The following is a 111,088-nucleotide window of genomic DNA, read 5'->3' as shown; positions in this document are numbered from 1 at the left end:
GACGGGCCATCCCGATCGCGTACGCGAGGGCGCGCTCACTGGACGTGGATCCGTCGAAGCCCACCACGACCCCGTGCCGGAAGGCCGGGTCGCAGGGATGGCGTGGTTGTTCCACCGCGCGCAGGTCGGCCGATTCGGGATCGGCGAGGCGTTTGCGCTTACGGTCCGCGGGTTCGGGGAATTCGTGACCGGCCATGGGTGTCTCGGCGAAGAGGTCCTCAGGGGAAGGGACAAGGGGACGGGGCGCCAATAGGCGGAAGCGACGATTCAAGCGGGACGATTCCAGAAAACGACAACTCAGTGTGACCGAGCTCTGTCCGGGAAGCATCTTCCCAAGCCCATACCCACCAGGGTACGGCGACACTCCTGTGCTGCACAGGTCATGCCGCCCTTGGAGAGCGTCCCAGGGAGCATGCCGCAGCCACGCCTCCTTGGCAATGTCCGCTGCCCCCTACAGCCAGTGACGGGGAGCACCCCATCGGGTGTGCGCCACCCGTGCGCGCAGTGACCGAGCCGCGCCGCACGCCGTTGGACAGGAGTCCGACCGTCCAGGAAGAGCCCGCAGGGAGCACGCCGTGCCCGGTCGTCCGGTTCACCCCGTCCAGCCCGCTCAGCCGACGCAGTCCGTCCACATGCCGCCCCCTCCCCTTCACTCGTCCGTGCAGGCCGCTCGGCGGCCCCACGAGGACCCCGCGGGTGACGTGGTGCGCTGGGCGGCCTTCAGCTGCCTGCTCGTCCCCGTGGTCCTCGTCGTCTACGGGACCTCCTTCGGCGGGGCCGCCGTAGCCACCCTGGGCCTCGCGGCCGTCACGGCGGCCTGCCGGGTGCTGCTGCGCCACTCCGAGCGGACGGAGCGGAATGCCGCCCGGATCCTCGCGGAGGACCGATTGACGCCCGCGCACCGGGGGCGTCACTCGCGTGCCGGGGTCGGAAGCCAGCGCAGATGCCAGGTTTCCCCCGGGATGTCCCCCCAGGACTGACTTATTCGCACATCCACACCCGCATGTTTTCAGCCAACTTCCCGGCAGGTCACCCCCCTTGCCGGAATGTCCCCCCGACCCCCTCACCATCAGCGACTACGGGACCACAGGGGGTCTTTGACCCTACGAGTACTGGCCATGGCCGGACAGTGCGCTTTCCTCCCGGGTAGCGGAGTGGAACGCTTCCTGATCGAATGCTTTTCGCCAAGTTGCCAAGTCGACATAGCGCTGCGTGCTGAACTTGTCACGCCGACACCACGGGACGCAGTAGATTCGATCATGTATTTACGGCGGGGGAGCCACGTGCAAGGCCGAGGGGATACGTGCAGGTGCGACCAGACCAAGGAGTCGCGACACCCAAGGGGGGCTTAGCGCCATGAGCCAGGATTCCACCGCCGTCGTCGTAGACGGCAGGAAGCTCGCGGGGCGTCGCCGCAGGGAGATCGTCGCGGTGCTGCTCTTCAGCGGCGGACCGATCTTCGAGAGCTCCATTCCACTTTCCGTGTTCGGCATTGACCGGCAGGACGCGGGAGTTCCACGCTACCGATTGCTCGTGTGTGCCGGTGAGGACGGTCCGCTGCGGACCACCGGCGGACTCGAGCTGACCGCGCCATACGGGTTGGAGGCGATCGCCCGGGCAGGCACGGTCGTCGTTCCCGCGTGGCGTTCCATCACCTCCCCGCCGCCACCGGAGGCGCTCGAAGCGCTGCGTCTGGCGCACGAGGAGGGGGCCCGGATCGTCGGACTGTGCACGGGGGCATTCGTGCTCGCCGCCGCCGGTCTGCTGGACGGCCGGCCCGCGACGACGCACTGGATGTACGCGCCGACGCTTGCCAAGCGCTACCCGTCCGTCCACGTCGATCCGCGCGAGCTGTTCGTCGACGACGGCGACGTGCTGACGTCCGCGGGCACCGCGGCCGGAATCGACCTGTGCCTGCACATCGTGCGCACGGACCACGGCAGCGAGGCGGCCGGGGCACTGGCCCGCAGGCTCGTCGTCCCGCCGCGCCGCACGGGTGGCCAGGAACGCTACCTCGACCGGTCGCTGCCGGAGGAGATCGGCGCCGACCCGCTGGCCGAGGTCGTCGCCTGGGCACTGGAACACCTCCACGAGCAGTTCGACGTGGAGACGCTGGCCGCGCGCGCCTACATGAGCAGGCGCACGTTCGACCGGCGGTTCCGCTCGCTCACCGGCAGCGCGCCGCTGCAGTGGCTGATCACCCAGCGGGTGCTTCAGGCGCAGCGGCTGCTGGAGACCTCCGACTACTCGGTCGACGAGGTCGCCGGACGCTGCGGGTTCCGTTCGCCGGTCGCGCTGCGCGGGCACTTCCGCCGCCAGCTGGGGTCCTCCCCTGCGGCCTACCGCTCCGCCTACCGGGCCCGCCGCCCGCAGGCGGACGTGGTCCAGGTGGCTCAGTTGTCGGATTCGCCGGTCCCGCACCAGCGCACTCCGCAGCCACAGCGGGCGGCCGCGGCCCTGGCCGCGTCCGGTCCCACGGTGACGGAGCTGTACGCCCCGGGCCGGGTGCTGCGCGAGCACGCGTAACGAGGTCCCGGAAGGTCCCCCGCATCAGTGGTCACCTCGGTGGTCACCGTTGCGGGGGACCTTCCGCATAAGGTGGGGCGCATGAACGATCGCATGGTGTGGATCGACTGCGAGATGACCGGGCTCTCGTTGACGGACGACGCACTTATCGAGGTGGCCGCACTGGTCACCGACTCGGAGCTCAACGTGCTCGGCGAAGGCGTGGACATTGTGATCCGCCCGCCGGACGCGGCCCTGGAAACCATGCCCGACGTGGTGCGCGAGATGCACACCTCGTCCGGCCTGCTCGACGAGCTGGCCGGCGGGACCACCCTCGCGGATGCGGAGGCACAGGTCCTGGCCTACGTACGGGAACACGTGAAGGAACCCCGCAAGGCCCCGCTCTGCGGAAACACGGTCGGCACCGACCGCGGCTTCCTGCTGCGCGACATGGCCGCGCTGGAGGGGTACCTGCACTACCGGATCGTGGACGTGTCCTCGATCAAGGAGCTGGCACGCCGCTGGTACCCGCGCGCCTACTTCAACAGCCCGCCGAAGAACGGCAACCACCGGGCGCTCGCGGACATCAAGGAGTCCATCGCCGAGCTGCGCTACTACCGGGAGGCCGTCTTCGTGCCGCAGCCCGGTCCGGACTCGGACACGGCGCGCACCATCGCCGCCAAGCACGTCGTCCCCGGCGCCTAGCACCCACCGGAGAGGGGTGCGGGGAAAGGGGGGAGCGAGCACCCTCCCGGACCCTGTACCCTTTTCTTCGGCCGGTCGGTTTTCCGACCGGACATGGTGGGTGTAGCTCAGTTGGTAGAGCACCTGGTTGTGGTCCAGGTGGCCGCGGGTTCAAGTCCCGTCACTCACCCTGTGGGAAGGCCCCGATCCGCGAGAGCGGATCGGGGCCTTCCGCGTTCTCAGAACAGCAGGTTGTACTGACCGAAGCCGGTACCGACCTTCACCCGCGAGCCGAACGGCTGCGTCGCGGTTCCCGTGCCCTTGTAGAGCCACAGGACGCCGGACTTGTCCCGCGCCACCAGGTCGGCCTTGCCGTCGGAGGTCAGGTCACCCGGCGCGACGATCGAGTTGTAGATCTGCCAGCCGGTGCCTATCTGCTGCCTGCTCGCCAGCGGGTTCGACGCAGACCCCGTGCCCCGGTACAGCCACAGCTTGCCGTCCTTGTCCCGGGCCACCAGGTCGGCCTTGCCGTCACCGGTCAGATCGACGCCGCCGACGAGCTGGTCGTAGATGTTCCAGCTGGTGCCGACCTTCACCCGGCTCGCGAACGGCGTCGCGTTCAGGCCCGTGCCCGGGTACAGCCACAGGCCGCCCGAGGCGTCCCGAGCCAGCAGGTCCGCCTTCTTGTCGCCGGTCACGTCGGAGACACCGACCAGCGTGTTGTAGATGCTCCAGCCTCCGCCGACCTTGATCCGGTCCTTGTAGATGCCGCCGTCACCCGCGGTCGGGTGGAGCCACAGCACCCCGGCCTTGTCCCGCCCCACCGCACCCCGCCCGGTGCCCTGCACGGTCACCGGCCCCAGCCGGGTCAGCGCGGTGTACTGGTTCCAGTCGAAGTTGCCGCCGGCCGGGTCGACCGGATTGAACGGCTCGGCGGCCTTGCCCGTGCCCCGGTAGTCCCACAGCCAGCCCTCGGCGTCACGGCCCACGAGCCGGAAACGCGGGGTCACCGGGGTCGAGCCGGCGACCGCGAAGTCCGACGTCTTCTCCGGGTTGCCCGTGCCGAAGGTGTACACCTGATAATCCGCGCTGACGCGCAGCTTCCACGCCGGCGCAGTCGCCTGCGCCTTCAGTGTGTAGGTGAGCGTGTAGTCGCCGGGCTTCGTGATGTCACACTCGAGGCCATCGAACTCGCCGACCGTCTGGTAGCAGTCGGCCCCGGCGGCGCCACCGGCGTCGAGACCGGCGACGGTGATCTTCCGCTCGCCCTCGTCCCAGTACCGGAAGCCCGGCGCCGGGGATGCATACAGATACAGCCGACCCTTGTCGACGGCGTGCAGCTTCACCGTGTGCTTCACCGAACCACCGGCCGGCAGCGTGGGCGTCGACAGCGCGATCGTGTTCTGCGCGACGTGCGCCTTGGACTTCACCGTGACCGTCGCGTGCGCCCTACGCGGAGCGATCTCCTTGGAGCCCGCGGTCTGCGCCTCCTTGATGCCCGCGGCGATGCTGGCCCCGCGCGGCACGTAGACGAGGCCGTAGTAGGCCGTCACGCCGTGCGCCGCCGTGCTGGTCGCCGAGATCCACGGGCCCGGGTTGCCCCACTCCTTGACGTCACACAGGTACACCCCGGCGACACCCGCCTTCGGCGCACACCCGCCGATCGAGTCGACCTTCAGCCCGGTCGGCAGCCCGCCGCCGGACCAGCCCGCGTCCGTGAGCGGCTTCTTGCTCAGGGCGTAGACGTACGTACCGTCCGGCTGCCCGTCGTTCGAGCCGCCCGTGGCCTGCGGCGCCAGCTCGGTGAACCCCTCGCCCGGCATGAGGACACCGTCCGTCAGCCCGTCGAAGTAGAACGTCGGATCCCCGGCCGCCACGGCCGTGCCCGCACCCGCTATCCCGCCGGTGACCAGCAGCGCAACCGCGACACCAGCACCCAAAAGCCTTCTCATGTTCCCCCCTGGGAAATCGATCAATCGGCGGACGCTAGCACGCACCCTCGCCGGTGAACGCGGTTGGGGGCCCTCTGATTCGCTAGGCCCTGAAGGCCTCCGCATGGTCCGCCGACCAGGTCTCGAAGGTGCGCGGCGGGTGGCCGGTGAGCCGTTCGAGGTCCTCGGTGAGGTCGACCGGGAGGCCGTCGGAGGCGGCCCAGAAGTCGAGCAGGGCCTCCGCGTACGGGCCCGGTATGTAGCCGTCGACCCCGGACTTCCACTGCTCGCGCGAGACGGCCTCGAAAGGTATGGGGTGGCCGACGGCGTCGCCCAGTAAGGCCAGTTGGGCGGCGAAGGTCAGCGTCTGCGGTCCGGTCAGGGTGTACGCGCGACCGGCGAGCGAGGGGTCGGTGAGGACCGCGAAGGCGGCTTCGGCGAGGTCGGTCTCGTGGACCGGGTCGCTGTACGCACCCGGGTACGGCAGGTGAACCGGGCGGCCCGATTTCATCGCCCAGGCCCAGCCGAAGGCGTTGCTCGCGAAGGATCCGGGGCGCAGCAGGGTCGTCCGCAGCGGGGACGCGAGAAGGGCCTGCGGCGTCTGCGGTGTGCTCGGCGTGTTCGACATGGCGGATTCCTGCTCTTCCCGTATTAGACTGACATACGTGACACAGATTCTGCGTGACGCAACCTCTGCGTCACACAGATAAATTTGGACCCCGGAGAAGCCGATGTCAACCGATTACGCTCGTTCGAGTGATGAGTGGACCCGCGCCGAGCTGCTCGCGCGCATCGTCACCGAGAGCCAGCGGCACTACGCCGACTACTCGCTCTTCAACCAGGCCATGGCCGACCACGTAGGCCTGCACCCCACCGACATGCAGTGCGTCGCCCTCCTCGACATGGAGCCCGACCCGGTCAGCACCGGTGACATCGCCCGCCTCACCGGCCTGACCTCCGGCTCCGCCACCCGCCTCGTGGACCGCATGGTCAAGGCCGGCGTCGTCGAGCGGCACGCCGACCCGGACGACCGCCGCCGCTCCCTCGTCGCCCTCTCCCCCACCGCCCGCGAACGGATCGGCGCCGCCTGGGAGACCCCCGGGCGCGCATTCGGCGCCGTTCTGGCGAGCTACTCCGACTCCGAACTCGCGGTCATCGCCGACTACCTGCACCGCGCCGCCGAGGTCGGCCGCGCCCAGGCCAAGCGGCTGAACTCGGGGGACTCCGCCCCTTAGAGACCTCCCGCAGAGACCTCCCCGGGCCCTTCCCAACCCGCCCGCTCCGGCGTTAGCGTCCAGCCCAACGGGCAACGGCGCGCGCCGGAGAAACGGGAGGGTCGGCGTGCGGCTGGAGGTTGTCCATGCCCACGCAGTCCCCCACGCAGTCCCCCACGCCCGCCCCCGCCGGCTTCCGCGCCGTGTTCGCCCTCGGCGGCCCCGCCCTGCCCGTGTACGGGTTCCTCGCCCGGCTCCCCGCCGCGCTGTGCCCCATCGGGACGCTGCTGCTCATCAACGAACGCGACGGCATCGGCGACGCCGGGACCATCGCCGCCGCCCTCTGGCTCGGCCAGGCCCTGGGCGGCCCGGTCATCGGCCGGCTCGCCGACCGGCGCGGCCACCGGCCCGTCCTGCTGGTCGCCTGCGCCGCGAACGCCGCCGTGCTCCTCGCCCTCGTCGCCGCCGTCCTCGGCGGGCTGCCGCTCGCCGCCCGCATCGCGCTCGCCGTCGCCGCCGGACTCACTGCGGCACAGATCGGGCCGCTGGCCCGGGCCCGGTGGGCGCGGCTGGCCGGAGAGGACAAGGCCCTGGTCGGGGCCGCGCTCTCCTTCGACACCACCCTCGACGAGGTCGGCTTCATGGTGGGGCCCGCGCTGGCCGGGATCCTCGCGGTGACCGTCCACCCCGCCTCGGCGCTGGTCTTCGCCGCCGCCCTGGGCCTGGTGTTCGGAACGCTCTTCGCCCTGCATCCCACGGCGCCCGGGCCGACGGGGCCGGGCGCCGCCGCGCGGGGCGACGTACGACTGTGGTCTCCGGGGCTCGCGCTGCTGTTTGTCGTGGCCGTCCTGCAGGGCGCCGCGTGGAGCGGGGCCAACACCGGGGTCAACGCGCTCGCCGTGGCGGTCGGCTCCCCCGGGGCCGCCGGGCTCGTGTGGGCCGCCATGGCCGTGACCAGCTCGGTCGCCGGCTTCGTGACCGTGGCCCGGCCCGGTGGGGCGGGCCTGATCTCCCGGCTGCGCTGGACCATCGCCGTCCAGGCGCTGCTGACGCTTCCGCTGCTCGCCGTCTCCGGCCTGTGGGGCGCGGCCTTCGCCGTCGCCGGCATCGGGCTGGCCGTCGCCCCGCACCTCATCGCGCTGTTCGGCCTCGTGGAACGGGCCGGCCCCGCGCGGCGGATGGGCGAGGCCATGACCCTGGCCGGCAGCGGTCTGATCATCGGCCAGGCGCTGGCGGCGGCGGCCTCCGGCCCGCTCGCCGCGGCCTACGGGTACCGGGCGGCCTTCGCCGTGTCGTGCGCGGCCGCGGCCGCCTCCGCGGTATTGGCGTGGGCAGCCGCCGACCGGGTCCTGGGTCCGGGGCTCAGCCCGAGCTCTTCATCGCCGCCAGCCCCTTCGCCAGATCCTCGGCGTTCATCACCGGAGCGACCTCCAGCTCGGCGTTGAACTGGAGGAACAGGTCCTCCATCAGGGGCGGCATCTGCGCGCTGTCCTGGAGGTCGAAGACCATCCAGCAGGACCGGACGCCCTCGTGGAGACCGAAGTAGGCGGCCTCCGGCTTCACCGTGTCCATGAGCTTCTTCATGGCCGCCGGAAGGGCGCCGCTCTTGATGCCCTCGTTCGTCGCCGCCGTGTCCATATGGGCCCTGAGCATGACTCTCATGCGCGGCTCCTTTCGTCACGGCCACCCTGAGCGCGGGCGCGGAGGGCGGCAACATCTCCGCCTCCGTCCGGGCAGGGGCTACTCCGTCCGGTTCGCGCCCTGGATGTGGAAGTTGAAGTCCGTGTGCCCGAGCGTCCCCATCAGCCGGAGCCAGATCGGCAGCAGCATCTCCGTACCGCGGGCCGTCTCGATGCCGCCCAGGTCGATCACGGTGTGCTCGCGCCAGTCGAAGGAGTACAGGAGCTCCCGTACGGCCTTCTTGGCCCCGGCGTCCTCACCCGAGAGGAAGACGGTGTGGTCGCCGGGGACCCTGGCCGGATCGACCATGACCTGGCAGTTCATCGTGTTCAGCGTCTTGACCACGCGCAGCCCCGGGAAGGTCCGCTGGATCAGCTCGCCCAGGCTGTCGCTGTCGACCGGGTCGAGCCCGGGCGGGAACCCGTGGGAGAAGTCCAGCGGGTTCGCGATGTCGATCAGGATCTTGCCGTCCAGGTGCGCGGCGTCCGCCTCCGTCAGCGCGGCCACGCTGACCTGCCCGCCCGTGGCGTTGACGAGCGTCTCGCCGAACCGCGCCGCTTCCGCGAAGGGGGCGAGACCCGCTGCCGGGTGGGCCTGCTGCCACGCGGCGTACTCGCTGCGTTCGAGCGTGGCCGCGGGGTCCCGGGTGCCGATGAAAACCTCGTGGCCGAGGGCGAGCAGCCGGGCGGCCACCGTACGGCCGACGATCCCGGTGCCGAGGACTGCGTAGCGCATGACGACTTCCCCTCACAAAGGAAAGAACGGAAGGAACGGCAAGAGCGGAAGGAACCGACGAGACGAGAAGGGCGGCCCCACTCAAGCAGGTCGTACGGATTCCCGCGCGGAAGGCGTCGACTCCGCGCCAACCTCAGCTAGTCCGCAACTAGTCCAGGATCCCCACGTCGTAGAAGAACTGATAGCGCGTCGGGTCGTCCGGCAGGAACCAGTGGAAGCCCTCCTCCAGGAAGACGGCCACGACGTTCACGGCGATCACCAGCCCCAGGAACCACAGCGCGACCAGACCCACCGTGCGGTACGGTCCCGGGCCCTCCGCCGGGACGGCCCGGTCCGCGGTGGCGTGGGCGAAGGCCAGGACGATGCCGACGGCGACGACCGAGGCCTGGAAGAGGATCAACGCCCAGACGTAGAGGTGCAGGCCGAACACCTCGCTCCCGTACCCCTTGTCGCCCGGGAGGATGTGCAGCGTGGTCTGCCGCCACGAGGCGAACGAGCCTGCGATCACGGCGACCAGGGACAGGCCCCAGCCCATCATGTAGTCGCGGCCGGTCACCGCCCCGCGCGACAGCGCCGTCCGGACGATGTGGGCCGCCCCCATCGCCGCCAACAGCATGAACATCCGCTGCACGATGCAGAGCGGGCACGGGTACTCCCCCATCCCGAACTGGTAGAAGAGCCCGCCGCACACCACCCCGGTCCAGCCGATGGCGAAGGCGCAGGCGAACCAGAACTGGACCCGGCCCAGCAGGCCGCCCTCGAGCTGTGCCTCCGGGAGGAGGCTGGACATCGCGGCCACGGTCAGTAGCTCAAGGTGAGGGCGAGGCTGCTGGTGATGTGGTGCGCCATCAGCAGGATCACGGCGAGGAGCATGAGCCACCAGGCACCGAGCACGACGAACCGCGGGGCGTCCCGGCACATCGCGATCAGCGTGGCGAGGAGGCCGCCGAAGATGAGGGTGTCCATGGCGCGGACCGTACCGACAGGGGGACATACCGGGCGCGCGGCGCGCCCCCGCCGGCCGCAGGGTTACGTCGGTTGCGTCGCCGAAAGAGACGGCCCGGAACTAGTTGCGTCGCCGCTTGCGTCGGCTGCGTCCGGCGCGCCCCGAGTCTCCCCGCGCCCGCCCGTCCAGCGCGATCCACACCCGCACCTCGGTGCCGCCGAGCACCGAACGCCCGAGCCTCACGTCCCCACCCGTCGACTCCGCGACCCGCCGGACGATGTCCAGGCCCAGGCCCGTGGACCCGTCGCGGCCGCCGTCGTTGCCGCGGCGCAGGGCCGCGTCCGGATCGGCGATGCCGCCCCCCGCGTCCGAGACGAGCACGATGACCGCGTCCCCGGCGTCGTGGACGTCCACCGCGAAGGGGGTGCCCTCGGGGGTGTGCCGGAACACGTTGCCCAGCATGGCGTCCAGCGCCGCGGCCAGCTCCGGCCGGGCCACGGGGATCCGTACCGTACGGTCGACCCCCGCGAGCCGCACCTCGCGGCCCTCGTCCTCGGCCAGCGCCGACCAGAACCCCATCCGGTCGCGGATCACCTCGGAGGCGTCGCAGCCGGCGCCCGGTCCCTGCGCAGCGGCGGCGGGCCGCTGCTCGCGGGCCGTACGGATGATCGTGTCGACCTCCCGCTCCAGCTGCTCCACGGCCGCCCGGGTCTGCTCCGCCGCCGGGCCGTCGCCGAGCGAGGCGGCGTTGAGCCGCAGCACCGTCAGCGGGGTCCGCAGCCGGTGGGAGAGGTCGGCGGCCAGCTCCCGCTCGTTGGCCAGGAGTTCCACCACCTGGTCCGCCATCGAGTTGAACGCCACGGCAGCCGAGCGCAGTTCCTTCGGCCCCTCCTCCGGGACCCGGGCCCCCAGCCGCCCCTCACCCAGCCGGTGCGCGGCGTCCGCGAGCCGTTCGGCCGGCCGCACCAGGCGGGCACCGAGGCGGTCCGCGACCGCCACCGAGCCCACGACCAGGGCGAGGCCGACGCCCGCGAGGACCACCCAGGCGGTGGCGACCCCGTTGCTGACCTCGCTCTCCGGGACCAGGATCTCCACGACGGCGATGTCCCCGGAACCGAGGGCCACGGGCTGGAGCAGCGCGAAGCCGCCGCCCGCCACCGGGACGGTCGCGGCCCGCCCGATCCGCCGGGTCTCGGAGACGGCCCGCTCGCCGGCCCAGCCGTCGCCGACGTCCACGCGCGGATCGTCCCCGACGGCGGGCACGTGCACGGCCATCCGCCGGTCGGCGCCCATCTGCGTGGACTCCACGGCCTTGCGCAGCTGCACGGGGTCGGTGGTGATGGACAGCGTCGGCCCGATGGTGGCGGCCTGCCGCTCGGCGTTGGAGAACGCCCGGTCACTGGCCATCTCCTGGACGACCAGCCCGAGCGGTACGGCGAAGGCCACGACCACCATCACGGTGACCGCGAGGCACACCTTGACCAGCGCCCACCTCACAGCGAGCCCCTCACGCCGGCGGCTCCAGCTTCACCCCGACGCCTCTCAAGGTGTGCAGGTACCGCGGGCTGGCGGCGGTCTCGCCGAGCTTGCGGCGCAGCCACGACAGGTGGACGTCGATGGTCTGGTCGTCGCCGTACGACTGCTGCCAGACCTCGGCGAGCAGCTCCCGGCGGGCCACGACCACGCCCGGCCGCCCGGCGAGGAAGGCCAGCAGGTCGAACTCCCGCCGCGTGAGGTCCAGTACCGCCCCGTCCAGCTCGGCCTGGCGGCGCAGCGGGTCGATGGCGAGGCCGCCGACGCGCAGCACGCGGGAGGGAGGTTCGGCCCCGGCCGCGGAGCGGGCGCGGCGCAGGACGGCGGCCATCCGCGCGGAGAGGTGTTCCACGGAGAAAGGTTTGGTCAGGTAGTCGTCGGCGCCGTCGTTGAGCAGCCGGACGATCTCCGCCTCGTCGTCGCGGGCGGTCGCGATGATGACGGGCACGTCGGTGATCCCGCGCAGCATCTTGAGCGCCTCGGCGCCGTCGAGGTCGGGCAGTCCGAGGTCGAGGATCACCACGTCGAAGCGGTTGTGGGCGACCTCGCGCAGCGCCTCCAGGGCGGTGCCGACGCTGCGCACGGTGTGCGAGGCCTCGGTCAGGTGCCGGATGAGGGCGGAACGTACGAACTGGTCGTCCTCGACCACGAGCACACTTGCCATGGCCCGCACCGTAGCCCATTCGGGGGATGCCGAGGGGTGCCGGGCCGGGTCTGGGACGGGTGGTGCAGTATGTCCCCCGATGCGACGAGGACTTGTCGGTAGAGCAGTCGGCCATGCGGGCGCGTGGACCCTGGCGACCGGGGCGGCGGTGACGCTGTCGTGGTGGGGCGTGCACTCGGTCATGTCCGGTACCGCCTACGATCCGCCGCTCGCGGTGCCGCTGGCCACGCAGCCCCTCTCCTCCTCCACCCACCGGGCACAGCCGCCGGAGCCCTCGCCCTCCCCCACGCCGTCGCCGTCGCCCTCCCCCTCCCCCTCTCCCTCCCCTTCCCCTTCCGCCAAGCCCTCCGCGACGCCCACCCCCCGTTCGCAGCGGCAGGAGACCCCGAGCGAGAACGTGAAGGCGTACAGCGTCTCGGGCGGCCGGGTCGTCTTCGATCTCGGCGCCACCTCCGGCGAGCTGGTCTCGGCGACCCCGCTGGCCGGCTGGCGGATGCAGGTCTGGAAGCAGCCGTCCTGGATCCGCGTCACCTTCACCCGTGACGGCCGCGAGGTGTCGGTGTTCTGCACCTGGCACGACCACCCGCCACTGGTGGAGATCATCGACCCGTAGCCGGCACGCCCCGTAGACGGCACGCCCCGTGGACGACCGCCCCGCAAGGCCCGTCCTCCGGCCGGTTCGGGCCCGCCGGATACCGTGGCGCCATGAGCACCGGCGCGCGGTACGTCACCGACCTGATCGACGCCTGCGAGCGGTACGGCGACCGCCCCGCCTTCGGGTCCGGGTCCTGGGTCCTGAGCCACTCCGAGGTGCTGGCCTGGACGTACCGGCTGGCGGGCGCCCTGGCCGACCTGGGGATCCGGCGCGGCTCCGGGCTGGCCGTCGTATCGGCGGGCAATCCGCCGCAGACCCTGCTCGTACGGCTGGCCGCGCACGTGCTGGGGGCCCGGCTGACCCACGTGTGCGTCGGCCCCGCGACCCACGGGCTCGACCACCTCCTACGGGACTGCGAGCCCGGCCTCATCGTCCACGACACCCCGGTGCCGCCGGGCCCCGCGCCCCGCATCGGCCTGGCCGCGCTGCTGGAGCTGGCCTCCGTCCGGGAGGCCCTGCCCGTCGCGGTGGCGGCGCGCGGCGAGGACGTGGCCCGGGTGACCTACACGGGCGGTACGACGGGCCGCCCGAAGGGCGTCGCCTCGACCTTCGCCGCGATGGCGGCCCGTACGGCCACCCGCACCGACTCCCCGGCCGCCGACGGCTCGGCGCCGCTCACGTTCATCTCGACCGACTCCCTCTCCCAGCGCTCGGGCGGCCGGTGCCTGGAGCAGCTGCGGGTCGGCGGCCGCTCCGAGATCCTGCACCCCTTCGGCACCCGGGAGTTCGCCGAGGCCTGCCGCCGGCTCGGGCCCGCGGCCACGTACCTGACGCCCTCGATGCTGTACCGCCTGCTCGACGACCCGGAGACCGCCGACGGCGTACCCGGCCTGGTCCGGGTCTCCTACGGCGACTCCCCCGTCCACCCCGAGCGGCTGCGGCGGGCGCTGACCCGGTGGGGTCCCCGGGTGCGCTGGACCCAGGGCTACGGGATGAACGAGGCCGGGGTGCTCAGCCGGCTCTCCCCGGCCGACCACGACGCGGCCGCCACCGACCGCCCCCACCTGCTCGGCTCCGTCGGCCGCCCGGCGCCGGGGGTGGAGGTCGAGGTACGGGGCTCCGCGCCCGGGGCCACCGGGGAGGTGTGGGTGCGCTCCCCGATGGTGATGGCCGGCTACCGCGGTCAGCCCGCCCTGACGGCCGAGGTCCTGCACGACGGCTGGCTGCGCACGGGGGACGTCGGGCATTTCGACGCCGACGGGTACCTGTACCTCGACGACCGGGTCAAGGACGTGGTCATGGTGCACGGGGCGAACATCTACTGCGGCCCGATCGAGACGGCCCTGACCCGGCACCCCGCCGTGGCCCGGGCGGCCGTCGTGGGGCGGACGGACCCGCTCACCGGGGAGGCGGTGTGCGCCTTCCTCGTCGCGGCGCCCGGCCACGCCCCGACGGACGCGGCGGCGGCCGGGGCGTGCGCGCTGGTCGCGGCGGAGCTGGCGCCGGGGCAGCGGCCGGCGGCGGTGTTCTGGCTGCCGGAGCTCCCGCTGACGGACCGCGGCAAGCCGGACAAGCGGCGCCTGCGGGAGCTGGCCGCGGCTTCGCAGGAGTAGCCGGGCCTCAGCGGAAGACCGACGGCGGGGGCTCCGGGGAGGCCACCGCCGAGGCGTCCGAGACCGGGACGGCGCCGCCCGCGAAGTCGATGAGGGCGCGGCCGTGTTCGACCCGGCCGGGGTGCGGGTCGCTCGCCACCCGCCGGGTGAACTCGGCGACCGGGAGCTCCCGGTCGGCGGCCACCAGCACCGCGTTGCCGAAGCGTTTCCCCCGCCACACCACGGGGTCGGCGGCCAGCGCCAGTTCCGCGAACCGGGACGCGGCCGTGGCGATCTGGCCCCGCAGGTGGGAGAGCGGCGGACCGTCCGCGAGGTTGGCCACGTACCAGCCGCCGGGCGCCAGGGCGCGGCGTACGTCGTCCAGGAACTCGGCGCTCGTCAGGTGCGCCGGAGTGCGGGCCCCGCTGAACACGTCGGCGATCACCAGGTCGGCCCAGCCGTCCGGGATCTTCGCCAGCCCGGCCCGGGCGTCGACCGCGCGGACCCGGACCCGGGCCTGCGGGTCCAGCGGCAGGTGTTCCCGTACGAAGGCCACGAGCCCGGCGTCGATCTCGACGACCTGCTGCGTCGAGCGGGGGCGGGCGGCGGCCGTGTAGCGCGCGAGGGTGAAGGCTCCGCCGCCGAGGTGGAGCACGTTCAGGGGCTGGCGGGCGGGGGCGAACAGGTCGATCAGGTGGCCGATCCGGCGCTGGTAGGCGAAGTCCAGGTGCCCGGGGTCGTCCAGGTCCACGTGGGACTGCGGGGCTCCGTCGATCAGCAGGGTCCAGGCGCGCGACCGCTCCCGGTCGGGCTCCAGCGCGGCGTGACCGCCGTCCACCGGCCCGGCCGGCGCCTCGGAGGTCTCGCGCCCGCGCCGCTTGTCATCGCCCTTGCCCTTACCCTTGCTCGCCACGCCCTCATTATGGCTGGTCAGGGCCCGACGGGCGCTCGGGCCGGTTGGGGGGAGCCTAGCGGCAGTTGTCGGCCGCCTCGATCAGCCGGGCCGCCTCACCGAGCGCCGCCCGCAGCACCTCCGGGTCGGTGACCGGCCCGACGGCCTCCGGCGGCAGCAGCCAGCCGGTGTCGCCCGCGGTGGGCGAGGTGTCGCCGAAGCGCATGCCGCGCCCGTTGGTGTGCGTACAGGCGCTGCCCGGGAGGTCCCAGGCGTCGGCGGTACCGGGCGGGACGAGGAAGCCGAGGGTGCTGCCGGAGCTGTCGTGCAGGACCGGGCCGACGCCGCCCGCGCGGCTGGCCTGGCCGGCGGCCCGCTGGATGATGTCGACGGCCTCCAGCCCCTGCCGGGTGGGCACGGTGACCAGGTCCGGGGCGCCCGGGACGAAGGACGCCCCGCCGGCCATGAGGGGCGCTCCGGTCTTCAGGGGCGCTCCGGGCTCGGGCGCGGTGTTCGTATCCGTGCTCTCCATGCCGCCCTCCACCAAGGGAACCCCTCCTCGATCCGCGTACGAGCATCGCGGGAGCGGTCCCGGAAGCCGACGGGCTTCCTCCCACTCCGCATGAGTTCAACGCACGGGAACGTCAACAGGTGCGGTGGCAAGACGCTGCAAAGGATGGCAGTTCATGGCGGATCGCGGGTGAGATATCCGTTTTGTAGCCAAACACCGAGTCAACCCTCCACCGCTGGCGGTACGTTCATGCCCGCCGGGCAGCGCGTCACAGGCACCACACAGTCACCGGCAGCGCAATCACTTGCCCAGAGAGGCCGCGTCCATGGCGACGTCCCCCCACTCACCCAACATCCCCTTCCGGCGACTGCGCGGTCAGCACTCCCCGGCCGAGTTCGCCGCGCTGGTGCGCAGGGCGGCGAAGGAAATCGGAGAAACGGTTTCCTGCGACGCCCGTTACATCGGCCGGGTCGAGTCCGGCGAGATCCGCTGCCCCAACTACGCCTACGAGCGGGTATTCCTCCACATGTTCCCCGGCCGCACCCTGGCTGACCTGGGGTTCTCCCCGCGCGAGACGGTACGGGGCCGGCTGGCGCAGCGCGAACAGGCGGCGCCCTTCTCCGCCTTCGCCAAGCACCCCCACCCCACTGTCATCCCCGCCCCTTCGCGTTCCAAGGAGAGCGACGTGCTGCGTCGCGCGTTCATGGCGGGGGGCTCCGCGACCGTGGCGGCCGCGACCCTCAGCCTCACCCTGCTCGGCGACACCCGCCGGCTCCCCTCCCGCGCCGGCGAGTCCGAGGCGGCCGCCGTCGAGGACGCCGTACGCCAGATCCGGCTGCTGGACGACCGGCACGGAGCCGACGCCCTGTACCGGCGGGCCGCCGAACCCCTGCGCATGGCCTACGCGTTGCTCGACGCGGGGGCGACCCGGCAGTCCACCGAGGACCGGCTGCACGCGGGCGCGGGCGAGCTGGCCATCTCGGTGGGCTGGCTCGCGCACGACTCGGGCCGGTTCGACGACGCCCGCTCGCACTACGCGGAGGCGCTGGCCACGGCCCGGGTCTCCGGGGACGCCGGCCTGGAGGCGCACGCCTTCAGCAACATGGCGTTCCTCGCCCGGGACTGCGGGCGGCCCCGCGAATCGGTACGGGCCGCCCAGGCGGGCCGCCGGGCCGCCCGTTCGCTCGGTTCCCCGCGGCTCCTGTCGCTGCTCGCCCTGCGGGAGGCCGGCGGCTGGGCGGGGCTGTCCGACCGCAAGGCCTGCGAGGAGGCGCTGACCCGGGCGCACACTGACTTCTCGCGCGGCGAGGCGGGGGCGGACCCCGAGTGGATGTCCTTCTTCGGCGAGGCCGAGCTGGAGTCCCTGGAGTCCCGTTGCTGGGCCGCGCTCGGCGAGCACGCGCGGGCGGCCCGGCACGCCCGCCGGGCGGCGGACCTTCAGGATCCGCACTTCGCCCGCAACGTCGCCCTCTACACCGCCGAGCTCGCCGACAACCTGGCCCACGCGGGCGCCCCCGACGAGGCCGCCTGGGCGGGCGGCCGGGTGCTGGAGCTGCTCGAGGAGGTCCAGTCGACCCGGATCCAGTCCATGCTGGCGGCCACGGCCCGCACGCTGGTCCCGCACCAGCGCTCGCCGCGCGTGGGCTCGTTCCTCGCCCGGCACACGTCGGCCTGACCCTCCGGGGGGCCGGGGAGGGCGGCACGCTGCGCACGAGCCCCTGGGCGCCGCCCCAGGACCCCCGCCGCCTCGAACGCACCGGCGGGGCGCTGGACACGGGCCGCCGCCGGCCCGTACGCAGGGCCCGGCGGGGCCGGGCGTGCTGCTGCGCGGAGTCCCCTACCCGCCCTTCGCCCGTTCCCCGAGGCTCCGCCCCGGACCCGTTGCCGCGTGCGGCGCCGTTTCCGGGGCCGGCCCCCGGACCCCCGCGCCTCAAACGCCGGCGAGGCGGGGTTTCGAGTGGCGCCTCCTACGAGTCCAGGTGTCCCGTGTCGTTCCAGCGCTCCAGCGCGGGTGCCCCGTAGGCCCATCCCAGGACCGACAGCGAGGTGGGCTCCAGGCGGATGCGGGCGCCGAACGAGGCGTCGAAGCCGAGCCAGCGCGCGGCCAGGGTGCGCAGGATGTGGCCGTGTGCGAAGACGAGGACGTCGCGTTCGGCCGAGCGGGCCCAGGTGACGACCTCGTCGGCGCGGGCCGAGACGTCCGCGACGGACTCGCCGCCCGGGACCCCGTCGCGCCAGATCAGCCAGCCGGGCCGGATCGCCTGGATCTCGGCCGGGGTCATGCCCTCGTAGTCGCCGTAGTCCCACTCCATCAGCGCGTCCCACGGCTCCGCCTGGATGCCGAAGCCGGCCAGGTCGCAGCTCTCGCTCGCCCGTACGAGGGGGCTGGTGCGCACTTCCAGCCCGCGCAGGCTCGCCCAGGGGTCGCGGGCGAGGCGCTCGCCGAGCAGCTTCGCGCCGCGCTTCCCCTCCTCCAGCAGGGGCACGTCCGTGCGTCCGGTGTGCTTGCCGAGCTGGGACCACGCCGTCTGGCCGTGGCGGGCCAAGAGGATGCGGGGGGCCATGTGAGTTCTCCTGGTCGAGGGGGCTAGTGGGGCGAGAGGGGCGAGAGGAGCGGGACGGGCAAGACCGACAGGACGGGCAGGACGGGCAGGACGGGCAGGACGGGCAGGACGGGCAGGACGGACAAAGCACCGACGGTCCGACCATTCGCACTGCTTTGCGGTGGTTCCGTCGCCGCTCCATCATCCATCAGGTGAACGCCGCGCAACCCTTGCGTCTTCACGCACGTCATACGCCGTATGACTAATAGGCGGCAGCCTCCGCGCTGGTGGGCCGAACTGCTGCTCCTGGGACTCGTCTACGCGGCGTACTCGGGTGGCAGACTCCTCGCCCGGGGCGACGTCGGACTGGCAGTGGAACACGGGCTCGCGATCCTGCGGTTGGAGGAGCTCCTGGCCCTCGACCTGGAGCGGCCGCTCAACCGGCTCTTCACCGGGCAGGCGGTCCTCGGCATACCCGCCGACTTCCTCTACGCCTCCCTGCACTACCTCGTCACCCCGGCGGTGCTGGTCTGGCTCTACCGGCGGCGCCCCCAGCAGTATCGATTCGCCCGCACCTGGCTGATGCTCTCCACCCTCCTCGGACTCGTCGGCTTCGCCCTGGTGCCCACCTGCCCGCCCCGGCTGCTCGCCGCCTCGTACGGGTTCACCGACACGATGGCCCACTACAGCGACTACGGCTGGTGGGGCGGGGAGGCCAGCGCGCCGCGCGGGCTCGGCTCCTTCACCAACCAGTTCGCGGCCATGCCCAGCCTGCACGTGGGCTGGGCCCTGTGGTGCGGGGTCGTGCTGTGGTGCTGTGCGCGCCGGCCGCTGGTGCGGGCGCTCGGGGCCGCGTACCCCGTCGTCACCACCGTGGTGGTCCTGGGCACGGCCAACCACTACTTCCTCGACGCCGTCGCCGGGGCCGCCGTGATGGGGGCCGGCTACCTCGCGGCCCGCGCCCTGCCCGACGGGATCGTCGGGGTCGCCGGGATCACCGGATTCCGTGCGTCCGCGGGATCGGCCGCGTCCGCCGAGCCCGCCCCGCACACCACCCGAACAGCCGGTTTCCACGGTAAGTCCACGATTGTCAGTGGCGGATGGGACACTTCCGCGGGTGAGCTCCTACCCGTCCAGCGGTCAGCCGCCGCAGACCCCGCCGCGGTCCCCCGGGCCGACGGCGCAGCCGGCGGCATGGCAGGCCACGCAGCAGACGACGCCCCCGAAGACTCTGCGGCAGCGGCTCGCTGATCTGCGCGGCCCCGACGTCGCACCCCGCCCCCTCGACGCCCGGGCGTTGGCGGCCCTCGCCGCCAACCCCGGCTGCGGCAGACGCGCCCTGCTCGACGGCGCCGGCGTGGACAAGACCGTGCTCGCGGCGGCCCTCGGCTCCCCCGCGGCCTTCGGCCAGTCGCAGTTCGCCATCGTGCGCGGCAACTCCTTCGAGGCCAAGGTCAAGGGCGACGGCGGAGCCGAACTCCTGCGGCTGGTGTACGAGCACCTCGGCGCAGGGTTCGATGACGCGGGGCCCGGCGGCGCGGCCGGCCCGCCCGGACCGGACGCCCTCACCCCCGACCTCACCGCCGCCGGCCCCCAGGGCCGGGCCGCCCGCACCGCGCTGGCGCTGCGCGAGGCGACCGCCGCCGGGGCCTGGACCCTGCTGGACCACCCCATGCTCGCGCTGGAGGTGGCCGGCTCCCCCGCCTACCTGGAGCCGGACGCCGTCGTCGTGCACCCCGACGGGCGCTGGACCGTGGTGGAGATCAAGTCGTTCCCGATGATCGACGGGTCCGCCGACGCCGCGAAGGTGGGCGCCGCCGCCCGCCAGGCCGCCGTGTACGTCCTGGCCCTGGAGGCGACCGCCGCGAAGGTGGCCGGCGCCGAGGTCGGGCACACCGTGCTGCTCGTCTGCCCCAAGGACTTCTCCAACCTGCCCACCGCCGCCCCCGTCGACATCCGCCGCGAGCGCTCCGTGACCCGGCGCCAGCTGGAGCGGCTCACCCGGGTCGAGGAACTCGCCGGGAAGCTACCCGCGGGCCTCACCTTCGATCCCGCGTGCTCCGCCGAGGAGCTGACCGCGGCCGTGTCGGCCGTGTCCGCCGCCTACGCCCCCGAGTGCCTGGCCGCCTGCGAGCTGGCCTTCCACTGCCGGGACCGGGCGCGCGGGGCCGACGAGGTGACCGCGCTCGGCCGCTCGGTACGGGGCGAGCTGGGCGGGCTGACCACGGTCGAGGCCGCCCTCGCGGCGGCCTCGGGTGGCACGTCTCCCGATGACACGGCCTCCGAGGACCCCACCGCGGCCGCGCTGCGGTACGCCGCCCGGCTGCGCGCCGAGGCGCTGGAGCAGGCCCCCGCCCGCATCCGCACGGAGGCCGTCGAATGTCCCTGCTGAACACCCTGGCCCGGCTGGAGGCCGTTCGCGCCGGGCGTGCCCAGCCGCTGGCGACCGTACGGCACCGGCATCTGAGCGAGCGCCCGCTGGTCTTCGTACCGCTGACCACGGCGGGCGAGGCCGGGGCTCCGCTCGGCGCGATGGTCGGCACCGATCCGGACCGGCCGCACGTCCTGGCCATACCGCAGCCGCGCGACCGGGACCTGCGGTGGGAGTTCCTGGCGGAGCTGGCCGGGCACGTGGTCCCGTACATCGAGGGCTACGCGGACGCCGTCGAGCCGGTGGAGCGCACCGAGACCGACCCGGAGACGGGCAAGCGGGTCAAGGTCGAGGCCGAGCTCTGCCTGGACGCGCCGCAGTTGATCGTGCCGAGCCGCGCGGGCATCGAGTACGTCCGGCTGCTGGGGCGGTCCATGCGGTTCCGGCGGACCGCCGAGGAGGATCCCGAGCACCCGTACCCGGCACCCGCGCAGGTGCCGCTGCTGGGGCGCTGGTTCACGCATCTCGCCGAGCGCTCGCGGGTGCCCGGTTCCTCGATGCTGCTGTCCGCGACGGACCTGCTGTCGCGCCACTGGGCGACCGGGCAGAGCAATCTGGAGGACCAGCACCTGGGCGCCCTGCTGGCATGGATCGACCCGCCGGAGGGGGAATCCGGTGCCGAGCGGGCGCTGCGCGCCGAGCTCGAGCGCGACCCGCAGGGCGTACTGCTCGTCCCGCCGGCCGGTCCTGCCACCGATCCGGCCTTCGACAACAAGCTGCTGGCCCCGGCGATCGCGAAGTTCGACGCGGCGCGGGTGGCCGCGGATGCGAGCGGGAACGGCGACGGACGGCGCGCGGCCGCCGAGCAGGCGGTCCGGCGGCTGGTCGTGGAGCAGATGGAGGGCACCTGGCGGGCGGTCTGGGATTCGATCGCCCTGCTGCGCGAGCTGCCCCCCGGTCAGCGCACGGAGGACCGCTGGACCGGTGACCGCTGGTCGTACACCGGCCACCGGGACCGGGTCCGGGCGGGCGAGGGCCCGCAGCCGCGCCGCGACGACGCGGTGACGGCCGCGCGCAAGCTCGCGGCGCGGGAGACCGAGCAGGTGCGGCTCGAAGCCCAGGAGGCGCTGGACGACCTGCTGGTGATGGCGGGGCGGCGGCTCGCGGGCGAGGCCTTCGCCGGGGAGGTCACCGAAGTGGTCATGGAGTGGACGGAGTCGAAGCGGCCGAGCCCGCGCCCGCTGGTGTGGGTGGCCACGGAGGACCGGCCGCAGCTCACGGAGGACGGCGGGGGCGGCGGCCCGAAGATGTACCGCTCCCTCGACGGACGTCCGCAGAGCGCGCAGTTCGTGCGCCGGGAGGAGGACGGCCGGCTCGTGCTGCGCGTCCTCGACAAGATGGGCCGCGGCAAGGACCCGGAGCCGGGCTCGGTGCCGGAGAAGGGCGACCGGGTGTGCTGGACGCTGTTCGAGCACGATGCGCGCGGCGGCCCGAAGCTGCCGGACGCCGAACAGACCCCGTGGACCCACGGCGGGCCGCCCCCGCACCTGACCGGTGGCGCCCCCGCGCTGCCGCTGCCCGACCCCGTGACCGGCGAGGACCTCCTGTGAGCACCGCGAGCACCGCTTTCGATCCGGGCGCGGCCGCCGGCCGGGCCACCGACGCCATCCTGCGCGACACCCTGCACGGCGGGGCCCGGGGCGTGGTCGTCGATTCCCCGCCCGGGGCCGGGAAGTCCACGCTGGTGGTGCGGGCGGCCCGGGACCTGGCGGCAGCCGGGCGCCGGCTGATGGTGGTCGCGCAGACCAACGCCCAGGTCGACGACCTGGTGCTGCGGCTGCACGCGAAGGATCCCGAGCTGAAGGTGGGCCGGCTGCACAGCAGCGAGGGCGACGCCTACGATCCGGCCCTGCGCGAGCTGGACTCGGTGGTCCTCTCGGCGAAGCCGGGGGACCTCGCGGGGCTGCCCATCACCATCTCGACGGCGGCCAAGTGGGCGTGGGTCAAGGACGTGGAGCCCTGGGAGCACGCCATCGTGGACGAGGCGTACCAGATGCGCTCGGACGCGCTGCTGGCCGTGGCCGGGCTGTTCGACCGGGCGCTGTTCGTGGGCGACCCGGGGCAGCTCGACCCCTTCAGCGTGGTCGGCGCCGAGCAGTGGGCGGGCCTGTCCTACGACCCCTCCGCCTCCGCGGTGTCCACCCTGCTCGCGCACAACCCGGACCTGCCGCAGCACCGGCTGCCGGTGTCCTGGCGGCTGCCGGCTTCGGCCGCGCCGCTGGTCTCCCGCGCGTTCTACCCGTACACGCAGTTCCGCAGCGGTACGGGCCCGGGCGAGCGGCGGATGTCCTACGGGGTCGCGGGCGACGGCTCAGGCCCCGACCGGGTCCTGGACGAGGCCGCCGAGTCGGGGTGGGGGCTGCTGGAACTGCCGGCCCGGCACACCCCGCGCACCGACCCGGAGGCGGTGCGCGCGGTGGCCCTGGTGGTGCGCCGGGCGCTGGACCGGGGTGCGGTGACGGCGGACGAGCAGGCGGGCGGCCCGTCCCCGCTGACGGCGGACCGGATCGCGGTGGGCACCGCGCACCGGGACCAGGCGGCGGCGGTCCGGGCGGCGCTGTCCGCGCTCGGGGTCACGGGGGTCACCGTGGACACGGCCAACCGGCTGCAGGGCCGCGAGTACGACCTCACGGTGGTCCTGCACCCCCTGTCGGGCCGCCCGGACGCGACCGCCTTCCACCTGGAGACGGGCCGGCTGTGCGTCCTGGCCTCACGGCACCGGCACGCCTGCGTGGTGGTGGCCCGGGCGGGGATAGCGGACCTGCTGGACGCCCACCCGTCCTCGGAGCCGGTGCAGTTGGGCGTGACCATGAAGTTCCCGGACGGCTGGGAGGCCAACCACTCGGTACTGGCCCACCTGGCGGAGCACCGGGTGGTCTGGAGGCCGTAGCCGGCCATCGGGTCTCCTGCCGGCCTTGGCCCTGCCATCGGGTCTCCTGCCGGCCGTAGCCCGGCCATCGGGTCTCCTGCCGGCCGTAGCCCGGCGGTTCAGCGGGTCTTGCGCTCCACGCCGAGGCGGGTGCGCAGCAGTTCGCCCACCTCGGCGAAGGTGCGCAGCTGCTCCGGGGTCAGGATGTCGATCAGGTGGCGGCGTACCGATTCCACGTGGAGCGGGGCGGCCGTCATGATCGTGGTGATCCCCTGCTCGGTGAGCACCACTTCGGCGCCGCGCCCGTCGTCGGCCACCTCTTCGCGGCGGACGATGCCCCGCTGCTCCATCCGGGTGAGCTGGTGGGAGAGCCGGCTGCGGGACCACTGCATGAGGACGGCGAGGGCGCTGATGCGCATGCGGTGGCCGTCGGTGGAGCCGAGCACGGACAGGACGTCGTAGTCGGCTTCGGAGAGCCCGCTGTCCTGGGTCAGATCGCGCGCGATATCGGCGTTGACCAGCGGGAACATCCGCCGCCAGGCGTACCAGGCCTGCTGTTCGGACTCGCTGAGCCAGCGAGGGCCGGCGTCGCCCTCGCTTCCACTCCCGTTGTCGGTCATGGTCGAAGTCTAGACCGGTACGTGACATGTCATCTACCTAGTTGACACGTCACCCACCCTCAGGCTCTCATAGGTGACACGTCAACAAAACCGCCCCGGCCGCGAGGAGCCCACCGTGAACGCCCGCCCGATCCGCCTGCACGTCGTCTCCGCCTCCGTCCGCCCCACCTCCGCCGCCCGCCCCCTGGCCCGCTGGGCCGCCGACCGGGCGCGCGGGCACGGACGCTTCGAGGTCACCCCCGTCGACCTCGCCGAGATCGCCCTGCCCTTCCTGGACGAGCCCGAATGCGCCTCCACCGGGATCTACGCCCACCCCCACACCCGCGCATGGAGCGCGCTGGTCGACTCCGCCGACGCCTTCCTCTTCGTCCTGCCGATGTACAACCGCGGCTTCTCCGCCCCGTTCAAGAACGCCATCGACTTCCTCCACCGCGAATGGCAGGGCAAGCCGGCCGGGCTGCTCTCCTACAGCGCCGGCGGCTCCGGCGGCGCCCCGGCCGGGCAGATGCTGCGGCCGGTGCTGGAAGCCGTCGGCATGGTGCCGACCGGGGCCTCGGTGGCCGTCCCGGGCATCACCGGGCTGGTCACGGCCGACGGGTTCCGGGCCCCGGAGGGCCTCGCGGGCGAGCTCGCGGCCGTACTGGACGAGCTCGCCGCCCTCACGAGGACGCCGGTCAGCGCGTGACGAGGGCCCCCGTCAGGTGGTCGTACGCGGCGTGCGCGTGCAGCCGTACGCCCGTGATCAGGGTGTCGTCGTCGGCGTAGAAGGCGGGGTGGTGGTTGCCCACCAGGCCCCGGCCCCCGGGCACGGCCACGGGTTCGCCGCTCGCCGGGTCCAGTGCGGTGTCCTGGACCCCGAGCATCACGTACAGCCCGCCGAAGCGGGTGATGAGTTCGGAGACGTCGTCGTAGCCGAGCGTGCCGCCGACCTCCACCACCCGCTCCGTGCCCGCGACCCGGCGCAGGGTGGGCAGCGCGGCCTCGACCCAGTCCGCTTCGTTGCGCACGGCGGGCACGTCCTGGAGCAGCTCGACGGCCGCCGAGGCCCCGTACGCCTCGGCCGTGTGCTCGGCCAGCACCGTCAGGCGGCGCTTGACCTCGGCCATGTCCCGCTCCTCGGCGCAGCGGATCGTGCCCCACAGGGTGACCGTTTCACCGATGACGTTGTACCGGCCGACGTCCTCGATGTGGCCGATGGAGACGGTGACCGGGGAGAACGCCGACACCTGCCGGTAGAGCTGGCCGATCCCGGTCAGCAGGGCCCCGACGGCGGGCATCGGGTCGACTCCGTACCAGGGCGAGGACGCGTGGGACTGCCGGCCGGTGACGGTGATCCGGACCAGGCAGGAGGCCCCGTACATCGGGCCGGACTTGTAGCCCACCCAGCCCTTGGGGTGCGGGGTGACGTGCATGCCGAAGGCCATCGTGGGGACGGGATCCGCGAAGGCGCCCTCGGCCACCATCAGGCGCGCCCCGCCCTCCTCGCCGACCGGCGGGCCCTCCTCGGCGGGCTGGAACACGAACAGCACGGTTCCGGGCAGTTGCTCCCTCACCCGTACGTCGGCCAGTGCGCGCGCGGCTCCGAGGAGCATCGCGGTGTGGCAGTCGTGGCCGCAGGCGTGCGAGGCCCCGCCGGTGGCGGCGAAGTCCGCGCCGCAGCGGTCGGGGACGGGCAGCGCGTCCATGTCGGCCCGCAGCGCCGCCACCCGGTCTCCGGGCCGGCCGCCGCGCAGCACCCCGACCACCCCGTGCCCGGCGATGCCTGTCCGCACCTCGTCCAGTCCGAACCCGGTGAGCTCCCCCGCCACGAGCCGCGCGGTGGCGGCCTCGCGGTTCGGCAGCTCCGGATTTCGGTGGAGGTGACGGCGCCAGCCGATCACCTGCTCGATGCCCTCGTCGCAGAGCTTGTCCAGCGTCTCGTGCACACCATCGGTCATACGCACGTTCTAGCCCATGCGCCGGGGCCCTCGGGCGCCCTTGCGCGAAGCTGGACAATGGACGGTGGCCCGGAAGCTTTTCGACCGGGAGCTTTCCCTTCACGCCCACGTCCACGTCCACGTCCAGCAGGAGGACACGCATGGCAGAGCCCGAGCGGACCGAGCGGAGGCTGCGGCCCGCGCAGTTGCTCTTCGAGCCGTCGGAGACCGTCACGGACCCGGAGCACTTCTTCGACCTCGAATCGATCGACGACCCGCGGGAACTGCTGGCCCGGGCGACGGAGCTGACCCTGGCCTTCCGTGCCGCCCAGGAGCGGGCGGTGGAGTTCCAGGCGGTGGCGGCGGCGCAGCTCGCGGATCCCCGGCGGTTCGACCGGCTGTCGGCGGCGACGATCGCGGAGCAGGCGGAGTGGACCGAGGACTACGCCCACAAGATGATCGAGTTCGGCGAGTCCCTGCTGCGCGGAACCGGTCCCGAGGGAGCCTGAGGGCGCGCCCGGTCACGACGCCCGGCCTCGACCCCTGGCATATGCGGGGCGCAACATACCCCAGTCCCACCCGGCCTGTCCCGGTTTCTCGTAACTCCCGGAGATCGGTTCGCTACCCCGGGTAGACCTGAACGCATGACGACCCTGACCGGCTGCCCCGCGCTCGACCTGCGGACGACGACCGCCTCCGCGACCCACGTCACCCCGGCCGGCGCAGCCTGGCTGGCCTCGGCCTCCGCCCAGCCCGGAGGCACGCTGGCCGCCTGGCAGGCCCGGCCCACCGCGCCTGCCGTGCTGCCCTGCGGGACCGCCTTCGACGTCGTCAACGTCCCCCTCGTCCTCGGGCGCCGGATGCTCGACCTGCTCTGGGCCGAGGGCCCCGGCTCCGGACCGGCCGCCGTGCACCGCGGGCGGACCCTGCTCTTCGCCGCCCCCGGCACCGCCCACCGGCTCCCGGCCCTGCTGGCCTGGGAGGAGTGGAGCACTCCCGTGCCCGCCCCGCTCTGCCACGGCCGCGGCGACGCCGTCACCGTGCCCCCGCTGGCCGGCGAGGCGGGGCCCTCGCGCTGGCTCGTGGCCCCCGACGCCCGGCTGCCGTGGCTGCCCGGGCCGGAGGCGCTGCTGTGGGCGTTCGTCCGTGCCACCCGAGCTGCGGATATCGATTTTTCCGATCGCCGCCCGGGGTGCTAATGTCTTCCTCGTCACCAAGCGCCGCTAGCTCAGTTGGTTAGAGCAGCTGACTCTTAATCAGCGGGTCCGGGGTTCGAGTCCCTGGCGGCGCACAGACGGAGAAAGACCCCCACGCGAGTGGGGGTCTTTTTCGTGTCGGGGGTCCCGCGCCCCGCCTACGGTTCCCGGCGCTACTCCCGCGTGATCTTCACCGTGTACGCGCCCGACTGTGTGCGGTCCGCCACCTCCACGGTGATCCCCTCGCCCGGGACGGTGAAGGTCTCCCCCAGCTCCAGCGGGGCGTCCGCCAGCGGTGGGTACACCGAGCGGTCCCAGCAGGCCTCGGTGCCGGGGTGCGCGTCCACGACCTCGATCGGCCCGCCCCCGGAGGCCGCCTCGTTGCGGACCCGGTAGATGAGCACCCCCTCGGTGCAGGTGTCCCCGTCGTTGCCGGCGGAGCCCCGCGCCTCGACGGCGATCGCGCTGCCGGCGCCCGTACGGACCACCGCGAGCCGGGTGCCGCCCGTACCGCCCGGGCGCGGGGCCTCGGACAGCGGCTGGAGGGTGTGCAGGGAGGAGCCGGCTCCCACGCAGTCCACCTGGGAGGCGTCCAGCCAGCCGAGCTTCCACTTCTGCCAGGCGAAGAGGTCCGGAGCCATGCCGAACTGGCTGCCCATGACGTCCCAGTCCCCGACGTAGGTGTCCCAGTCGCCCTTGCCGTCCGAGGGGCGGTGGTAGAGGTCCGGCAGGTCGAAGACGTGTCCGGTCTCGTGGGCCAGCACGTTGCGGTCCGGCGGGTGCTTCTCGAAGACCGTGACGATGCGGCGCAGGTCGGTGCCGTCCGCCCGGATCGGCTGCTCGAAGTTGACGACCTTGGTGGCATCGGAGTCGACGCCGGGCGCCTCCGGGTCGGCGACGAAGTAGACGACGTCGTACCGGCCGAAGTCCACCACCGGGTCGGCCCCGGCCACCGCGTCGCGCAGGTAGGCGGCCCGGTCCGCCGGGGCCCAGTCGCGCTGTATGCCGTAGGCGGCGGACGGCTTCGGCATCTGGATCCACTGCTTCTGCGGGTGCGGGACCAGGCGGAAGCGGCCGTAGGAGGCCCGCTCGAAGAACTCGCTGGTCGCCGGGAAGTAGTCGGCGGTGAGTTCCTCGGTGGTCAGGGCGGGCCGGTGGTCGGGGAAGGAGAGGAAGACCATGACCGCGTTGAGGGTGCGCTCGGGCTTCGGGTAGGCGCCGTTCCAGCTGTCGAGGCCCAGGGAGTGGTGGGCCGCGGTACGGGTCAGCGCGCAGGGTCCGGCTCCGGGGGCGGCGACCGCGGGTCCCGCGACGAGCGACATGGCGGCGAGCGCCGTCAGGGAAGTGAGCGCCGCCGCCGTGGTTCGCATGCGGGAGCGGTCCACTCCCCCGGGTGTCTGCTGTCGCGGCACATCGACCTCCGGTGGTGGATTAGTACCTCTTCATCCACCTTGGGGCGATTGTCTTACTAATGCCCTGTTCCGCTGCCCCACACGAGTGAGCACTAGGGCAAGCCGGTGACGCCGGGTTTCGCACATTCGCCTACGGAAAGTCACGACCGATCAGGTCGGGTCAGCGGTGGGCGCCGGATGCTCACAGCCGTGCGGAAACGATCATTCGCCGTCACGTCGACGAACCGTCATCACGCTGAACTCCCGCGCCCCGCACGGCGTCGCCGCTGGATAGGGCCGTCCGGGAGCCTCTATGATCGGCACACTTTCCTGCACGGACACTCACACGCACTGCGGGAGCCAACGGTGAGCGGAACCCCAGACGGAACCGGTTCGGCGGCCGACAGCATCCGACCGGCCATGACGCAGCGTCACCCGGCAACGCCGGCGACGACGGCAACCCCGGACCGCGCCGACCACCAAGCCGAATACGAGGCCGGCCACCAGGCCGACTACCGGGCCGACTACCGGGCCGCCTTCAACGCGGCCCACCTCCCCATGGCCGTCGTCGACCGCACCGGTCACATCTCCGCCGCCAACCAGGCCCTCGCCGCACTCCTCGGCGCCGAGCCCCACGTCCTCACCGGCCAGTCCGCCGCCGACCTGGTGGACCTGGCCTCCGAGGCCCGCACCTGGCACGCCTACCAGGAGGTGCTGCGCGGCCGGCAGGCCCGGCTCCGCTGCACCCGCCGGCTCAAGCACCCCGACGGCCACTCGCTGTGGACCGAGATCACCCTCGGCCCCGTACCGGGCACCGGTGACGTCCTGCTCTCCGTCGCCGACATCAGCGACCGGCGCGACCTCCAGGCCCGGCTGCGCCACCTCCAGATGCACGATCCGGTGACCCGGCTGCCCAACCGGGCGCTGTTCTTCGAGCGGCTCTCCGCCGCCCTGGAGGCCTCCTCGTACGGGCAGAGCGGTACGGGCCGCATCGGGCTCTGCTACTTGGACCTCGACGGATTCAAGGCCGTCAACGACACCCTCGGCCACCGCGTCGGCGACCGGCTGCTGACCGCCGTCGCCGGGCGGCTCACCCAGTGCGCCGACCAGTCCGGTTACGGGCGCACCGGCGGCCACCTGGTGGCCCGGCTCGGCGGCGACGAGTTCGCCCTGCTGGTGGAGGAGTCCACCGGCACCGAGCAGCTCGCGGACCTGGCGCGGAGCGTCCTGGCAGCCGTACAGGAGCCCTTCGACCTGGCCGGTCAGCGGCTGTCGGTCTCCGCGTCGATCGGCGTGGTGGAGCGGGCGTCCGCCGGGACCTCGGCGACCGGCCTGATGCAGGCCGCGGACACGACCCTCTACTGGGCCAAGGCGGACGGCAAGGCCCGCTGGACCCTCTTCGACCCGGAGCGCAACGCGCACCGGATGACCCGCCAGGCCCTGTCCTCGACGCTGCGGCCGGCCGTGGAACGCGGCGAGTTCAACGTGGAGTACCAGCCGCTCGTGGACCTGGAGAGCGGGGCGGTGCGCGGGGTGGAGGCCCTGGTGCGCTGGAACCACCCGCAGTTCGGCACGCTGACGCCGAATCGGTTCATCGGAATTGCCGAAGAGGACGGATCCATCGTCCAGTTGGGCCGCTGGGTCCTCCAGACCGCCTGCCGCCAAGCCCGGCGCTGGCAGATCGAGCAGCCCAGCGACTCCCCCGTCTTCGTCTCCGTCAACGTGGCCGTCCGCCAGGTCTGGGACTCCGACCTCGTCGGCGACGTCGCCGAGATCCTCGCGGAGACAGGCCTGGCCCCCCAGCTCCTCCAGCTCGAACTGACGGAGTCGGCCGTCATGGGCTCGGCGGGCCGCCCGCTCCAGGCCCTCCAGGCACTGAGCGACATGGGGGTGCGGATCGCCATCGACGATTTCGGCACCGGCTACTCGAACCTCGCCTACCTCAGCCGCCTGCCCGTCTCCGTCCTCAAGCTGGACGGCTCCTTCGTCCGCGGCTTCCGCTACGAGGAGGGCTCCCACCCGAACCCGGCCGACGAGACCATCGTCGAAGCCCTGGTGCAGCTCGCGCACCGGCTCGGCCTGACGGTGACCGCCGAATGCGTGGAGACCGCCGGCCAGGCGGCCCGCCTGAAGCGCGTCGGCTGCGACACCGGCCAGGGCTGGCTGTACTCCCGCGCGGTGGCGCCGGAGGCGATCGCAGCCATCATCAGCCGGCAAGCGGCTGCCGCCGTGGGAGCAGGTACGGACCCCGGGCAGCCGGAGGGGCCCGCCCCGCACCCCGAGGTCTGAGTCACAGACTCCGGACGAAGGCTCCGAACGCCTCGGAGGCAACCGTGAAAGCGGGGCCGTCGGGGCGCTTGGAGTCCCGGACTGCTACGCGGCAGGGCTGGGCGGCGACCTCGACGCACTCGCCGCCACTGGAGCCGCTGTACGAGGCCTTGCGCCAGGCTGCCGTGCCGAGGGGGGCGCACTCGACGCAGTCGCCGCCGGTCCCACCGCTGTAGGTGGACTTACGCCACTGCGCGCCCGTCAGGTCTTGCGTGGTCCCCATAACGTTCCTCCCGTACGCGAGCAATCAACGCCGCCGAATCCTCCACAGAGAGCGCCGCGGCCTGCAGATGATCGTAGCGATGAGCACAGTCGCCGACGGTTTCGGGATTGGCTGTCACGTGGGCCGACCCATAACTCTCGGCGTAGACGATATCCGGGTCTCCATCGAACCGAAGGACATTGAACGCACCTACGGTGGCCGGGTGTTGTCCTGCGCTGAACGGGAGAATCTGGATCCCCACCTCACGCCGAAACTGGAACTCCAGCAGTCGGTCCAGCTGCTCACGCATTATTTCGCGGCCGCCGAACGGACGGTGCAGCACGGCCTCATCCAGAACTACCCAGACAAGGGGCGGGCGCTCCCTTTGCAGGATGCGCTGACGCTCCATCCTCGCGGCCACCGCCTCATCGAGTTTCTCGCCCCACCCCGCCTGGAGGACAGCCCGCGCATACGCCTCGGTCTGCAAGAGCCCGTAGACCAACTGCGGCTGGAACGAGGAGATGTGCGTCGCCCGCACCTCCATCTCGGCGTAAGCCTGGAACCAGCTCGGCAACTGGCTCCGCAGGACAAGCCCCACGAGACGGGAGAAGTGCCCGTCCGTACCCAGCGCAGCGTCGAGCCGTTCCGAGAAGTCCCGGGTCGGCACCTTCTTGGTCGTCTCCACCTGTCCGATCAGGGAGGCGGTGCAGAAGATGATGTCGCCCAACTGCTGCTGCTTCAGGCCCGCGGCCTCCCGTAGGCGGCGGAGTTCGTAGCCGTAGTAGTCCAGCGGCGAGGCGCTGGGGTCGAGGTCGCGGATGTTGACCATGGGATGGTCACCCCCATGCGGATGCGTGCGGATCCAACTCGTCGCCGAGCGTAGCGACCTGCGCACGGTCCGGTACGGGGAATCCCGCAACCATGTCACACAGCAGCCCCCGCACCCTGGGAGGGGAGTGCGGGGGCTGCCGGTCGCTCGGCGCGGGGTGGGGGGATCAGCAGGCGCCGAGGTCCTTCCAGACACCCCATTCACCGGTGGTGCCGGGCACCTCGTTCTGCGTCCACCACTGGGCCTTGTACTTGCGGCCGTTGTGCGAGACCTCGTTGCCGCCGGTGTAGATCGTTCCCGCGACGTACGCCGGGGTCGAACCGCAGCCGGTGGGCGGAGTCGTCGTCGGAGGCGTCGTGGTCGGCGGGGTCGTGGTCGGCGGAACGGTGGTCGGAGGCGTGGTGACCGGAGGCTGCGTGGTGCCGCCCAGGGAGTCCGAGATCTGGTTCAGCAGGGTCGCGTTGGCGTCCAGGCCGAGCAGGGAGTACATCATCGCGCCGGCCAGGCCGCGCTGCTTGCCGTAGTCGACCCGGGCCTGGATGGACTTCTGGTTCAGGCCGGTGAAGAACTCGCCGTCCTTGTAGAAGTACGAGGCCTTGGCCTGGTCGTCCCAGAAGGTGGTCGCCGGGTTGTCGACGATGCCGCCGAGCTCCTTGTAGAGCGCGATGCCGGCCTGCTGGCTGGTCGGACGGGCGGCGGAGGCCAGGGTGGCGGGCTGGGCGAGACCGTTGGTGGTGCCGGGCTGCACGCCCTTCCAGCCGCGGTAGTAGAACTCGTAGCCCAGGACCAGCTTGTTGGCGGGGAAGCCGCCGGTGATGCCGTAGGCCGCGTTGCCGTCGATCCAGGAGTCGATGGCGTTCTTGATGCTGTACTTCTCGGTGCCCGGGGCGATCGGGTCGGTCGGGTCGGCCGACGAGGGCAGCAGCGGGGACTGGTGGTACGTCGGGCCGTCCGAGTCCCAGGCGCCGTGCATGTCGTACGTCATGATGTTCGCGTAGTCGAGGTACGCGCCGATCTTGTCCGTCTCGATGTACTTGATCTTGTCCTGGCCGGCCGGGAGGGCCGAGGTCAGCAGGTACTTCTTGCCGCCGTTGGCCGCGCCGTGGGCGTCGAGCTGCTCGCGGAACTCCTTGAGCAGGAGCGTGAAGTTCTGCTTGTCCTCGGGGGCGTAGTGGTTGCCGAGGTGGCCGCCCGACGAGCCCGGGTACTCCCAGTCGATGTCGATGCCGTCGAAGATGCCGGCCGCGCTGCCCACGCCGCCGTAGCCGCCCTCGACGGGCAGGTTGCCCTTGATGTACTGGTCGATGCAGGAGGAGACGAGCTTCTTGCGGGAAGCGTCGGTCTTGGCCGCGTCGCTGAAGTACTTCGAGTAGGTCCAGCCACCGAGCGAGATGTTGATCTTCAGGTTCGGGTACTTCGCCTTGAGCTGCTTGAACTGGTTGAACACGCCGACGATCGGCTGGTCCCACTTGTCCGCGACGCCGCTGACGCTGTCGGCCGCGCTGAAGGACTTCTGGTAGTCGGCGTACGAGTCGCCCGCACCGTCACCGGCGTTGGGGTTGTTGTCGTCGCCCGCCGCCTTGTTCGCCTCGAAACAGGTGAGGTTGGTGGGGTGGATGTTGCCGAACGAGTAGTTGATGACGTCCAGCTTGCTCGCTATGCCACGGGTGTCGAGGTGCTTGGGGTAAAAGGCGTTCCCGTACACGGACCACTGGTCGTAGTAGGCGATCTTGACGTTGCCGGCCGAAGCGGTGGTCCCGGCCTCGGCGGCCGAGGCGGAGGTGAGTCCCGCGAAGGCGGCCAGCGTCCCGCCGGCCAGCGCGGCCGTAGCGGCGGCCGCGATGAGGGATTTACGGATGTGCATGAACTGCCTCCGGGGAAGTGGGAGGGGAAGGCAAGACTTCAGGTGGGGATAGTGATAGCGATCACTCCGGTCCCGAGTCAATGGTTTGGACCAAAGAAGGACTAGACCAGTCACGGCCCAGAACCCCACGTCAGCGACGTGGGACCACACCAAAAATCCCCCGCCACCCGTCGTGACGAGCGACTTAAGGCTGCCTTCATTCACCCTCCGGACAGGTTTCAGCAACAAACCAGCCAAACTCCGGATGCCCGCCCGTGCGGGTCCCTCCGGGCTCGCTGTACACCCGTGAACCCTTCCGGACGGGTCCGCGTCGGCGGCAGAATCACCGGATGATCGGCAGCCGGATCACCTCTGTCGAGGAGCCGTGGCCGACCCCGGTCGTCTCGGGCCGAGCAACGACCACTCCTCCGGGGAGGGAGGCACCCGGGGCTGTCTCCCCCCGTTCACATGAACAGGGGGTCGACCGGCGGCCATGGGTAGCCCAGCTGCCCGGCGTCGCTCGAACCTCCCCAGACCTCGGCGACAGCACGGGGGTCACCCGCGGTCAGCCGCGCTGCAAGCCGCTCGGCTTGGTCCGACGGGTCCTCCGCGGAGATCGGGAGGGTGATTCCGAACTGAATCCAGGGCCGATCCGTCTCGGCCCGGTGAGGGGAATGGCCCAGGAGCACGTGGATTCGGTCCGGTTGCTCGCGGAAGGCCCAAACGTCTTCCAGCTCGCACTCCCACCGCAGGAGCCAGTCCTCGTGGCCCCTCAGCCCCTTCTCAAGCAGTCGCGCAACTGCTGCTGCCGGCCATACCCAACTCCGGTCCGCTTCGGCTCGCAGGAGTTCGGCCTCGTACTGACCTGCGGCGAACCGAAGCACCGGCAGGTCGAAGTCCCGATTGGCCAGGTCGCGCCAGCCCGCCCAGAAGACATGCTCCCCGTCACGCCTGACCGTCACGTACAGGGCACCGCAGCACTCCTCCACGCCACACCCCGACCACGCCACACGCGCCTCGTGGGGTGTCGTGGTGGCGCTCAACGGCCCGTCCCGGTCCAACAGGCGCCGGGGGCCTACTCCCAGGTACCGGGAGCCTCCCACGCCACCGGGCAACACATCGGCCAGTAGATCCCGGCCGTTGACGATCGGACGCACCTGCATTCCGCCCTCGCCAGGCGGTGGGCACACGATGCTCAGGCTGAGTAGGTCCGGTTGCGAGGTCATTCCGCCCATGGTCGTGCAGCCGGCAACAGTTGTCCTGCGCATTAGCGCGGCCGGGATCCCCGGTCCGTGAGCGGGGATCCCGGGGACCGGTCGGCTCAGCCGCCCAGGGTCGGCAGGCCGTACGCGTCCGCGACGAGGGCGTACGAGCGGAGGCGGGACTCCCCGGAGTGGGCGTTGGCGGTGAGCATCAGCTCGTCCGCGCCCGTCAGCTTCGCGAGGTCGTCCAGGCCCGTCGTGACCTCGTCCGGGGTGCCGTGGACCACGCTCGCGAGGCGGTCGTCCACGAACTCCCGTTCCAGCGGCGTGTACGGGTACGCCGCCGCCTGCTCGGGCGTCGGGACCAGCCCGGGGCGCCCGCTGCGCAGCTGGAGCATCGACAGGGCGCCGGTCAGCACCTGCGCGCGGGCCTCCGCGGCCGTGTCGGCGGCGAGGGCCGCGACTCCGATGACGGCGTACGGGGCGTCCAGGACGGCCGAGGGGCGGAACGACTGCCGGTAGAGGTCGAGGGCGGGCAGGGTCCCGGCCGGGGAGAAGTGGTGCGCGTAGGCGAAGGGCAGCCCGAGTCCGCCGGCGAGGCGGGCGCTGAAGCCAGAGGAGCCGAGCAGCCATATCGGCGGCCGCCCGGCGGGGCCCTGGACGGGGCCCGGCACGGCGTGCACGCGGGCGTACGGGTGCCCGTCGGGGAAGTCGTCGTCGAGGAAGCGGATCAGCTCCGCGAGCTGCCGGGGGAACTCGTCCACGGCTTCGTCGCGGCGCCCGGGCCCGCGCAGCGCGGCGGCCGTGTGCCCGTCGGTGCCGGGTGCGCGGCCGAGGCCGAGGTCGATCCGGCCCGGGGCCAGGGCCTCCAGGGTGCCGAACTGCTCGGCGATGGCGAGCGGGGCGTGGTTGGGCAGCATGACCCCGCCGGAGCCGAGCCGGATCCGGGAGGTGTGGGCCGCGAGGTGGGCCAGAATCACGGCCGGGGAGGAGCTGGCGACCCCGGGCATGGAGTGGTGTTCGGCGACCCAGTGGCGGTGGTAGCCGCGGGACTCGGCGAGCCGGGCGATGTCGACGCTGGTGCGCAGCGAGGCGTGGGCGGTGCTGCCGGCGCCGACGGTGACGAGGTCGAGCACCGAGAGCGGCACCGGGGCGCGGCCGAGGGCCGTCCCGCGGATCTGCCCCTCGCCCGATCCGCCGGCCGACCCGATGGCCGATCCGCTGCCCGCGCCGGCGCTCGAACCGGAGCCCGGACGGTCGTCTCCCCGTCGTCCAGCGTCCCCCGCGTCTCCGGTGTCACTCATCGTCTCTCCCGCTCCGCTCGCCCGTTCGTCTCGTCCGTACGAAGAACCCGAACCGCGCGGCCGGTCCGGGCATTCCCGGCGCACTGGACACCACTCATGACCTAGGCATATGCCAGCGGAGTAGATCCAGGCAGACCGGTGCGATTGAGCCATCAATCTCATCAACAGGCGCTCCACACGGCCCTCTTGATGGCTATCGTGTGAGAGCAAGCGGTAACAACCTGCTAGGGGGAAAACCGTGGCGCTGAAGCCCGAGCCGACCGCGCCGTTCCACTCGGTGCAGTACGCCCTGCGCGTACTCGAAACGGTCGCCCGCCATACCGGCGGCGTGACCGATGTACAGATCGCGCGTGAGACCGGCCTGCCCGCGGTCCATCTCGCCCCCATGCTCCTCATGCTGCGCCGGGAGGGGTACGTACTGCAGGTGTCCGACGGCGCCTACGCCATCGGGGACTCCCTCGTCCTCCTGGGCTCCGGCGTCGACCGCCAGCAGGCGCTGCAGGACAAGCTCCAGGACACCCTGGACCGGCTGCGGGACTCCGTCGGCGCCGCGGTCTACATCAGCCGGTACGTGGACGGCGAGGTCAGGATCACGCAGTTCGCGGACAGCCCGCGCACCCCCAAGGTCCACGAGTGGGTCGACTTCCGCTCGGCGGCGCACGCCATGGCGGTCGGCAAGTGCCTGCTGACCCAGCTCGACCTCGATGGCCGTCGTGACCACCTGTCCCGGCACAAGATCGCCCGGCTGACGTCGAAGACCATCGTGAACGAGCGGATCCTCTTCTCGAAGCTGGACAGCCAGCCGGCCACGGTGCCCACGCTCGACCTGCAGGAGTACGCCGTCGGCACGGTCTGCGCGGCCGTCCCGATCACGGCGGGATCCTCGGTGGGCTGCCTCGCCCTGTCCCTGCCCGTGGAGCACGCCCACCGGCTGCGGGCCGCGGCCGACGTGCTGAACCGCAAGGCCGCGCCACTGCTGCTCTCGCTCACCCTCTGAGGGGGTGGGCGACCCGCCCCGGCGGCCCGGCCCCGGGTCGACCCCGGCCAGGCCAGGCCCGGCCCGGAAAACACTTCGGGCGGTTCCCGGTGAACCGGAAACCGCCCGAAGGACAGGTGCGCCGCCAGGGACTCGAACCCCGGACCCGCTGATTAAGAGTCAGCTGCTCTAACCAACTGAGCTAGCGGCGCCTGCTGACAGAGAAAATACTACCTGCTCCTCCGGAGTGCTCAAAACCGCTTCCCGAGCCGCCCCCGGCGAGCCCGTCAGCGCACGGCCCGTGGCCCCGTCAGCGCCCCCGTCAGCGGCTCAGCAGATCGGCCCGCCCCTGGGCCTCGTAGGCGGCCAGGAGCCCCGTGAGGTCCTCCGCTTCCAGGCGCCGGTACGCGTCCTCGCCCGGCGGCCGCCACCAGACCGGGTCGGTGGTCCGGAAGGCCTCGGCGCGCAGGGAGACCCGGTGGACCTTGTTGGTCGCGGTGGTCGGCATGGCGCCGACGATGCGCACGTAGCGCGGGGCCATCTTCGTGCCGAGGTCGGGCTGGGCAGCGAGGAAGGCCGCGAACCCCTGCGGGGAGAAGACGGCTCCCTCGCGCAGGGCCACGGCTGCCATGACCTGGTCGCCCGCCACCTCGTCCGGTACGGCGTACACGGCCACGGCGGCCGCCCGGGTCCAGCGGGCGAGGATGTTCTCGATCACCGCGGCGGCCAGGTTCTCGCTGTCGACGCGCAGCCGGTCGTCGGTGCGGCCGGCGAAGTAGAGGAAGCCGTCGGGGTCGCGGAAGAAGAGGTCACCGGTCCAGTACCAGCCGTCGCGGGTGCGGGCGGCCTCCGCGTCGGGGTTGCGCCAGTAGCCCTCGAAGAGGCTGCGGCCCTTGTTGACCAGCTCGCCGATGGCCTCGGAGCCGTTGAGGAGCCTGCCCCGCGGGTCCAGTACGGCGGGCGGGCACTCGCGGCCCGTCTCCGGGTCGATGACGGCCAGGTCGTCGCCGGCGCCGGCGCAGCCCAGGGCGCCCGGCGGGGTGTCGGGGGTGCGCTGGACGGAGGCGCCACCCTCGGTGGCCCCGTACCCCTCGACGAGGCGGACCCCGAAGCGCTCGGCGAAGCGGGCCGCGTCGACCGCGCCCGCCTCGGTGCCGAAGCCGAGGCGCAGGGTGTGCGCGCGGTCGTCGGGGCGGGGCGGGGTGGCGAGGAGGTACTGCACGGCGCGGCCTACGTAGGTGAAGTACGTCGCCTCGTAGGCCCGTACGTCGTCCAGGAACGCGGAGGCCGAGAAGCGGCGGCGCAGCGCCACGGCGGCCCCGCCCGCGAGGGCGGGCAGCCAGTCGGCGATGACGGCGTTGCCGTGGAAGAGGGGCATGCAGATGTAGTGGACGTCGTCGGGGGTGACTGAAAAGTGACGTGCGAGCGAGGCGCCGGCGCCGGCCAGGCGGCCCTGGGTGCAGATCGCGGCCTTGGGGGCGCCGGTGGAGCCGGAGGTGAAGTAGAGGAGCAGCCGGGAGGACGGGGTCGGGCCGGGGCCGAGCGTCGCGTCGCCGGGCTTCGCGCCCGCGTACGGAGCGAGCAGGGCCTCGTATTCACCGCCCTCGTCGGTGTCCGTGACGAGAAGCCGGACGCCGGGCAGGTCGAGGCCGCGCAGGAGGGGTAGGTGGGCCCGCTCGGTCACCAGGATCCGGCAGTCGGTGTGCAGGATGTCGCGGGCCAGCTCGGGACCGCGCCGGGTGGGGTTGATCCCGGCGACGGCGGCCCCGGCGAGGGCCGCCGCGCCGAGCCAGAGCGGGAACTCGGGGGTGTTGTCGAGCAGCACCCCGATGTGCGGCTCCGCCCCCGGCGGCAGCAGGTCGACGAGGAGCGCGGCGCGCGCCGCGGCCTCCCGGGCGGTCCGGTGGTGACTGAGGACGCCGTCGGCGTACTTCAGACCGGGCCGGTGGTCGCCCCATTGGCTCGCGATGAGCTCCGCGACGGTTTCGGGTGTCGTCGTCCGCATGCCGCCGGAGGATAGCTGACGTTCCGTCAGAAATGAACGCCGGGAGGCCGGGAGCCGGTCAGAACCGGACGTCGGAGCAGGAGTAGAAGGCCATCGGGGTGTCGTTGACGGTCCACACGGCGAGGATCAGGTGCCGGCCGGTCTTGCCGCTCGGCATCGCGCCCTGATGGACGGTGGTCATGGCGGGGCGGGCGCCGTTGTAGGCGACCGTGAGGAAGGGCTGCGGGTCGAGGGCGGCCCGGGTGAGCGGCTTGGTGGAGTCCCAGCCGTTCTTGGTGACGTAGTACCGGAAGTCGGTGGTGGAGTGGTTCGCGGTGAACTGCCAGCGGAAGCTGTAGCTCTGACCGCTGGTCACCGGGGTGGCCGGCCAGGCGCCGCCGCGCGGGTCGTCGAGCTGGGCGAACTCCGTGTGGTTGCCCGCGCATATGCGGCCGTCGGCGGGACCGGCCGCGGGGAATCCCTTGAGGCCCTCGACGCTCTGGGGCTCCCACTGGATGGGGCCGCAGTCGGAAACGGTCTTGTTGGCACAGAGCTTCTGGCGGCTGATCGGGGTGTCGGTGTACCCGTGGCTGCTGGCCGTGGGGGCCGTGACGAGCGCGAGGGCTGCGACGACTCCGAGGCCGACGGTGGTGGCGGTGGCCGTGGCGGCGGCCCGCTTGGTTCTGGGCATGCGGAAGGAACGCATGAGGCTGTTGCTCCTTGAACGTGGGGGGATGTCCGGAGAGAGCGTGCGCACGCGTGGGGATGGGCCGTGCCGGTTTCGGCGGCACGGCCCGTTCACGAGCTCTGATTTTTAGGTCTAGACCAAGTCCCACAGTATTGACGGGAGTTGGCCATGTCCAGACCAACGGAAGAACGGGTGGTCCGGACCAACCGGATTCCACCCGTTCTCCTGCCGGCCGGCGACGGCCTGCTCCTGCCAGCTCCTGCCAGCTCCTGCCTGCTCCTGTTTGTGAGGGCTACTCGGCGCGGCCCGTGTAGAAGGCGACGGTCAGGTCCTTCACGAGGGCCTTGCGCTCGTAGTCGTCGAGCTCGACAAGCCCGCGCGAGGTGAGCCGGTGGACGGTGTCGTCCACCGCGTCGACCACCGAGGTCAGGACGGTGTCCCGGTGCTTGGCGTCGATCGCCGCGACCCGGCGCCGCCGCATCGCGTCCGCGACCTCGGGGGCGTACTCGATCCGGGTGGGCTGCGCCGAGAACACCTCCACGCCGACCGCCTCGGTTTCGGCCGCCAGCATCCGGGTCAGCGCGTCACCGACGGCCTCGGCGTCGCGCAGGGTCGGGGCGGCCTCGTGGAAGGCGTCGGCGGGGAGCTGGGACAGGACCCGGGCCATGGCCGATTCGACCTGCTCGGCGAGGTAGTCCACGTGGTCGGCGACGGCCAGGGTGGCGCGGGCGGTGTCCTTGACCTGCCAGACCACCTGGACGACGACCTGGAGGGCGAGCCCGCCGGAGTCCACGGCGGGCATCGGGTCGCTGCGCCAGTGCCGCAGCCGGACGTCGACCCGGCGGCGCAGCAGCAGGGGGCTGATCCAGGTCAGGCCGGAGCGGCGGACGGTGCCGCGGTAGCGGCCGAAGAGGGTGAGCACCCAGGCGTGGCCGGCCCGGCCGCGGCCCAGCCCGCCGAGGGCGAGGAGCGCCACGATCCCGAGGAAGGCGAGCGGCGGCCAGAAGCGCGCCTGCAGTCCCCGGTAGGGGCGGGGCTCCACGCCGAACGCCAGCGCGAGGGAGTCGGGGACGGCCCCGGCCCGCCAGAGCACGGCCGCGCAGCCGGCGAGCGCGATCCCGCCGACGGCCACCGCGATCCAGCCGGGCAGCACCGGGCCGCGGTGCTCGTGGAGCCGGTCGTCGCCACGGGGCACGCGGCGTCCGGGGGTGGCCTGGGCCTTCGGCTGGGCGGGCTTCGGATTCGCCTCCGACCTCGACTCCGGCTTCGACTCCGGGTGCCGGGGCTGCGGTTGGGCGGCGCCGCGGAACGGCAGGTGCACCGGTACCTCGGTCACCGCGACCCCGCGCACCCCGGTGACCAGGAGCAGGTCCTGCGTATCGTCCTCCGCGATCCGCGCCACGGCCCGCGCGACGACCTCGGCGACCTCGGCCGCCCCGGGCCCGGGAACGACCCCGCCGCCGGTCGCGGGCTCCGGGTCGGTGGCGGGGTCGCCGGTGGCGGCCTCGGTGTCCGGCACCTCCCGCCCTCCGGGTCCACCGTCACCGGCGGGCCCATTGCCTGCGGTCTCATTGCCTGCGGACCCATTGCCTGCGGTCCCATTGCCTGGGGGGTCACCGTCACCGGTGCCGCCCGGAGCGGGCACGGACCACGTCAGCTCCCGCCCGTCGGCCAGGTCGGCCGGGTCGGCCGGGTCTGCGTCCGCCTGCTCGGGCAGGTCCCGTACGGGGTTCGGATCCACGGACTCCGCCTCCGGGGCAGGGCCGGGGACCGCGTGCTGCGCGCCCCGCTCGGCGGACGCGCCGCTCTGTCCGGGCAGGTCCCAGGCAGCGGGCGGACCCGCGTGCCGCGGGGCGTGCGCGGAGGCCGGGGGCCAGGCCTCGTCCTGCGGGTGGGGTCGGGCGGATTCGGTGTCGGGGGTCCGCAGCCGGAGCGTGGCCGCACCGGCATGGGCCGCCTCGTCCTGGGGGTGCGGGATGTCCACCCCCGGCTCGACCTGGGCCCGCGCCGCCGGTACGTCGCTGCGCGCGCTCTCCCCCGCCCGTCCGGCGGGCCCGTGCGGGGCGACGGCCGTGGCCTGCGCCGCCGCACCCACGGCGACGAGCCCGTCCGCGTCCCGGTCGGCCCCGGCCGGAGCCGGCCGGGAGACTGCTTCGGCGCGTGCGGACCCGGACTGCTCGCCCGCCAGAGCCCAACCGGTGGGCGCCGCCCACTCGGTCACCGCCGCGGCGGGCACGGCCGCCGCGGGAACCGCGGCCGGCACGGCGTCGGAGGCCGTGCCCACGGAGGCCCCGGCCCGCCCCGAAGGGACCGGCACGGGCGCGGACCGTGCGGGCGCGGACTGTGCCGGCGCCGACTGCGTGGACGCGGCCGAGTCGGGCGCGCCCGACAGGTGTGCGCCCCGCCCGGCGTCGGCGTCGGCCGCGACCCACCCGGCCGCGGCCGGCACCGGCGCGGCCCGGTCGTGCGAGGCCGACAGGTGGGAGCTCCGCCCGGTACCGGCCCCTGCCGCCGCCCACCTTGCGGCAGCCGGCGCGGACTCGGCCCGGTCGTGCTCGGCCGGCATGTCCGAGCCCCGCTCGGAGTGGGCCTCGGCCGAGGCCCACTCGGCAGCGTCCGGCACGGCTGCGACCGGCACGGGCGCAGCCGGGTCGGGCAAGGCCGCCACGTGCGAGCCCCGCTCGGTACCGGATCCGGCAGCCTCCCACCTTCCGGCAGTCGGAACTGACGCGGCCCCGTCGGGCGCGGCCGCCACGTGCGAGCCCCGCTCGGTACCGGATCCGGCAGCCTCCCACCTTCCGGCAGTCGGCACTGACGCGGCCCCGTCGGGCGCGGCCGACGCGTGCGAGCCCCGCTCGGCACCGGATCCGGCAGCTGCCCACCCGGCCTCGGCCGGCGCGGCTTCGGCCCGAACGGCTTCTGCCGGAACGGCCCACCGGGGGGCGGCAGCCGCCGGCGCGGCGGCGACCGGCGCGGCTGCGGCCGCCGTGGCTCCGGTCGGTGCGGCCTCGGGCTGCATCGTCCCGGTCTGTTCCGCTTCGGTCGGAGCCGGGGGCGTCGGCCGGGGGGTCGGGTGCGGGGGGATCTGGAAGGTGCCTGTGGTCGATGTCGTGCGCGTGGGGTACATCGTTGCCTCCGTCATGCGAACAGCCGGCGCCAGGTTTCCGGGCCCGGGTAGCCGTTGGCCTCGGCGCCGCGCCAGCCCTGGGCTCGCTGGAACGCCTCGACGTTGCGGCGGTCGGCCTCGCCCCAGCGGGGGCCCGGTCCGGCCGTGTAGTTCTTGCCGAAGCCCTTCTTCACCAGCTGGCGGCCAAGGGCGGTGATGGACGGGTGGGACGTGCCCGGCCGGAAGACCGATGCCCCGGGGTAGGCGGGCTTGCCCGCCGGGCCCGGTGCGCCGCTCGTGACCGGCGGGATGTCCTTGCCCTGGTGCTTGGCGAGCAGCCGCCAGGTGGTGGCTCCCGGGATGCCGTCGGCGTCCGCGCCCGTCCAGCCCTGGGCTCGCTGGAAGGCCTCGGTCGCCTGCCGGTCGGCGTCGGACCACTTCGTACCCGCGCCCTTCGGGTAGAAGCGCAGCCCGCCGCGGTCGATCAGCATCCGGCCGAGCTGGGCGACGTACGCGTTGTCCGCGCCCGGCCCGAACTTCGACGCGCCGGGGAAGGCGGCGGGGACGGCCGGCGGGCCGCCCGGCGCGGGCGGCTCTCCCGTGACCGGAGGCTCGGGAACGGCTCCGCCCGCGATCCCGTTGAACCGGTACGGGACGTACTTCGCCGCGTTGGCCCAGTAGCCGTACGGGGTGGCCAGCTTCCGCGTCGTCGGTTTGGTCTGCTCGTAGGCGACGTAGTGCGTGCGCGTCTCGTCCACCCAGCCGCCGAAGAGCACGACGTGCGAGCCCTTGTTGGGGTCGGCCGGGTTGTGGAAGAGCAGCATGTCTCCGGGGAGCAGCTCCTCCTTCGTGATCCGCGTCGCGAACTTGTCGAGGCTGCCGGTCCATTCGTTGGTGCCGAGGTTCCAGGCCATCGAGACGTAGCCGGAGCAGTCCTGGCGGTACCCGTCCGACCAGTACTCGGCCATGCTGTACGGGACCTGCGCGTCCAGCCACAGCTTCGCCCGGTTGATGATCGTCGCCCGGTCGGTCCGCTTGACGGCGGAGGGCGCTCCGGGCAGCCCCGCCGGCTTCGCGGGCGTTCCCTTCGCCCCCTTCGGCCCGTGCAGCGGTGCCCGGCCGCCCTGCGGGGAGCCGGGGTCGTCCAGGGCCACCCGGCCGCCGGGGCCCGGAGCGGCCGTGGCCACTGCCGCTCCGCCGCCGCCGAGGACCACCCCCGCCGCGGTGGCGAGGACCAGCGCGCGGCGGGCTCCGCGCGCTGCGGGGTGTCCGCCGTCGCGCAGCGGTATGGCCCGGGCACGCGCGAGGGTGCGACGGCGCCGGGCGCAGCCTTGGCACGGACAGTCGCCGGCGGGCTCGTACTCCTCGAAGGAGGGCAGCGGCATCGGCGGCATCGGCGTCGGCGTCATTTCGTACACATGCGTCGGAGGCTGCATCGTCATGCGGTTCCGTCCACTCCCCTGCTCGTCACTGGTCGGCCGGGACCGCATCTGGCGGGGCATCAGATCCGGCTTGGCCCAGACATATCGTGCACGACAAAACCCCCAAACATGGGTTAATCGGACAGAACGCGCGCGGCTTGTCACGAGCACCCGCAGCGGTGGGGTAGAGTTTTGCCTGTCACCAAGCGCCGCTAGCTCAGTTGGTTAGAGCAGCTGACTCTTAATCAGCGGGTCCGGGGTTCGAGTCCCTGGCGGCGCACAGACGCAAAGAAGCCCCTCGCAGCGAGAGCTGCGAGGGGCTTCTTCGTATGCACCGGCCGGGTCAGACCGCCGTTCCGGAGCGGACTCCGACGCCCGTCAGGTACGCCGACACGACCACGTTCGCCGAGTACTGCTTGGCCGCCTTGTCGTAGCTGCCGCCGCAGGTCACCAGCCGCAGTTCGGCCCGGCCGCGGACCTTGGGGCCGTAGACCTTGGCGGGATCGAAGTCCGCGCGCTCGTGGACCCGTACGTCCTCGATCGTGAACTCCGCCACCGAGCCGTCGGCCCGCAGCACCCGCACCTTGTCGCCCGTCTTCGCCGAGCTCAGGCCGTAGAACACCGCGGGCTTCGACTTCGTGTCCACGTGCCCGACCAGCAGCGCGGTGCCGGCCGTGCCGGGCTGGGCGCCGCCGCGCCACCAGCCGACCGTGCCCGGGTTCTCGTACGGAGGTGCTTCGATCGCCCCCTGCGTGTCGAGGTCCCGGACCATCACCGGGGCCTGGACGCCCAGGGACGGTACGTCCACCCGCGCGGGCGCGGCCGGCCCCAGCGGGGTGTGCTCCGCGGGCATGCCCGGGGCGGCCGGTCCGCCGGCCTGCCCGGGCAGGGGTATCGCCACGCCGGTGATCTCGCGGCCCCACAGCCACAGGCCGAGGACCAGCACCGACCAGGCGGCGAAGGTCAGCAGCCGGGAACCGCCGGAGCTCCGCGGCTCGCCGCTCACCCGATCACCCGGTCACTCGCCGCTTCGGCGGCGGCGCAGGGTCAGCGCCCGGCCGGCGACAGCGAGAGTGGCCGCGGCGGCGAGTACGGCGCCGATCACCGTGTGCGGCAGGCCCGGGCCGTCGCCCTCGGTGTTCTTCTTCGCCGCCGCGGCGAGCTGCGCGGAATCGGCGGCCTCGGCGGCCCCGGCCGCGCCGGCCGCCTTCGACTTCGCGGCGATCTCCTCGGACATGCCGCCGCCGCCCGCGTGGACCGGCCAGACGGGTGTGTGATGGGGGTTGGGGCGGTGCTCCCGGCGGCGCTCGATCTCGATCGTGCCCCACTCGCGTTCGCCGCCGCGGCCGCCGCACTTGATCTTGATGTCGTGGCGGCCGGGCTCGACCCAGGAGCGGATCGTCGCGTCGCCCCACAGGGTGCGGCGGTCGTCGCGGCCGGTGGAGAGCCGGACCTCGGAGACGAAGACGACGGACGAGGCGACGGCCCAGTCCTCCTCACAACCGCGGACGCGCAGTTTGACCTGCGCCCCCGGTTCCGCCGGATTGGGGTCGGCCGAGACGCTGCCGCGGTCACGGTTCCAGTCATCCTCCCCCGCGAAGGCGAAGGGGGCGGTCACGGCGGACAGGGCCGTCAGGGCGACGGCCACCCCGGTGACACGGAGAGCGAGCACATCACTGCGCATGGTGAACCTCCTCTACAAGGAGATTCACGCGCGGCGCGCCGCTCCGCATCCGGAGCGGCGCCCTCTTGGCCCGTACGTGTCAGCCGTACGCGCTAAACCAGATCGACCAGATCGGCGATGGAGTCGAACGTGTGGGTCGGTCGGTACGGGAACTTCTCGGTGTCCTCGACCGACGTCAGACCGGTCAGCACGAGGAAGGTCTGCATGCCCGCCTCCAGCCCGGCGAGGATGTCGGTGTCCATCCGGTCGCCGATCATCGCGCTGCTGTGGGAGTGCGCGCCGATGGCGTTCAGCCCGGTCCGCATCATCAGCGGGTTGGGCTTGCCGGCGAAGTACGGCTTCTTGCCGGTCGCCTTGGTGATCAGCGCGGCGACCGCACCCGTGGCGGGCAGCGGGCCCTCGGCGGAGGGGCCGGTCTCGTCCGGGTTGGTGCAGATGAAGCGGGCGCCCGCGTTGATCAGGCGGACCGCCTTGGTCATGGCCTCGAAGCTGTACGTCCGGGTCTCGCCCAGGACCACGTAGTCCGGCTCGTGGTCGGTCAGGATGTAGCCGATGTCGTGCAGGGCCGTGGTGAGGCCGGCCTCACCGATGACGTACGCGGTGCCGCCCGGACGCTGGTCGTCGAGGAACTTCGCGGTGGCCAGGGCCGAGGTCCAGATGTTCTCCACCGGGACCGACAGGCCCATGCGGCTCAGGCGGGCCTGGAGGTCGCGCGGGGTGTAGATGGAGTTGTTGGTCAGCACGAGGAAGGGCTTGCCGGACTCGCGCAGCCGGTTGATGAAGGCGTCGGCACCGGGGATCGGGATGCCCTCGTGGACGAGGACCCCGTCCATGTCGGTGAGCCAGGATTCGATCGGCTTGCGCTCTGCCACTGGACTGTTCTCCGCTCTCGGTGGCGTCTGACCTCGGTGACCTCTGGTCTCTACCACCTTATCCGGGCCGGACCGCGGACGCGTGGGGCGTCCACGGCCCGGACCGTACGGCGGAACGGACCTCGGCGAAGGCCCTTCGAGGGCCCCGCCGAAGGCCCACGTCCAAGGTCCTAAGGTCCACGCCCAAGGTCCACGCCTACGGTTCACGCCGAAGCCGCGTACCGGCCGGAAGCGACCTCAGCCGAGCTTGACGTTGTCCACGGTCCAGTACCAGTTGTTGCTGCCGGTGTAGCGGAAGCGGACCTGGACGTCGGTGGCGCCGGCCGGGACCTGGAGCGCGACCGACTCGGACTTGGCGACCGCGTCGGCGGTGTAGCTCTTGACCACCGACGCCGTACCCCCGTTGTAGGAGACCAGGACCTGGGCGGTCTGGCCGGACTCCTGGCGGTAGTGCGTCTGGAAGGTCAGGTTGCGCGTGGTGCCGCCGGTGACCGCCCACTTGGGGGTGATGAGGGTGGAGTCGTAGGAGCCGGTGTGGCTCTTGTCGTCCCACTCGTCGGAGTCGGCGACGGCGAACACGTCACGGGAGCGGACGTTCAGCTCGCGCCACTGGTCGCGCTGCGACTGGCTCCAGAACTCGTCGGTCGCGAAGGCCCATCCGGCCCACTCGGTGACACCGCCCGTGCCCATCTTGGAGTTGTCGACGGACCAGCCGGTCGGCGGGGTGTGCGTGAAGCCCTTGGTGGCGACCGGGATGCCCGTCTCGTCCACGCGCGCCTGGAGGTTCGGGCGCAGGCTGTCGAAGGCGTCGCCGTCGTCCGGGGCGTCCACCGAAATGCCGTCGATCGCGGAGCCGGGGTTGACCCCGACCTGGGCGAGCGCGGTCGCCGCGACGTCGACGAGCTTCACGTCGTTCCGTACGGAACCGGCGGGGATGCCGGGGCCCTTGGCGATGACGAAGGTGCCGCGCTCCTGGATGGTGGAGCCGCCGTGACCGCCGGTGTTGGTGTGGCCGTGGTCGGTGGTGACCAGGATCTTCCAGTTCTCCTGGGCATAGGTCGGGCGGTTCTGGACGGCGCTCAGGAGCTGGCCGACGAGGACGTCGACGCGGGCGACGGTGTCCAGGTACTGCTGGCTGGCGGCGCCGTAGGAGTGGCCGGCCGCGTCGATCTCGCCGAGGTAGACGAAGGCGGCGTCCGGGTTCTGGGTGCGCAGCTCGGTGGCGGCCGCCGAGGCGATCTTCGGGTCTTCGTTGCGGTAGCCGTCGCGGTCCCCCTTGAGGGAGAGGCGCTTGTCGACCTTGGCCGAGAAGATCGGGCCGTTCTGGTCGGTAGAGGTGATGGGCTCCCAGTCGGCTGCCGCGTACGTGTTGAGCGCCGGGTTGGCGTTCTCGATGCGGGTCAGGAAGTCCGGGTAGGCCGTGTAGTTCTTGCCGGTGAAGGAGTTGTCCTTCACGCCGTGCTTGTCGGGCCAGACACCGGTGGCGATGGTGGACCAGCCGGGGCCCGAGGAGGTGGCGCCCATCGGGTTCGCGTACAGGGTGCTCTTGGCGGTCAGGCCCTGGGCCATCAGGCCGTTCAGGTGCGGGGCGTTGGCGACCTTGACGCGATCGAGGACCGCGCCGTCGAGGCCGATGACGAGCACCTTGTTCGTGGCGGCCGCTTGGTCGGCGGGCGCGGCCGTCGCGGCGTGGGCGCCGAGGCCGGTGGCGAGCAGGACCGTGGCGGTGGCGGCCACGGCGAGGGTCCGTCCGGACAGGACAGTGGACACGTACTCCTCCGGGAGTAATCGTGGGGAAGGCGCAGGGGACGTACGGGGCGTGCGGGCGTACGGTCGTGCGTCAGCGCGAGCGAGCGTACGGCGGGTCCGGACCGAAGGCGAGGCTCGGTCCAGACCCGTTATCCATGCGTCACTATTCCGGTCGTGGGTGACCGGGAGGCGACCAGTCAGCTTCCAGTGGCCGACTTCCACGCGTCGACGTAGCCGGTGAGGTTCTTGTCGATGTCGGCCCAGTCCGGCTCGAAGATCTCGACTCCGGTCATGAGCTTGGTGAGTTCGACGGCGTTGGCGTCGGTGGGCTTGACGTCCGTGCGGGCCGGGAAGCCGCCGCCGACACCGCTGACCAGCTTCTGGGCGTCCTCGCTGAGCAGGTAGTCGAGGAGCTTCTTGCCGTTCTCGGTGTGCGGGGCCTTGTCGACGAGGCCGGCCGCGTACGGGAGGGAGAAGGTGGTGGGCTTGCCGCCGTCCTTGGCGGGGAACCAGATGCCGATGTTCGGCATGGACTTGGACTGCGCGAAGTTCATCTGGACGTCGCCGTTGGCGACGAGCAGCTCGCCCTTGTCGGTCTTCGGCGCGAGCTTGCTGGTGGAGGAGGACGGGCCGACGTTGTTGGCCTGGAGCTTCTTCAGGTACTCGTTCGCAGGCTCCTTGCCGCCGAAGTCGTGCATCGCCTTGATGAGCACGGCGGTGCCGTCGCCGGCGACGCCGGGGGTGGAGTACTGGAGCTTGCCCTTGAACTTGGGGTCCAGCAGCTCTTCCCAGGTCTTGGGGGCCGCCGCCAGTTCCTTCTTGTTGTAGATGAAGCCGAAGTAGTTGTTGACGACCGAGGTCCACTTGCCGTCGGAGGACTTGTTCGCCCCGTTGACCTTGTCGGCGCCCTGCGGGTTGTAGGCCTGGAGGAGGCCCTTGCCGTCGGCCTGCTGGATGAACGGGGGCAGCGTGATCAGTACGTCGGCCTGCGTGTTGGTCTTCTCGCGGACGGCGCGCTGCACCATCTCGCCCGAGCCACCCTCCACGTACTTGACCTCGATGCCGGTCTTCTTCGTGAAGTCGGCGAAGACCTTGTCGTACCAGCCGTCGCCCTTGTCGCTCTTGAGGCCGTCGGCGCTGTAGACGGTGACGACCTTCTCGCCGCCGCCCTTGCCTGCGGCGGAGTCGGCGGAGTCGGCGGAGGAGCCACCGCAGGCGGTGAGGCCGGCGGCGAGGGCGAGGCTGCCGGTGACGGCGGCGGTGATGCGGAGGTATCTGTTGCTGGGCATGGAACTTCCTTACGGGGAAAGGGAGTCAGCAGGGGAATCAGCAGGGTGGAGCAGCGCCGTGAAGCGGCAGGGTGAAGCGGCAGGGTGGAGCAGCAGGTCTAGCGGTACGTGGCCTTGGTGCGGACACGGGAGACGGCCAGCAGGACCAGCAGGGTGGTGGCCATCAGGACCACGGCGACGGCGGAGCCGCTGAAGAGCGAGCCGCGGTCGGTGGCGGTGAAGATGCGGACGGGCAGGGGCATCCAGTCCGGCGGGTAGAGCATCATCGTGGCGCTCAGCTCGCCCATGGACAGGGCGAAGCAGAGCCCGGCCGCCGCGGTGAGCGACGGCAGCAGGAGGGGGAGCTTGACCCGCCACAGCACGTACGCGGGGCGGGCGCCCAGCGAGGCCGCGGCCTGCTCGTACGCGGGGTCGAGACGCACGATGGCAGCCGAAACCGACTGGTAGGCGAACGCCGTGACAAGAATCGTGTGCGCCAGGATCACGATCGAGCTGGTGCCGTTGAGGAGCAGCGGCGGCTTGCTGAAGGCGACGAGCACGGCGAGGCCGACGACCACGGACGGCACGGCGACCGGCAGCATGAACAGCGCGTCCAGGGAGCTCTTTCCGCGCTTTCGCAGCCCGGCGGCGGCGAGCGCCGCCCAGGTGCCGACGGTGAGCGCGATCAGGCTGGCGGCCACGGCGGTGAGCAGCGAGGTGGTCAGCGCCTGGAGGGATTCGCCGCGGACGGCGGCGGCGTAGTTCTCGGTGGTGGGGCCGGAGGGGAGGGCCCCGGACCAGTGCGTCGAGAAGGACGCGGCGACCACGACGAGCAGGGGCAGGGCGAAGAGGGGCAGGAAGAGGATGCCGAAGAGGCTCCAGGCGGCCCAGCGGCCGCTCTTGCTATGCACCAGCACGCTTGCTCACCACCCGGTAGAGGCCGAACAGGCCGACGGAGATCACGATGTTGACGACGGCGACGACGCAGGCGGCGGCGTAGTCGGATTCGAGGATCGCCTTGCCGTAGATGAGCATCGGGAGCGTGGTGACGTCCTTGGCTCCGGTGAACAGGACGATCCCGAACTCGTTGAGGCACATGACGAGGACGAGGCTGCCGCCGGCGGCGAGCGCCGGGAGGGCCTCGGGGAGGATCACCCGCCGGATGATGCGGCCGGGCTTCGCTCCGAGCGAGGAGGCCACCTCCAGCTGGGCGGTGTCCAGTTGGGAGAAGGCGGCGAGCAGCGGGCGCATCACGAAGGGCGTGAAGTAGGTGATCTCCGCGAGGAGGACGCCCCAGGGGGTGGTCAGGAAGTGGAAGGGGCCCTCGGCGGCGCCGAATCCTTCGGTCCACAGGCCGTTGGCCATGCCGACCGTGCCGTAGACGAAGAGGAGGGCGAGGGTGATGAGGAAGGAGGGGAAGGAGAGGAAGACGTCGATGAACTTGGCCACGGCACGCGCCCCGGGGAACGGGACGAAGGCGATGACCAGCGCGAGCGCGAAGCCGAGGACCAGGCAGCCGGCGGTGGCGCCGACGGCCAGCCAGACCGTGGTGCCGAGGGCTTCGCGGAAGGAGTGCGAGGCGAAGACGGAGGCGTAGGCGTCGAAGGTGCCGCCCCCGTTCTCGGGGGACAGGGACTGCTGGACGACCAGCGCGAGGGGGTAGAGGAAGATCGCCGCGAGCACGGCGACGGGAGGCACGGTCCACAGCCAGCCGGGAACGCTACGGGGCCCACGTGCGGGCCCCTCCGGGGTGGGACCGGAGGAGGGAGCGCGCTCCGCCCGGCCGGGGTCGGCGGCCGGGCCCTGCCCCTGCCCGTGCTCGTGCGGTCCGCTCCGCAAGATCCCCCGCGCGGCGGATCCTGCGGACTCGGCAGAGCCGGCCGATTCGGTGGCGCCGGGTGATTCGGTGGCGCCGGCCGATTCGGTGGCGCTCTGGGGCGGGATGGCGGCCCCGGTGCGCGGCGCGGCCTCAGGCATCGGACACCCCTGCGGCCAGCAGCACCGCGTCGCGCGGCTCGAAGTGCAGGGTGACCCGGTCGCCCAGCGCCGGGGTTTCGCGCAGTTCGGGCAGGTCCGCCTTGACCCGGTGGCCCTCGATGTCCACGTAGAGCCGGTGGGTCGAGCCGCGCCACTGCACCTCGGTGATGGTCCCGCTCAGCGCGTTGGGGCCGGCGCCGAGGCCGAGCAGGTGCGGGCGTACGCACAGGGTGGCGCCGGCTCCGACGGCCGCGCGGCCCGGGTCGAGGGTGAGGGGGTGGCCGGCGAAGAGCGCGCCGCCGTCGGCGACGGTGACGGGCAGCAGGTTGGCGTTGCCGACGAAGGAGGCGGTGAACTCGGTGCGCGGGGCCCTGTACAGCTCCTGCGGGGTGCCGCAGTCCTGGAGGCGGGCCTGGTCCATGACGGCGATCCGGTCGGCCAGGGTCAGCGCCTCGACCTGGTCGTGGGTGACGTAGAGGATGGACACGTCGGGGAGTTCGCGGTGCAGGCGGGCCAGTTCGGCGAGCATCCCGGAGCGCAGCTGCGCGTCGAGCGCGGACAGCGGCTCGTCCAGCAGGAGGACCCCGGGGCGGATGGCGAGGGCGCGGGCGATGGCCACGCGCTGCTGCTGCCCGCCGGAGAGCTCGCGGGGGTAGCGCTTGGCGTAGGCCGCCATCCCGGTCATCTCCAGGGCCTCGGCGACGCGGCCGGGGATCTCCGCCTTGGGCGCCTTCTGGGCGCGCAGGCCGAAGGCGACGTTGTCCGCGACGCGCATGTGCGGGAAGAGCGCGTACTGCTGGACGACCATGCCGATGCCACGCTTGTGCGGCGGGAGGGCGGTGACGTCCCGGCCGCCGATCAGGATCCGGCCCGAGGCGGGCCGGACGAAGCCGGCGACCGCGCGCAGGGCCGTGGTCTTTCCGGAGCCGGAGGGGCCGAGCAGCGCCATGACCTCGCCGGGCTCGACGGTCAGGTCGAGGGAGTCCAGGACGGTGTTGCCGCCGTAGGCGACCGAGACGGAGTCGAAGCGGATGCCGCTCACGCGCCGGGCTCCCGCTCCTGGTCCGACTGCTCCAGCAGTGCGGGGAGGTCGGCGACGGAGGCCAGGACGTGGGTGGCGCCGTGCCCGGTCAGGGCGGCGCGGTCGTGGGCGCCGGTGAGGACGCCCGCCACGATGCCGGCGCCGGAGCGGACGCCGCTGAGCATGTCGTACGAGGTGTCGCCGGCGACCGCGATCTCGCGTACGTCGGCCACGGCGCCGGTGCGCAGGAAGGCGGCCAGCACCATGTCCGGGTAGGGCCGGCCCCGGCCGCCCGCGTCGGCGGGGCACAGGGTGAGGTCGGCGAGACCCTGCCAGCCGAGGGCTTCGAGGATGGCGTCCTGGGTGACGCGGGCGAAGCCGGTGGTCAGGGCCACGGTGCGGCCGTCGGCGCGGAGCTTCTCGATGGCCTCGCGGGCGCCGGGGATCGGGGCGATGAGGCCGCCGTCCACGAGTTCCCCGTAGGCCTCCTCGAAGGCGGAGTTGGCGCGCTGGGCGAGGTCCTCGGCGCCGAAGAGGTGACGGAAGACGGAGATCTTCGACTCGCCCATGGTGTCGCGGACGTATTGGAGCTTGGTGGCGTGGTCGGCGCCGCCCGGTTCGACGCCGAGGCGCTCGGCGGCCCGCTCGAAGGCGCGCTCGACGAGGCCGCCGTCGGCGACGGTGGTGCCGGCCATGTCGAGGACGATCAGCCGGTGGGAGTGGGGGGTGTGGGGGGTGTGGGTGTCGGTCATGGCGCTTACCAGCCCAGTTCGTTCGCGGTGGTTTCGGCTATGGCGGGCGAGCAGGTCATGCCCCGGCCGCCGGGCCCGGTCACCAGCCAGACGCCGTCGGCCACCTGCTGGCGGTGGACGACGCGGGTGGTGTCGGTGCACTGCGCGTACACGCCCGCCCAGCGGTGCCTGATCTGCGGCAGCGGGCGGCCCAGGAAGGACTCGACGACCCCGGTGAGGTGCGTGTACGGGTCTTCGAGGGTGTCGAACGCGAAGGGGTGCTCGTACTCGTGGGTGTCGCCGATGGTCAGTCCGCCGTCCTGCCGCTGCACCATCAGGAGCTGCATCTTGTGCGCGGCGGCGATCGGCGCCTGGGCCTGCTCGGCGTTGAGCTCGTCGAGGGCTTCGCTCTTGTAGGCGGGGTAGTAGCGGAAGCTGTCGGCGTCGGCGACCGAGGTCGTCAGGGTCTCGCCGAGCGGGGCGGTCTGCATCATCTGCAGCCGGACGCGGCGCACGGGCAAGTCGGGGACCAGCTCGCGGACCAGTCCGGAGAGCCAGGCACCGGTGGCGAGGACGACGGCGTCGCCCTGGTGGACGTCGCCGTGGTCGTCGCGGACGGCTCCGTTCCCGACGACCTCGCGCACCTCCCGTCCGGGGAGGAAGGTGTAGCGGCCGGACGCCTTGAGGGCTTCGCGCAGGTGGAGCTGTGCGGTGCGCGGCTCCACGGCCGCGTCCCGCTCGCACCACAGGGCGGCCTCGAACGCGCCGCGCAGGGCGGGGTTGATCGCCCGGGCCTCCTCGGCGGTGACCAGCTTGTAGCCGCGGGCGGCGGCGTCGGGGCGGGCCACGGCGGCCTCGGCGACGGCGTGCTCGCGGGAGTTGCGTACCGGGGTCAGGGAGCCGATGGCGCGGAAGCCCAGGCCGGGCACCCGCTCACCGATGGCCTCCCAGAGCTCGCGGGCCCGCAGGGCGGTGTCGAGCTCCTCGCCCCCGGCCCGTCCACTGACCCAGATCTGGCCGAAATTGCGCAATGACGCGCCGCGGGCCTCCGCTTCTCGCTCGATCTGGACGACCTCGTGGCCGCGTTCCACTGCTTGCCAGGCGTGCATGGTGCCTACCACGCCGCCTCCGACGACTATGACTCTCACGTGCTCCAAGGTGGCGGCGGCCCGTGACCCGGGAGGATCGGCCGGGCGACGCCCCGGTGAACAGCCTCCAACGCTTGGACTAGACCCGTTACCGTTCCGTGATGCAGATTCGCCCCCTTTCAGCGATTACGGGGGGCTTCGGCGGGGACTATTCGGGCCGAAGATGGGTCGTGAAGCTGAACCGGTCACCACGGTAGAGAGAACGCACCCGCTCCAGCGGCCTGCCGTCCTGGTCCCGGGAGAAACGATGGATGAGCAGCATCGGGAGCGCGGGCGGGGTGCCGATCAGCAGGGCTTCGCGGGGCGTGGCGAGGACCGTTTCCAGCTTCTCGTCGGCGTCGCCGAAGGAGATGCCGAGGCTGTCGCGGAGGTATCCGTAGAACGAGGAGTCCGGCTGGAAATCGATGTCCAGGCGGGGTGCGCGGGCGACCCGGACGTAGGTGCTCTCCAGGCCGACCCGCTCCTCGTCGGCGAGCAGCACTCGCTCCAGGTGCCAGACCGGCTCCCCGGGCTCGGCGCCGATGCCGGGGGCCACGGGAGCCGGGCAGGGGAAGCGTTCGAGTCCGATCAGATGGCGCCCCGGGGTGCGCCCCTGGCGGCGTACGCCCTCGGTGTAACTCGCCAGCGACAGGGGCTGTTCGAGCTTCGGCCCGGCGGCGACGGTACCCCGGCCCGAGCGGCGCAGCCGGCCCTCCAGCAGCAGCTCGCGCAGGGCCTGGCGGACGGTCTCGCGGGAGACCTCGTACTGCTCGGCGAGATCGCGCTCGGTGGGGAGGAGTCCCCCCTCGCCGAGCTCGTCGAGCAGCCCGGCGATGCGGGCCTTGACGGCGTAGTACTTGGGGATGCGGCCGTGCTCGGGGATGCCGGAGCGGACGGGCAGGCCGGGCTGGTGGTGGTGCGCGTAGGCGGTCGGTTCTTCCACGCTCGGACTCTACGTGGGCTGCATGTACGCGACTGCGCGTACGCGGGCCGGCTGCGCCTACGTGGCCTGCGGGCCGCCCGGCTCCTCGCGCCGCAGCCGTCGGGCCCCGAGCAGGAGTCCGCCGCCGCCGACCAGGGCGGCCGCGGCGCCGGCCCCGTACGCCCAGGCGCCCGCGGTGCGGCCGGTGTCGGCCAGCGCTCCGGCCTCGCCGGATTCGGAGTCGGGGCCCTGGATGTCGAACCGGTAGCCGCCCGCCTCGCCGATCCAGTCGCCGTCGTCGCCCTTGCGCTGCACCAGCGCGGCATCGGCGACGGCCTCGCCGCGCGGGGTGCCGGGGGCGAAGGCGAGCCGGACGGTGACGGTCACCGAGCCGCCGGGGCCGACGGTGAAGCCGGAGAAGGCGTCGCCACCGTCGAAGACGGCGACGATCTCGTCCCGGTCGGTGCGCTCCAGGCTGACGGGGAAGGTGCTGCCGGGGGCGTCGAACTCCATGCGGAAGTGGGCGGGCCGCAGGGCACGGGCCGGGTCGGTGAAGACGACGACGGGGTGGATGGCCGTGCACTCGGTCGCGGTCGTGTTCGTGAGGTCGAGGTACCAGGTCTGCGCCGCGCCACCGGTCCGGTACACCGCCGGACCGCCCCGGATGCGGGCACCGATCGGAAACTGCGTGCTCTTCCCGTCACCGCAGATGGCCTCCACCCGCGAGGGCAACGCGGGCGCGGGACGGGCTCCGCCACCGGTACCGATGTCCGCGAACGCGGTGGGGGCGGCGGTGACGGTGGCGGTGGCGGTGGCCGCGAAGGCGGCTGCGAGGGCGGCTGCGAGGGCGAGGGCTTTGCGCAGTCGCATGAAGAACCCCTACTCGCCGACGACAGAACACCCAACGGAACGACCCGCAGAACGATTGCCGTACAACCCGACAATCACCCCGGCCTTGCCCGCACCCTCCCACGCACGCCCGACCCCCTGTCCAGCACCACGCCCAACTTCTCCCCATTTCCCCCCATCCGGCGGACACAAGCACCCAGCCGAGGCCTGGGCCAACCCCAGCTGGCTGGCGCTCGAGGACCAGGGCCCAGAGCAAACCCAGCCGGCTGGCGCTTGAGGACCGGGGCCCGGAGCAATTCCGGCCCGCTGGCGCTTGAGGACCGGGGTCTGGGGCAACCCCGGCCCGCTGGCGCTTGGGGACCGGGGTCTGGGGCAAACCCGGCCGCCTGACGCCTGGGGAGCGGGGCCCAGAGCAAACCCAGCCGCCTGACGCCTGAGGACCGGGGCACGGAGCAATTCCAGCCGTCCGGCGTTTGAGGACCGGGGTCTGGGGCGGAGCCCCAGGAGCACTTCAGCCCGTCCGGCGATTGAGGACCGGGTCAGGGCGGAGCCCTGGGAACGGTGGAAGGGCGGGTAGGGGACTCCGCCCCGCAGGGCCCAGCATCCGAGCCCCCAGGCGGGGGCGGCCGGCGCGACGGCCCGCGGCCCGCGGCCCGCGGCCCGCGACGAGCTCACCCGGGTCGGGACGCCCAGGAGCCAGGGCTCAGAGGCCAGGGCTCAGAGGCCGGAGGCCAGGGCTCAGAGGCCAGGGGTCAGAGGCCGGAGGCCAGGGCCAGGGGCCAGACACCAAGGGGGCCAGGGGGCCCAAGGCCCACTCACACCCCCCGCCCGAACAACGGGCCAAGCACCAACTCCGCCGCCCCCTCCGCCACACCCCCCTCAGCGAGTTCAACCCTCACCGCACCCCCCACAAAGGCCCGCACCCCCAGAACCCCCCGCACTCCCGCCAGGAACACCCCCGGCGCAGCAGCCACCACCCGCCCCCCGAGCAACACCCGGTCCACATCCAGCAGCGCGACCAGGTTCGCCGCCGCCTCCCCCACGATCCGCGCCGCCTCCTCGAGCCGGCCCCCGGCCACCGCGTCCAGGCACAGCACCTCCGCGCACCCGCGCCCCCCGCACCGGCAGGCCGGCCCGTCCAGCCGCAGCACCTGGTGTCCGAACTCCCCCGCGGCCGAGCGCCGCCCGCGGTAGACCTCTCCGCCACCGGCCAGCCGGAGCCCCGCTCCCAGTCCGGTGCCGACGTGCACGTACGCCACGGCCTCCCCGAAGGCGGCCTCTCCGAAGCCGGCCCCCGCCGCGACCCCCGCGTTGGTGTCCTTGTCCACCCGCACGGGAACCCCCAACCGCCCCTCCAGCACCTCCCGCAACGGGAACCCCTCCCATTCCGGGAACCCCGTCACCCGCCCCAGCACCCCGGTCCGCCAGTCCAGCGGCCCCGGCGCGGCCACGCCGACACCCACAACGGGCCGGTCGCAGCCACCGCCACCGCCACACACCCGCGCGACGGCCCGTACGGCCTCCTCGACCACCGCGTCCGGACCGGCCCCGAAGTCCAGCGGGGCCCGCCCGTCGGCGACGACGCGGCCCGCCAAGTCGACCCGTACCGCCGTGAGCTCGTCCCGGTCCAGGTGCACCCCGACCGCATGCCGCGCCTCCGGCACCAGCCTCAGCAGCGTGCGCGGTTTGCCGCCCGTGGAGGCCTCGCGTCCGGCGTCGGCCACCAGGCCCTCGCCCCGGAGGCGCGCCGCGATCTTGCTGACGGCCTGCGGGGTGAGTCCCGTACGCGCGGCGAGGTCACCGCGGCCGAGCCCGGCGGGGCCGGCTCCGCGCAGGAGGTCCAGGAGGAGCGCGTCGTTGTGCCCGCGCAGCGCCGGCAGGTTCACGCCGCTGCCGCCGCCCGTGTCGCCCCTGCCGGCCCCGCCGACCTCACTGCCCCCGCTACCCCTGCTACCCCTGTCCACCTGCCCATTGTCCACCCTCCTTGCACTTAAGCAACACTGTTGCCAAAGTGGACCCATGAACGCCCCCGCCTCCCCCCTCACCCCCGCCACTCCCCTCCGCGTCGGAGTCGTCGGCTACGGACTGGCCGGTTCCGTCTTCCACGCCCCGCTCGTCTCCGCGACCGAGGGCCTGGTCCTGGACACCGTCGTCACCTCCGACCCGGGCCGCGCCGCCCAGGCCCGCGAGGCCTACCCGGACGTCCGGATCGCCGCCACCGCCACCGAGCTGCTCACCCAGAGCCCCGCCCCGGACCTCGTCGTCATCGCCTCCCCGAACAAGACGCACGTCCCGCTCGCCACCGCCGCCCTCACCGCCGGCATCCCGGTGGTCGTGGACAAGCCGCTCGCCGCCACGGCGGCCGAGGCCCGCGAACTGGCCGCGCTCGCCGACCGGACCGGGACCTTCCTCTCGGTCTTCCAGAACCGCCGCTGGGACAACGACTTCCTCACCCTGCGCCGCCTCATCGCCGACGGCGAACTGGGCGAGGTCCAGCGCTTCGAGTCCCGCTTCGAGCGCTGGCGTCCGCAGCTCAAGGGCGGCTGGCGGGAGTCCGGCGCCCCCGAGGAGATCGGCGGCCTGCTGTACGACCTCGGCAGCCACGTGGTGGACCAGGCGCTGGTGCTCTTCGGCCCCGTCGTACGCGTCTACGCGGAGACCGACGTGCGCCGCCCGGGCGCCGAGGCGGACGACGACACCTTCATCGCCCTCACCCACGCGAGCGGGGTCCGCTCCCACCTCTACGTCAGCGCGACCACGGCCCAGCTGGGCCCGCGCTTCCGCGTCCTGGGATCCCGCGCGGGCTACGTCAAGTACGGCCTGGACCCCCAGGAAGGGGCCCTGCGCGAGGGCCTGCGCCCCGGTGACCCCGAGCGGACCTGGGGCGAGGAGCCCGAGCACCTGTGGGGCCGGCTGGGCTCCGGGGAATCACCGCTGACCGGCGGGGGCACGCCGGTACGGACGGCTCCGGGCGACTACCCCGCGTACTACGCGGCCGTGGCGGCGGCACTGCGCGACGGCGGCCCGGCACCCGTCACGGCCCTGGAGGCGGCGCACTGCCTGGACGTACTGGAGGCGGCCGCCAGGTCGTCGAGGGACGGGGGAGTCGTGGAGCTCCCCGCATCCCGACAAGCCGCCCAAAGCCGAGAAGCCCACTGACCCTGATCAAGGGCCGGAACAGGCCCGCACGACCCTCGACCGGCTCGCACTCGAAGTTTGCGCACGGCGCGCGGGATCTCCTCCATCTGCTTGCGATGCACATCGGAACACCTTGTTGCGGACTTCGTCGCGAAAACCAAGTGCATGCGTCAGGAATGCACAATATCCGTCTTTTTCGGATCTGGGCCATATCAGCCATGAATCGTCGGCACGATTGGCGACATGAAGGCGGACATGGGGCGCAGGTATCGTGCGTACCCCACCGGCGATCAGGACGAGGTCCTGACCGGGTGGGGTCACACCGCGCGCGCTCTCTGGAACGTGGCCCTGGAACAGCGGGTGTACCTGTGGGAACAGCGCCGGTACAGCCTGCGCGCCGTTGAACAGTCCAGGTACCTCACTTCTGCCCGTCATGAGCTGGACTGGATTGGGCAGTTCCCCGCGCAGGCCGGGCAGCAAATCCTGCGCAGCCTCGACCGGGCGTACGACAATTTCTGGAATCCTGGGCATGCTGCTGGGTTTCCAACGCGGAAGAAGCGCGGACACCGCCTGTCGATCCCGTTTCCCGGGCAGGCGGTCGAGGTCCGCAAACTGAACCGCAAGTGGGCCGAGGTTCGTCTCCCGAAACTCGGCTGGCTGCGGTTCCGCCTCTCCCGCGCGATCGGGGGGACGGTCCGTAACGCCACCGTGTCCCGGGACGGCAACGGCTGGCACATCAGCTTCGGCGCTCACACCGGTCGTAAGCCAGACGCACCGAACGGGAAGCCCGCGTGCGGGGTGGATTTCGGCGTCGCCGCATCCGTGTTCGTCTCGACCGAGACCGCACCCCGGCTCATGCCCCCGACGCTCACAGCCAACGAACGAAAGCGGCTGAAAGCGCTGGAGCAGCGCAAGTCCCGCCAGATCACGTACGCGAAGAAGCACCAGGGCGGGAAATACAGCCGCCGCCTGCGCACGACGATCACCCAAATCGCGAAGATCACCACCCGGCGGGCCAACCGACGTCAGGACTTCACGCACAAGCTCACCACCGACCCCGCCAAAAACCACGGCCTGATCGGCATCGAGGACCTACGCGTGAAGAACATGACCAAGTCCGCGAAAGGCGCCACAGAGAGCCCGGGGAAGAACGTCCGGGCGAAGGCCGGGCTGAACCGGTCCATCCTCGACAACACCCCGGGGGAACGACGGCGCCAGCTGGAGTACAAGACCCGCATGTACGGGTCCGTGCTCGTAGCGGTGCCGCCGTTCCACACCTCCCAGACCTGCGGCAACCCTGCCTGCGGGAAGGTTGATCCCCACTCCCGTAAGGGATGCGGCCGGCTGTTCGCCTGTGTCCACTGCGGGCACGAGGACGACGCCGACCACAATGCCTCGGTCGAGGTCGAGGCCCGAGCCCGCCGGACGGGCGGCTCGGACATCAACAGCACGCGCAGCACCACAACGGTGCGAGTCCCGGCCACCGGCCGGAGGCGTACGCGTGAAGCCCCGAAGCCCGCCCATGCGAGCTGAAGGGAATCGCTCCCGTTAACGGGAGCGAGCATCGTCAAGCGTCCTTGAACTCCTGGCGCTGACGGCCGAGCCCGTCGATCTCCAGCTCCACGACGTCGCCCGCCCGCAGGAACGGCTTCGGCTCCGGCTGGCCCGCGGCCACACCGGCCGGGGTGCCGGTGACGATGACGTCGCCCGGGTACAGGGTCATGAACTGGCTGACGTACCGCACGACCTCGCCGACCGCGAAGATCTGGTCGGAGGTGTTGCCGTCCTGCTTGAGCTCACCGTTGACCCACAGCTTGACGTCCAGCACCTGCGGGTCCGGGATCTCGTCCGCGGTGACCAGCCAGGGGCCGAGCGGGGTGAAGGTCTCGCAGTTCTTGCCCTTGTCCCAGGTGCCGCCGCGCTCGTTCTGGAACGCGCGCTCGGTCACATCGTTGACCAGCACGTAACCGCCGACGTGCGCGAGGCCCTCCTCGGGGGAGGCCAGGTAGCGGGCGGTGGCACCGATGACGACGCCGAGCTCGGCCTCCCAGTCGGTCTTCACGCTGGTGCGCGGGATCAGCACGGTGTCGTCGGGGCCGACCACGGTGTCCGGGGCCTTGAGGAACACGATCGGCTCGGCCGGCGCCTCGGCGCCCACCTCGGCCGCGTGCCCGTGGTAGTTCAGGCCGATGCCCACGACCTTGCCTATGCGGCCGACCGCGGACCCGATCCGCAGACCCTCGGCGTCCAGCACCGGGAGCTCACCGGACCCGGCCGCGTCCCGTACCCGGGACAGCACGGAGTCGTCGGCGAGCAGCGCGCCGTCCACATCCGTGATCAGGCCGGACAGGTCCCGCAGGGTCCCGTCCTGGTCGAGCAGCGCGGGGCGCTCCGACCCGACGGGTCCTACACGCAGCAGCTTCATGGGCATTCTCCCGTGGTCGAGGGTGGTCGGCCCATGGGCATGCCCCGGGCCGGACGATGGGTTGCGGCCATCGGAGGATTGGTCGATCCTCCAAGATGTCGGCCTCATCCGCAAGACCCTGTTCACATGGCGGAACGCTCTGCTCCGCTGACCGCCCGCTCGGCAGCCTCCGCCCGGTCCTTCCGGTGCTGGAGCCAGATGCGCTCGGCCACCGACCAGGCGGTGGTGGTGACCAGGTACAGCCCGGCCGCCAGCGGCACCAGGGCAGCCGTGATCAGCGTCCCGAAGGACAGCAAGGGCAGTACGCCGCCCAGCTTGCGCATGACCTCCTGCTGCTCGGCACTCAACCCGGCAACCGCCCCGGCCCCACCGCCCCCGGAGCCCTTACCCCCACCGACCTTGGCCCCGCCGGCCTTGGCCCCGCCGGCCTTGGCGCCGCCGGCCTTGACACCGCTGGCCTTGGCGCCGCCAGGCTTGCCACCGCCCGCCTTGCCCCCGTCGGCCTTGGCCCGGCCGCCGTTCCCCCCGCCGCCTGTACCCCCGTCGGCCTTGGCCCGGCCGCCGTTCACCCCGCCGGCCTGGGCCCCGTTCCCCGTGGCCCCGCTGCCATTGCGCACGCCCTCCTTGACCCCGGCGGCCTTGCCCCCGGCGGCCTTGACCCCGGCGGCCCCGCCCGCCCCGGCCCCGCCCGTCACAGCGGCCAGCGCCACCGCCTTGCGTCCGCGCACCGCACTCCACGCGGCCACCACGGCGACGGCCGCGAACAGCCCGAGGAACACCAGCCCCGACTCGCCGAAGAGGCCGCCCTCCCCGAGGGCCTCGCCCCACCGGTCCCCGAGCGGTGCGGCGAACAGCCGGTGCCCGAGCAGCTCGTTGGCGGCCCCGCCTATCTCCGCCGAGGAGAACGCCCGGTACATGAGGAAGAACACCGGCAGCTGCAGCAGCACCGGCAGCAGACCCGCCACCGGGGTCGCCCCGCGGAAGGCGGCCCGGCTCAACGGGTGCAGCGCGAGCCGCACGAGCACGGTGAACAGCACGATCGCGGCAGCGGTCGCGGACTCGGCCAGCACCGGCTCCAAGAGCCGGCCCAGCACAGCAACAAGATCGATGAAAACGGACACGTGGGCCCTCCGAAGGGACTCGTCGAACGTCGAAAGAGATGCGTTTCGGCGTGACGACCCGCGAGGGGCGGCAAGGTGAAGTGATCAGAAGTGATCAGTAGGAAGGAGCTGCGCGCCCCTACGCGGCCGTCGGAAGGGGACGGCCGGGCGCCCTGGGCCGCGACCGGCCCGAAGCGTCGGGATCACGCTGCGGCAGGAACGCCGTGCGCTTCTCGCGATCACGGATCGCGGTACGTATTCGGTGCGGCGGCACCGGCCGGACCAGCCGGGCGGCCAGGGCCGAGGCGCCGACGGCGAAAGTCGCCGCGAGGACCACCACGACCGCGCCGAGCCCGCCCTCCCCGGCGAACAGCCCGAGGAAGCCGCCGAGCAGCAGGAGCGAGCCCAGCAGGGCCATCAACCGCACGGGGCGGAGCCGACTGTGCTCTGCCATGCGAACCGCCCCCTTCCGCTCCCGCGCGCGAACTCCCGTACAGAATCCGCTACTCGCACCGACGCTCGTACGCCCACACGCACACGCACGTGCCGGTTCTCGTACTCGCGATCGATACTAACCGCGCACACCGACAACGGACGAGACCTCGTTTTGATCCCCGGGCAGCGGATCGCGCGCGAGCACGTCCTCGTCCGGCCGCCACTCCCCCGCTCCACCGTCACCCTCCAGCGGACCGAGCCAGGCCACCGTCAGCGCGACCGCCAGGTTCACCACGAGGGCGACCATCCCCGCGTTCACACCCCACACCGGGTCGTTGCCCGTGAAGACCAGCCCGCAGACGACCGCGACCCCCGCGGCCAGCCCGCACACCGCGGCCACCATCGTGAGCCGGCGCCACACCAGCCCCAGCAGCAGCATCGGCATCAGTTGCGCCATGCCCTCGTAGGACACGAGCGAGAGCCTGACCAGCGTGTTCGGCGCCGTGTACGTCATCACCAGCGCGATCGTCCCGGCGGCCACCACGACCACCTGCGAAGCGAGCTTCTGCCGCTCGCCCGAGCTCCACCGCGGCACGAGCGAGAGCACGCTGCGCCCCCACATCGTGCCGATGACCAGCATGAACACCGCCATCGGCACGATCGACGACAGCGCCGCCGCCACCCCGATCACCCCCACCGCCCACGCCGGCAGGGAGTCCACGACCAGCTTGAACAGCGCGAGGTTGGACTCCGCGCCCACCAGTCCCGGTACGACGAACAGCGCCGCCATGCCCAGCAGCATCGGCACGAAGAGCAGCACGTTGTACGCGGGCAGCAGGATGGCGTTGCGGCGCAGCGCGTCGGCACTCCGCGCGCCCAGGTAACCCGCCACGGTGGTCGGGAAGATGACGACGGTCAGCGCGTTCAGCACGGTGGTGGACGCGAACCACCCCACCCCCAGCTCGCCCCGGCCGCCCTCCCCGCTCCCGGCGCCGGGGAGCGTCAGCCACTGCGGGCGTTCGGCCGTGAGCCGGTCGAAGAGCTCCCCGTAGCCGCCGAAGTAGTGCTGGGGCACGTAGACGGCGAGGAACCCGAGCGTGCAGATGACCAGCGCGTCCTTCAGCACGGACACCCACGCACTGCCGCGCAGGCCGCTCACGACGACGAAGCCGGTGGTGACGGCGAAGGCGATGAAGTACGCCCATTCCAGGGACACCGCCCCGTAGGTCACCGTCGAGACCACGACACCCATTCCGGTGATCTGGAGCTGGATGTACGGAAGCAGGAACACGGTCGCCAGCACCGCGACCGCCGCACCGAGCCAGGGGCGCCCGTACCGGTGGCTCACCATGTCGGTGATGCCGACGAGGCCGTGGCGGCGCGCGTAGTCCCAGAGCATGGGCCCGACGACGTAACCGACGGCGTAGCCGCAGGACATGTACGCGACCACGTACATCACCGGGGCGCCGTAGTTGTAGCCCCAGCCGGCCGCGCCGAGGTAGCTGAAGCTCGTGTACCCCTCGCCCGCCATCAGGACCCAGATGAAGACCGTCCCGAGCGACCGCCCGCCCACCGACCACTCGGCGAGCCCGCCTCCGCCCCCGCCGCGTCCGCCCCGCCCGCGCACCGCGAGCAGTCCGAGCGCGACGGTGGCCACCATGAACACCCCGAAGACGGTGGTCGCCACGGCCGCCTGACTCACCGGTGATCACCGCGCCAGGTCAGCCAGACCGCGAGCGGGGTCAGCAGGGTCGCCCCGATGAACCAGAGGAACAGGAACGGTACGCCGCCCAGCGCCGGCTCCACCCGGTTGGCGAACGGCAGCCCACCGGCGAACAACACGAACGGCACGGCCAGCCACACCAACTGCGGACGTTTCACTCGTTTCCGACGCACCGCCCCACACTACGGTCCATCCACCCGCCAACCCTTCACCGCTTGAGGACCCCCCACACCACGAGCCGGTACTTGGAGCTGTACTCGGGCGTGCAGGTGGTCAGCGTGATGTAGGCACCGGGCTCGCTGTACCCGGCCCCCGGCGTGACGGCGCTGCGCGGGACGGGTGCGATCACCCCGGTGTCGCGCTCGGTCGTCTCCGCCAGCGTCTGCCCGACCAGGTACACGTACCGCTTCCCCCGCACGTCCACGATCAACTCGTCCCCCGCCCTGAGCCGGTTGATGTACCTGAACGGCTCCCCGTGCGTGTTGCGGTGTCCGGCGAGCGCGAAGTTCCCCTCGGCCCCGGGCTGCGCGGTCCCCGCGTAGTGCCCGGCGTACCCCTTGTCGAGCACGGACCGCTTGTCCACGCCCTGCGCGACGGGCACGGCGACGCCGAGACGCGGAATGCGCAGGACCCCGTACGCGGACGCCCGCGGCGGCGGCTTGGCGGTACGCGGCCCGGAGTTCCCGACGGACGCGCCACCCGAGCCCCCGGAACCGTCCGGCCCGTCGGACGGAGCGACGGACGAGCCGGCGGCCGGATCCTCCTCGACCCCGCCCTCACCCTCCTCGGGCACGGGGTCCCACCCGCCCCTCTCCAGCTCCCTCACCACCTCGTGGGCGGCACTCAGCGCCTGCCGGTTGGTCCACCACACCTGGTGCACCACCAGAAGCATCACCACCACGCCCACGGTGACGGCCAGTTCACCCGCCGCCCACAACGCCCCCGCGATACCGGCCCGGCGCACATGCCACGAGCGCCGGCCCTTCCCCTGCACCACGACCCGCACGCGATCTCGCACGGGCGGCACCTTAAGTCCTCCCCCGTCAACTGACCAGCGGCAGTACGCTGCAAACCATGCGCCCCGACACGCCTGCCGAGCACATCGCCGAAGCCGAGCGCCTCATCCGCACGGCGACCCGCTACCCCGAGGACCAGGAGCCCTTGCTCCTCCAGGCCGCGGCCCACCTCGAACTGGCCGACGAACGCGAACGGGCGAGCGCCCTCTACGACCAACTCCTGGCCGCGGAAACGACGGACGCCCCCTCCCTCATCAAGGCCCTCCAGGCGGCCAACCTCTGGGAGTACGGCCACGAGCCCGAGGCCCGCGCCCTCATCCAGGGCATCCGCGCGGCGGCCCCCACGGATCCGGCCCCCTGGGAGGTCATCGCCGAGGCCCTGGAGGCCCACGACGAACTCGAGGCCTCCCACGAGTGCTTCACGGAGGCCGCCACCCTCCTGGCCCCGGACAACACCCCCCTCACCCCGGCCACGACCGCGCTCCTCACGGGCCGCCATCGCGTACGCCGCCTGCTGGCCCTGCCCCACGACGACTGGGACATGGTCGCGGACACCCGCCACATCGGCCCGATCCCGCTGGACGAGCCCCACGACCCCAAGCGCATCTGGGCCCTGGGCTCCGACGACCCCGCCGAACTCCGCGCCGAGATCGCCCGCCTGCGCGCCGAACTCGGCGACCGCCGGGCCGCGCTCTCCCGCCCCTTCCCGGTGGCCATCCTCCACTGGCCGGCCCGCGAACTGGCAGAGCTCCTGACCAGCTACCCCACCCTGTCCACGGAGTACCCCTCCCACGACGCCCACCTGGCCCAGGTGGAATCCTCCCTCCGCACCCTGGCCGCTTCAGGCACCACAAACCTGGGCATCGTCACGGCCAGCGTCCCCTCGTACGAAGCCTTCGCAGCCTCGGAGAAAACCTCCCCGTCCTCCCCGTCCCTCCTGGCGGAATACGCCACCACCCTGGCCGCCCGAGGCAAAGCCACCCCGTGGCCCCCGACCCCGACGACCCCGTGCTGGTGCACATCGGGCCGGGCGTACGGGGAGTGCCACGGCATCGCTGGGGGATGACGGCTCCCGCTCGCGCCCGTTTCGCATCCCGGACAGTGATGGCATAGGGCTGCCTGAAGATCAGGTCATGCGCTAGCGTCGACGGACATCCGCAGGTATGGAGTGGAAGATCCTCCACTGCCGGATACATCCGCCCCTGCGTCCAAAGGTCTGGCGCCCTATGCCCTATTCACCGTCCGGCGACTGGCAGTTCGAAATACCCACACTGGGCAGCAAACAGCTTCCACCAGCTGCCCGCTACCTCGAGTCACTGGCGCATCAGGGGTACGGGTTCGAGGCCGCCATCGCCGACCTCGTGGACAACTCGATCGACGCCGGCGCCCGCAACGTCGTCATCAGTTTTCTGCGCGATGGCGACCGGATCGTGAGCCTGCTGGTCATCGACGACGGTCACGGCATGGACGATGCCGCTCTCGACGTCGCAATGATCGTAGGAGGCCGCGAGAGCTACGGCGACGGGGCGCTGGGGCACTTCGGAGCCGGCCTGAAGGCTGCCTCTCTCTCGCACGCCGGGTCCTTGACGGTCATTAGCCGTACCAAGCGCAGTCCTGCCACCGGGAGGCGCTGGCTGACCGCTCAGGCACAGCAGGACTTCAGCTGCGACATCGTGGATCCGCGGTACTGCCAGGACCTGGTCGACCGCTACGACGGGGTCATCGGCTGGCACGGCACCATCGTCCGCTGGGACAGCGTCCGCGCCTTTGACACCGTGCTTTCCGGCCAGAGCGACCGGTTCCTCAACGAACAGATCGAGAAGCTGGAAACCCATCTCGGTCTCTACCTGCACAGGTTTCTGGCCCAGGACGGGTTCCACATCGACCTCGTCGTCGAGGACGTCCGCACGAAGGAAGAACTCGATCACCGGGGAGTGGTCCCGATCGATCCCTTCGGCTACCGGGTTCCAGGGCGCGCAGGCTATCCACGGACGTACACGGCTCCCATTGAAGGTGTCGGCGATGTCGATCTTCAGGCCCATGTGTGGCCGCCCCGGTCCCAGCTCGTGTCCTTCCGCGGCGTCGGCCCGCTGGCGGACCGGCAGGGCTTCTACATCTACCGCAATGACCGCCTCGTCCAAGCCGGGGGCTGGAACGGCATCCGCAGCGCTGAGACACACCACAGCCTGGCTCGGATCTCGCTCGACCTTCCCTCGTCACCGAACGACGTGTTCAGCCTGACCGTGAAGAAGGACGGCGTCAGCGTCACACCTGCGTTCGCCCGTGGAATCGAAAAGGCCTCCGATGCGAACGGTCACTCCTTTGCCGCCTACGTGGCAGAAGCTGAAAGCGTCTATCGCGAAGCTGCCCGGCGGTCCACCGAAGTGCAGCGCCCGAGTGCCGTCCCGCCGGGCAAGGGGGTCGACCCCAAGCTGAAGCGCACCCTTCGGGACGAGCTACCGCAGATCGAGGGCGAGGAGCCGATCACGTTCCGCTGGGAATCGCTCCCGCCGGACGTCTTCTTCGACATAGACCGCGATGACCACTCCGTGCGGCTCAACAAGGATTTCCGCTCTGCCTTCAGCAACGGCCGGAGAGCTGGAGCCAATGACGCCCCAGCGCTGAAGGGCCTGCTCTACCTCATGCTCGAAAAGAACTTCCGTCTGGGCCGGTCAAGCGCCCAGCGCAACGACGAGATGGCCTTGTGGAACAGCGTCCTGGTGTCTGCCGCACGTTGTGAAATGTCTCGCGGACTGGAGCCGTAGCCCCTGTGACTGACCATCTGCTCAACCTTCACACCGACGTGCTCGCCGCCATGCGCCGCGCGCCGAGGGGCTTCAGCCGAGTCGCGGCCGGACTCTCGGCGACCGATGACGGCCACGACGCTGACCTGGACGTCTTCCGCGCCCGTCTCGCCGCGAGCGACCCAGGACTCATTACGGTCTGGAGCCGCTGTCTGGCCCAGTGGGACGCTGCCCTGACAGCCGACTGGTCTACCGCACCACCCTGCTCGGACGTCCGGCGCGCCGACGCGTACGCCCTCCTGCGCTTCGATGGCGACCTGTCCAAGGCGCTGGATACCGCAGTTCCAGTCGACAAGGGCCCGCAGCCTGTAGTCATCAGCGAGAGCAATCAGGCCTGGTACACACGGGACACAGCGCTGGCCCGTGCGTTCTACTGGCCGGCCTACGAGGACCTCCTGAGGGACAAGGGCTGGAGCGAGACGGCGATCACGAGTCTCGGGGAGGCCGCCCACAACGTCGTCGAACGGCTTGCGGACCCGGCACGGCCGGAGGCGTACGCCGCCCGGGGTCTGGTCGTCGGCTACGTGCAATCCGGCAAGACCGCCAACTTCACGGGTGTCATAGCCAAGGCGATGGACGCCGGCTACCGCTTGGTCATCGTGCTGGGCGGCACACTGAACCTTCTGCGCGGCCAGACGCAGCGGCGGCTCGACATGGAGCTGATCGGGCAGGAGAACATCCTCCGTGGCGCGGACCCGCACGATCTCGACGCTTTGATCGGTGTCGACTACCAGGACGATGAAGACTGGCCCGCAAAGTTCGTCTCACACGGCGGTCGGCCTTCCCATCGTGGAGCCTTCGACATCGAACGCCTCACGACGAAGGACAAGGACTACCAGTCCCTGGAACGGGGCATCCGGGCACTCGACATCGAGAAGGTGGAAAAGGCCCTCCCGCTCCATGACCCGGCTAATCTGCATCATGCGGCAGCCCGCGTGATGGTGGTCAAGAAGAACAAGGCGGTCCTGACAAAACTTGTCAACGACCTCAAGAAGATCGGCCCGATCCTCGGCGAGGTGCCGGCCCTCATCATCGATGACGAGTCCGACCAGGCCTCCGTCAACACCACGAACCCGGCCACATGGGAAGAGGGCAAGGCCAACCGGTCGGCCATCAATGGTCTGGTCTGCGAGCTACTGCACCTGATGCCGCGAGCCCAGTACATCGGCTACACAGCGACCCCCTTCGCCAATGTCTTCGTCGACCCCGACGACTCCGCTGACCTCTTCCCCCGCGACTTCCTGATCTCTCTTCCCCGCCCTGCGGGCTACATGGGAGTGGAGGACTTCCACGACCTGCACTCGGACCTGCCCAGTTCCGAGCTGACGGTCGCAACCTCGCAGGAAGCGGCTCACGTTCGCGGCATCGACGACTGTACGGGTGATCGCCTGCTCGAAGCGATGGACGCGTTCGTCCTGGCCGGGGCTCTGAAGCTCTACCGCGTGGCGAACGAGGTTCCCGAAGGCGCCTTCCGCCACCACACCATGCTGGTGCACGAGTCCGTTCGGGTAGCGGACCACGCGGTACTTGCCGACCGCATCAAGGCGCTCTGGGACTCCTCCTACATGAGCAGCGAGTCTCATCTCCGCCTGGCTGCCCTCTTCGAAGCGGACCACAAGCTGGTGTGCGCCGCCCGCGCTGACGGTCTGCCTGTTCCTGGCTCATACGAGGAACTGCGCCCCCACATCAGCCGCGCCCGGCAGCTCATTTCATCGGGTGGGAGTCCGGTCCTCGTCGTCAACGGCGCGAACGAAAAAGACTACGCACAGCCCGGACTCGACTTCGACCGCACCCCGAACGTCTGGAAGATCCTCGTCGGTGGCACCAAACTGTCCCGCGGTTTCACTGTGGAGGGTCTGACCGTCACGTACTACCGCAGGAAGACCCAGCAGGCCGACACCCTCATGCAGATGGGTCGCTGGTTCGGGTTCCGCGCCGGCTACCGGGATCTCGTCCGCCTCTACATCGGCCGCGAGGAACCATTCGGCAAGAACAAGACGCTCGATCTGTACGAGGCCTTCGAGGCGATCTGCCAGGACGAGGAGGCGTTCCGATCCGAACTCGCCCAGTACGCGGAGATGATCGACGGCGAGCCCCAGCTGACGCCTCGGAAGGTGCTCCCGCTGGTTTCGCAGCACCTCGGTCTCGTCAAGCCGACAGCACGCAACAAGATGTTCAACGCGGAACTGACCGAAATCCGTTCTCCGGGGCGGCCGATCGAGCCGGCCGCATACCCCCGGGATGCTGCCGTGATCGAAGCGAATGCCAAGCGCTGGCTACCGCTCCTCGCCGTGTTCGGTCACTCCTCGCAGACTCTCGAGCTGCCCCCGGACGAGACCAGCCCTCTCACCCGGAGGTTCGAGGCCAAGACCTCACTGATCCCGCATGCCAGCCTGATCGGCGTCCTGCGTCAGCTGGAGTGGGAAGGCGACAACCACTTCGCCCCTCACCTCAACTACCTCTCCAAGCTCGACGGTGAACTCGCCAAGGTGGACGACTGGCTCCTCGTCGCACCACAGACGACATCGAGCCGGCGGGTAGAAGCAAGCGTGCTGAACTCGGCACCAACCTCGCTGGTCAGGCGTAAACGTCAGCTCGACAAGGCAGCCTTTGGCCGCATCTCCGGTATGGAACACCGCCGATGGGCCGAATCCGTCATCAAGAAGGCGGGCGAGGATGTCGACAGCATCCAGGCGGGCGCTCTGGGTGTGGGACCCCGAACAGGAATCGTCCTGCTCTATCCAGTGGTCGACGCGTCTAACGACGCAGGGCTCCTTTCGGCTGTCACGGACGGGACGGCAGATCCCAGGCAGGTAATCATGGCGTTCACAGTGGTATCGCCAACCGCGGCCAACGATTCTTCACGTCGCCTGCTCAGATATCAGGCAATGCGGTCAGGCAGCTGATACCGCCGACGCGGGCAGCCCTCATAGGGGCCGCCCGCGTCCGCCACAAAGATCCACGCACACATCACACCTTCAGACAAGGAAACGGTGCCTTGCTGCCGCTGGACATTGCAGCCGCGACGAACGTCCATTCCCAGGCGTTCCTGGAATCCGACCCCGAGCTGTCAGCGGTGCATACGCGCATCCTCCGCCTGGACCCAGCAGGCCAGCGATTCGCCGCCGTTCTCCGCGATACGATCGACCAGCTCCTCAACGGTGAGGTCACCGGCCGGTACGACTGGAAAACACTCTTCAAGACCGAGAAGACCCACGCGGGGACCCTCGTCGAAATCAATCTCCAGCGGGAGTTCACGTTCGACGACGGCACCGACATGGACTACAAGATCGCGGGCGTCGACGTAGACTGCAAATACTCTCAGCAATTCGGCGGCTGGATGATCCCACCCGAGGCCATGAACCACCTCTGCCTCCTAGTGTGGGCAGATGACTATACAAGCCGGTGGAGTGCGGGACTGCTCCGCATCACCCCCGAGTGGCTGAATCAGGGCAACAACCGCGACCTGAAAATGACAGTCAAGGCAGAGCACAGGAAGAGAATTCTCTGGCTCTGGCACAATGCAGAACTTCCAGAGAACGTCCTGCTCCACATGAGCCCCACGGACCGAAGTGCGGTTTTCTTCCACAAGTCGGGCCAACGCCGCCTCGATGAGCTGTTCCGGCTTGCCCAGGGCCGCCGGATCGGCCGCAATGTCGTCCGTACCGTTGCCCAGCAGAAGGACTACATGAAACGCGTCCGCGGCAATGGCGGCTCCAGGTCCTCACTTCGCGATGAGGGAATCATCATCATGGGTGACTACCGGGCTCACCAGGACATTGCAAGGCAGCTGGGACTCCCCGTGCCCGGGCAAGGTGACTTCGTCAGCGCTCGGGTCATCGAGGCCGACGACCAGCACTCCAAACCACATGCCGTCATCGACGGGACAGCCTGGACTCTGGCCAGCCCCGGCGATATCGCGACGAGGGCCCCGATCCTGCCCGCACACACTGCTGTCGGTAGCGGCACAGAGGAAGGGTGAGAAGCGCCCCACCCTCACCCCTAATCGTCGGCCGCCGGAAGCAGGGCCAGCCCACGGAGAGCGCCCTGAGGTTACGCTCGATAGCGTTCCCTGGGTCCTGGCGGCCGACGGCGACCCAAAGGAGCCGGACCCCCGGCTTCCCGACGTGAAGAAGTCATAAATGACCTTGTGGGTCCCGCCAGAAGGGTCGTGGGCATCATCCGCCGCACGGCGCCGGAACATGCAGGCGATCCGTAGCCGCGACACCAAGCCGGAACGGCTGATCCGCAGCCTCCTCCACGCCCAGGGACTGCGCTACCGGGTGGCGGCCAAACCTCTTCCGAACCTCCGCCGGACGGCAGACATCGTCTTCCGTCCGGCGAAAGTGGCAGTGTTCATTGACGGCTGCTACTGGCATGGCTGCCCAGAGCACTACGTCCCCCCGAAGACCAATAGCGGCTACTGGTCGGACAAGGTAGCTGGGAACATGGCCCGTGACCGGGATACGGACCAGCGCCTCCGGGAAGCCGGCTGGACCGTGCTCCGGTTCTGGGAGCACGAGCCGTCCGACGAGTGCGCCCTGCGGATCGCAGCGGAGATCGAGAAAAGACGTGCCCGCAAGGAACGTGCGGGCACGGACTGATCAGATCTTCCTCCGGTCCCTCTCCCGGGCAGCCTCCAGGACCTGGATGATCGACTTGCCGACCGCAGTGGCCACAGGCGGCGGGAAGGCATTGCCCACTTGCCGGTATTGCGCCGTCTTGCCTCCGTCGAATTCCCAGTCCTGCGGGAACCCCTGAATGATCGCGGCTTGCTTCACCGTGATCATGGGCCCGTCGTCGCCCAGGAGATCCCGGCCCTCGGTTTCCTTCACCCGGCACGTCTCGGCGTCATTGGCCACACCGAGCCCCGAAACGCCGAGCATCTTCCAGGCCGCCTTGGCCCGGCTGGGGCCCAGGTCCGCACCGCCATGCTTCTTCGAGCCTCCGACGAGGGTGGGCGCGATGCCTCCGCCCTTGCCCTTCAACTCGGCGTCACGCTCTGTCGCCCTTGCCAGCCACGCGTCGTAGGCCGCACGGGCGCGCTGCCCGTAGGCACCCTCGAAGTAGGGCTCATAGCGTTCCAGCATGGTTGCCTGGAGTGCTTCCACCACACTCACCGGGTCCTCGTGCGTGGGCGACGGCCACTCGTATTTCACGTCCTTGAGCACGTCGTTCCGGAAGGCGACCAGAATGGCGCGGGGACGAAGCTGCGGAACGCCGAAGTCGCTCGCCTCCAGAACTCCCCACTTGCAGACCGTGTAGCCGAGACCGGCTGCCGTTGCGACGCTGCCGTCTTCTTCGCGGTACTGGCCGCCCTGCAGCTGCGCAACGATCCAGTCCCGGTAGTCGGAGAACTTGGGATCCATGATCCCGCGAACGTTCTCGATCATCACGGCACGGGGGTTCAGCTGCTTGACGAGCTCCATCATCCGCGGGAAAAGGTCACGCTCGTCGTCCTTGCCCAGCTGCTTCCCCGCGTGTGAGAACGGCGGGCACGGTACGCCGCCCGCCAAGAGGTCCAGGCCGTTGCTTTCCAGCAGCCCGCCGCTCTTCTTCAGGTCCCTGGCGGGCTCGAACTCCTTGACGTCCGTCGGAGGCAGAAGATCGCAGTGCTCCTTCTCCCAGGCCCAGGCCTTCTGCGTATCGATGTTCTTGCGGAGCGTTCCGACCGCGTGCGTATCAATCTCCACGAGCGCGAGGTGCCTGAAGCCAGCTTCGTGCAGCCCGATGGCCTGCCCGCCAGCTCCAGCGCAGATCTCAATCGAGGTGAACTTCGCATCAGTGTTGGTCATACACCCTCCTTCAAACACGAACCCACTGGCACTCTGCGCACCAGCCATCACAGAGGGTGACAGACCCCACTGACAAAGACCTTCCCAAGTGTGCGACACGATTCGGCCTGATCAGTACGCCCCACGCTTCATGGCGAACGCTCGTACGGTATGCACCATGCGAAGCCCCTCGTGGACATGGGATGAACTGCTGCTGGCCTGCGCGCTTGTGGTCAGGAACGGATGGCGAGAGCTGCGGGTAGGAGATCCAGCTGTGACTGAGCTCTCCGGGCTGCTCCGGTCCCTCCCCCTGCCTAAGCGCGCCGGCCTGGCAGAGCACCTTCCTGAGTACCGGTCTGTTGGGAGCGTCTCGCGCAAGACCACAGATCTTGCTTCCAACCGCCGCGGCTACTCGGGCAGGCCCACCAAGGGCGGGCGTCTGGACAAGCTGATCATCGAGGCGTTCCTCGCGCACGAGGACGAGATGCTTCGGGCTGCTCAAGCCATCGAGGCCGGCATCGGCTCGGGTCAGCTCGCCCTGATTCCTGAGCAGCCTGACGAGGCGGACGATGACGGGACGACCGCTACTGAAGGCCGGCTGCTCGCACGCTGGGCGATCTCCCGGGAGCGAAACCCAGGGTTGCGCAAGCGCAAGATCGCCCGGGTTCGCGAACTCGGCCTGCCCCTCCAGTGCACGGTCTGTGCCTTCGACTTCAGCTCTGCGTACGGAGCGCTTGGCGACGGATACATAGAAGTCCATCACACGCTGCCGCTCCACATCTCGGGCCCGCGTGAGACCAGACTGAGCGATCTCGCTCTGCTGTGCGCCAACTGCCACCGCATGTGTCATCGCAGCCGCCACGGGACGACTTGGCGCACTCCTGACGAGCTGAAAGTGGAAATGGAAATGCCTGCACGCCACCCATTCCAATAGGAGCGGGTCTGAGCACGCAGCGTTCCAGCCCAAAAACGGGAATTGCCCCGCGAATCCAGACCCAGGCCGAGCATGACCACTAACTGAACGGCAGCGGGAGTTGCTGGTGGCCGCGGGCCAGGGCTGTGGGTGGGGTGGGGCGGGTGGTGGTCAGGGTGAGGAGGGTTCGGAGGGCTGCGATGACTTCGGCCGGGGTGTCGCGGATCATCGACGGGGTGGCGCTGACCACCAGGATGCCGTGGGACTCCAGGCGCAGGCGGCGGCGGAGAGTGGCGTGCCAGGAGTCGCGCGTGTAGTGGTACTCCGCCGAGTCGATCTCCAGAGCCACGCCCTCGTCGGGCCAGTAGGCGTCCGGGCTTGCCAGGAACGTGCCGTCCGGGGTGTGGAGGCGGGCGTTCCACAGGGGCGTCGGGAGGTCCGTGGCCGCGAGGGTGTCACGGGCCTGGGCCTCGGCGACCGAGCGGACTCCGGCGAGGAGTTCCGCCGCCGCCGCGCGGATCGCGGGGCGGGTCAGGAGGCGGGCGGCACGCAGTTCGGCGTGCAGGTCCTGCGGGTGGCACCAGCCCGACTGGACGACCTGGGCGAGGACCGAGCGGATCCGGTCCGCCGGCTCCTCGGTCCGGGCCGCGAAGTCGGCGGCCGCGCGCACCGGACGGGTGCTCGGGATGCCGGAGACGGTGATGGTGCGGGGCCAGCGGGTGGTGGGGTACGGGCGTACGTCCGGGGATCCGGCGAGCCGGCGCGGGGCGCGGATCAGGACGTCGGCCGGGGTGGACGGGGCTTCGCGGATCCCGAGCAGGGCGAGGGCCGCACCGCCGGTGAGGGCGGCGGTCTCGCCGGAGAGCGGGTCGGAGCCGGGCTCGGCGGCGTAGAGGACGGCCGCGAGGGCGCGTTGACGGTGGTCCGGGGGGCCGGTCTGGAGGAGGTAGACCCGGGGCAGCAGTCGCTGCCAGGGGCCGCCGGGGCGGGTACGGGAGGTGATCGTGCCGGGTGGGACCCCGGCGGTGGTGGTGAGTTGGTGGCGCGTCGCCAGGTTGAGTTGGCGGCGGGCGGTGGAAGTGGGGGTGGGCGTGGGAGTGGTACGGGTTTGGGTGGGGTGAGTGCTGGGTGGGGCTTGGGCTGCCTCCACGGGTTGAGGCGGCTCTGGGGCGCGGGCCGTCGCAGCCTCCGCGGATTCCGTGGCCGGGGTGGCCTCCGTGGTCCGGTTGGCGGGTGGGGGCGTGGGCGTGGGCTCAGTGGCCCAGATCGTGGGCATGGCCTGGGCTGCCGGCTTGGCCCCGGCGGCCCGCCTGGCCTTCGCCCGGTGTGCCGTGTGCGTGGCTGTCGCCGCGTGGGCCGGGGGCAGCGTGTGCGTGGTGCGTGTGGTGCGCGTGGTGGGGTTCATGGCCGCGGTATGCCCGCCCCGAGTGGCTCGGACGCTCCTCGGGGCGATGTTTCGGAGCTGCCTTCAGGCGCTCGCACGGCCTGTCCGACGCCGTCTAGGAGCGCTTCCCGTGGCGAGGCCCGGCGTCCTCGTGGCGGGCGCCTTCGGTCACGCCGGAGGAACACGACCGATGGGTATGGGGATTCCCCTTGGGCTCCCGGGTACCGCCGGTCGCTCGGCCCAGCCGGTCGGCGGCCGCCGGCCGGGCGTGAGCGGGCGTGCCCCCGCGGCGGTCGGCGTTCGGATACGTGCCGTTCCCGGGGTTCGGGTCGTCCGGGCAAGGTCTGCGAGGGGGCTGCCGGGTCGGCAGGGCTGCGCCGTCCGGTCCGGGAGGGGAGGGCGCGGCGCCGGGGCTGGGCTGGGCTGGGCTGGGCTGGGCTGGGCGAGAAGACGATGACGCCCGTCTCCGTTGCCGCTCAGGCCCGGTGTGCGGGGGCCGGGAGGGCGGGGCGGCCTACGCCGCCCGGTTCGGGTGGTCCGGGGACAGGAAGACGATGACGCCCGTCTCCGTACCGGGCAGGGCCGCGACCTCGTGCCAGCCCAGGCGGCGGTACGTGGCCACCGTGTTCTTGGCCAGCCGGCTGGTCAGCAGCCAGGCGCGGCGGTCCGGGGCGTCGGTGGTGATCTCGGTGAGGAGGTCCCGGGCGGTGCCTCGGCCGCGCGCGTAGGGGCGTACCGCCAGTTCGTCTATCTCCAGTGCCCCGGTGAGGAGTTCCTTCACCCGGGCCGAGCCGAGCTGCGCCGCGACCTGGGCGTACGCGCGGTTCTTCGGGAAGGTCGCCGGGGTGATCCAGCCCGTGGCGAAGCCGTCGATGCCGGTGGCGGACTGGATGAAGGCGGTACGGAAACCACGGCGCCGGGCGTCGGCCGGGAGCCGGGTGGCGAACTGGCGAATGGTTTCTTCGTCTTCGTTCCACGGCGGGGCGGAGAAGACGTCGGCGTAGGCGTCGACCAGTTCGTCCGCGAGGTCGAGGACGGCCTGTCCGTAGCAGATCACGATGTCCTGGCTCCTGATGTGGGATGGGAAGGAGGGGCGGGAGGGGGCGCGGTGGTTTGCCCCTTTGGGTGGGAGATTGAATTTATGCCCATCAGGTTCCCTGAGCAGACATCGCGCGGATCCGGCGAGTGTGCGACAAATCCCCTCGGCGCGGTCCGTGTCGGGCGGCCGGGCGGCCGCGTTGAGCAGCACGTGGACAGACTGCTTCGGGCCGCCGGCGGGTGCGGGCTCGCGTTTCTGCTCGTGTTGGGCGTGGTGGCGGTGCTGCCGCGCGGTGTACGGGACGCGGTGCCGGATCCGGTGATCGGCGGCGCCGTACTGGTGTTGGGTGCCGTGGGGGCCCGACGGGTGGTCAAGGGTTCGAGTTAGCCTCGGGGTGAGTATGTGTGCACGTATGAACCGATGATGTGAGGGAGTTGGACAGCATGGCACGGGTTCCGAGTTCTGTGGTGGCGGCCGCCGGTCTGGTCGGCGGTTACGCCGTCGCGCGGTGGACCAAGAAGCGGCCGCTCGGTGGCGTCGTGCTCGGCGCCGCGGGAGTCGTGGCCGGGCGGGAGTGGCACAAGCGCGGCGGTGCCCCCGCCGCGGCCGGGCTCGGGGCGCTGTACCTCGCTGGGTTCGCCGGTGCGCACCCGCTGGCGAAGAAGGTCGGAGCCTGGCCGGCGGTCATCGGCGCCGCGGGCGTGGTGGCCGCCGCGTCCTGGGCCGTCGCCGACCGGGGCTGACCGCCCTGGGCCGTGTCCCCCTGCATCCGTGTCGGGGGCCCGGCGGCACGGATGCCTCCAAGTCGGCAGGGGCAGAGGGCCCGCACGCGGCTCTGAGGGGCAAAAAAGGCAGCGGGCTCCTGCGCGGCCCGTCAGGCAGGATGAGGGCTCCAATCGGCTGGGGGCCCTCACGTGAGTTACGAATTGCAGGCGGTCATCGCCGGCGACGCGCTGGTTCGTGCTGCGGCGCGGGAGGTTCCGGGTGCACGGGTGGCGCCTCTTCGCCAGGGCCTGGCGCTGATGCCGATGACGGACGAGGTCCTCAACGCCGTAGCGAACGGTACCGAGGTCGGGGCTCTGGGGTTCTGGCGTCTGTCGGGAGGCCTCCAGGAGCTTCTCGCCCAGTGGTCCGCCACAGGCCCGGTCGCCTATGTGGAGGCCGAGTACTTCGGCGGGACGGGCGAGCAACGAGCAGCCGTCTGGACCGACGGGGCACTGGCACTGGGACCGCTGGATGAGCCCACCACGAGGCAGATCTCCCGAGCGGTCAGCCCCATCTCCCAGGCCCTGCGACGGCTGGGCGCGAGGAGCAGCCCGGGCAAGGACGAATTCGACGCCGTGGGGCTGTACCGGCATCGGCACAGCGGCGAATGGATCGCTTGACGAGCGCCTGCCGCAATCCCGTAGGAACGGCATGTCCCCGGCTCTTCCGATGCCCCGATGTAGCCGCCACGTGTGCGGGGCGACCTACGTGAACTCCGCTGAGAGCCCAGTCCCGGCGCCAGGGCGAGGAGCCCTCGGGCCGGACCCCGGGACCTCCCCCGCCCCCGCCCTACGCCCCGAAGGCCCGCGACACGGTGTAGATCAGGAGGCCCGCCAGCGCGCCGACCACCGTGCCGTTGATGCGGATGAACTGGAGGTCGCGGCCGATGTGGGCCTCGATCTTGCGCGAGGTGTGCTCCGCGTCCCAGCCCGCCACCGTGTCCGTGATCAGCGAGGTGATCTCCGCACGGTACGTGGTGACCACGTAGACCACCGCGCCCTCGATCCAGCCCTCCACCTTGTCCTGGAGGCGGCCGTCCGTGGCCAGCCTGGCGCCCAGGGACATCAGTGAGGAACGGACCCGCAGGCGCAGCGCGCTCCGCTCGTCCTCCGCCGCCGAGATGATCATCGAGCGGACCGCCGTCCAGGTGGAGGCGATCACGTCCTGGATCTCCTCGCGCTGCAAGATCTCCGACTTCAGGCGCTCCACCCGGGCCCGCGTCTGTGTGTCCGACTGGAGGTCCGCCGCGAAGTCGGCGAGGAAGCGGTCCACCGCCCCGCGCGCCGGGTGCTCCGGCATGTCCCGCATCTCCTGGACGAAGCGGAGCAGTTCCTTGTAGACGCGATCGCCGATCTTGCGGTCCACGAACCTCGGGGTCCAGCCGGGCGCCCCGCCCTGCACCGCCGCCTCCACCGACTCGGCGTGGGTGACCAGCCAGTCGTACGCCCGCGCGCACACCAGGTCCACGACCCGGCGGTGGCCGCCGTCGGCGACGACCTTCTCCAGCGTCTTGCCGATCCCCGGCGCGATCTCCGCCGTCTCGGCCCGCCGCGTGATCGCCTCGCCCACGACGGCCTGCACATCGGAGTCCCGCAGGACCGTCAGCGCCCCGCGCAGAGCGGTCGCCAGCTCCGCCGTGACCCGGTCGGCGTGCGCGGGCTCGGCCAGCCAGGCGCCGAGCCGGCCGCCGATGCCCAGCGCGTGCAGCCTCGTGCGCACCACGTCGGCGGAGAGGAAGTTCTCCCCGACGAACTCCCCGAGCGAGACGCCGAGCTGGTCCTTCTTCGTCGGGATGATCGCGGTGTGCGGGATGGGCAGGCCGAGCGGCCGCCGGAACAGGGCGGTGACGGCGAACCAGTCCGCGAGCGCGCCGACCATGCCCGCCTCGGCCCCGGCCGCGACGTACCCGGCCCAGCCGCCCGCGCCCGCGTGCTCCGCCCACTTCGCCGCTACGTAGATCAGCGCGACCAGGACCAGCAGGCCGGTGGCGGTCCGCTTCATCCGGCGGACGCCGCGCCGGCGCTCCTCGTCCGCCTCGCTGAACACGAAGCCGCCCCGTGCCGCAGCCCCGGTCGATGACGTCGCCGACGAAGACGCCGACGATGTCGGTGACGAGGACGGCTCGGCCTCCGCCGTAGACGTCGTGCTGCCCTGCTCCACGTGCTCCTGCCTTCCCCCGGGCGACGAGTTCGTCCGCAAAGCGTCCGACTTCATAGCATCCGACTCCCGGGGCGCCCGGGGAGTTCCCGGCGCGCCGTACTGATCCTCCCGGCTGCGGAGCCCGGGTCCCCTACAGGCCGATCCCTTACAGCTCCTTACCGCCCCTTACAGCTCCTTGCGCGGCTTCTGCTTCGCGACCGCCCGCTGCTTCGGCGGTTTCACCTTCACCTCGACCCCGCCCCAGAAGGCGAGGCCCGTCACGACCACCCGCGGAGCCCCCGGCTCCACCGGGCCGGGGCTGTCCGTCTGGTCGAAGCCGCCCATCACGCCGATGCCGCGTACGTCGAGCTCGACGCCCGGCGGCACGATGATCTGGATGCCGCCCATGATGGCGACACAGTTGATCACCACCTCCCGCTCCGCGAAGCTCGCCTCGCGCAGGTCGAGCTCGCCGCCGCCCCAGAACGCCACGGCGTGGAAACGGGCGGGCACGGTCCAGTTGCCCTTGCGCTGGAAGCCCGACATGACCGCCACGGCCATCGCCGGGCCGCCCGCCATCCCTCCGCCGCCCACGATCCGGGCGGGCCAGTCTGCCTGCGAGCCCGCGGGCACCGCCTTCGTCAGCCCCACCGGAGCCACCGGCGCGGCCGCGATCGGGGCCGTCGCGCCGAGCGCGGGCAGATCCCGCGTCAGCGGTTCGAGCTCCGCGTACGTACGGGACCGGTAGGCCGCGTCCAGGCGCTCCTCGAACTCGTCCATGTCGAGCCGGCCCTCGGCGACGGCGTCCCGCAGCCGGTCCACCACCCGCTCCCGGTCGGCGTCCGAGGCCCGCAGCTCCGGCAGCGGTGCCGGCCCCGACGAGGGCGACGGCCCTCCTGGCAGCGCCGCCTCCGGCAGCCCCGTCTCCGGCAGCGACTCCTCGGACCGCGACTTTTCGGGCACCGGCTTCTCAGGCCGCTCGTCACTCATGAAGACCAGCCTATGCAGTCACCCCGGCAAGCGGTACGGCCCCGAACCCCGCTCCGGCTCAGGGTTGTCCCTGATTTATCCCCGCCCCGAGCCAACCCCGCGCCGATCCAACCCCGCGCCGACCTACCCCCGCCCCGCGTACATCCGCGCGATCACGTCCTCGATGTCCGGCTCCCGCACCGACAGGTCCAGCAGCGGATACTCCGCCGCCACCGCCGCCACCAGGGGAGCCGCCGAAGCTCGCGCCGGGAACGCCAGCCACTGCCGCGCGCCCTCCACCTTCACCACCCGCGCCCCCGCCACCTCGATCGGCGGGAGCTCCCGCTCGAGGTCCACCACCAGCGTCCGCTCGCTCGCCACCGCGCCGTCCGCGCCGTCCGCCGTGTGCAGCCCGCCCAGCGAGCCGTCGTACACCAGCCGCCCGTGGTCGATCACCATCACCCGCTCGCACAGCTGCTCGATGTCCTGGAGGTCGTGCGTGGTCAGCAGCACCGTCGTGCCGAGCTCCTCGTTCAGCTGCCGCAGGAAGCCCCGTACGCTCGCCTTGCTCACCACGTCCAGCCCGATCGTCGGCTCGTCCAGGTACAGCACGTCGGGGTCGTGCAGCAGCGCCGCCGCGATGTCCCCGCGCATCCGCTGCCCCAGCGACAACTGCCGTACGGGTACGTCGAGCAGCTCGGCGAGGTCGAGCCGGTCCACGCAGCGCTCCATGTTCTGCGCGAACCGCGCCGGCGGGATCCGGTACATCCGCCGCATCAGCGCGTACGAGTCCTTCAGCGGCAGATCCCACCACAGCGTCGTGCGCTGCCCGAACACCACGCCGATCCGGTGCGCGAGGCGCATCCGCTCCCGCGCCGGGTCGATGCCGGCGACCCTCAGCCGGCCGCCGCTCGGCGTGAGGATGCCGGTCAGCATCTTGATGGTGGTCGACTTACCGGCGCCGTTGGGCCCGATGTAGCCGACCATCTCGCCCCGAGCCACCTCGAAGCTGATCCCGTCCACGGCCCTGACCTGCCGTTTCTCCCGGCGCACCAGGCCCACCCTGCGGCGCACGTCGAAGACCTTCTCGACCTCGTGCAGTGAAATCAACGCATCCGGATCCGGCATGCCTAGCTCCCCGTGCTGCGGTACGAACGGACCCCCGCGCGCCAGGCCAGCGACGCGGGGAGGAACACCACGAAGGCCACCAGCGGGCTCGCGTACGCCACCCACCCCGGCAGCCCCAGCGGATCGGGCCGGCCCAGCACGTACAGGGCGGGCAGCCAGTTGACGAAGGCGAGCGGCACGATGAAGGTCACCCCGCGCAGCAGGTCCTTCGCGAAGACGGTCGGCGGGTACTGGAGCATGGTGCAGCCGCCGTAGGTGAAGCTGTTCTGCACCTCCGCGGCGTCCCCGGCGAGGAACTGGAAGGCCGCCCCGGCCACCATCACGGCGCCGAAGATCGCCGCCCCGGCCGTGATCATCACGGGCACCATCAGCACCTTCCCGACCGTCCAGTGCAGCTGGTCCAGCTCCGAGACGGCCCACCCCAGCACCGCGAGCCCCTGCACGATCCGCCCCAGCCTGCGCAGCGCGAAGCGGTCGGCCGCCACCTGGGCGAGCACCGGGACCGGGCGGACCAGCATGGTGTCGAGGGAGCCGTCGCGGACCCGGGCGCCGATCCGGTCGGTGTTGCCGAGCAGCAGGTCGGCCAGGCCCAGGGAGGCCGAGCAGGACCCGTACAGCAGGGCGATCTCGGGCAGTGTGAAGCCGCCCAGCTCGTCCACGTGCGAAAACATGATCGTGATCGCGACGAAGTCGAGGAGCGTGATGGCCGCGTTGCCGAAGGTCGAGAGGAGGAAGGACGTGCGGTACGTCATCGTCGACCGGATCCACATCGCGGCGATCAGGCCGTAGCCGCGCAGCCCTTCCAGGATCCGGCTGCGCTGCGGGACGAGGAGTCCGGGCTCCGCCGCCGCCTCGGTCAGGGCAGTCACCGCGCCCCCTCCCTCCACCACCCGCTCAGCCACCCTGAACCACCACCTTCCGCGTCGCCGCCGACTGCACCACCCGGCCCAGCCCGAGCAGCACCACCGCCCACGCCGCCTGGAACCCCAGCGCCCCCGCCGTACCAGCGGCCCCCGTACCCCCGCCGAGCAGCACGTCCACCGGCACCTGGAGCATCGCCGCCCACGGCAGGAGCCGGACGAACTCCCCGAAGCCGCCCGGGAACACGGTCAGCGGCAGCAGCATCCCGGAGAAGAAGATGGAGACGACGGTGGCCATCATGTTGATCCCGGCCCCGTCCATCAGCCAGAAGGCCGCCAGCCCCAGCAGGTAGCGCAGCGCGAAGCTCACCACCAGCCCGAGGAACACGGAGACCAGGAAGAGCAGCCAGCGCAGCGGAGCGGTCGGCAGCGCCAGTTGGAAGGCGAACGCGCCGACCACCAGCGGCGCCACTCCGCGGCCCAGGAGTTGGAACACCGCCCGGCCCAGGTCACCCGCGAGCCACCACGCCTGGAGATCGGCCGGACGGTACAGGTCGACGGCGATGTCACCCGTACGGACGCGCTCTTGGAACTCCTCCTGGAAGCCGCCGCCGATCAGCGCCCCCGCGGAGAGCAGCGCCTGACTGACCCACATGAACGTGAGGGCCTCGGCCTGGTCGTAGCCGCCGAGCCCGGGCCGCTCGTCCCAGAGCGCGATGTACGTGTAGGCCAGGATGAAGCCGAACACGGTGTTCGTGAACACCCCGGCCGCGGTGGCCGTCCCGTAGGTCGCGTACCTGCGAAAGCCCCCGGCGGCAACCGCCCCGTAGAGCCCGGCCCGCCGGGTCATCGGCTCGCGCACCTCGTCCCCTCCGTTTCCCGGATCGTTGCTGCGTCGTTCCCAGGTCGGCCACAGCGCGCCAGGGTCCCAGGTCGGCCACAGCGCGCGAAGGTCCCAGGTCGGCCAAAGCGCGCGAGCTTAGTGCGGAGGGGCGATCCACGCGAACGAATTACGCCCGTCCGGAGCGGAAGCGGCGGCCATCGGGTAGACAGCATGAGGTACAGATGTGGATATTTCGTACGGCGCCGAGGAGTCCCGGAGATGAGCGACCCGTCACCACCGCCCGGATGGACGCCTCGCGATCCCGACACCCCCGACGGACAGCGGCCCCCCGGCGCCGACGCGTCCCCGCAACCCGGAGCTCCCCCCACGGCCAAGGACGCGAAGAGAGCGGAGAAGGAGCGGGCCAAGGCGGCCAAGAAGGCCAAGCGCAAGCGCACCGGCTGGCGCCGCCTCCTCCCGACCTGGCGCATGGTCCTGGGCGCGTGCCTGATGCTCGCCCTGCTCATCGGCGGCGCCCTCGTCGCCGGTTACCTGCTGGTCCACATCCCGCCCGCCAACGCGGCCGCCACGGCACAGTCCAACGTCTACCTCTACACCGACGGCACCCAGCTCGCCCGCGACGGCGAAGTCAACCGCGTCAACGTGCAGCTCTCCCAGATCCCCCGGACCGCCCAGGAGGCCGTACTGGCCGCCGAGGACCGCGACTTCCACTCCGAACGCGCCGTGGACCCCGCGGCGATGCTGCGCGCCGCCTGGAACACCGCGACCGGCAAGGGCACCCAGTCCGGATCGACCATCACCCAGCAGTACGTCAAGAACTACTACCTGGGCCAGGAACAGACGATCAAGCGGAAGGTGAAGGAGTTCTTCATCGCGATCAAGCTCGGTCGTGAGAAGTCGAAGAACTACATCCTCGAGGGATACCTGAACACCAGCTACTTCGGCCGCAACGCCTACGGCATCCAGGCCGCCGCCCAGGCCTACTACGGCAAGGACGTCGGCAAACTCACCACCGCCGAGGGCGCCTACCTCGCCACCCTCCTCAACTCCCCCAGCGCCTTCGACGTCGTCGCCCACCCCCAGGGCCGCGGCCGCGCCCTCGCCCGCTGGAACTACGTACTCGACGGCATGGTCAAGAAGGGCTGGATGACCCCCGCCGAACGCAGCTCCACCCGGTTCCCCGAGCCCGGCAAGGTCCGCCCGGCCGCCGGCCTCTCAGGACAGCGCGGCTACCTCGTCGAGGCCATCAAGGACTACATCGCCGGGAACAAGATCCTCGACGACAAGACCCTTGCCGAGGGCGGCTACCGCATCACCACGACCATCGACAAGACCCGCCAGACCGCCATGGTCGACGCCGTCAACGACAAGATGGTCAGCAAGCTCGATCCCCAGACGCGCAAGGCGGACCGCGTCGTACGCACCGGAGCCGTCTCCATCGACCCGGCCACCGGCAAGGTCGTCGCCATGTACGGCGGCATCGACTACACCAAGCAGTTCATCAACAACGCCACCCGCCACGACTACCAAGTCGCCTCCACCTTCAAGCCGTTCGTCTTCGCCTCCGCCGTGCAGAACGACTCCCGCACCCAGGACGGCCGCACGATCACCCCGTTCACCATCTACAACGGCGACAACAAGCGGCGCGTCGTCGGCAGCCGCATCCCCTACGCCCCGGAGAACGAGGGGCAGGTCAGCTACGGCAACATCACCGTCAACACCGCCACCGACCTCTCCGTCAACTCCGTCTTCGCCCAGATGGTCGTCGACGTCGGCACCGACAAGGTCAAGCAGACCGCCATCGCCCTCGGCATCCCCGAGAACACCCCGAACTTCGACGCGGGACCGGCCATGGCACTGGGCACCATGCAGGCCAGCGTCCTGGACATGACCCAGGCCTACGCGACCCTCGCCGACCACGGCCGCCGCACCCCGCACACCTTCGTCGAGAAGATCACCAAGGCCGGGGACACCATCCCGCTCCCGTCCCGCGACCCGTCCCAGGCCGTCAGCCGCGAAGCCGCCGACACCACCACGTCCATGCTGGTCAGCGTCGTGGACAACGGCACCGGTACGGCCGCCCTGGCCGCCGGCCACCCGGCCGCCGGCAAGACCGGGACCGGCGAACTGGACCGCTCGGCCTGGTTCGCGGCGTACACCCCGAACCTGGTCACCGTCGTCTCGATGATGGGCCAGGACCCCGACACCGGCTCCCTGGAATCCCTCTACGGAGCCCTGGGCGAGGCCCGCATCGGAGGCGGCGGCTACCCGGCCCGGATCTGGGCCCAGTACACGAAGACGGCCTTGGCGGACACCGACCCCGTCGACTTCGACCTGGAGCTCATGCCGGGCGCGAACCGACCCCCGCAGCCCCCGCCCGTGGACCCGGACCCGAGCCAGTCCGAGGAGGAAACCCCGGGCGACCGCCCCTCGGGCCGGCCGGGCCGCCCGACGCGGAGCCCGTCGACGGGCGGACAGACGAACGGGGGCCAGACGACGGACGGGCAGACCAACGGCGGCCAGACCGACGGGGGTCAGAACACCGGCGGCCAGACCACCGGGGGCCAGACCACGGGCGGCCAAACGGACGGAGGCCAGACGGACGGCGGCCAGAACACCGGCGGCCAGACCGACGGCGGCGCCACGACGGGCGCCACCACGGGAACCCAAGGCGGCACCACCGAGGGCCTGCGCCCACCGGCGGACCTACTGGAGTAGGTCAGTGAACCGGTGGCTCAGTGACCGGAGGTCGCCTTCAGCCCCACGACGGCGGCCAGCAGCAGACAGATGAAGAAGATCCGGGCGGCGGTGACGGGCTCCCCCAAGGCGACCATCCCGACCACCGCCGCACCGGCCGCGCCGATGCCGACCCACACGCCGTACGCCGTACCGATCGGCAGGGTCTTGACCGCGATCGACAGCAGCACCATGCTCGCCACGATGCCGGCGCCCGTGAACACGCTCGGCCAGAACCGGGTGAATCCCTCGGTGAACTTCATGCCGATCGACCAAGCGACTTCGATCAGACCGGCGACGATGAGCAGAACCCAGGCCATGACAGGCACCTCCGGAACGAGAGCGGAACGGGGTGCGTCGTCTTGTCATGCGGCCGCTGGCCACTGGCCAAGGGCAACCCGGTACGGCGCGTCTCGTCGGGGGTTCCCCACCACCGTAGCAAAACCGAACGAAAAGGGCCGGTGACCATGGTCACCGGCCCCTTTCACAACTCTCGGGGGACTAGAGGTAGAGCCCCGTGGAGTCCTCGGACCCCTCCAGCCGCTCGGCGGCCACGGCGTGCAGGTCCCGCTCCCGCATCAGCAGGTACGTCGCCCCGCGGACCTCGACCTCGGCCCGCTCCTCGGGGTCGTACAGCACCCGGTCCCCCGGCTCGACCGTCCGTACGTTCTGCCCGACCGCGACCACCTCGGCCCAGGCCAGCCGCTTGCCCACCGCGGCCGTCGCAGGAATCAGGATGCCGCCGCCCGAGCGGCGCTCACCCTCCGGCGAATCGGATTTCACGAGCACGCGGTCGTGCAGCATGCGGATGGGCAGCTTGTCGTGGGTAGTGGTGTTCTCGCTCACGGCCCGAACCTACCCGCCCACACCCGCCCCGCACCCCCCAGGGTCATCAGCGCTTTCGTCGCGCCGAGATCACCAGCAGGCCCACGACACCGACCGCGAGCAGCGCGACCGGCACGATCCGCTCGACGCGCGGGGTGCCGTCGTCGTGGCGCAGCGCGTCACCGGCGTCGGTGACGAGGCGGTTCACCGTCGCCACGGCGCGTCCGACGACGTGGTCGATGTCGCTGACCACCTTCGCCTTGGCGTCCCCGACGATCGTCTTGGGGTGCATGCGCACCCCGATCTCGTCGAGCGCCTCGGCGAGCTGCTCGCGGCGGCGGACGATGTCCGCCTCGATCTGTGCGGGGGTCCTGGCTTCCGGCACCGCGCTGCCTCCGTCGTCGTGGTCGGTCCCTCGGCGGGTGTAGCCCACCATGAACAGTCTGTCAGCAGCTTAGTCTCGACACCGTACCGATCCCCTCTTGAGGAGACTGTTGAGAATGAGCGAGCGACTTGAGCCGGGCGACATCGCCCCCGCCTTCACCCTGCCCGACGCGGACGGCAACGAGATCTCGCTCGCCGACCACAAGGGCCGCAAGGTGATCGTGTACTTCTACCCGACCGCCCTGACGCCGGGCTGCACCAAGCAGGCCTGCGACTTCACGGACAACCTGGCCGTCCTGGCCACGGCCGGCTACGACGTCATCGGCGTCTCCCCGGACAAGCCGGAGAAGCTGGCGAAGTTCCGCGAGCAGGAGCACCTGAAGGTCACCCTGGTCAGCGACCCGGAGAAGGAGACCCTGACGGCGTACGGCGCGTACGGCGAGAAGAAGCTGTACGGCAAGACCGTCACCGGGGTCATCCGCTCCACGGTGATCGTCGACGAGGAGGGCAAGGTCGAACGCGCCCTCTACAACGTCAAGGCCACGGGCCACGTAGCCAAGATCATCAAGGACCTGGGCATCTGACCCCGCCCCGCCTTCCGGAACGGCCCGCACCCCACAAACGGTGCGGGCTGTTCCGTTTATCGGACGACAGCAGCCGTAACCGTCCGACTATCGGTCCGTTACTCCGTACGAAGGCCGTATGTGCGGCCGATAGGGGGGGATCAATGGCAGTCCGATACACGCGGGAGCTACTGGAAGCCGCGGCCCGTGAGACGAGCAACTGGGACGACGCAGTCCGATGGTGCGGCGGCACGCCGAGCAGCGGCAGTAGGCGCTATCTGCGGACGAAGATGCGGGAAGCGGAAATCGACTGTTCACACTTCCCCACGAAATGGGCACGGCACACGGAGGCGCGGCTCCGGGCGCTGGTGGCCGAGTCCACATCCATCTCGGGGGTGGTCAGTCGCCTCGGCATCAGCAACGTCGGCGGCAACCAGACACACATCGCGCGGCGGATCGCGGCTCTCGGCATCGACACATCGCATTTCGTCGCCACCCGGAGGCGCCCCAAGGGCTCTCTCGGTCCGGCGCTCTCGCTCCGGGATCCGCAGGACGGACGGGTCCCTGGCCAGCGCTTGCGGCGAGAGCTGCTGAAGGTCGGCGTGTCCGAGGAATGCGCCGAGTGCGGCGTCGGCACGGTGTGGAACGACAAACCGCTCCGACACGAGGTCGATCACATCAACGGCGAGTGGTGGGACAACCGGCAGGAGAACCTTCGGTTCCTATGCCCCAACTGCCATGCGGCGACAGACACGTACCGCGGCCGCAAGGCGAGGACGTCGGCATGAGCAAGGTCAGGTACACGCGGGACCTGTTGAGCCGAACCGCGCCACTGGCCACAAGCATGGTCGACCTCATGAGACTTCTGGACACCCCGCTGCTGGCCGGCCCTCGCCGCTATCTGCGCGACAGGCTGGCCCACTACGGCATCGACACTTCCCACTTCGCCGACGAGCCGCTACCTGAACGGGTCCGGCAGCGGTACACGGAAGGGCGGCTCCGCGAAGCGGTCGCACACTCGGACAGCGTCGCGGGAATGCTCGCTTACATGGGCGTCGAGCCGTACAACAGCGCCCCCGTTCACATTGCCAAGCTCCTCGAAAGGTTCGGGATAGACACGTCCCACTTCCCCAGTCGAGATAGTCCCCCGTCGCGCCGCCACTTCGCCCTTGAGGAGATCGCACCCGCCGTCGCCGGAGCGACGAGCATGGCAGGAGTCATGCGCACACTCGGCCACCACCCCTTCGACGGCGCCGCACGTGCCAAGGCCAGGCGGAGCATCGAGGAATACGGGCTGGCGACGGAGCACTTCACTGGCCAGGGGCACACCATCGGGCGCCCGTCCCCCGCGCGCATGCCCTCGACGGCGATCCTGAGGCGACTCGAAACCGGCTCCTCGCGCACGAAGACGGCGACGTTGCGCCGAGCCTTGGACGACCTCGGAGTTCCACATACGTGCGCGGAGTGCGGCATCGGGAAGGTCTGGCGCGGCCGGAGGCTCGTCTTGGAGATCGACCACGTGAACGGTGATCGGCTGGACAACCGCCGGGAGAACCTCCGCTACTTGTGCCCCTCCTGTCACAGCCAGACTCCGACCTTCGCCAAGCGATCAAGGTCGGGTATCCCATCGCAACGAACCACCGCCGACCAGTAAGGTGGTCGCGCGGGTCCGTACCCCAGCTGGCTAGAGGGCGCCGGTTTAGGTCCGGTGTGTCGTGGGTTCGAATCCCACCGGGCCCACAGCTACGGCCGGTGACCATCCTTGATGGTCACCGGCCGTCGGCATTGCCGCTCAGCCCAGCAGCTCCCGGACCACCGGGACCAGGGCTCGGAAGGCCTGGCCTCGGTGGGAGATGGCGTTCTTCTCTGCCGGCGTGAGTTCCGCGCAGGTGCGGGTCTCGTTCAGGGGCTGGAGGATCGGGTCGTAGCCGAAGCCGCCCGTGCCGGCCGGGGTGTGGCGCAGGGTGCCCAGGAGGCGGCCTTCGACCACGCGTTCCGTGCCGTCCGGGAGGGCGAGGGCGGCCGCGCAGAAGAAGTGGGCGCCGCGGTGTTCGTCGTCGATGTCGCCGAGCTGGGCCAGGAGCAAGTCCAGGTTCGCCTTGTCGTCGCCGTGGGCGCCGGCCCAGCGGGCCGAGAAGATGCCCGGGGCGCCGTTGAGGACGTCCACGCAGAGGCCCGAGTCGTCCGCGACAGCGGGGAGGCCCGTCGCCTGGGCCAGGGCGTGGGCCTTCAGGAGGGCGTTCTCGGCGAAGGTGACGCCGGTCTCCTTGACGTCGGGGATCTCCGGGTACGCGTCCGCGCCGACCAGCTCGTGCGGCAGGCCGGCGGCGGACAGGATGGCGTGGAGCTCCGTGACCTTGCCCGCGTTGCGCGTGGCGAGGATCAGGCGGCTGGGCTGCGTGGAGGTCATGCAGCCATTATCCGGGCCGCCCTCCGGCCTCCTGGCCGCGGGCTCAGCCCGGGGTGCAGACCTTCGAGATTTCCTTCGCCGCGTCCGCGACCGGGGTGACGTCGGGGGTCGTGGTGCCGCTCTCGATGGAGGTGCGGACGTTCTGGACGGCCGTGTTCATCGAGGAAATGGCCTTGCTCAGGTCGGCGTTGTCCGTCTGGTCGCCGACCTTCTTGAGGTTCTCCTCGATCGAGTTGAGCGCGTTCTGGGCGTCCTGCGGGCTGTTGCCGGCCTGCGAGACGGCCTGCTGGAGGTCGTTCGCGCCGTCCGTGATGGCGACGGCCGTGTTCGCGCAGTCCATCGCGGTCGAGATCGCGTCGCAGGAGGTGATCGCGGGTATGGCGAGCGCTGCCGTCAGGGCGACGGCTGCCAGGCGGTACTTCGACTTCACTTCGGCCCCCAGGAGGATGATGTGGATGCGGATACGCGGATACGTGGACGGGCGCACGGCTTCGACGCCGTGCACCCGTACAGCGAGAGACGCACGGGCGTGCCGCGCGGTTGCCGCAGCTCGGGCTAGAGCGTGAGCTCCAGGGCGCCGAGCTGGAGGGCTTCCAGGTCGGCGCAGCCGCCGGCGGCCAGGTCGAGGAGGGCGTTGAGTTCCTTGCGGTCGAAGGGCTCGCCCTCGGCCGTGCCCTGGACCTCGACGAAGCGGCCGTCGCCGGTGCAGACCACGTTCATGTCGGTCTCGGCGCGCACGTCCTCCTCGTAGCAGAGGTCGAGGAGCGGGACGCCGTCGACGATGCCGACGCTGACGGCGGCGACGGTGCCGGTCAGGGGCTTGCGGCCGGCCTTGATGAGCTTCTTGCCCTGGCCCCAGGAGATGGCGTCGGCCAGGGCCACGTAGGCGCCGGTGATGGCCGCGGTGCGGGTGCCGCCGTCGGCCTGGAGGACGTCGCAGTCCAGGACGATGGTGTTCTCGCCGAGGGCCTTGTAGTCGATGACGGCGCGCAGCGAGCGGCCGATCAGGCGGGAGATCTCGTGGGTGCGGCCGCCGATCTTGCCGCGTACGGATTCGCGGTCGCCGCGGGTGTTCGTGGCGCGGGGCAGCATCGAGTACTCGGAGGTGACCCAGCCTTCGCCGCTGCCCTTGCGCCAGCGCGGGACGCCTTCGCTGAAGGAGGCGGTGCAGAAGACCTTGGTGTCTCCGAAGGAGACGAGGACGGAGCCCTCTGCGTGCTTGCTCCATCCGCGTTCGATGGTGACCGGGCGGAGCTGTTCGGGCGTACGGCCGTCGATGCGAGACATGGGACCGAGCCTAGCCGGTGCGGGCCCCGGCCCATGTCGCTGCGAGAAGACCCCGTCCGGGTGCGTCCGGTCGGGGTCTTGTCGTACGTATGGGCGCGCGGTGCGGGCGCGCGTACGGCTGTGTGTGAGCCGGTGGGCTCAGCTCACATCATGTCTTCGATGTCGGCGGCGATCGGGTCGGCGTCGGTGCCGATGACGACCTGGATCGCGGTGCCCATCTTGACGACGCCGTGGGCGCCGGCGGCCTTCAGCGCGGCCTCGTCGACCTTGCTTGGGTCGATGACCTCGGTGCGCAGGCGGGTGATGCAGCCCTCGACCTCTTCGATGTTCTCGATGCCGCCGAGCCCGGCGACGATCTTCTCAGCCTTGGTGGCCATGTGTTTCTCCCTGAGTTCTACGAAGAACGAGTCCGACTGACATCCGGCGCCCGGCGTCTGTAGGTACGCCTGCCGCCCGACCGACCGTCCAACCAGGGCGGTCCGTTTCGTCACGGTAGCCCACGGTTGGCCCAGCTACGCGGGCACATGCCCGGTATCTGCCGAATGATGATGATCAGCACCAACCTGCCCTCAGGGCGGGTGAAATGCGACCGCAACACAAGTGGTCTACACCAGTGTGCCGCAAGTGTCGCGACTGCCAAAAACGGGCCGGTCAGGGAGGACGCGGATGAGCGCGAGCAGCGCCGCAGCAGTGCCACAGCCGAAGTGGTGGAACGGCTTGTTCCAAGGGCTGCAGAAGATGGGCCGGAGCCTCCAGCTGCCGATCGCCGTACTGCCGGCGGCAGGCCTCCTGAACCGGTTCGGGCAGGACGACGTGTTCGGCAAGGACGGCCTGGGCTGGACGAACGTCGCCAAGGTCATCGCCTCCGCGGGCGGCGCCCTGCTCAATGCCGACCTCGGCCTGCCCCTGCTCTTCTGCATCGGCGTCGCGATCGGCATGGCCAAGAAGGCGGACGGCTCGACCGCCCTCGCGGCGGTGGTCGGCTTCCTCGTCTACCGGGCCGTGCTGCGCGCCTTCCCCCAGTCCTGCCCCGACGGGACCAAGGACGTCGGGGGCGGCTGCCTGGGTCCCGACCAGACCCTCGCCGAGTACACGTTCCAGAACCCGGGGGTGTTCGGCGGCATCATCATGGGCCTGCTGGCCGCCTGGTTCTGGCAGCGCTGCCACCGCGTCAAGCTGGTGGACTGGCTCGGCTTCTTCAACGGCCGCCGCCTGGTCCCGATCATCATGACCGTCGTGGCGATCGCCTTCGCCGTCCTGTGCCTGTGGATCTGGCCTGCGATCGGCAGCGCGCTGGAGAGCTTCTCGGACTGGCTGATCGGCCTGGGGTCGTTGGGCGCCGGCATCTTCGGCATCGCGAACCGCGCCCTGCTGGTGATCGGCCTGCACCAGTTCCTGAACGTGCCGGTGTGGTTCCAGTTCGGCAGTTACACCAAGCCGGACGGGCAGACGGTCCACGGAGACATCCCGATGTTCCTCGCGGGCGACCCGAACGCGGGCCAGTTCCTCACCGGCTTCTTCCCGATCATGATGTTCGCCCTCCCGGCGGCGGCGCTGGCGATCACGCACTGTGCGAAGCCCGCGCGGCGCAAGGAGGTCGGCGGTCTGATGATGTCGGTCGGCCTGACCTCGTTCGTCACCGGCATCACCGAGCCGCTGGAGTACTCCTTCCTCTTCCTGGCGCCCCTGCTGTACGCGGTCCACGCCGTGCTCACGGGTGTGTCGATGGCGGTGACCTGGGCGTTCGGGGTCAAGGACGGCTTCAGCTTCTCGGCCGGCCTGATCGACTACTTCATCAATTGGGGCCTCGCGACGAAGCCCTGGCTGATCATTCCGATCGGCCTCTGCTTCGCGGTCGTCTACTACGGCATCTTCCGCTTCGCGATCACCAAGTGGGACATCAAGACGCCCGGCCGGGAGTCGGACGAGGAGATCGCGGTGATGCAGGCGGAGAACACCAAGGCGTGAGCCCCGCCGGGACTTCCGGCCCGTGCGAGCCGCGGGCCGGCAGGGGCCCTAAGCACCCCTGAATCCCGGCGAAGGTCCCGCCCGGACCCGCCGACGGTCCTTCGCGGGGGCCGCCGAAAGCCCTCCCGGGCGACGCCGTAAGCCCTGCCCAGTACAGACGAATACGAGACAAAGGCCTCCGGACCCACAGGGTCCGGGGGCCTTTGTCATGTATGTCCCGCTGTGTCTTCCACCACGGAATTGGTGGGTTCCTTACGCGGACCTCACCGTGCTACAACTGGTCTACACCACTGAGTGGTGTAGACCACGTAGGCCTTTCGGCCCGGGGTCCTCCCCTTTCCTGAGACGCCGCCATCCCCCCTTTTGCCATGTCCCCAGGCAGCGTCTTGTCCACTGGAGGAAGTTGATGAGTACGGCCACCGCCGCTCCCGCCAAGAAGCGGGGCTCCGGCCTGATCCAGGGTCTGCAGAAGGTCGGCCGCAGCCTTCAGCTGCCGATCGCCGTCCTGCCGGCCGCGGGTATCCTGCTGCGCCTCGGCCAGCCCGACGTCTTCGGCAAGGACGGCCTCGGCTGGGGCAAGGTCGCCACGGTGTTCGCCACCGCCGGTGACGCCGTCTTCGCCAACCTGCCGCTGCTCTTCTGCATCGGTGTCGCCATCGGCTTCGCCAAGAAGGCCGACGGCTCCACCGCCCTCGCGGCGCTGGTCGGCTTCCTCGTCTACAAGAACGTGCTCACCGCGTTCCCGGTGCACGAGGCCATCATCAACACCACCGAGAACAACGGTGTCGACATCCCGGCGGTGTACAACAACCCGGGCGTCCTCGGCGGCATCATCATGGGTCTGCTCTCCGCGGTCCTGTGGCAGCGCTTCCACCGCACCAAGCTGGTCGACTGGCTCGGCTTCTTCAACGGCCGCCGCTTGGTCCCGATCATCATGGCCTTCGTCGGCGTCCTCGTCGGTGTCTTCTTCGGCCTGGCCTGGGAGCCGATCGGTGAGCTCATCACCAACTTCGGCGAGTGGATGACCGGCCTCGGCTCCATCGGTGCGGGCGTCTTCGGCCTCATCAACCGCGCGCTGATCCCGATCGGCATGCACCAGTTCGTCAACACCGTCGCCTGGTTCGAGATCGGTGACTTCACCAACGCCGCCGGCGCGGTCGTGCACGGTGACCTGAACCGCTTCTGGGCCGGCGACGCGAGCGCCGGACAGTTCATGACCGGCTTCTTCCCGATCATGATGTTCGGCCTGCCGGCCGCCGCCCTGGCCATCGCCCACAGCGCCCGTCCGGAGCGCCGCAAGGCGGTCACCGGCATGATGGTCTCGCTCGCCCTCACCTCGTTCGTCACGGGTGTCACCGAGCCGATCGAGTTCTCGTTCATGTTCATCGCCCCGGCCCTGTACGCCATCCACGCGGTGCTGACCGCCGTGTCCATGGCCGTCACCTGGGCACTCGGGGTGCACGCCGGCTTCACCTTCTCCGCCGGCCTGATCGACCTCGGCCTCGGCTGGAACAAGGCGACCTCGCCCTGGCTGATCCTTCCGATCGGCCTGGTCTTCGCGGCGGTCTACTACTTCGGCTTCCGCTTCGCGATCACCAAGTTCAACCTTCCGACGCCGGGCCGCGAGTCCGACGAGGAGCTCGCCGAGATGGAGAAGGCCGAGGCCAAGTAGGTCTCCCGCCCCACACCACGCGAAAGCCCCCGCTCTCCCGGAAGGGAGGGCGGGGGCTTTCGCGTATCCGTCCGGAGGGCCGGGGCCCGGCTCAGACCTCGTACACCGCGCCCGTGTACGCCAGCTCCACCGGGCCGTCGTAGACCGCGCGGGCGTCCGCCAGGTTGCGTTCGGCGTCCGTCCACGGCGGGATGTGGGTCAGGACGAGCCGGCCGGCGCGGCCGGAGCGGGCGATCTCGCCGGCCTCGCGCCCGTTGAGGTGGAGGTCGGGGATGTCCTCCTTGCCGTGGGTGAAGGAGGCCTCGCACAGGAACAGGTCCGTGTCCTCGGCGAGCAGGCCCAGCTCGGGGCAGACGCCGGTGTCGCCGGAGTACGTGAGCGAGCGGCCGCCGTGCTCGACGCGGATCCCGTAGGACTCGACCGGGTGGCAGACCTTCTCGGTGCGGACCTGGAACGGGCCGATCTCGAAGGTGCCGGACTTCAGGGTCCGGAAGTCGAAGACCTCGCTCATGGAGCGCTCGTCGGGGACGTCCTCGTAGGCGGTGGAAAGCCGCTTCTCGGTGCCCTCGGGGCCGTAGACGGGGATGGTGCCGCAGCGGCCGCCCTCGTGGCGGTAGAAGCGGGCGACGAAGTAGGCGCACATGTCGATGCAGTGATCGGCGTGCAGGTGGCTGAGGAAGATCGCGTCGAGATCGTAGAGCCCGATGTGGCGCTGGAGCTCGCCGAGGGAGCCGTTGCCCATGTCGAGGAGCAGCCGGAAGCCGTCGGCCTCGACGAGGTAGCTCGAACAGGCCGATTCCGCGGACGGGAACGAGCCCGAACAGCCGACGACGGTGAGCTTCATGGAGCGTGAACCTCCGTGGACGGTCCGTGGACGGAATGCGGGCCGTGCGTGGGTCGAGCGTAAGGCGCGAAACGTCCGGTCGCTCCTCCGCGGCAGGCCGTTGTGGGGCGAATCACCTGAGCTGTCACCCGGGGGAGCGACGGGGTGGCCCCGGGTTGCCGTTCGGCACGGCGCCGCGCGTGCCGTCGGCGTGCCGCCGGTGGTGGCGCTGGTGTGCCGCCCGGCGTGCCGCAGCCGCGCTGCTGCCATGCCGGGGGCGCCGGGCAGGACTACGGTCGGAGTATGGACACGTCCTGGTGGCCGGCGGTCGCCGCGGTGGTGGTCGTGATCCTGCTGGTGCTTCTCCCCCGGCGGGTACGGCGGGCCGCGGATCCGCCGCACGGACCCGGACCGCTGCCGCGGCCGGAGGCCGGTGAGCTGTGGTCCCTGGAGGACGGGCGGCCCGTCCTGGTGCTGGGCGTACGGGGCCACCGGGCGCGGATCGCGCGGATCACCGGGAAGTACGACGACCGGCGCGCCGGGGTGATCCCGCTGCCGCCGGGGGTGGTGGGGGCGCGGGGCGGGTTCCTGGAGGCGGACCGGGTCGTGGAGGTGTCGGTATGGGAGTTCGCGCGGGCGCGGCCGCTGGGGACGGTGGATCCGGCGGTGTGGGACGAGGTGAAGGGACTCGGGGGCCTCGGGTAGTGCGGCTGAAGCGGGTCTACGATCCCCCCGAGCCGGAGCTGGACGGGGTCCGGGTGCTCGTGGACCGGCTGTGGCCGCGGGGGCTGTCGAAGGAAGCGGCGGGGGTCGACGAGTGGGCGAAGGCCGTTGCCCCGTCGGGGGACCTGCGGAAGTGGTTCCACGGGGGTGGGTCGGTGGCGGAGTTCCGGGATCGGTACGCGGTGGAGCTGCGCGGGGAGGAAGCGGTGGCGGAGCTGGCGCGGCTGCGGTGCGTGGCTGCGGCCGGGCCGGTCACGCTGCTGACTGCCGTCAAGGATCCGGGGGCGAGTCACGCGGGGGTGCTGGCCGCGCTGTTGGCCTGACCCGTCCGGGCTGCTCGCCGGGGGCGCGGCTGCGGGCGTGCCCCGGCCCGCCTGCGGGTGCCCGTCGGGGTGCCGCTTCGCGGGGCTGTCCCCTACCCACCCTTCCACCGTTCCCCGGGCGATGCCCGGACCCCGCTCCTCAAACGCCGGAGGGGCTGAAATGGCGCTCCGCGCCATCCAGCCCGCCCCGCGCGCATCCAGCCCCGCCTCGGCGAAATCCAGCCCCTCCTGCGTTTGAGGAGCGGGGGTACGGGGGCCGGCCCCCGGAACGGGTCCGGGCAGCGCCCGGGGAACGGGCGAAGGGTGGGTAGGGGACCCCCGCCCCGCAGGGCCGACACACCCCCACCCACCCACCCACCCACCGGCCCCAGGCGGCCGTGGCGGGCACCCCGACCAGCCCCCGCCGGACGGAGTCCGGCGCAGCGCCGCGAAGCCCGCGCAGCGGTGCGAGCGACGCGTCAAAAAAGGTTCGGCTACGCCCAGAGCTGGCCCTGGAGGACTTCGATGGCTTCTTCCGTGGTGGCCGCCGTGTAGACGCCCGTCGAGAGGTACTTCCAGCCGCCGTCGGCGACGACGAAGACGATGTCGGCCGACTCGCCCGCCGCGACCGCCTTGCGGCCGACGCCGATCGCCGCGTGCAGGGCCGCGCCCGTGGAGACGCCGGCGAAGATGCCCTCCTGCTGGAGGAGCTCCCGGGTGCGGGTGACCGCGTCCGCCGAGCCCACCGAGAAGCGGGTCGTCAGGACCGAGGCGTCGTACAGCTCGGGGACGAAGCCCTCGTCGAGGTTGCGCAGCCCGTAGACGAGGTCGTCGTAGCGCGGTTCCGCGGCGACGATCTTGACGCCCGGGACGTGTTCGCGCAGGTAGCGGCCCACGCCCATGAGGGTTCCGGTGGTGCCGAGGCCGGCCACGAAGTGGGTGATCGAGGGGAGGTCCGCGAGGATCTCCGGGCCGGTCGTGGCGTAGTGGGCGCCCGCGTTGTCGGGGTTGCCGTACTGGTAGAGCATCACCCAGGAGGGGTTCTGCTCGGCCAGTTCCTTCGCGACGCGGACGGCCGTGTTCGAGCCGCCCGCCGCCGGCGACGGGATGATCTCGGCTCCCCACATGGCCAGCAGGTCGCGCCGCTCCTGAGAGGTGTTCTCGGGCATGACGCACACGATCTTGTAGCCCTTGAGCTTCGCGGCCATGGCGAGGGAGATGCCCGTGTTGCCGGAGGTGGGCTCCAGGATCGTGCAGCCGGGGTACAGCCGGCCGTCCTTCTCGGCCTGCTCGACCATGTGGAGCGCGGGGCGGTCCTTGATCGAGCCGGTCGGGTTGCGGTCCTCCAGCTTCGCCCAGATGCGGACGTCGTCCGAGGGCGAGAGCCGGGGCAGGCGTACCAGCGGCGTGTTGCCGACCGCGGCCAGGGGGGAGTCGTAGCGCATTACTTCGATCCGCCGGCTACGGCCGGGAGGATGGTGACGTTGTCGCCGTCCTTGAGCGCGGTGGAGATGCCGTCGAGGAAGCGGACGTCCTCGTCGTTGAGGTAGACGTTGACGAAGCGGCGCAGCTCGCCGCCCTTGGCCTCGTCGATGATGCGCTCCTGGATGCCCTTGTGGCGGGTCTCCAGGTCGGAGAACAGCTCGGAGAGCGTCGCACCCGCGCCCGTGACGGCCTTCTCGCCGTTGGTGTAGGTGCGGAGGATGGTGGGGATGCGGACCTCGATGGCCATGGCAGGCTCCAGTCAGGATGGTGAAGGGAAGCGGGCGAAGCGAAGCGGAGCAGGCGTGAGCCGCCGCGGCCCGCGAGGGGGCCGTCGGGGCTCAGGCGGCAGTACAGATGGCGCTGGCGAGGCGGCACAGGTCGACGTGCAGCCGCGCCACAAGCAGCAGCCTGCTGGGCGTCTCGATGCTCACGTCGTGGGAAACCATGCGGTCATGTTAACGATTCCCGGTCCCTGGTTTGGAGTGTGATCCCGCATTGTGGACGGATATCGCTCACATACTGAGAAGTAGCCCTGTGCCGGTGCCTCAGTAGGCGGCTACGACCTGCACTTCTTCCTCCGTGATCACGCCTTCGACGATCCGGTACGACCGGAACTGGAACTCCCCGAGGCCGTCCTTGTCGGCGGTGGAGACCAGCACGTAGTGCGCGCCGGGCTCGTTCGCGTACGTGACGTCCGTGCGCGAGGGGTAGGCCTCGGTCGCGGTGTGCGAGTGGTAGACGATGACGGGCTCTTCGTCCCGGTCGTCCAGATCGCGGTAGAGCTTCAGCAGGTCCTTCGAGTCGAACTCGTAGAACGTGGGCGAACGGGCCGCGTTCAGCATCGGTACGAACCGCTCCGGGCGGTCCGTGCCCGCCGGGCCGGCGACCACGCCGCAGGCCTCGTCGGGGTGGTCCTGACGGGCGTGCGCGACGATCTGGTCGTGGAGGGCCTGGGTGATGGTCAGCATGAGCGACAGGATAAGCAGACGGGCCCTGCCGTACCGAGGGCTGGTACGGGAGGGCCCGGATGGTGGACACGAGCCCCTGCGTGCAAGGGCTCGCGCCGGAAAGTCGCGTGGTTCCCGGCCGTGACAGGCGGCCGGGACCCACGGTTCGGACAGGCCCCTACGAGGCCTTGGTGAAGGCGGCGCCGCGCGGGTCGCGGGACTTCATCACCAGGTAGCAGACGCCCAGCAGCAGGCCCCACAGGGGCGCGCAGTAGAGGGAGACCCGGGCGTCCTTGTCGACGCCCATCATCACGATGACCATGCCGATGAAGGCCAGGGCGAAGTAGCTCGTGAACGGGGCGCCGGGGGCGCGGAACGGGGACTTGGGGAGGTCGCCGCGGTCGGAGGCGGCCCGGTAGCGGATCTGGCAGACCAGGATCATGATCCAGGCCCACATGCCGGAGATGGTGGCGAAGGAGACGACGTAGTCGAAGGCCTTGCCGGGGGCGACGTAGTTGATCCAGACGCCGACCAGCATCAGGGCCGCCGAGAAGCTGGTGCCGATCAGCGGGGTGCCGCTCTTGGTGAGCTTCGTGAAGAACTTCGGGCCCTGGCCGTTGAGGGCGAGGTCGCGCAGCATGCGGCCGGTGGAGTACATGCCCGAGTTGCAGGAGGACAGGGCCGCGGTCAGGACGACGAAGTTGACGATCGCGGCGCCGACGCCGAGGCCCATCTTCTCGAAGGCGGCGACGAAGGGGCTGACGCCGGGCTGGAACTCGTGCCACGGGACGACCGACAGGATCATGATCAGCGCGCCGACGTAGAAGACGGCGATGCGCCACGGCACGGTGTTGATGGCCTTGGGCAGGGTCTTCTCGGGGTCCTTGGACTCGCCGGCGGTGACGCCGACCAGTTCGACGGCGAGGAAGGCGAACATCACGATCTGCAGGGTCATCAGCGTGCCGCCGAGGCCCTTGGGGAAGAAGCCGCCGTCGTTCCACAGGTTGGAGACGGTGGCGGTGTCCGCGGCGTCGGAGAAGCCGATGGTGAGGATGCCGGCGCAGATCAGGATCATGCCGACGATGGCGGTGACCTTGACCATGGAGAACCAGAACTCCAGCTCGCCGAAGAGCTTCACGGAGATCAGGTTGGCGCCGTAGAGGATGACGGTGAAGATCAGCGCGTACGCCCATTGCGGGAAGCTGTCGTGGGTCCAGTACGACATGTACTGCGCCGCGGCGGTGACTTCGGTGATTCCGGTGACCACCCAGAAGAGCCAGTAGGTCCAGCCGGTCACGTATCCCCAGAAGGGGCCGAGGAACTCCCGGGCGTAGTCCGAGAAGGAGCCGGACACCGGGCGGTACATGAGCAGTTCGCCCAGGGCCCGCATGATGAAGAAGATGACCAGGCCCGCGATGGCGTAGGCCAGGATCAGGCTGGGGCCGGCCTTGGAGATGGCCTTGCCGGCTCCCAGGAAGAGGCCGGTGCCGATGGCGCCGCCGATCGCGATCATCTGGATCTGGCGGGCTCCGAGTGCGCGGTGGTAGCCGTCGCCCCCGGTCGTGTCGTGCTGCTGCTCGTCGACCTGTACGGAGGTCATGTCTCTTGGTGCGCCTTTCTCCACGCCGACCCGCGCCATGACTGGCAGCGGATCGGGTCCTCGATCCCCCCGGATACGGATGGAGTTGCACCCGGCGGTCAGCCGGTTCAAGCAGGCCGGGGGACATGGGTGGCGCCCCGTCGGCGGCCGCGCAAGATTTATCACGGCCTTACGGGTACAGGAGGGCGGAAAATGTGACGCAGGGCATAAAAAAATCAGGACAGAGGTCCTGAAATGGATCAGATCACCACATCGTGGTGATCTGATCGTTATCCGGATTTGAGCGTCCGCTGAGCGAACGGGCGACCCGCTTGAGGATCTTCAGAGGGTTCCTCGGAGCGATTCCGCGGAGCGGTTCGCGGAGCACCCTCAGAGGCTGTCGGTGAGCGTCTCGACGAGGGTCTCCTGGAGACCGCCGAGCCAGAGGTACGCCATCACCATCGGCTTGCGCGGATCGTCGTCCGGCAGCCGGAACAGCACGGCGCTCTCGTCGTCCTCCGTGATGTCGAGGCGGGCCGCGATGGTGAGCCGCAGGTCGTTCAGGGCGCCGAGCCAGCGCAGCCGCAGTTCCCCGTCGACCTCCAGGACGGCCGCCCCGTCGCCGGCCGGGCTCAGCCCGTCCAGGCTCCGCACGACGGCCAGCGCGTCCTCCCGCTTGCGGGAGCGCAGGTCGTTCTCGGTGAAGCGGCGGAACTCGGCCGAGTGGGCCCGCAGCTCCTCCGTGTCGGCGTCGGGGCCGGTCTCCGGGCCGCCGTATGCGTCGGGGAAGAGCCGGGCCAGGGCCGGGTCGGAGGGGGGCTCGGTCGGTCCGTCGGAGGCGGCGAAGAGCGCGGCCAGCGGGTCGGCGTCCGGTTCGGGCTCCGGCTCGCCGGGGCCGATGAGCTCCAGCAGCTGCACGGCCAGGGAGCGCAGGATCGAGATCTCGATCTCGTCCAGCGCGATGGCGGCCCCGCCGGCCTTCAGGGGCTCGAAAACGCCGCCCATCAGTTGCGGTCCTGGGACATGGTCGCCCAGAGGCCGTAGCCGTGCATGGCCTGCACGTCCCGTTCCATCTCCTCGCGGCTGCCGCTGGAGACGACCGCCCGACCCTTGTGGTGGACGTCCATCATCAGCTTGTTCGCCTTGTCCTTGGAGTAGCCGAAGTAGGCCTGGAACACGTACGTCACGTAGCTCATGAGGTTGACCGGGTCGTTGTGCACCAGGGTCACCCACGGGACGTCGGGTTCGGGGACCGCGAAGGTCTCTTCGGCCGATTCGGTGCGTTCGATCTCAATGGGAGCAACACTCACTTGTCCCATGCTGCCACTGACAGGGGCCCGTCGCACAAACGGGCCCCTACATCTCGTCACTTTGACGAGATGTGCGCTAGCATCCGTCGCATGAACCCTGCGGACCTGGGCCTGCCGGTGGACGTGCCGTCGACAGCGCTCTTCACGGACCATTACGAGCTCACGATGTTGCAGGCCGCGCTGGCCAACGGCACGGCCGACCGGCGCTCGGTCTTCGAGGTGTTCACCCGCCGGCTCCCCGAGGGGCGCCGCTACGGAGTGATCGCGGGGACCGGCCGGGTGCTCGACGCGGTGGAGAACTTCCGCTTCGACGGCGCCGTACTGGAGTTCCTGCGCGAGCGCAGCGTCATCGACGCCCGCACCCTCGACTGGCTCGCCTCCTACCGCTTCTCCGGCGACATCTGGGGCTACCCGGAGGGCGAGGTCTACTTCCCCGGCTCGCCGGTCCTGCGCGTCGAGGGCAGCTTCGCCGAGTGCGTGCTGCTGGAGACCGTGATCCTGTCGATCCTCAACCACGACTCCGCGATCGCCGCGGCCGCCTCCCGGATGGCCTCGGCCGCCGGCGGCCGGCCGCTGATCGAGATGGGCGCCCGGCGCACGCACGAACTGGCGGCCGTCGCCTCGGCGCGCGCCGCGTACGTCGGCGGCTTCACCTCCACCTCGGACCTGGCGGCCGGCTTCCGGTACGGGATCCCGACGGTCGGCACCAGCGCGCACGCCTTCACCCTGCTGCACGACAGCGAGCGGGACGCCTTCACCGCCCAGGTCGCCTCCCTGGGCAGCTCCACCACGCTGCTGGTGGACACCTACGACGTGGCGGAAGCGGTACGGACGGCCGTGGAGGTCGCCGGTACGGACCTGGGCGCCGTCCGCATCGACTCCGGGGACCTGCTGCTGGTCGCGCACCGGGTGCGGCAGCAGCTCGACGAGCTGGGGGCGACCGCGACGAAGATCGTGGTGACCTCGGACCTCGACGAGTACGCGATCGCCTCGCTGGCGGCCGCGCCGGTGGACGCGTACGGGGTCGGCACCCAGCTGGTGACGGGCAGCGGACACCCGACGTGCTCGATGGTCTACAAGCTGGTGGCGCGGGCGGCCTCGGCCGATCCCAAGGCGCCGCTGGTGTCGGTGGCGAAGAAGTCCTCCGGCGGCAAGACCTCCGTCGGGGGGCGCAAGTGGGCCGCCCGCCGGGTCGACTCCGAGGGGGTCGCCGAGGCGGAGGTCCTCGGGACCGGGCCGGTGCCGGCCGCGCTGGCCGACACCCAGCTGCTGGTCCAGCTGGTCAAGGCGGGTGAGGTGGTGGCCCGCGAGTCCCTCGAGGCGGCCCGCGACCGCCACCGCGAGGTCCTGGCGGGCCTGCCGCTCTCTGCGACGCAGCTGTCGCGGGGCGAGGCCGTGATCCCGACCGAGTACGTGTAGCGCCGGTAGCGGGGCGGGGCCGCAAGCCCGGCGCAGCCGGGGCCCCTGGGGCTCCGCCCCAGACCCCGCGCCTCAAACGCCGGCGGGGCTGGATTCGGCTGCGGCCGCCGTCAAAGCCGAGTCCCGCCGGCGCGGGCGCGGAGCGCCGGTGGGGGGTCTGGGGCGGAGCCCCAGTTTCGGGAAGGGGCGGGGTGGGGGAAAGGCCCCGCAGGGCCCCCACCGTCCCGCCAGGACCACTCCGCCGCACAGGAACACCCAACCGAAGGGCACCGGACATGCACCGCGCACTGATCGTCGTCGACGTACAGAACGACTTCTGCGAGGGCGGCAGCCTCGCGGTCACCGGCGGAGCCGACATCGCCGCCGCCATCACCGAGCTCATCGGCCAGGCCACCGCCGGCTACCGGCACGTCGTCGCCACCCGCGACCACCACGTCGACCCCGGGTCCCACTTCGCGCACCCCCCGGCCCAGCCGGACTACGAGACCTCCTGGCCGGTGCACTGCGTCGCCGGGACCGAGGGCGTGGGCTTCCACCCGAACTTCGCGCCCGCCGTCGCCTCGGGGGCCGTGGCCGCCGTGTTCGACAAGGGTGCGTACGAAGCGGCGTACAGCGGCTTCGAGGGTGCGGACGAGAACGGCCGCGGGCTCACGCAGTGGCTGCGCGACCGGCAGGTCACCGAGGTCGACGTGGTCGGCATCGCCACCGACCACTGTGTGAAGGCCACCGCCCTGGACGCGGCCCGCGCGGGGTTCCGTACGCACGTGCTGCTCGACCTGACGGCCGGAGTGGCCCCGCACACCACGGCCCGCGCGCTGGCCGAGCTCCGGGAAGCCGGTGTGGAGCTGAGCGGGACCCCGGTGGTGGCCGGCTGACACCGGGCACCGGCGGGGGCACCGGCAGGCCGCCCGCGGGGCGGCAGGGGCCCCTCCCGGCCCCGCCCGCCTACCCCAGCAGGGCCCTGATCGGGTGCCACAGCTCCGTCGCCCGGTCGGGCGCGCAGCGCCACAGCAGGCCGTCGGGGTGGTGCAGGACGGCCGTGATCTCGTCCGGAGTGGGCGGCTGGGCGTTGCCGCGCAGGTAGACGGCGCGCAATCCGAGGTTCCGCAGCCTGGTCAGGGCGCGGGCCCGGTTCACCGCGTGCACCAGCACGCGGACGTTTCCACCGTCGGTTCCGGCGTCGGTTCCGGCGTCGGTGCCGCCGTCGATGGCGCCCTTGACGGCACCTTCCACGGACGGTCTGGGCAGCGTGAGCGCGACGACCACGCTGCCGCCTGGCAAGCGGACGAATCCTCCACCGGGCATGTCTTCATCTCCCCCGTCAATAAGAAACTCAGCCCACGCATCTAAACGCGATCGGCCGCCGCCCGCTAGGGGGCGACGGCCGATCATGTTTTGACCTGCGGTTTTACCGAATTACTTAACGGAGGGGCCGACCTCGACCGTCATGACGAGACCGTCGTAGGTCTCCTTCACGATCTTGATCTTGGTGTTGGTGTCAGTGACCTTCACCGAGCCGGTCGGGTTCTCGTCGTAGTAGTACTTGCCCTTGTGGTCGTCGAAGACCAGCTGCGCGGCCTTCGGCTTCAGGAACAGCTCCTCACCGTTCTTGTGAAGGGTGACGGCCTCCGTCTTGTACGCGCTGAAGGCGGCGTCGTACGGCTGGATCTTGTTCCGCAGCAGGGTGCCGTCCGACCACTTCATCGGCTTGGCGTTGGCGTCGATCGGAAGGATCAGACCGGAGCCGGGGTGCTGGCTGGTGTTGTTGTCCTTCTGGGAGGTGTCCCACTGCCAGATCAGGAGACCGTCCTGGTAGGCGTAGTGCTCGACCCAGTTCGGCTTGGTGTTGGCGAAGCCGAAGTTGTACGGACCGACCTTGAGGGTCTTGTCGAACGAGACGTAGCGGCGGTTCTCGGCCAGGTAGTACTGGGCGTACTCCTTGGTGAAGCCGGCGCCGACGCGGGAGAAGCCCTTGCCGGTCCAGCCGTTGTCGCCGTTCTCGGCACCGTCGGTGAACAGCGTGGCGCCGTCCGCCGTGATGCTGAGCGCGTCGCCCGTGAAGCCCTTGCCGCCCGCGCCGCCGTCCGTCTGGTAGCGGAAGCGGAGGTCGACCTTCTTGCCCGCGTAGGCGTTCAGCGAGTAGTTCAGGTTCTTCCAGCTGCCCGAGACGCCGGTGAGCGAGGGGCTGTTGGAAGCGTCGACCGGGATGTCCACGCCGTCGGCGGTGCCGGCGAGCGAGGTCCAGGTGGCGCCACCGTCGGTGGAGACCTCGGTGTACAGGAAGTCGTACTCCGCCTCGATGTCCCACCAGCCCTTGAGCGACAGGGCCGCGGAGGACTTGCCGGTCAGGTCGACCGAGCGGGTGAGGGTGTTCTTGAGGTCGTCACCCATGTTGCTCCACCACTGCGAGGAACCCTCGGCGGGAGCGACGATCTCGGTGGTGACCTTCTTCTTCGGCAGCTCGACGACGAGCGCCTGCTTGTCCTTGGTGTTGTACGCCGAGACCCCCAGCTTGTGGGTGGACTTCGTCGCGGCCTTGGCCACGTCGTAGTTCAGCCAGCCCAGCTGGAACTTGTCCCAGGCGGTCATGTCGCCCGGGAGGTCGCCTATGGAGTCCTTGCCGGTGCCGAGCCAGGAGCCGGCCGACATCAGGGACCAGAAGCCGACCGAGTTCTCGCCGCCACCGGAGGTGTCGTAGAGGTCGGGCAGGCCCAGGTCGTGGCCGTACTCGTGCGCGAAGACGCCGAGGCCGCCGTTCTCGGGCTGCATCGTGTAGTCGCCGACCCAGATGCCGGTGTTGCCGATCTGGGTGCCGCCGGCCTTGTTGTTCGCGGGGCCGTTCTTGCCGGCCTCGGTCCCGTAGGCGTACCAGCGGTGCGCCCACAGGGCGTTGGTGCCCTGCACGCCGCCACCGGCCGACTCGTCCTCGCCCGCGTGGACGATCTGGAAGTGGTCGATGTAGCCGTCGGACTCGTTGAAGTTGCCGTCGCCGTCGAAGTCGTAGCGGTCCCAGAGGTCGTACTGGGCCATCTGCGCCTTGATCTGGGCGTCGGTCTTGCCGGCCTTCTTCTGGGCCTCGGCCCAGGCGGTTACGCCGTCCTTGACCGTGTCCCAGACGTTGGAGCAGTTGGACTGGCCGCAGTAGTTCGAGCCGTAACGGGCCTCGTTGTACGGGACCTTGACCCAGTCGGCCACCTCGCCCTCGACCGAGTAACGGCCGGAGGAGGTCTTCTCGTAGTAGGTCTTCAGCGAGTTCTTGCCGGTGCCGGTACCGAAGTACAGGTCCTGGAAGTACGCGCGGTTGAAGTCCTTGCGCCAGGCCGTGCTGTTGTTCGTCGCACGGTCGGGCTGGGCGATCTGGTTGTGCAGCGGGCCCGGGTTGCCGCCGTACTTGGGCGCGGCCGGCTTGGGACCGGGGCCGTCCGGGTCGAACATGGTGGTGTTGTCCACCTGGTCGCCGAAGTCGACGAGGATCGTGAAGATCTTGTCGGTCTTCTCGCGTCCGAGCTCGACGTACTTCTTGTCGTCGAGCTTGACGACCTTGGAGGCGCCCCGCTGCTCGACGTTCTTCTTGCCGCTCAGCACCTGCTCCAGGGCAGCCTTCTTGGCCTGCTCCTGCTGCTTGCTGAACGGGCCTTCCAGGTCGTGGTCGACCTTCTCCTTGGAAGGAGCGGTCGGGTCCTGGCGTTCCGCGGCAGACACCTTCGCACCCGGGTCTGCCTGGGCCCACGTGAAGGCGGCGCCGGTGGCCGCCGTCGCTGCCAGGGTCACGCCGATTGCGGCGGCGCGCAGCGCTCGTCTTCTGGCCGAGTTGCTGGTCACTTGATGTCGTTCCCCTCCCGCGGCCGCGAAGGTGGTGCGGAACTTCTCCGTAGGAGTGGGGGGTTCCGTGCGGCGCGCGTCTCAAGTGACGACATTTGACCGGAGAGTCGCAAGAAAAGACAGACCTTGACTTGTTCCTTACAACTGCACTATGCGGTCACCGAGTTCCGCTATTCGGACGTTCCGCGGGCATAGGGGACGAACGGCACTTCTGGCCCGGCACCGGACACGCGCCGGACACCCATCGGTCCGGCGCAGGACCGGCACCGGACCGGCACCGGACACGCGCAGGACCGTCATCGAAGCGCACCCGCCCCGTCCGCCCCTCCCGGCCCCCGGGACCCCGGGGGTGCTCCCCGTGCGCCCCCCGTGCTCCGCTGCTTCCCGTCACATGGGTGAGGTCGCGCTTACCGACAGTTCCGCTCGGGCATCCACCGTCGTAGAGTCACTCGGCGCCAGATCCGGTCGAGCCGACTCCCCCTCCCGCTTCGAGGACGGATATCGCCATGCCGCGTCCGACTGCCGCACAGCTCGCCTACGGGTCCGCCACCGTCATCGTGTCGACGATCGCCATGCTGCTGCTCTCGCAGACGAGTACGGGACTCGGCGTCGCGGTCATCTCCGCCGCCGCACTCGCGCTCGGGGTCCTCGTCGCCCTCACCGTGCCGCTCCCGCGCCGGCGCGGACGGCACGCGGCGACCCGCACGAAGACCGCCTCGCCCGTGCCCGACACCCTGCCGCAGGACGTGGCGGCGGGCGCCCCCGCACCGACGCCGGTCGAGCATCCCGTGCACCACTGACCGGACGCCGGCGACCGGCCGCCGCCGGCCCCGCGCACAGTGCGGCGCGGGCGGCCTCCCCCGTGGGGAGACCGCCCGCGCGCTCTGACTGCGTACGTCCAGGTGCCCTCTAGGTGGCTTGGACCACCACGGTCTTGGCCACCTTGTCGTGCAGACCCTGCTTGTAGGGCTTGTCGACGAGCATCGAGATGACGAGCGCGATCGGCCACAGGCAGAAGCAGCAGATCAGCGTCGGCAGCCAGAGCACGGCGGCGCGGGAGAGCGCGGCGTTGGACTGCGGGACGCTGCCGTCGTTGAGCATGGCGACGCGCAGGCCCATCCACTTCTTGCCGAGGGTCTGGCCGTTCTTCTTGACGAACCACCAGTCGTAGCCCACGTAGGCGACGATCGAGATCAGCGTCATGACCAGACCGCTGCCGCTGTAGGACTTGGTGATGACCTCGGTGACGTCCTCGCCGTTGTTCGTCTCGACGGTGTACCGATTGCGGTCGCCGACGGCCAGCTGGATGAGGAACAGCGGGACGGCGATGATCAGCAGGTCGATGACGCGGGCCACGAGCCGCTTGCCGAAGTCGGCGAGCGGCGGCATCCCGGCGAGCGGGTCGGGCATGCCGTAGCCGCCCCCACCACCGCCGTACGGGTCGCCACCGCCCGGACCTCCGTTGTACGGGGGCGGCGGGGGCGGGTAGCCGCCTCCGCCGGGCGGGGGCGGCGGGGGATAGCCCCCTCCGCCTCCGGGCGGGGGCGGCGGGAAGCCTCCGCCGGCGCCTGCGGGCGGTGAGCCGTACGGCGAACCACCCGACGGCGGCGGCGTCGGTTCCTGGGGCTTCTTGAGGAACGGGTCGTCCTCGGGCGGCTGGCCCGGCGGCGGCTGGTCGGTGCTCATGGCCCGAGTCGAACCCGCCCCGGAGCGGCCCGCAACGGGGGCGCGTCCATTCGGGGGACGGCGGGCCTAGGGCCTGTCGTCAAACTCCCGTCGTCGCCCGAAGGGCGGCCTTGCGGCGTCTGGTGCGTGCTCTCGGCGTGCCGGGCGGAAGCCCGCGTAC

General features: G+C 71.2%; 106 protein-coding genes, 5 tRNA genes and 2 pseudogenes (1 of these 113 cut by a window edge). 43 read left to right on the top strand and 70 right to left on the bottom strand.

Annotated elements, in window-relative coordinates; all coding sequences use genetic code 11:
- Positions 1–196, bottom strand: partial view of a universal stress protein gene (locus ACFWBW_RS15550; protein WP_385372612.1) — the start only. Its footprint begins 335 nt before the window's first position; 196 of the gene's 531 nt are visible here — the first part of the coding sequence; its start codon is at positions 194–196; its stop codon lies off the left edge, out of view.
- 463 nt (positions 197–659) lie between these two features.
- Between ACFWBW_RS15550 and ACFWBW_RS15545 the strand changes: the two genes are divergently transcribed.
- From ACFWBW_RS15545 to ACFWBW_RS15530, 4 genes are all read left to right on the top strand, one after another.
- Entirely contained in the window at positions 660–980 is a 321-nt protein-coding gene (locus ACFWBW_RS15545) for a hypothetical protein (RefSeq protein ID WP_385372609.1), read from the top strand.
- Positions 981–1,356: 376 nt separating this feature from the next.
- Positions 1,357–2,526, top strand: a complete 1,170-nt coding sequence (locus ACFWBW_RS15540) for a helix-turn-helix domain-containing protein (RefSeq protein ID WP_266908578.1) — start codon at positions 1,357–1,359, stop codon at positions 2,524–2,526.
- Between the two features lie 81 nt (positions 2,527–2,607).
- Positions 2,608–3,210, top strand: a complete 603-nt coding sequence (gene orn, locus ACFWBW_RS15535; protein WP_266877785.1) for an oligoribonuclease — start codon at positions 2,608–2,610, stop codon at positions 3,208–3,210.
- 96 nt (positions 3,211–3,306) lie between these two features.
- Positions 3,307–3,379: transfer RNA gene (locus tag ACFWBW_RS15530), tRNA-His, on the top strand.
- Between the two features lie 49 nt (positions 3,380–3,428).
- Here the strand turns inward: ACFWBW_RS15530 and ACFWBW_RS15525 are convergent.
- Positions 3,429–5,141, bottom strand: coding sequence for an FG-GAP repeat domain-containing protein (locus tag ACFWBW_RS15525; protein ID WP_385372605.1), 1,713 nt, complete (start codon positions 5,139–5,141; stop codon positions 3,429–3,431).
- A gap of 82 nt (positions 5,142–5,223) precedes the next feature.
- A complete protein-coding gene (locus tag ACFWBW_RS15520; RefSeq protein WP_385372602.1) occupies positions 5,224–5,748 on the bottom strand; it encodes a hypothetical protein in 525 nt (174 codons plus the stop codon).
- 103 nt (positions 5,749–5,851) lie between these two features.
- Between ACFWBW_RS15520 and ACFWBW_RS15515 the strand changes: the two genes are divergently transcribed.
- Together ACFWBW_RS15515 and ACFWBW_RS15510 are read left to right on the top strand one after the other, a co-directional pair.
- Positions 5,852–6,355 (top strand): MarR family winged helix-turn-helix transcriptional regulator, encoded by a 504-nt coding sequence (locus tag ACFWBW_RS15515; RefSeq protein WP_385372599.1) that lies wholly within the window; start codon positions 5,852–5,854, stop codon positions 6,353–6,355.
- A 125-nt stretch (positions 6,356–6,480) separates the two neighbouring features.
- On the top strand, positions 6,481–7,779 hold the full coding sequence (locus ACFWBW_RS15510; RefSeq protein ID WP_385372596.1) for an MFS transporter: 1,299 nt from the start codon (positions 6,481–6,483) through the stop codon (positions 7,777–7,779).
- Here ACFWBW_RS15510 and ACFWBW_RS15505 read toward each other — a convergent pair.
- The 6 genes from ACFWBW_RS15505 to ACFWBW_RS15480 form a co-directional block, all read right to left on the bottom strand.
- The gene (locus ACFWBW_RS15505; protein ID WP_385372593.1) at positions 7,697–7,996 is read right to left on the bottom strand and encodes a hypothetical protein; all 300 of its coding nucleotides are present in this window, start codon (positions 7,994–7,996) and stop codon (positions 7,697–7,699) included. The two genes, ACFWBW_RS15510 and ACFWBW_RS15505, sit on opposite strands and share 83 nt — an antisense overlap.
- Before the next feature lie 78 nt (positions 7,997–8,074).
- Positions 8,075–8,749, bottom strand: a complete 675-nt coding sequence (locus tag ACFWBW_RS15500) for an NADPH-dependent F420 reductase (RefSeq protein WP_385372590.1) — start codon at positions 8,747–8,749, stop codon at positions 8,075–8,077.
- Positions 8,750–8,897: 148 nt separating this feature from the next.
- The gene (locus ACFWBW_RS15495) at positions 8,898–9,539 is read right to left on the bottom strand and encodes a disulfide bond formation protein B (protein ID WP_385372587.1); all 642 of its coding nucleotides are present in this window, start codon (positions 9,537–9,539) and stop codon (positions 8,898–8,900) included.
- Between the two features lie 11 nt (positions 9,540–9,550).
- The gene (locus ACFWBW_RS15490) at positions 9,551–9,715 is read right to left on the bottom strand and encodes a DUF5993 family protein (RefSeq protein ID WP_385372584.1); all 165 of its coding nucleotides are present in this window, start codon (positions 9,713–9,715) and stop codon (positions 9,551–9,553) included.
- 100 nt (positions 9,716–9,815) lie between these two features.
- Positions 9,816–11,192 (bottom strand): sensor histidine kinase, encoded by a 1,377-nt coding sequence (locus tag ACFWBW_RS15485; protein ID WP_385372581.1) that lies wholly within the window; start codon positions 11,190–11,192, stop codon positions 9,816–9,818.
- 10 nt (positions 11,193–11,202) lie between these two features.
- Positions 11,203–11,892 carry a response regulator transcription factor gene (locus ACFWBW_RS15480; protein ID WP_385372578.1) on the bottom strand — a complete coding sequence of 230 codons (690 nt, stop codon included), beginning with the start codon at positions 11,890–11,892 and terminating at the stop codon, positions 11,203–11,205.
- Between the two features lie 79 nt (positions 11,893–11,971).
- On the opposite strand from ACFWBW_RS15480, the gene ACFWBW_RS15475 reads away from it, so the two are divergent.
- Both ACFWBW_RS15475 and ACFWBW_RS15470 read left to right on the top strand, forming a co-directional pair.
- On the top strand, positions 11,972–12,505 hold the full coding sequence (locus tag ACFWBW_RS15475) for a hypothetical protein (protein WP_385372575.1): 534 nt from the start codon (positions 11,972–11,974) through the stop codon (positions 12,503–12,505).
- A 92-nt stretch (positions 12,506–12,597) separates the two neighbouring features.
- Positions 12,598–14,100, top strand: a complete 1,503-nt coding sequence (locus tag ACFWBW_RS15470) for a class I adenylate-forming enzyme family protein (RefSeq protein ID WP_385372572.1) — start codon at positions 12,598–12,600, stop codon at positions 14,098–14,100.
- Between the two features lie 7 nt (positions 14,101–14,107).
- Here the strand turns inward: ACFWBW_RS15470 and ACFWBW_RS15465 are convergent, their stop codons facing one another.
- A complete protein-coding gene (locus ACFWBW_RS15465; RefSeq protein ID WP_385372569.1) occupies positions 14,108–14,992 on the bottom strand; it encodes a spermidine synthase in 885 nt (294 codons plus the stop codon).
- A 55-nt stretch (positions 14,993–15,047) separates the two neighbouring features.
- Positions 15,048–15,503 (bottom strand): hypothetical protein, encoded by a 456-nt coding sequence (locus ACFWBW_RS15460; protein WP_385372566.1) that lies wholly within the window; start codon positions 15,501–15,503, stop codon positions 15,048–15,050.
- Between the two features lie 304 nt (positions 15,504–15,807).
- Here ACFWBW_RS15460 and ACFWBW_RS15455 point away from each other — a divergent pair, with 304 nt between their 5' ends.
- On the top strand, positions 15,808–17,157 hold the full coding sequence (locus ACFWBW_RS15455) for a tetratricopeptide repeat protein (protein WP_385372563.1): 1,350 nt from the start codon (positions 15,808–15,810) through the stop codon (positions 17,155–17,157).
- A gap of 292 nt (positions 17,158–17,449) precedes the next feature.
- On the opposite strand, the gene ACFWBW_RS15450 is transcribed toward ACFWBW_RS15455, so the two are convergent.
- On the bottom strand, positions 17,450–18,046 hold the full coding sequence (locus ACFWBW_RS15450; RefSeq protein ID WP_385372560.1) for a histidine phosphatase family protein: 597 nt from the start codon (positions 18,044–18,046) through the stop codon (positions 17,450–17,452).
- A gap of 237 nt (positions 18,047–18,283) precedes the next feature.
- On the opposite strand from ACFWBW_RS15450, the pseudogene ACFWBW_RS15445 reads away from it, so the two are divergent.
- From ACFWBW_RS15445 to ACFWBW_RS15430, 4 genes and pseudogenes are all read left to right on the top strand, one after another.
- A pseudogene (locus tag ACFWBW_RS15445) lies at positions 18,284–18,916 on the top strand (phosphatase PAP2 family protein); the annotation flags it as partial.
- A gap of 226 nt (positions 18,917–19,142) precedes the next feature.
- Entirely contained in the window at positions 19,143–20,417 is a 1,275-nt protein-coding gene (locus tag ACFWBW_RS15440) for a hypothetical protein (RefSeq protein ID WP_385372557.1), read from the top strand.
- On the top strand, positions 20,405–22,006 hold the full coding sequence (locus tag ACFWBW_RS15435; protein WP_385372554.1) for a hypothetical protein: 1,602 nt from the start codon (positions 20,405–20,407) through the stop codon (positions 22,004–22,006). The genes ACFWBW_RS15440 and ACFWBW_RS15435 overlap by 13 nt, the downstream gene beginning before the upstream one ends.
- Positions 22,003–23,346, top strand: a complete 1,344-nt coding sequence (locus ACFWBW_RS15430) for an AAA domain-containing protein (protein WP_385372551.1) — start codon at positions 22,003–22,005, stop codon at positions 23,344–23,346. The genes ACFWBW_RS15435 and ACFWBW_RS15430 overlap by 4 nt, the downstream gene beginning before the upstream one ends.
- A 98-nt stretch (positions 23,347–23,444) precedes the next feature.
- Here ACFWBW_RS15430 and ACFWBW_RS15425 read toward each other — a convergent pair whose 3' ends face one another.
- A complete protein-coding gene (locus tag ACFWBW_RS15425) occupies positions 23,445–23,945 on the bottom strand; it encodes a MarR family winged helix-turn-helix transcriptional regulator (RefSeq protein WP_385372548.1) in 501 nt (166 codons plus the stop codon).
- 73 nt (positions 23,946–24,018) lie between these two features.
- Here ACFWBW_RS15425 and ACFWBW_RS15420 point away from each other — a divergent pair, with 73 nt between their 5' ends.
- Positions 24,019–24,630, top strand: coding sequence for an NADPH-dependent FMN reductase (locus ACFWBW_RS15420; RefSeq protein ID WP_385372545.1), 612 nt, complete (start codon positions 24,019–24,021; stop codon positions 24,628–24,630).
- Here ACFWBW_RS15420 and ACFWBW_RS15415 read toward each other — a convergent pair.
- Complete coding sequence (locus tag ACFWBW_RS15415; RefSeq protein WP_385372542.1) at positions 24,620–25,882, bottom strand: M20 family metallopeptidase; 1,263 nt, start codon at positions 25,880–25,882, stop codon at positions 24,620–24,622. The two genes, ACFWBW_RS15420 and ACFWBW_RS15415, sit on opposite strands and share 11 nt — an antisense overlap.
- A gap of 140 nt (positions 25,883–26,022) precedes the next feature.
- Between ACFWBW_RS15415 and ACFWBW_RS15410 the strand changes: the two genes are divergently transcribed.
- From ACFWBW_RS15410 to ACFWBW_RS15400, 3 genes and pseudogenes are all read left to right on the top strand, one after another.
- Positions 26,023–26,370, top strand: a complete 348-nt coding sequence (locus ACFWBW_RS15410; protein ID WP_385372539.1) for a hypothetical protein — start codon at positions 26,023–26,025, stop codon at positions 26,368–26,370.
- Positions 26,371–26,505: 135 nt separating this feature from the next.
- Positions 26,506–27,088, top strand: a pseudogene (locus ACFWBW_RS15405) (bifunctional DNA primase/polymerase).
- Positions 27,079–27,152: transfer RNA gene (locus tag ACFWBW_RS15400), tRNA-Lys, on the top strand. The pseudogene ACFWBW_RS15405 and the gene ACFWBW_RS15400 overlap by 10 nt, the downstream one beginning before the upstream one ends.
- Positions 27,153–27,230: 78 nt before the next feature.
- Here the strand turns inward: ACFWBW_RS15400 and ACFWBW_RS15395 are convergent.
- Positions 27,231–28,469: a M6 family metalloprotease domain-containing protein gene (locus ACFWBW_RS15395; RefSeq protein ID WP_385372536.1), complete on the bottom strand. Its 1,239-nt coding sequence runs from the start codon at positions 28,467–28,469 to the stop codon at positions 27,231–27,233.
- A gap of 399 nt (positions 28,470–28,868) precedes the next feature.
- Here ACFWBW_RS15395 and ACFWBW_RS15390 point away from each other — a divergent pair, with 399 nt between their 5' ends.
- Positions 28,869–30,737 carry a putative bifunctional diguanylate cyclase/phosphodiesterase gene (locus tag ACFWBW_RS15390; RefSeq protein WP_385372533.1) on the top strand — a complete coding sequence of 623 codons (1,869 nt, stop codon included), beginning with the start codon at positions 28,869–28,871 and terminating at the stop codon, positions 30,735–30,737.
- A gap of 1 nt (position 30,738) precedes the next feature.
- On the opposite strand, the gene ACFWBW_RS15385 is transcribed toward ACFWBW_RS15390, so the two are convergent.
- From ACFWBW_RS15385 to ACFWBW_RS15365, 5 genes are all read right to left on the bottom strand, one after another.
- The gene (locus ACFWBW_RS15385) at positions 30,739–30,999 is read right to left on the bottom strand and encodes a DUF397 domain-containing protein (RefSeq protein WP_385372530.1); all 261 of its coding nucleotides are present in this window, start codon (positions 30,997–30,999) and stop codon (positions 30,739–30,741) included.
- A complete protein-coding gene (locus tag ACFWBW_RS15380) occupies positions 30,959–31,807 on the bottom strand; it encodes a Scr1 family TA system antitoxin-like transcriptional regulator (RefSeq protein WP_385372527.1) in 849 nt (282 codons plus the stop codon). Before ACFWBW_RS15380 ends, ACFWBW_RS15385 begins: the two co-directional genes overlap by 41 nt.
- Before the next feature lie 166 nt (positions 31,808–31,973).
- Entirely contained in the window at positions 31,974–33,671 is a 1,698-nt protein-coding gene (locus ACFWBW_RS15375; RefSeq protein ID WP_385372524.1) for a glycosyl hydrolase family 18 protein, read from the bottom strand.
- A gap of 443 nt (positions 33,672–34,114) precedes the next feature.
- Positions 34,115–34,693, bottom strand: coding sequence for a hypothetical protein (locus tag ACFWBW_RS15370; protein ID WP_385372521.1), 579 nt, complete (start codon positions 34,691–34,693; stop codon positions 34,115–34,117).
- Positions 34,694–34,971: 278 nt separating this feature from the next.
- Complete coding sequence (locus tag ACFWBW_RS15365) at positions 34,972–36,156, bottom strand: LLM class flavin-dependent oxidoreductase (RefSeq protein WP_385372518.1); 1,185 nt, start codon at positions 36,154–36,156, stop codon at positions 34,972–34,974.
- Between the two features lie 238 nt (positions 36,157–36,394).
- Between ACFWBW_RS15365 and ACFWBW_RS15360 the strand changes: the two genes are divergently transcribed.
- Positions 36,395–37,153: an IclR family transcriptional regulator gene (locus tag ACFWBW_RS15360; protein ID WP_385372515.1), complete on the top strand. Its 759-nt coding sequence runs from the start codon at positions 36,395–36,397 to the stop codon at positions 37,151–37,153.
- A gap of 117 nt (positions 37,154–37,270) precedes the next feature.
- On the opposite strand, the gene ACFWBW_RS15355 is transcribed toward ACFWBW_RS15360, so the two are convergent.
- The 5 genes from ACFWBW_RS15355 to ACFWBW_RS15335 all read right to left on the bottom strand — a co-directional run bounded on the left by ACFWBW_RS15355 (position 37,271) and on the right by ACFWBW_RS15335 (position 44,295).
- Positions 37,271–37,344, bottom strand: a tRNA-Lys gene (locus ACFWBW_RS15355).
- 110 nt (positions 37,345–37,454) lie between these two features.
- A complete protein-coding gene (locus ACFWBW_RS15350) occupies positions 37,455–39,137 on the bottom strand; it encodes an AMP-binding protein (protein WP_385372512.1) in 1,683 nt (560 codons plus the stop codon).
- Positions 39,138–39,195: 58 nt separating this feature from the next.
- Positions 39,196–39,822 carry a lytic polysaccharide monooxygenase gene (locus tag ACFWBW_RS15345; RefSeq protein ID WP_385372509.1) on the bottom strand — a complete coding sequence of 209 codons (627 nt, stop codon included), beginning with the start codon at positions 39,820–39,822 and terminating at the stop codon, positions 39,196–39,198.
- Between the two features lie 274 nt (positions 39,823–40,096).
- Complete coding sequence (locus tag ACFWBW_RS15340; protein WP_385372506.1) at positions 40,097–42,442, bottom strand: SPFH domain-containing protein; 2,346 nt, start codon at positions 42,440–42,442, stop codon at positions 40,097–40,099.
- 500 nt (positions 42,443–42,942) lie between these two features.
- On the bottom strand, positions 42,943–44,295 hold the full coding sequence (locus ACFWBW_RS15335; protein WP_385372654.1) for a peptidoglycan-binding protein: 1,353 nt from the start codon (positions 44,293–44,295) through the stop codon (positions 42,943–42,945).
- 242 nt (positions 44,296–44,537) lie between these two features.
- Between ACFWBW_RS15335 and ACFWBW_RS15330 the strand changes: the two genes are divergently transcribed.
- Positions 44,538–44,611 (top strand) — tRNA-Lys (locus tag ACFWBW_RS15330).
- 63 nt (positions 44,612–44,674) lie between these two features.
- Here the strand turns inward: ACFWBW_RS15330 and ACFWBW_RS15325 are convergent.
- The 13 genes from ACFWBW_RS15325 to ACFWBW_RS15265 all read right to left on the bottom strand — a co-directional run bounded on the left by ACFWBW_RS15325 (position 44,675) and on the right by ACFWBW_RS15265 (position 58,495).
- Positions 44,675–45,337: a class F sortase gene (locus ACFWBW_RS15325; RefSeq protein WP_385372503.1), complete on the bottom strand. Its 663-nt coding sequence runs from the start codon at positions 45,335–45,337 to the stop codon at positions 44,675–44,677.
- Positions 45,338–45,349: 12 nt separating this feature from the next.
- Positions 45,350–46,015, bottom strand: a complete 666-nt coding sequence (locus ACFWBW_RS15320) for a hypothetical protein (protein WP_385372500.1) — start codon at positions 46,013–46,015, stop codon at positions 45,350–45,352.
- A 92-nt stretch (positions 46,016–46,107) separates the two neighbouring features.
- On the bottom strand, positions 46,108–46,887 hold the full coding sequence (locus ACFWBW_RS15315; protein WP_385372497.1) for an HAD-IIA family hydrolase: 780 nt from the start codon (positions 46,885–46,887) through the stop codon (positions 46,108–46,110).
- Between the two features lie 237 nt (positions 46,888–47,124).
- On the bottom strand, positions 47,125–48,657 hold the full coding sequence (locus ACFWBW_RS15310; RefSeq protein ID WP_385372494.1) for an alkaline phosphatase family protein: 1,533 nt from the start codon (positions 48,655–48,657) through the stop codon (positions 47,125–47,127).
- A 176-nt stretch (positions 48,658–48,833) separates the two neighbouring features.
- On the bottom strand, positions 48,834–49,925 hold the full coding sequence (locus ACFWBW_RS15305; protein WP_385372491.1) for a 2-aminoethylphosphonate ABC transporter substrate-binding protein: 1,092 nt from the start codon (positions 49,923–49,925) through the stop codon (positions 48,834–48,836).
- 98 nt (positions 49,926–50,023) lie between these two features.
- On the bottom strand, positions 50,024–50,821 hold the full coding sequence (locus ACFWBW_RS15300; protein WP_385372489.1) for an ABC transporter permease: 798 nt from the start codon (positions 50,819–50,821) through the stop codon (positions 50,024–50,026).
- Complete coding sequence (locus tag ACFWBW_RS15295) at positions 50,808–51,881, bottom strand: 2-aminoethylphosphonate ABC transporter permease subunit (protein WP_385372486.1); 1,074 nt, start codon at positions 51,879–51,881, stop codon at positions 50,808–50,810. The genes ACFWBW_RS15300 and ACFWBW_RS15295 overlap by 14 nt, the downstream gene beginning before the upstream one ends.
- The gene (locus ACFWBW_RS15290; RefSeq protein ID WP_385372483.1) at positions 51,874–52,923 is read right to left on the bottom strand and encodes an ABC transporter ATP-binding protein; all 1,050 of its coding nucleotides are present in this window, start codon (positions 52,921–52,923) and stop codon (positions 51,874–51,876) included. The genes ACFWBW_RS15295 and ACFWBW_RS15290 overlap by 8 nt, the downstream gene beginning before the upstream one ends.
- Positions 52,920–53,654, bottom strand: coding sequence for a phosphonatase-like hydrolase (locus ACFWBW_RS15285; RefSeq protein ID WP_385372480.1), 735 nt, complete (start codon positions 53,652–53,654; stop codon positions 52,920–52,922). Before ACFWBW_RS15285 ends, ACFWBW_RS15290 begins: the two co-directional genes overlap by 4 nt.
- 5 nt (positions 53,655–53,659) lie before the next feature.
- Positions 53,660–54,781, bottom strand: a complete 1,122-nt coding sequence (locus ACFWBW_RS15280) for a TIGR03364 family FAD-dependent oxidoreductase (protein ID WP_385372477.1) — start codon at positions 54,779–54,781, stop codon at positions 53,660–53,662.
- 148 nt (positions 54,782–54,929) lie between these two features.
- Positions 54,930–55,703, bottom strand: coding sequence for a GntR family transcriptional regulator (locus tag ACFWBW_RS15275; protein ID WP_385372474.1), 774 nt, complete (start codon positions 55,701–55,703; stop codon positions 54,930–54,932).
- A gap of 57 nt (positions 55,704–55,760) precedes the next feature.
- Positions 55,761–56,552 carry a hypothetical protein gene (locus tag ACFWBW_RS15270; protein ID WP_385372471.1) on the bottom strand — a complete coding sequence of 264 codons (792 nt, stop codon included), beginning with the start codon at positions 56,550–56,552 and terminating at the stop codon, positions 55,761–55,763.
- Between the two features lie 794 nt (positions 56,553–57,346).
- Entirely contained in the window at positions 57,347–58,495 is a 1,149-nt protein-coding gene (locus ACFWBW_RS15265) for an ROK family protein (protein ID WP_385372469.1), read from the bottom strand.
- 55 nt (positions 58,496–58,550) lie between these two features.
- Between ACFWBW_RS15265 and ACFWBW_RS15260 the strand changes: the two genes are divergently transcribed.
- Together ACFWBW_RS15260 and ACFWBW_RS15255 are read left to right on the top strand one after the other, a co-directional pair.
- On the top strand, positions 58,551–59,690 hold the full coding sequence (locus ACFWBW_RS15260) for a Gfo/Idh/MocA family oxidoreductase (protein ID WP_385372466.1): 1,140 nt from the start codon (positions 58,551–58,553) through the stop codon (positions 59,688–59,690).
- A gap of 222 nt (positions 59,691–59,912) precedes the next feature.
- Positions 59,913–61,202 (top strand): RNA-guided endonuclease InsQ/TnpB family protein, encoded by a 1,290-nt coding sequence (locus ACFWBW_RS15255; RefSeq protein WP_385372463.1) that lies wholly within the window; start codon positions 59,913–59,915, stop codon positions 61,200–61,202.
- Between the two features lie 34 nt (positions 61,203–61,236).
- Here ACFWBW_RS15255 and ACFWBW_RS15250 read toward each other — a convergent pair whose 3' ends face one another.
- From ACFWBW_RS15250 to ACFWBW_RS15225, 6 genes are all read right to left on the bottom strand, one after another.
- Positions 61,237–62,094, bottom strand: coding sequence for a fumarylacetoacetate hydrolase family protein (locus tag ACFWBW_RS15250; protein WP_385372460.1), 858 nt, complete (start codon positions 62,092–62,094; stop codon positions 61,237–61,239).
- Between the two features lie 122 nt (positions 62,095–62,216).
- Complete coding sequence (locus ACFWBW_RS15245; RefSeq protein ID WP_385372457.1) at positions 62,217–63,215, bottom strand: hypothetical protein; 999 nt, start codon at positions 63,213–63,215, stop codon at positions 62,217–62,219.
- Positions 63,216–63,333: 118 nt separating this feature from the next.
- Positions 63,334–63,648, bottom strand: a complete 315-nt coding sequence (locus ACFWBW_RS15240; protein ID WP_385372454.1) for a DUF6412 domain-containing protein — start codon at positions 63,646–63,648, stop codon at positions 63,334–63,336.
- Positions 63,649–63,765: 117 nt separating this feature from the next.
- Positions 63,766–65,289: a sodium:solute symporter gene (locus ACFWBW_RS15235; RefSeq protein ID WP_385372651.1), complete on the bottom strand. Its 1,524-nt coding sequence runs from the start codon at positions 65,287–65,289 to the stop codon at positions 63,766–63,768.
- A 38-nt stretch (positions 65,290–65,327) separates the two neighbouring features.
- The gene (locus ACFWBW_RS15230; protein WP_385372451.1) at positions 65,328–65,525 is read right to left on the bottom strand and encodes a DUF3311 domain-containing protein; all 198 of its coding nucleotides are present in this window, start codon (positions 65,523–65,525) and stop codon (positions 65,328–65,330) included.
- A 35-nt stretch (positions 65,526–65,560) separates the two neighbouring features.
- Positions 65,561–66,370, bottom strand: coding sequence for a class E sortase (locus tag ACFWBW_RS15225; protein ID WP_385372449.1), 810 nt, complete (start codon positions 66,368–66,370; stop codon positions 65,561–65,563).
- Between the two features lie 56 nt (positions 66,371–66,426).
- Between ACFWBW_RS15225 and ACFWBW_RS15220 the strand changes: the two genes are divergently transcribed.
- The 5 genes from ACFWBW_RS15220 to ACFWBW_RS15200 all read left to right on the top strand — a co-directional run bounded on the left by ACFWBW_RS15220 (position 66,427) and on the right by ACFWBW_RS15200 (position 73,776).
- Positions 66,427–67,434: an SEC-C metal-binding domain-containing protein gene (locus tag ACFWBW_RS15220; protein WP_385372446.1), complete on the top strand. Its 1,008-nt coding sequence runs from the start codon at positions 66,427–66,429 to the stop codon at positions 67,432–67,434.
- A 160-nt stretch (positions 67,435–67,594) separates the two neighbouring features.
- Entirely contained in the window at positions 67,595–69,133 is a 1,539-nt protein-coding gene (locus ACFWBW_RS15215) for an ATP-binding protein (protein WP_385372443.1), read from the top strand.
- Between the two features lie 5 nt (positions 69,134–69,138).
- Positions 69,139–72,078: a Z1 domain-containing protein gene (locus ACFWBW_RS15210; RefSeq protein WP_385372440.1), complete on the top strand. Its 2,940-nt coding sequence runs from the start codon at positions 69,139–69,141 to the stop codon at positions 72,076–72,078.
- Positions 72,079–72,170: 92 nt separating this feature from the next.
- On the top strand, positions 72,171–73,154 hold the full coding sequence (locus ACFWBW_RS15205; protein WP_385372437.1) for a NaeI family type II restriction endonuclease: 984 nt from the start codon (positions 72,171–72,173) through the stop codon (positions 73,152–73,154).
- 160 nt (positions 73,155–73,314) lie between these two features.
- The gene (locus ACFWBW_RS15200) at positions 73,315–73,776 is read left to right on the top strand and encodes a very short patch repair endonuclease (RefSeq protein ID WP_385372434.1); all 462 of its coding nucleotides are present in this window, start codon (positions 73,315–73,317) and stop codon (positions 73,774–73,776) included.
- On the opposite strand, the gene ACFWBW_RS15195 is transcribed toward ACFWBW_RS15200, so the two are convergent.
- On the bottom strand, positions 73,777–74,967 hold the full coding sequence (locus ACFWBW_RS15195) for a DNA cytosine methyltransferase (protein WP_385372432.1): 1,191 nt from the start codon (positions 74,965–74,967) through the stop codon (positions 73,777–73,779).
- Between the two features lie 253 nt (positions 74,968–75,220).
- Between ACFWBW_RS15195 and ACFWBW_RS15190 the strand changes: the two genes are divergently transcribed.
- Positions 75,221–75,880, top strand: coding sequence for an HNH endonuclease (locus ACFWBW_RS15190; protein ID WP_385372429.1), 660 nt, complete (start codon positions 75,221–75,223; stop codon positions 75,878–75,880).
- Between the two features lie 79 nt (positions 75,881–75,959).
- On the opposite strand, the gene ACFWBW_RS15185 is transcribed toward ACFWBW_RS15190, so the two are convergent.
- On the bottom strand, positions 75,960–77,264 hold the full coding sequence (locus ACFWBW_RS15185) for a hypothetical protein (RefSeq protein WP_385372426.1): 1,305 nt from the start codon (positions 77,262–77,264) through the stop codon (positions 75,960–75,962).
- A gap of 493 nt (positions 77,265–77,757) precedes the next feature.
- Entirely contained in the window at positions 77,758–78,300 is a 543-nt protein-coding gene (locus tag ACFWBW_RS15180; protein WP_385372423.1) for a GNAT family N-acetyltransferase, read from the bottom strand.
- Between the two features lie 192 nt (positions 78,301–78,492).
- On the opposite strand from ACFWBW_RS15180, the gene ACFWBW_RS15175 reads away from it, so the two are divergent.
- The 3 genes from ACFWBW_RS15175 to ACFWBW_RS15165 all read left to right on the top strand — a co-directional run bounded on the left by ACFWBW_RS15175 (position 78,493) and on the right by ACFWBW_RS15165 (position 79,667).
- Positions 78,493–78,669, top strand: a complete 177-nt coding sequence (locus tag ACFWBW_RS15175) for a hypothetical protein (protein ID WP_385372420.1) — start codon at positions 78,493–78,495, stop codon at positions 78,667–78,669.
- A 56-nt stretch (positions 78,670–78,725) separates the two neighbouring features.
- Positions 78,726–79,025, top strand: a complete 300-nt coding sequence (locus tag ACFWBW_RS15170) for a hypothetical protein (protein WP_356509099.1) — start codon at positions 78,726–78,728, stop codon at positions 79,023–79,025.
- 171 nt (positions 79,026–79,196) lie between these two features.
- Positions 79,197–79,667, top strand: a complete 471-nt coding sequence (locus ACFWBW_RS15165) for a hypothetical protein (protein WP_385372417.1) — start codon at positions 79,197–79,199, stop codon at positions 79,665–79,667.
- A gap of 169 nt (positions 79,668–79,836) precedes the next feature.
- On the opposite strand, the gene ACFWBW_RS15160 is transcribed toward ACFWBW_RS15165, so the two are convergent.
- The 5 genes from ACFWBW_RS15160 to ACFWBW_RS15140 form a co-directional block, all read right to left on the bottom strand.
- Entirely contained in the window at positions 79,837–81,261 is a 1,425-nt protein-coding gene (locus tag ACFWBW_RS15160; protein ID WP_385372414.1) for a DUF445 domain-containing protein, read from the bottom strand.
- Between the two features lie 111 nt (positions 81,262–81,372).
- Entirely contained in the window at positions 81,373–82,176 is an 804-nt protein-coding gene (locus tag ACFWBW_RS15155) for a DUF1707 domain-containing protein (protein WP_385372411.1), read from the bottom strand.
- A gap of 123 nt (positions 82,177–82,299) precedes the next feature.
- Positions 82,300–83,283, bottom strand: coding sequence for an ATP-binding cassette domain-containing protein (locus tag ACFWBW_RS15150; RefSeq protein ID WP_385372408.1), 984 nt, complete (start codon positions 83,281–83,283; stop codon positions 82,300–82,302).
- 2 nt (positions 83,284–83,285) lie between these two features.
- Positions 83,286–84,152 carry an ABC transporter permease gene (locus tag ACFWBW_RS15145; RefSeq protein ID WP_385372405.1) on the bottom strand — a complete coding sequence of 289 codons (867 nt, stop codon included), beginning with the start codon at positions 84,150–84,152 and terminating at the stop codon, positions 83,286–83,288.
- A gap of 25 nt (positions 84,153–84,177) precedes the next feature.
- Positions 84,178–84,993 (bottom strand): ABC transporter permease, encoded by an 816-nt coding sequence (locus ACFWBW_RS15140; protein WP_385372648.1) that lies wholly within the window; start codon positions 84,991–84,993, stop codon positions 84,178–84,180.
- Between the two features lie 252 nt (positions 84,994–85,245).
- Here ACFWBW_RS15140 and ACFWBW_RS15135 point away from each other — a divergent pair, with 252 nt between their 5' ends.
- Positions 85,246–87,705 carry a transglycosylase domain-containing protein gene (locus tag ACFWBW_RS15135; protein WP_385372402.1) on the top strand — a complete coding sequence of 820 codons (2,460 nt, stop codon included), beginning with the start codon at positions 85,246–85,248 and terminating at the stop codon, positions 87,703–87,705.
- 17 nt (positions 87,706–87,722) lie between these two features.
- On the opposite strand, the gene ACFWBW_RS15130 is transcribed toward ACFWBW_RS15135, so the two are convergent.
- The 3 genes from ACFWBW_RS15130 to ACFWBW_RS15120 all read right to left on the bottom strand — a co-directional run bounded on the left by ACFWBW_RS15130 (position 87,723) and on the right by ACFWBW_RS15120 (position 88,984).
- Positions 87,723–88,043 carry a DMT family transporter gene (locus ACFWBW_RS15130; protein ID WP_385372400.1) on the bottom strand — a complete coding sequence of 107 codons (321 nt, stop codon included), beginning with the start codon at positions 88,041–88,043 and terminating at the stop codon, positions 87,723–87,725.
- A gap of 181 nt (positions 88,044–88,224) precedes the next feature.
- Entirely contained in the window at positions 88,225–88,569 is a 345-nt protein-coding gene (locus tag ACFWBW_RS15125; RefSeq protein WP_243337241.1) for a co-chaperone GroES, read from the bottom strand.
- A 46-nt stretch (positions 88,570–88,615) separates the two neighbouring features.
- A complete protein-coding gene (locus tag ACFWBW_RS15120) occupies positions 88,616–88,984 on the bottom strand; it encodes a DUF3618 domain-containing protein (RefSeq protein WP_385372396.1) in 369 nt (122 codons plus the stop codon).
- A 64-nt stretch (positions 88,985–89,048) separates the two neighbouring features.
- Here ACFWBW_RS15120 and bcp point away from each other — a divergent pair, with 64 nt between their 5' ends.
- The 4 genes from bcp to ACFWBW_RS15100 all read left to right on the top strand — a co-directional run bounded on the left by bcp (position 89,049) and on the right by ACFWBW_RS15100 (position 91,235).
- On the top strand, positions 89,049–89,516 hold the full coding sequence (gene bcp / locus ACFWBW_RS15115; protein ID WP_243337246.1) for a thioredoxin-dependent thiol peroxidase: 468 nt from the start codon (positions 89,049–89,051) through the stop codon (positions 89,514–89,516).
- A 143-nt stretch (positions 89,517–89,659) separates the two neighbouring features.
- The gene (locus ACFWBW_RS15110; protein ID WP_385372393.1) at positions 89,660–90,283 is read left to right on the top strand and encodes an HNH endonuclease; all 624 of its coding nucleotides are present in this window, start codon (positions 89,660–89,662) and stop codon (positions 90,281–90,283) included.
- On the top strand, positions 90,280–91,149 hold the full coding sequence (locus ACFWBW_RS15105; RefSeq protein WP_385372391.1) for an HNH endonuclease: 870 nt from the start codon (positions 90,280–90,282) through the stop codon (positions 91,147–91,149). The genes ACFWBW_RS15110 and ACFWBW_RS15105 overlap by 4 nt, the downstream gene beginning before the upstream one ends.
- An 11-nt stretch (positions 91,150–91,160) precedes the next feature.
- Positions 91,161–91,235, top strand: a tRNA-Leu gene (locus ACFWBW_RS15100).
- Between the two features lie 52 nt (positions 91,236–91,287).
- Here ACFWBW_RS15100 and rdgB read toward each other — a convergent pair.
- From rdgB to ACFWBW_RS15080, 4 genes are all read right to left on the bottom strand, one after another.
- Entirely contained in the window at positions 91,288–91,905 is a 618-nt protein-coding gene (rdgB, locus tag ACFWBW_RS15095; protein WP_385372388.1) for an RdgB/HAM1 family non-canonical purine NTP pyrophosphatase, read from the bottom strand.
- Between the two features lie 43 nt (positions 91,906–91,948).
- Positions 91,949–92,410, bottom strand: a complete 462-nt coding sequence (locus tag ACFWBW_RS15090) for a hypothetical protein (RefSeq protein WP_385372385.1) — start codon at positions 92,408–92,410, stop codon at positions 91,949–91,951.
- 50 nt (positions 92,411–92,460) lie between these two features.
- Positions 92,461–93,192, bottom strand: coding sequence for a ribonuclease PH (rph, locus tag ACFWBW_RS15085; RefSeq protein ID WP_250741140.1), 732 nt, complete (start codon positions 93,190–93,192; stop codon positions 92,461–92,463).
- A gap of 143 nt (positions 93,193–93,335) precedes the next feature.
- Positions 93,336–93,683, bottom strand: coding sequence for a glucose PTS transporter subunit EIIB (locus tag ACFWBW_RS15080; protein ID WP_385372382.1), 348 nt, complete (start codon positions 93,681–93,683; stop codon positions 93,336–93,338).
- A gap of 175 nt (positions 93,684–93,858) precedes the next feature.
- Here ACFWBW_RS15080 and ACFWBW_RS15075 point away from each other — a divergent pair, with 175 nt between their 5' ends.
- The gene (locus ACFWBW_RS15075) at positions 93,859–95,160 is read left to right on the top strand and encodes a PTS transporter subunit EIIC (protein ID WP_385372380.1); all 1,302 of its coding nucleotides are present in this window, start codon (positions 93,859–93,861) and stop codon (positions 95,158–95,160) included.
- Positions 95,161–95,566: 406 nt separating this feature from the next.
- Positions 95,567–96,832, top strand: coding sequence for a PTS transporter subunit EIIC (locus ACFWBW_RS15070; protein WP_385372378.1), 1,266 nt, complete (start codon positions 95,567–95,569; stop codon positions 96,830–96,832).
- A gap of 91 nt (positions 96,833–96,923) precedes the next feature.
- On the opposite strand, the gene ACFWBW_RS15065 is transcribed toward ACFWBW_RS15070, so the two are convergent.
- Positions 96,924–97,676 carry an MBL fold metallo-hydrolase gene (locus ACFWBW_RS15065; RefSeq protein ID WP_385372375.1) on the bottom strand — a complete coding sequence of 251 codons (753 nt, stop codon included), beginning with the start codon at positions 97,674–97,676 and terminating at the stop codon, positions 96,924–96,926.
- A gap of 282 nt (positions 97,677–97,958) precedes the next feature.
- On the opposite strand from ACFWBW_RS15065, the gene ACFWBW_RS15060 reads away from it, so the two are divergent.
- Positions 97,959–98,360, top strand: a complete 402-nt coding sequence (locus ACFWBW_RS15060; RefSeq protein ID WP_385372373.1) for a hypothetical protein — start codon at positions 97,959–97,961, stop codon at positions 98,358–98,360.
- Positions 98,360–98,701 carry a DUF488 domain-containing protein gene (locus ACFWBW_RS15055; RefSeq protein WP_385372370.1) on the top strand — a complete coding sequence of 114 codons (342 nt, stop codon included), beginning with the start codon at positions 98,360–98,362 and terminating at the stop codon, positions 98,699–98,701. The genes ACFWBW_RS15060 and ACFWBW_RS15055 overlap by 1 nt, the downstream gene beginning before the upstream one ends.
- A 473-nt stretch (positions 98,702–99,174) precedes the next feature.
- On the opposite strand, the gene ACFWBW_RS15050 is transcribed toward ACFWBW_RS15055, so the two are convergent.
- The 7 genes from ACFWBW_RS15050 to clpS form a co-directional block, all read right to left on the bottom strand.
- Entirely contained in the window at positions 99,175–100,125 is a 951-nt protein-coding gene (locus tag ACFWBW_RS15050; RefSeq protein ID WP_327306517.1) for a cysteine synthase, read from the bottom strand.
- Positions 100,125–100,412, bottom strand: coding sequence for a MoaD/ThiS family protein (locus tag ACFWBW_RS15045; protein WP_254383264.1), 288 nt, complete (start codon positions 100,410–100,412; stop codon positions 100,125–100,127). Before ACFWBW_RS15045 ends, ACFWBW_RS15050 begins: the two co-directional genes overlap by 1 nt.
- A gap of 91 nt (positions 100,413–100,503) precedes the next feature.
- Positions 100,504–100,611, bottom strand: a complete 108-nt coding sequence (locus tag ACFWBW_RS15040) for a putative leader peptide (RefSeq protein ID WP_385372366.1) — start codon at positions 100,609–100,611, stop codon at positions 100,504–100,506.
- Positions 100,612–100,710: 99 nt separating this feature from the next.
- On the bottom strand, positions 100,711–101,133 hold the full coding sequence (locus tag ACFWBW_RS15035; RefSeq protein WP_385372363.1) for a Mov34/MPN/PAD-1 family protein: 423 nt from the start codon (positions 101,131–101,133) through the stop codon (positions 100,711–100,713).
- A 157-nt stretch (positions 101,134–101,290) separates the two neighbouring features.
- Positions 101,291–102,712, bottom strand: a complete 1,422-nt coding sequence (locus ACFWBW_RS15030) for an amino acid permease (RefSeq protein WP_385372360.1) — start codon at positions 102,710–102,712, stop codon at positions 101,291–101,293.
- Between the two features lie 369 nt (positions 102,713–103,081).
- Entirely contained in the window at positions 103,082–103,696 is a 615-nt protein-coding gene (locus ACFWBW_RS15025; protein ID WP_385372357.1) for a DUF2017 domain-containing protein, read from the bottom strand.
- The gene (gene clpS / locus ACFWBW_RS15020) at positions 103,696–104,010 is read right to left on the bottom strand and encodes an ATP-dependent Clp protease adapter ClpS (RefSeq protein ID WP_243337276.1); all 315 of its coding nucleotides are present in this window, start codon (positions 104,008–104,010) and stop codon (positions 103,696–103,698) included. The genes ACFWBW_RS15025 and clpS overlap by 1 nt, the downstream gene beginning before the upstream one ends.
- Before the next feature lie 81 nt (positions 104,011–104,091).
- Here clpS and ACFWBW_RS15015 point away from each other — a divergent pair, with 81 nt between their 5' ends.
- Both ACFWBW_RS15015 and ACFWBW_RS15010 read left to right on the top strand, forming a co-directional pair.
- Complete coding sequence (locus tag ACFWBW_RS15015) at positions 104,092–105,420, top strand: nicotinate phosphoribosyltransferase (protein WP_385372354.1); 1,329 nt, start codon at positions 104,092–104,094, stop codon at positions 105,418–105,420.
- 275 nt (positions 105,421–105,695) lie between these two features.
- Entirely contained in the window at positions 105,696–106,295 is a 600-nt protein-coding gene (locus tag ACFWBW_RS15010; RefSeq protein ID WP_385372352.1) for an isochorismatase family protein, read from the top strand.
- Between the two features lie 70 nt (positions 106,296–106,365).
- Here the strand turns inward: ACFWBW_RS15010 and ACFWBW_RS15005 are convergent, their stop codons facing one another.
- A complete protein-coding gene (locus ACFWBW_RS15005; RefSeq protein ID WP_385372349.1) occupies positions 106,366–106,725 on the bottom strand; it encodes a hypothetical protein in 360 nt (119 codons plus the stop codon).
- Between the two features lie 111 nt (positions 106,726–106,836).
- The gene (locus ACFWBW_RS15000; RefSeq protein ID WP_385372345.1) at positions 106,837–109,242 is read right to left on the bottom strand and encodes an immune inhibitor A domain-containing protein; all 2,406 of its coding nucleotides are present in this window, start codon (positions 109,240–109,242) and stop codon (positions 106,837–106,839) included.
- A 506-nt stretch (positions 109,243–109,748) separates the two neighbouring features.
- Here ACFWBW_RS15000 and ACFWBW_RS14995 point away from each other — a divergent pair.
- A complete protein-coding gene (locus tag ACFWBW_RS14995; RefSeq protein WP_385372342.1) occupies positions 109,749–110,042 on the top strand; it encodes a hypothetical protein in 294 nt (97 codons plus the stop codon).
- Positions 110,043–110,151: 109 nt separating this feature from the next.
- On the opposite strand, the gene ACFWBW_RS14990 is transcribed toward ACFWBW_RS14995, so the two are convergent.
- A complete protein-coding gene (locus ACFWBW_RS14990) occupies positions 110,152–110,928 on the bottom strand; it encodes an RDD family protein (protein ID WP_385372339.1) in 777 nt (258 codons plus the stop codon).
- Positions 110,929–111,088 lie beyond the last annotated feature (160 nt).

The sequence above is a fragment of the Streptomyces sp. NPDC059957 genome (assembly GCF_042730015.1).
GTDB lineage: Bacteria > Actinomycetota > Actinomycetes > Streptomycetales > Streptomycetaceae > Streptomyces.
The sequence above is the reverse complement of the archived record's forward strand: the minus strand, read 5'-3'. Positions and strand labels throughout refer to the sequence as shown.

Bases quoted from the DNA above. Each gene is read 5' to 3' on its own strand.
- ACFWBW_RS15155 (WP_385372411.1), bottom strand. From the start codon at position 82,176: ATGAGTGACGAGCGGCCTGAGAAGCCGGTGCCCGAAAAGTCGCGGTCC.
- clpS (WP_243337276.1), bottom strand. From the start codon at position 104,010: ATGGGACAAGTGAGTGTTGCTCCCATTGAGATCGAACGCACCGAATCG.
- ACFWBW_RS15255 (WP_385372463.1), top strand. From the start codon at position 59,913: ATGAAGGCGGACATGGGGCGCAGGTATCGTGCGTACCCCACCGGCGAT.
- ACFWBW_RS15005 (WP_385372349.1), bottom strand. From the start codon at position 106,725: ATGCCCGGTGGAGGATTCGTCCGCTTGCCAGGCGGCAGCGTGGTCGTC.
- ACFWBW_RS15345 (WP_385372509.1), bottom strand. From the start codon at position 39,822: ATGCGTTCCTTCCGCATGCCCAGAACCAAGCGGGCCGCCGCCACGGCC.
- ACFWBW_RS15320 (WP_385372500.1), bottom strand. From the start codon at position 46,015: ATGCGCAGTGATGTGCTCGCTCTCCGTGTCACCGGGGTGGCCGTCGCC.
- ACFWBW_RS15110 (WP_385372393.1), top strand. From the start codon at position 89,660: ATGGCAGTCCGATACACGCGGGAGCTACTGGAAGCCGCGGCCCGTGAG.
- ACFWBW_RS15375 (WP_385372524.1), bottom strand. From the start codon at position 33,671: ATGCACATCCGTAAATCCCTCATCGCGGCCGCCGCTACGGCCGCGCTG.
- ACFWBW_RS15500 (WP_385372590.1), bottom strand. From the start codon at position 8,749: ATGCGCTACGCAGTCCTCGGCACCGGGATCGTCGGCCGTACGGTGGCC.
- ACFWBW_RS15150 (WP_385372408.1), bottom strand. From the start codon at position 83,283: ATGCCGGATCCGGATGCGTTGATTTCACTGCACGAGGTCGAGAAGGTC.
- ACFWBW_RS15435 (WP_385372554.1), top strand. From the start codon at position 20,405: ATGTCCCTGCTGAACACCCTGGCCCGGCTGGAGGCCGTTCGCGCCGGG.
- ACFWBW_RS15495 (WP_385372587.1), bottom strand. From the start codon at position 9,539: ATGTCCAGCCTCCTCCCGGAGGCACAGCTCGAGGGCGGCCTGCTGGGC.
- ACFWBW_RS15050 (WP_327306517.1), bottom strand. From the start codon at position 100,125: ATGCGCTACGACTCCCCCCTGGCCGCGGTCGGCAACACGCCGCTGGTA.
- ACFWBW_RS15475 (WP_385372575.1), top strand. From the start codon at position 11,972: ATGCGACGAGGACTTGTCGGTAGAGCAGTCGGCCATGCGGGCGCGTGG.
- orn (WP_266877785.1), top strand. From the start codon at position 2,608: ATGAACGATCGCATGGTGTGGATCGACTGCGAGATGACCGGGCTCTCG.
- ACFWBW_RS15305 (WP_385372491.1), bottom strand. From the start codon at position 49,925: ATGCCCAGCAACAGATACCTCCGCATCACCGCCGCCGTCACCGGCAGC.
- ACFWBW_RS15130 (WP_385372400.1), bottom strand. From the start codon at position 88,043: ATGGCCTGGGTTCTGCTCATCGTCGCCGGTCTGATCGAAGTCGCTTGG.
- ACFWBW_RS15425 (WP_385372548.1), bottom strand. From the start codon at position 23,945: ATGACCGACAACGGGAGTGGAAGCGAGGGCGACGCCGGCCCTCGCTGG.
- ACFWBW_RS15015 (WP_385372354.1), top strand. From the start codon at position 104,092: ATGAACCCTGCGGACCTGGGCCTGCCGGTGGACGTGCCGTCGACAGCG.
- ACFWBW_RS15235 (WP_385372651.1), bottom strand. From the start codon at position 65,289: ATGGTGGCCACCGTCGCGCTCGGACTGCTCGCGGTGCGCGGGCGGGGC.
- ACFWBW_RS15010 (WP_385372352.1), top strand. From the start codon at position 105,696: ATGCACCGCGCACTGATCGTCGTCGACGTACAGAACGACTTCTGCGAG.
- ACFWBW_RS15040 (WP_385372366.1), bottom strand. From the start codon at position 100,611: ATGGTTTCCCACGACGTGAGCATCGAGACGCCCAGCAGGCTGCTGCTT.
- ACFWBW_RS15220 (WP_385372446.1), top strand. From the start codon at position 66,427: ATGCGCCCCGACACGCCTGCCGAGCACATCGCCGAAGCCGAGCGCCTC.
- ACFWBW_RS15185 (WP_385372426.1), bottom strand. From the start codon at position 77,264: ATGAACCCCACCACGCGCACCACACGCACCACGCACACGCTGCCCCCG.
- ACFWBW_RS15025 (WP_385372357.1), bottom strand. From the start codon at position 103,696: ATGGGCGGCGTTTTCGAGCCCCTGAAGGCCGGCGGGGCCGCCATCGCG.
- ACFWBW_RS15195 (WP_385372432.1), bottom strand. From the start codon at position 74,967: ATGACCAACACTGATGCGAAGTTCACCTCGATTGAGATCTGCGCTGGA.
- ACFWBW_RS15410 (WP_385372539.1), top strand. From the start codon at position 26,023: ATGGCAGAGCCCGAGCGGACCGAGCGGAGGCTGCGGCCCGCGCAGTTG.
- ACFWBW_RS15140 (WP_385372648.1), bottom strand. From the start codon at position 84,993: ATGACCCGGCGGGCCGGGCTCTACGGGGCGGTTGCCGCCGGGGGCTTT.
- ACFWBW_RS15365 (WP_385372518.1), bottom strand. From the start codon at position 36,156: ATGAGTGACACCGGAGACGCGGGGGACGCTGGACGACGGGGAGACGAC.
- ACFWBW_RS15385 (WP_385372530.1), bottom strand. From the start codon at position 30,999: ATGGGGACCACGCAAGACCTGACGGGCGCGCAGTGGCGTAAGTCCACC.
- ACFWBW_RS15480 (WP_385372578.1), bottom strand. From the start codon at position 11,892: ATGGCAAGTGTGCTCGTGGTCGAGGACGACCAGTTCGTACGTTCCGCC.
- ACFWBW_RS15070 (WP_385372378.1), top strand. From the start codon at position 95,567: ATGAGTACGGCCACCGCCGCTCCCGCCAAGAAGCGGGGCTCCGGCCTG.
- ACFWBW_RS15380 (WP_385372527.1), bottom strand. From the start codon at position 31,807: ATGGTCAACATCCGCGACCTCGACCCCAGCGCCTCGCCGCTGGACTAC.
- ACFWBW_RS15260 (WP_385372466.1), top strand. From the start codon at position 58,551: ATGAACGCCCCCGCCTCCCCCCTCACCCCCGCCACTCCCCTCCGCGTC.
- rph (WP_250741140.1), bottom strand. From the start codon at position 93,192: ATGTCTCGCATCGACGGCCGTACGCCCGAACAGCTCCGCCCGGTCACC.
- bcp (WP_243337246.1), top strand. From the start codon at position 89,049: ATGAGCGAGCGACTTGAGCCGGGCGACATCGCCCCCGCCTTCACCCTG.
- ACFWBW_RS15490 (WP_385372584.1), bottom strand. From the start codon at position 9,715: ATGGACACCCTCATCTTCGGCGGCCTCCTCGCCACGCTGATCGCGATG.
- ACFWBW_RS15455 (WP_385372563.1), top strand. From the start codon at position 15,808: ATGGCGACGTCCCCCCACTCACCCAACATCCCCTTCCGGCGACTGCGC.
- ACFWBW_RS15215 (WP_385372443.1), top strand. From the start codon at position 67,595: ATGCCCTATTCACCGTCCGGCGACTGGCAGTTCGAAATACCCACACTG.
- ACFWBW_RS15270 (WP_385372471.1), bottom strand. From the start codon at position 56,552: ATGCGACTGCGCAAAGCCCTCGCCCTCGCAGCCGCCCTCGCAGCCGCC.
- ACFWBW_RS15415 (WP_385372542.1), bottom strand. From the start codon at position 25,882: ATGACCGATGGTGTGCACGAGACGCTGGACAAGCTCTGCGACGAGGGC.
- ACFWBW_RS15030 (WP_385372360.1), bottom strand. From the start codon at position 102,712: ATGACCTCCGTACAGGTCGACGAGCAGCAGCACGACACGACCGGGGGC.
- ACFWBW_RS15285 (WP_385372480.1), bottom strand. From the start codon at position 53,654: ATGACCGACACCCACACCCCCCACACCCCCCACTCCCACCGGCTGATC.
- ACFWBW_RS15160 (WP_385372414.1), bottom strand. From the start codon at position 81,261: ATGAAGTCGGACGCTTTGCGGACGAACTCGTCGCCCGGGGGAAGGCAG.
- ACFWBW_RS15035 (WP_385372363.1), bottom strand. From the start codon at position 101,133: ATGCTGACCATCACCCAGGCCCTCCACGACCAGATCGTCGCGCACGCC.
- ACFWBW_RS15350 (WP_385372512.1), bottom strand. From the start codon at position 39,137: ATGCGGACGACGACACCCGAAACCGTCGCGGAGCTCATCGCGAGCCAA.
- ACFWBW_RS15120 (WP_385372396.1), bottom strand. From the start codon at position 88,984: ATGGTGGGCTACACCCGCCGAGGGACCGACCACGACGACGGAGGCAGC.
- ACFWBW_RS15390 (WP_385372533.1), top strand. From the start codon at position 28,869: ATGACGCAGCGTCACCCGGCAACGCCGGCGACGACGGCAACCCCGGAC.
- ACFWBW_RS15505 (WP_385372593.1), bottom strand. From the start codon at position 7,996: ATGAGAGTCATGCTCAGGGCCCATATGGACACGGCGGCGACGAACGAG.
- ACFWBW_RS15075 (WP_385372380.1), top strand. From the start codon at position 93,859: ATGAGCGCGAGCAGCGCCGCAGCAGTGCCACAGCCGAAGTGGTGGAAC.
- ACFWBW_RS15045 (WP_254383264.1), bottom strand. From the start codon at position 100,412: ATGGCCATCGAGGTCCGCATCCCCACCATCCTCCGCACCTACACCAAC.
- ACFWBW_RS15240 (WP_385372454.1), bottom strand. From the start codon at position 63,648: ATGGCAGAGCACAGTCGGCTCCGCCCCGTGCGGTTGATGGCCCTGCTG.
- rdgB (WP_385372388.1), bottom strand. From the start codon at position 91,905: ATGACCTCCACGCAGCCCAGCCGCCTGATCCTCGCCACGCGCAACGCG.
- ACFWBW_RS15510 (WP_385372596.1), top strand. From the start codon at position 6,481: ATGCCCACGCAGTCCCCCACGCAGTCCCCCACGCCCGCCCCCGCCGGC.
- ACFWBW_RS15065 (WP_385372375.1), bottom strand. From the start codon at position 97,676: ATGAAGCTCACCGTCGTCGGCTGTTCGGGCTCGTTCCCGTCCGCGGAA.
- ACFWBW_RS15460 (WP_385372566.1), bottom strand. From the start codon at position 15,503: ATGGAGAGCACGGATACGAACACCGCGCCCGAGCCCGGAGCGCCCCTG.
- ACFWBW_RS15520 (WP_385372602.1), bottom strand. From the start codon at position 5,748: ATGTCGAACACGCCGAGCACACCGCAGACGCCGCAGGCCCTTCTCGCG.
- ACFWBW_RS15470 (WP_385372572.1), top strand. From the start codon at position 12,598: ATGAGCACCGGCGCGCGGTACGTCACCGACCTGATCGACGCCTGCGAG.
- ACFWBW_RS15170 (WP_356509099.1), top strand. From the start codon at position 78,726: ATGGCACGGGTTCCGAGTTCTGTGGTGGCGGCCGCCGGTCTGGTCGGC.
- ACFWBW_RS15450 (WP_385372560.1), bottom strand. From the start codon at position 18,046: ATGGCCCCCCGCATCCTCTTGGCCCGCCACGGCCAGACGGCGTGGTCC.
- ACFWBW_RS15105 (WP_385372391.1), top strand. From the start codon at position 90,280: ATGAGCAAGGTCAGGTACACGCGGGACCTGTTGAGCCGAACCGCGCCA.
- ACFWBW_RS15060 (WP_385372373.1), top strand. From the start codon at position 97,959: ATGGACACGTCCTGGTGGCCGGCGGTCGCCGCGGTGGTGGTCGTGATC.
- ACFWBW_RS14990 (WP_385372339.1), bottom strand. From the start codon at position 110,928: ATGAGCACCGACCAGCCGCCGCCGGGCCAGCCGCCCGAGGACGACCCG.
- ACFWBW_RS15200 (WP_385372434.1), top strand. From the start codon at position 73,315: ATGACCTTGTGGGTCCCGCCAGAAGGGTCGTGGGCATCATCCGCCGCA.
- ACFWBW_RS15295 (WP_385372486.1), bottom strand. From the start codon at position 51,881: ATGCCTGAGGCCGCGCCGCGCACCGGGGCCGCCATCCCGCCCCAGAGC.
- ACFWBW_RS15515 (WP_385372599.1), top strand. From the start codon at position 5,852: ATGTCAACCGATTACGCTCGTTCGAGTGATGAGTGGACCCGCGCCGAG.
- ACFWBW_RS15335 (WP_385372654.1), bottom strand. From the start codon at position 44,295: ATGCCGCTGCCCTCCTTCGAGGAGTACGAGCCCGCCGGCGACTGTCCG.
- ACFWBW_RS14995 (WP_385372342.1), top strand. From the start codon at position 109,749: ATGCCGCGTCCGACTGCCGCACAGCTCGCCTACGGGTCCGCCACCGTC.
- ACFWBW_RS15250 (WP_385372460.1), bottom strand. From the start codon at position 62,094: ATGAAGCTGCTGCGTGTAGGACCCGTCGGGTCGGAGCGCCCCGCGCTG.
- ACFWBW_RS15135 (WP_385372402.1), top strand. From the start codon at position 85,246: ATGAGCGACCCGTCACCACCGCCCGGATGGACGCCTCGCGATCCCGAC.
- ACFWBW_RS15540 (WP_266908578.1), top strand. From the start codon at position 1,357: ATGAGCCAGGATTCCACCGCCGTCGTCGTAGACGGCAGGAAGCTCGCG.
- ACFWBW_RS15525 (WP_385372605.1), bottom strand. From the start codon at position 5,141: ATGAGAAGGCTTTTGGGTGCTGGTGTCGCGGTTGCGCTGCTGGTCACC.